This window comes from Amycolatopsis sp. cmx-4-61, from assembly GCF_046548775.1.
Lineage (GTDB): Bacteria > Actinomycetota > Actinomycetes > Mycobacteriales > Pseudonocardiaceae > Amycolatopsis.
In genome coordinates this window covers 1-108026 of sequence record NZ_JAEBEI010000026.1, presented here as the reverse complement: position 1 = coordinate 108026, position 108026 = coordinate 1, and the positions used below count along the sequence as shown (strand labels likewise).

Sequence of the window (108026 nt, the reverse complement as noted above, 5' to 3'; positions counted from 1 at the left end):
TCTCGGCCACCGGCTCGGCCCGGTTGCGCGCCGCCGCGCGGTGCGCGTCGGCCACCTTGTGCTGGGCGATCCCGTAGACGAAGGCCAGAAACGGGCGGCCTTGATCGCGGTACGAGGGCAATGCCGTCAGCACCGCGAGACACACCTCCTGCGCTTGCGGGCTCTCGAAACCCGCTTCTTCGCCGCGTCCGCCGAGATGCCGAGGAGCCCGGCGATGTCCTCCGTCGCGGGGCCGGCCTGCCGGAGCGCCAGGGCATCCCGCTGGTCTTCGGGCAGTGGCGGCCAGCACCATGTTGCGCACAGCCACGCTCGCTGGTTCTGGACCGGATCCGAGCCGGACTGTGTCCGCGAACACCCGGCCATCCGAGACGGAGCTGGCCGGCTTCACCGCGAACCCCGGCCAGCTCGGCGTAGCAGGACTTGCGAAGGTCCGGCGCACGCTCGGCCAGAACCTCGGTCGAATCACCGGAATCGTCCGTCACGCCGGATCCGGATGGCCGGGGGCCGGGGGAGCCCCGTGCGCCGGCTCCGTGCCTCGTGCGGTGTCGGACGTCTGTTCGGCCGGTCTGCTCACTTGGCCTCCTTCTCCGGGCTCACGTTGGTATGTGACGGAAAGGGCCTGCGGTGACAAAAGATCTTCCCCGAAGGGTGAGCTCACTCGTTCGGCGCAGTCGTGGCCTGCGGTGACGCCGGTCGCGGCAACGCCGTGTTGGGCGGGGGACCGTCGTCCCGGCGGGCTAGTCTGCCGCGGGGGGAAGCGCCGGGTGAGACAGGGAGAACCGTGGACCAGGAGACGCTCACCACCGTGGTCGGCCGGGTGGCAGGCACCGAGGACTCGACGCCGCTGCAGTTCTGCGTGGCCATCGATCCGGAAGCCTATCTGCAGCTCGACGACGTCGTCGTGACCCGGCGGGAACTGCCCGGGCTCGGCGAAGTCACCTCCTACGGCATCGTGACGCAGGTGAGCGCGCGACACGAGGGCGCCAGCTTCGGCAGCGACGTCTTCCTGATCTCCGACGGGGTCCTGCCCGCCCAGGTGCAGGAGATCGCCGAGATCGCCACCACCCGCGTCGAGCCCGAGTGCTACGTGCCGCCGAGGCCGGGCAGCCGGGTCGAGCGGGCCGTGGGGGAGGACCGCGCGCAGGCGCTGTACTTCGACAACATGACCCGCCAGGTGGCGGTCGGGCTGGGCCGGGACGGCGAACCCGTCTACCTCAACATGGACTTCCTCGACGGCACCCGCGGCGCGCACGTCAGCATCAGCGGCGTCTCCGGCGTGGCCACCAAGACGTCGTTCGCGTTGTTCCTGCTGCACTCGATCTTCCGCGGCGGCGCCCTGCCCAACGCCCACAACGCCAAGGCCCTCGTCTTCTCCGTCAAGGGCGAGGACCTGCTGTTCCTCGACACCCCGAACGTCCACCTCGACGAGAAGCTCAAGGCGGAGTACGCCCGGCTGGGCCTGCCCGCCGAGCCCTTCGCGTCCGTCGGCTTCTACGCGCCGCCGACGCCGTCGGACACCACGGGGAAGCCTTACGTGACCGGGCGGACCTCGGGCGTCGGCGCGTTCTGGTGGACCATCGCGGAGTTCTGCGCCCGTGACCTGCTGCCCTACGTCTTCGCCGACGCCGAGGACGAGCGCAACCAGTACACGATGGTCATCCACCAGGTTGCGAACCGCCTGCGGCTGGACAGCACACCGGCGGGCAAGGACGGCGCCGCGAACGTCGACGGCGTGCTGTGCCGCACCTACGCCGAGCTCATCGACGTCATCTGCGAGCGCGTCACCGACGAGGAAACCCGGGCGAGCTGGGCGGGTGCGGTCACCGGCGCCGGCACGGTGAACGCCTTCATCCGCCGCCTGCGCTCGAGCCAGCGCGCGCTCTCCGGCCTCATCCGCGGCGACCTCGCCGACCACCCCGCGCGCCAGTTGTCCACGGAGAACCAGCAGGTGACCGTGGTGGACATCCACAACCTCGTCGAGCGCGCGCAGCGGTTCGTCGTCGGCGTGACGCTCGCCGCGGAGACCGCGCGCAAGGAAGCGGCCGGCCCGGGCGGGCTGCTGTTCACCATGCTGGACGAGCTCAACAAGTACGCGCCGCGCGAAGGCAGCAGCCCGATCAAGGAGGTGCTGCTGGACATCGCCGAACGCGGCCGTTCCCTCGGCGTCATCCTGATCGGCGCGCAGCAGACCGCCAGCGAGGTCGAGCGCCGGATCGTCAGCAACAGCTCGGTCCGGATCGTCGGCCGCCTCGACGCCGCCGAGGCGTCGCGGCCCGAGTACGGCTTTCTCCCGGCCAGCCAGCGGGTCCGCGCGACGCTCGCCACGCCGGGCACGATGTTCGTGAGCCAGCCGGAGATCCCGGTGCCGATCGCCGTCGGCTTCCCGTTCCCGGCCTGGGCCACGCGGCTTTCCGAGGCCGGGCGGATCCCGACCACAACAGCGGGGTCGTCCACGGCGAAGAAGTCCGATCCCTTCGCCGGCCTCCCTTCGCGCGGCAGCGACCCCTTCGGCGACGACCCGCCGCCGTTCTGAGCCCATCGCAAGCCCACCGTCCACCACCCGAACGGAAGGACCGAGGGTGAAGTTCCTGCACACCTCCGACTGGCACATCGGCAAGACGCTCAAGGGGCGCAACCGCCTCGACGAGCAGCGGGCCGTGCTCGGCGAAATCGTCCGGATCGCGCGGGACGAGCCGTTCGACGCGATCCTCGTCGCGGGTGACCTGTACGAGACGTCGGCGCCGTCGGCGGCCGCGCAGGAACTCGTGGTGCGGGCGCTGATGGCGCTGCGCGAAACCGGTGCCGAGGTCGTCGCCATCGCCGGGAACCACGACCACGCCGCCACCTTCGAGGCGTACCGGCCCCTGCTCAAGGCCGCGGGCATCCAGCTCACCGGCGACCCGCGCCCGGTGCACGACGGCGGGGTGTACTCGTTCGACGCGCGTTCGACGGGCGAGCGCGTCAACGTCGCCGTGCTGCCCTTCCTTTCCCAGCGCTACGCGGTCCGCGCCGCGGAGCTGCTCGCCGGGACGCCGGCGGACAACGTCGGCGAGTACGACCAGCGCGTGCGCGACATCCTCGAGCACCTCAAGACCGGGTTCACCCCCGGCGCGGTGAACCTCGTCATGGCGCACCTGACGGTCACCGGCGGCACGATGGGCGGCGGGGAGCGCGCCGCGCAGTCCATCTTCGAGTACCACGTGCCGGCGACGGCGTTCGGCGCCGACCCGCACTACGTGGCGCTGGGCCACCTGCACCGGCGCCAGTCGCTGCCCGCCGCGTGCCCGGTGCACTACAGCGGTTCGCCGTTCGCCGTCGACTTCGGCGAGCAGGACAACACGAGCGTCGTGCTCTCGGTGGAGGTGAGTCCCACGACGCCGGCGAAGATCACCGACATCCCGCTGAACGCGGGCCGGAAGCTGCGGACGGTCCACGGCACGGTGGCGGAACTGACCGGCCGCGCCGAGGAGTTCGGGGAGGACTACCTCCGCGTCTACCTCCGCGAAGCGACCAGGGCCGGGCTGCGCGAGGAGATCCAGGAAGCCCTGCCCAACGCCCTGGAAATCCGCATCGACCCGGAGTTCGCCGCGCCGGTGACGACGTCGAACGGCGACCGCGCGGTCGCGGACCGTTCGCCGGGGGAGCTGTTCGCGGCCTACTGCGCGGACCGCACGGTCGAGGACAAGCGCGTGCAGGCGCTCTTCGCGCGGCTGCACGACGAAGAGACGAGCGGGGTGTGACATGCGGCCAGTGCTGCTGGAGATGACCGGCTTCGCGTCCTTCCGCGAGAAGACCGAAGTCGGCTTCGAGGACACGGACTACTTCGCGCTCGTCGGGCCGACCGGCGCCGGCAAGAGCACGGTCATCGACGCCCTCACGTTTGCGCTGTACGGCTCCGTCGCCCGCTGGGACCACGAAGGCCTCGTCGCGCCCGCGCTCGCGCCGACGGTGAACCGCGCGACCGTCCGGCTGGTCTTCGACGCCGGCGGCGCGCGCTACCACGTCGTGCGGGAAGTCCGGCGCAGCGGCGGCAAGAAACCCACGGTCAGCGTGAAGAACGTGCGCCTGGAACGGCTCGTCGACCCCACCGCACTGGGCGGCCCCGAGGACGACGCCGACCCGATCGCCGCGGACTCCGAGGTCACCCCGGCGGTCGAACGCCTGCTCGGGTTGACGTTCAAGCACTTCTGCACCTGCGTGGCGCTGCCCCAGGGCGACTTCGCCGAGTTCCTGCACGCCAAGGCCGCCGACCGGCAGAAGATCCTCATCAAGCTGCTGGGCCTGGAGGTCTACGAGCGGATCGGCCGCCGGGCCGGCGTGACGGCGGAGCAGCAGAAGCAGCGCGCCGCCGTCCTCGCCGAACAACTCGGCAGCTACGCCGACGCCACCGAGGAAGCCGTCGCCGAGCTGGCCGCGCGGATGGCGGCCCTGGCCGAGCTGGAGACGCGGGTGAACGCGGCCCTGCCGGGGTTGAACGACGCCACCCGCGCGCACGACGACGCCCGCCAACGCGTCGCCGCTCTCACGGCCGAGCTGAAAATCCTCGACTCCGTGGCCCGTCCGGACGGCGTCGAAGACCTCGAAACCCGGCGCCGCGCCGCCGCGGACGCGGTGACGACGGCCCGGACCGCGCTGGAAACCGCGGAGACGGCGGACGAAGCAGCTCGTGCCGCCCTCGCCGCGGCCCCCGCGCGCGGCGAACTGGAGCGCCTCCGCGCCGACCGCGCCGAATTCGAGGAGACGGAGAAGGCCCTTCCCCGGCTCGAAGAAGCGGCGACGACGGCGTTGCAGGCGAAGGACGCCGCCGCCGTCTCGGTCACCGAAGCCCTCGCCGCCGTCGAGGCGGCCCGGAAGAACCGGGACTCGACCGCCCGGACCGCGGAAGACGCCGCGGCCGAAGCCGGCCGGGCCCGCCAGGACCGCGACCGCCTGGCCGCCCTGCGGCCGCCCGCGGATCTCGGGGACCTGTCGGCGGATGCGGCGCGCGTGGCGAAGCGCACGGCGGAGGCCGCCGCCCGCCTCGGCACGGCGGAGACGGCCGACGCCGAAGCGCGGGCGGCGCTGGCCGCCCAACCGGACGTCGCCCCGCTCGCCGCCGCCCGCTCCGATGCCCGCACGCTGTACGCCCTGTGCGAGGCACAACGGAAGGCCGCGCCCGAGCAGGCCGCGCGCCGGACGGAACTCGAGGCGGCGCGAGGCGCCTTCGCCCGGGCGGACGCCGAAGTGACGGCGGCGAAGACCGCGGTGACCGAAGCCGAACGGGCCGGGCAGGCGCTGAGCCTGCGGGCCGGCCTCGCCGTCGGGCACCCGTGCCCGGTGTGCGAGCAGGAAGTCACGGCCCTGCCGGACTCCGTCGGCCACGCCCACCTGGCCGAGGCCCGCGAACGCCTCGAGCGCGCCGAAGGGGAGCGTGCCACGGCCGAAGCCGCGCTGCGCGCGCTCGAACGGGCCGTGGACCGCGACGCCGACTCGGCCGCGTCCGCCGCCGCTCAGGCGGAAGAACTGCGCGCGGTGCTGGCGGAAGTGGCCGGGCCGCCGGAGTCCGCGGTGCTGCGGCGGCCGGTCGAGGCGTCCTTCACCGAACCGGACTACGCGGACCTCGTCGCCGCTGTGCGCGAGCGCGGCGAGTGGCTGTCGAAGACGATCGACGGCCGCGTCCGCGTCGCCGAGGCCGCGAACGCCGCCGACCGGGAACTGGCCGCGGCCCGCGCCGAACGCGCGGCGGCGCAGGACGAGGCCGACGTCGTCGGGAAGTCCTTCGCGGCGGCCCGGGAAGCGCTGCGGGTGGCCCGCGATCCCTTGGTGGAGCTGGGCGCGCCCGCGGTCGACGACGGTGACGTCCCGGCGGGCTGGCAGCGGCTCACCGCGTGGGCCGCGGCCACGCTGGCGGACCGGCGGACGGCGCTGGCCGCGCTCGAAGCGGCGGCCGAAGCGGCGGGCAAGGAAGCCGTCGTCGCGGCCGACGATCTGGCTTCCGCCGAGCGGAACGCCGAGGAGCGGCGGAAGCGGGCGGTCGACGCGGGCCTGGCCGAGCAGTCGGCGGCCACCGAGCTCGCCACCGCCCGGCGCCGGCACGGTGAACTCGTCGCGGCGCTCGACGGCGCGCCGTCCGCGGAAGCCGTTACCGAGCAACTGGCGAAGGTCGCTTCGCTGGAAGAAGCCGCGAAGCGGGCGGACGCGGAGCTGCGGACCGCCCGGGCGGCCGCGAAGCGCGCCACGGAAGCCCAGGCGGGCATCGGCGTCCAGGTCGAGGCCGAGCGCCGGCGGTTGTCCCGTGCCCGCGACCCGCTGGTCGGTCTCGGTGCCCCGCCGATCGACGGCGAGAGCCTGCTGGGCGCCTGGACCGCGCTCACGGACTGGGCCGCCGGCCAGGCGAAGGACCACCGCGAGCGGCTGGCCGTCGCGGAGACGGCCGAGGGCGAAGCGGCCGAAGCGTTGCAGGCGGCCGAACGCGCGGTCGCCGACGACGTCGCCGCGCTCGGGGTCGCCGTCCCGGCGGGACCGGTGCGCGACCGCGTCCCGGTCGCCGTCGCGACGGCCCGGGCGCGCGCCGAAGCCGACCACACGGACATGCAGCGGCGCGTGGCCCGGGTGGCGGGGCTGCACGAAGACATCGCCGCCGCGGAGTCCGACGCCCAGGTCGCGCGGCTGCTCGCGGATCTGCTGCGCTCGGACAAGTTCCCGCGCTGGCTGATCGCCGGGGCGCTCGACACGCTGGTCGCCGAGGCGTCGGCGTCGCTGCTGGAACTGTCCGGCGGCCAGTTCGAGCTGACCCACGACAAGGGCGACTTCCTGGTGGTGGACCACAACGAGGCCGACGCCCTCCGTCCGGTGAAGACGCTGTCGGGCGGCGAGACGTTCCAGGCGTCCCTCGCCCTGGCCCTCGCGTTGTCTTCGCAGCTGGGGGCCATGGCGGCCGAAGGGGCGACCCGCCTGGAGTCGATCTTCCTCGACGAGGGCTTCGGGACGCTCGACGAGGCCACCCTCGACGTCGTGGCGTCCACTTTGGAGAACCTCGCCGCGTCCGGCTCCCGGATGGTCGGGGTGATCACCCACGTGCCGGCGCTCGCCGAGCGCGTCCCGGTGCGGTTCCTGGTCACCCGGGACGGCACCGGCTCGCACATCGCCAGGGAGGGCGCATGACCGTTCACCACCTCGATCCGGTGGCCGGGATGAACTTCAGCATCGACGCCTGGGACCCGGGCTACGGCAGCTCGATGGAGGCCGAGGACCTCGGGCGTTCCCAGGCGGAGGTCGAACTCGACGTCGAGGTCCCCGAGGCCGAGTGGGCGCCGATCGACCCGTCGCCGGTGTCCCCGCCGGAAGCGGTGCTGTTCGTCGACGGCGTCCGGCGGATCGACGCCCGCGTCTGGATCGACGACCCGGCCGGCACGAACTCGGCGTCCATCGGTCTCTGTGCGTCCTACGCGGCGGGGGTCGTGTGCTGCTGTGCGGGACGGGCGCACGTCGTCGGCACCGACGTCCGGCGCGGGCTGTTCACCGTCGCCCCGCGGGCCGACGACATCGCCACCCCGGCCGGCGTCTACACGGCGCACCGCGCGGCGGCGAAGGAGGACAAGCCGCTGCCGGTGGTGCTGTCCTCGGCGTTGCAGGAGCAGCTGGCCGAAACCGAGCTGGACACGGCGATCCGGGCGCGCACGGCGATCGCCGGGCACGTCGGCGAGGACCTGCTGGTCGTGGACGGCCCGCTGCGCGGCCGCGCGCACCTGGACCGGGCCGTGGGGTTCATCAAGAGCCACCAGACGACGTACCTGCCCGGCGAGCTCAACGCGCTGGTCGGCCGGCTCGGTCCGCACCAGCGCACGCCGGTGTTCCTGATGGGCACGACGTGGGTCCGGCACTCGTGGTACCTGCGGCTGCCGTCGGCGGGCGGCCCGCCGTGGTCGGGGGTCGTGCGCGTGGAGGCGGCGCCGCACCTCGGCCGCGAACAGGTCGCCGAGCTGGCGAACGTCACCCAGTCGGTGCTGGGGCGGTTCGCGTCCGTCGCGTACAAGGACTCGCGGGCGCCGCAGAACCTCTACCCGATCGCGGGCCTGGAGCGCGACCTGCGCCACCGGCTGGGTGACCAGCAGTTCGTGTACCGGGCGCTGCGGCTGGCCGCGGCCCGCTGACCCGGGCCCTCCGGCGGCGGCCGGGGGACCCGCCGACTCAAAGTGTCCTCTTTGGAGGGTCGGCCGGCCGGTGCCGCTCCCGCCGTTAGGCCGATCAGGGGCTTTCTCCGCCCGGGTCCGGCCCGGTTCGCCGGTGCTCCCGCCAGGTTGAGCGGCGGAAATGGTCGAGTCCAATTCTCGTTCAGGTACGTGAACGAAATCGAGCCTATGTTTCCTTGTCAGGTATGGGTTAGCTTGGCCGCCGTTGGTCCGTCCGCCTGCCGTGGGAGGCTTCGATGCGCACCGGCCCGCTCGTTCTCGCCGTGGTCCTGGGGTTGTCGCTGACGACGCCGGCGGCCGCGCAGGCGCAACCCTGGCGCGACGCCCGCCAGTCACCCGACCGCCGGGCCGCCGAGCTGATCGCGGCGATGACCCTCGACGAGAAGATCTCCCAGCTGCACCTGCAGCCCGACGCCGGGCACCAGCGGTTCGTGCCGCCGATCCCGCGGCTGGGCGTGCCGGGGTTCCGGATCGCCAACGGTCCCGCCGGCATGGGGCCCGCCGACGACAAGCCGCAGAAACCGGCGACGGCGCTGCCGGCCACCATGGCGCTGGCGTCGACGTTCGACACCGGGCTCGCCCGCCGGTACGGCCGGCTGATCGGCAGTGAAACCCGCGCGCTGGCGCACAACGTGTCCGAGGGGCCGGACATCAACATCGCCCGCGTCCCCCGCAACGGCCGGACGTTCGAGGGCATGGGGGAGGACCCGTTCCTGGTCGGCGCGCTGGGCGCCGCGGACATCCGCGGCATCCAGGAGAACGGCACCATCGCCGAGGTCAAGCACTACGCGGCCAACAACCAGGAGACCCAGCGCTTCGGCATCGACGAGCACATCGACGAGCGCACGCTCAACGAGATCTACCTGCCGCACTTCGAGCAGGCGGTCACCGAAGGCCGCGCGGGCTCGGTGATGTGCGCCTTCCCCAAGATCAACGGTGTCTTCATGTGCGAGAACCCGGCACTGCTGCAGGGCAAGCTGCGTGACGACTGGGGGTTCACCGGGTTCGTCCAGTCGGACTGGGGTGCCGCGCACAGCACCGTCGGCTCGGCGAACGCGGGCATGAACCTCGAGATGATCGACGGCACCTGGTACGGCGAGAAGCTGAAGCAGGCCGTGCTGGCCGGGCAGGTGACCGAGCAGCGGGTGGACGAGCTGCTGCGGCCGCGGTTCCGCACGATGTTCGCCTTCGGGCAGTTCGACCACCCGCCGGTGCTCACCCCGCTGCCGACGGCCCGGCACGACGCCGCCGCGAAGGAGTTTGCCGAACGCGGCATGGTGCTGCTCCGCAACGAACACGCCCAGCTCCCGCTCGACGCGGGAGTGCGGTCGATCGCGCTCGTCGGGCCGTTCGCGACCCAGGCCAAGACCGGCGGCGGGGGCAGCTCGGCCGTCATCCCGACGTCCACTGTGGACCCGTTGCCGGGCCTGCGGCAGCGCGTCCCGGGCGCCACGGTGACCCTGGACGACGGCAGCGACGTGGCCCGCGCGGCCGCCCTGGCCCGGACCGCCGACGTCGCCGTGGTGATGGTCGGGGACAACGAGACCGAGGGCAGGGACCGGCCGAGCCTGGCGTTGGAGGGTGACCAGGACGCCCTGGTCACCGCCGTCGCCGAGGCCAACCCGCACACCGTCGTCGTGGTGAAGAGCGGGGGCCCGGTGCTCATGCCGTGGGCGGCGCGCGTGCCGGCGATCCTCCAGGCGTGGTACCCCGGCCAGCAGGACGGCGCGGCGGTGGCGGGCGTGCTCTTCGGCGACGTCAACCCGTCGGCGAAGCTGCCGATCACCTTCCCCGCGGCGGAGGCCGACACCCCGGCGAACACCCCGGCGCAGTTCCCCGGCGTCGACGGCGTCGCGACCTACTCGGAGGGGCTGCAGGTCGGCTACCGGTGGTTCGACGCGCAGGGCCGCGCCCCGCTGTTCCCGTTCGGCCACGGCCTGTCGTACACGACGTTCGCCTACTCGGGTCTGTCGGTCCACACCACGGGCGACGGCGCCACGGCGACGTTCACGGTGCGCAACACCGGCAACCGGGCGGGCGCCGAGGTCGCGCAGCTGTACCTGGGTTTCCCGGCGGCCGCGGGCGAGCCGCCCCGCCAGCTGAAGGGCTTCGAGCGGGTCTCGCTGGCGCCGGGCCAGGCCCAGCGGGTGACGATCCGCCTGGACGCGCGCGACTTCTCCGTCTGGGACACGGCGGCCCACGCGTGGCAGCCGGTGCGCGGCGGGTTCACGGTGTCCGTGGGCGGGTCGTCGCGTTCACTGCCGCTGCAGGCCGCGCTCGTGCGGCGCTGAGCGTTCAGGCCTTGCAGCCGGGCGCGCTGACCGCGGCGAGCATCAGCTCCGGCGATGCCGTCACGGCGCCGACCGGGTCGTAGGTGCCGTCGAGGTCCGCCTGGGCCTGGTCCAGGGCCTGGACGGCCGGACCCTGGGATTCTTCGCTGTTCGGCTTCGCGCGGTCGAGCGTGGTTTTGGCGGCGGCGGCGCGATCGCGGGCCGTGGTGAACTTCGTGACGAAGGCCGTGCGGACGGTTTCGCCGAGCGGGACGGGCGCGGGCGGCAGGGCGGTCAGCTTGCCGATCGCCTCGCCCGTGCGGTCCGCGAGGCCGCCCAGCTCCGCGCTGATGGCCCGCTGCACCTCGCCGACGCTGCTGGGCGTCGGCCGCGCGGGCCCGGCTTCGCGGTTGGTCCGCTCCTGGTAGCCGCGGACGGCGGCGCAGAAGCCGTCCATCCAGCGCACGGCGGCCGGATCGGCGACCGGGGACGGCGGGATCGTCTCGACCGGGCTCAGGTAGTGCGACTCCGGGGCCGTGGGCGGCGTGCGCTCACAGCCGGTCAGCAGCAGGCCGGCGCCGAACAGGGCGGCAGCGATCTTCATGGGTCACCCCTCGCGTTTTGCCCGCTACACGCGCGAGCGGCCCGGACGGTTGCCTCACGCGGCGGCGAGGGCGCCGCCCAGCGCCCGGCGGCCCGCGTCGGTGAGCTCCGCCCGCGTCCACTGCCCGACGGCGCCGGCCCGGGTGGGGCGGATCAGGCCGGCCCGCGCCAGCTGGTGCGCCGTCGCCTGGTCGCAGCACGGCAGGCCGTCGACCCGCAGGTCGGGTTCGCAGCTGCAGGTCAGTTCGGCCCGGCCCGCGCCGACGGCCCGCAGCATCGCCATGGCCCGGCGCGTGAGTTCGGTGTGCATGGTGGTCATCCCCCTCGTGTGGTGCCGACTATGAGGAGACGTGGCCGCCGTCACCGAATACGCGGTTCCGCCCGCGGTCACCCGAACGGCGCTACTTACGCTTCCCCCAGCGCTCGTCGTCCGGGTCTTCGCCCCGCCGGAGCGCGTCGAGGTAGGCCCGGTCGACGGCGAAGCGGGCCGCGATCTCCCGGCCTTCGGCGACCGCGCCGTGGCCGGGGATCAGGACGTCGACGTGTTCGGCGGTCTTCTCCAGCCGGTCGAGCACGGCCTGGTAGGCGTCGGGTTGCTCGTCGCGGCGCGGGTCGAGGAGCGGGATGAGGACGTCGGACAGCAGGTCGCCGGCGATCAGCACGCGCCGGTCGGCGAGCAGGACGGCGGCGTGGCCGACGGCGTGCGCGTCGTGCTCGATGACCTCGCCCGGGATCGGGGTGCCGTCCGCGGGCAGCGGGGTGAGCCGGGCGATCGGTTCAAGAGGGATGTCCGGCGCGGTTTCCTTCGCCATGGCCTGGGCGCGTTCCCGTGCCTCGCCGGCGATGCGGGCGTTGGCGGCCGTGGCGTACCGGGGGACGTCGCCGAAGCGGGGGTGCCAGAGCAGGTGGTCCCAGTGCGGGTGCGTGGAGAACCCGGCGACGACCGGGATCCCGAGCCGGTCCAGGTCGTCGGCGAGCGCGTCGAGTTCGGCGCCGTGGATGCCGGGGTCGACGACGACCAGCCCGTCGTCCCCGCGCACCACCGTGGTGTTGCTCCAGACCCATTCGCTCTGCCGCACCCAAACTCCGTCGGCCACCTCGTTCAGCATCGGGTCACCGTGCCAGGCGCGACCGCCGGGCGCAATGGAGCCGCACCGGAGCTCAGAGCCGTTCTTGCAGAGCGTCCGCCGCGGCGAGGAGGTCGGCGGCCCAGCGCGCGCCCGGCTTGCGGCCGATCCGCTCGATCGGCCCGGACACCGACACCGCGGCCACCACGGTTCCCGCGGAATCCCGCACCGGGGCCGAGATGCTCGCCACCCCCGGCTCGCGTTCGGCCACGCTCTGCGCCCAGCCGCGCCGCCGGACCTCCAGGAGCGTGCGCTCGCCGAAGACCGCGTCGGCCAGGATCGTGCGCTGCGTGTGCGGGTCCGCCCAGGCCGCGAGCACCTTCGCGCCCGAGCCCGCCGTCATCGGCAGCCGCGAACCCACCGGCACCGTGTCGCGCAGCCCGCTCGGCGGCTCGGCCGTCGAGACGCACACGCGCTGGACGCCGTCGCGCCGGTACAGCTGGACGCTTTCGCCCGTGACATCACGCAGCTTCGGGAGCACCACGCCCGCCGCGTCGAGCAGCGGGTCCGTCGAACCGCCCGCGAGTTCGGCCAGCGCCGTACCGGGGCGCCAGCGCCCGTCCGGACCGCGGCGCAGCAGCCGGTGCACCTCGAGGCCGACCGCGAGCCGGTGCGCGGTGGCCCGGGGCAGGCCGGTCCGCGTGCACAGTTCCGCGAGGCCGCAGGGGTCGTCCGCGACCGCCTGCAGGACGGCCACTGCTTTGTCCAGTACTCCGATACCGCTATGCTGTCCCACGAACCGATACTAGCGTCCCGCACTTTGGGAAGTCCAGTATCTGGGAAACCCGAACTCGAGCTGCGCCCTTCCTTCGCGGCTCGCATCCGTTCCGCCGGTGCGCGCCCGAGTTCCGACCGTGGAAGGAGCCGGAGATGACCAGCCCGACCGGCAAGGCCCGCACGCTGGCGGAGAAGGTGTGGGAAAGCCACCTCGTGCGCCGAGGCGAAGGCGCCGAACCGGACCTGCTCTACATCGACCTCCACCTGCTGCACGAAGTGACCAGCCCGCAGGCCTTCGACGGCCTCCGCCTGGCCGGGCGGCCGGTGCGCCGCCCCGACCTGACCATCGCGACCGAGGACCACAACGTCCCGACCGTCGACATCGAGCTCCCCATCGCCGATCCGGTCTCGCGCACCCAGGTCGACACCCTTCGCCGCAACTGCAAGGAGTTCGGGGTCCGGCTGCACCCGATGGGTGACGCCGAGCAGGGCATCGTGCACGTCATCGGCCCGCAGCTCGGCCTGACCCAGCCCGGCATGACCGTGGTCTGCGGCGACAGCCACACCTCCACGCACGGTGCGTTCGGCGCCATCGCCTTCGGCATCGGCACGTCCGAGGTCGAGCACGTGCTGGCCACCCAGACGCTGCCGCTGCGGCCCTTCAAGACGATGGCGATCACGGTCGACGGCGAGCTGCGTCCCGGCGTCACGGCGAAGGACATCATCCTCGCGGTGATCGCGAAGATCGGCACCGGCGGTGGCCAGGGCTACATCCTGGAGTACCGCGGCCAGGCCATCGAGGCGCTTTCGATGGAGGCGCGGATGACCGTCTGCAACATGTCCATCGAGGCCGGCGCCCGCGCCGGGATGATCGCGCCGGACGAGACGACGTTCGCCTACCTGAAGGGGCGTCCGCACGCGCCGCAGGGCGCGGACTGGGACGCGGCGGTCGAGAACTGGCGGCAGCTGCGCACCGACGAAGGGGCGGAGTTCGACGCCGAGGTGCACCTGGACGCGAGCGAGCTGACGCCGTTCGTCACCTGGGGCACCAACCCCGGCCAGGGCCTCCCGCTGGGTGCCGAGGTGCCCGACCCCGAGCAGATCCCCGACGAGAACGACCGCATCGCCGCGGAAAAAGCCCTGTCCTACATGGATCTGAAGCCGGGGACGCCGCTGCGGGAGATCTCGGTCGACACCGTCTTCCTCGGGTCCTGCACCAACGGCCGGATCGAGGACCTGCGGGCCGCGGCCGAGGTGCTGCGCGGCCGGAAGGTGGCGGACTCGGTCCGGATGCTGGTGGTTCCGGGCTCGATGCGCGTGCGCCAGGCCGCCGAGGCCGAGGGGCTCGACCAGGTCTTCACCGAGGCGGGCGCGGAGTGGCGCCAGGCCGGCTGCTCGATGTGCCTCGGCATGAACCCGGACCAGCTGAAGCCGGGCGAGCGCAGCGCGTCGACGTCGAACCGCAACTTCGAAGGCCGGCAGGGCAAGGGCGGCCGGACGCACCTGGTCTCGCCGCTCGTGGCCGCCGCCACGGCCGTGCGGGGCACGCTGTCGTCGCCGGAAGACCTGCTGACCGCCGCCCGCTGACCCACCCGAGGAGCTACCGCCATGGAACCGTTCACCCAGCACACCGGCGTCGGCGTCCCGCTGCGCCGGTCCAACGTGGACACCGACCAGATCATCCCGGCCGTCTACCTCAAGCGGGTGACGCGGACGGGGTTCGAGGACGGCCTGTTCGCCGCTTGGCGCGGTGACGAGGACTTCATCCTCAATCAGGAGCCGTTCCGGAACGGGAGCGTGCTGGTCGCGGGCCCGGACTTCGGCACCGGATCGTCGCGCGAGCACGCCGTCTGGGCGCTGATGGACTACGGCTTCCGGGTCGTCATCTCCGCCCGGTTCGCCGACATCTTCCGCGGCAACTCCGGCAAGGGCGGCCTGGTGGCCGCGCAGTGCGAGCAGCACGACGTCGAGCTGCTCTGGAAGCTGCTGGAGAACGAGCCCGGCACCGAGGTCACGGTCGACCTCGAGACCAAGACCGTGCGGGCCAAGGACTTCACCGCGCCGTTCCAGATCGACGACTACGTCCGCTGGCGGCTGCTGGAGGGCCTCGACGACATCGCGCTCACGTTGCGCCACGCCGAGCAGATCGACAGCTTCGAGGCGGGCCGCCCGTCCTGGAAGCCGACGACGACACCGGTGACCGCCTAGCCCCGGGGTGGGATCGCTTGCTCATCAAGGGATCCCACCTCCGTCCGGGCGGCTTTTCCCGGATTGCGGCGGCACCGGGAAACTTTCCCTGTGCCGTTGGATTCGTGCTGCGTTGGTAATACCGTGTCGCTAGCCGGCCGACGCGGCCGTGGAGCCTCCTGGAGGACTGGACATGGCCAACAAGGCCCAGCTGATCGAGGCGCTGACCGAGCGCCTGGGCGACAAGAAGGCCGCCGCCGAGGCGGTCGACGGTCTGGTCGACATCATCATCCGGACGGTCAACAAGGGCGAGAAGGTCAACATCACGGGCTTCGGGGTGTTCGAGAAGCGCGCCCGAGCAGCCCGGACGGCCCGCAACCCGCGCACCGGCGAGGCGGTGCGGGTGAAGAAGACGAACGTCCCGGCGTTCCGCGCGGGAACGACGTTCAAGGACGTCGTCTCGGGCGCGAAGAAGCTCCCGAAGGCGACCCCGGCCGGAAGGGCATCGGCCTCCCGCCCGGCGGCGACGGGTCCGGCGACGACGACCCGGACACGTCCGGCGGCGGCTCCGAAGACGGCGCCCCCGAAGACGGCGGCGGCAAAGCCGGCAACGACCCGGACGCGGACGGCGGCAAAGTCGACGACGGCTGCGAAGCCGGCGGCGGCGGCGAAGCCCGCTGCGGCGGCGAAGTCGGCCACTGCCGCGAAGTCGGCCACGGCGAAGCCTGCTACGGCCGCGAAGTCCCCGGCGGCGAAGACGGCGACGGCTCGCACGACCACGGCCCGCAAAACCACGGCGACCAAGACCACCACGGCCAAGTCCCCGGCGGCCAAGACCACCGCAGCCAAGACCCCGGCAAGGCGGACCTCTGCCGCGGCGAAGAAGGACTGATCGGCCCGAAACTGTCGTACCCCTCCGGTAACGTGAAATCCGGGGGACCCCCAGGGGGCGACCCCCTGTTGGACGAGCAGCTTTTCCGTCAGGGCCCCGCGCGACGCGCGGGGCCCTGACGCATGTCGGCCCCGGTGCAGCACAAGTGATCCGCCGCCAGCCGCCCGAGAACAGGCAGCCTGGGCTTGCGCGCTGCAACGCTCGGCTCGTGTGCCCGCAGAGGCGGCTTGCGTACCGGGTTAGTCGGCTGGCGTGCGCGACGAGTCGGTTTGCGTGCCGCGAGAGTCGGCCGTGCACCGGCGTGGGTCGGCTGGCGCGCGTGGAGAGTCGGTTTGCGTGCCGCGAGGGTGGGCCGTGCACCGGCGTGGGTCGGCTGGCGTGCGCGACGAGTCGGTTTGCGTGCCGCGAGAGTCGGCCGCGTACCGGGTGGACTGGCGTGCCGCTGGGGGTCGGCCGCGTACCGGAAGAGTCGACCCGCGTACCTGCAGAGTCGGCTTGCGTGCCCAGAGGGTCGGTCGGCGTACCTGCACGCCCGGATCGCAGGCGAGCCCAGACCGGAGCGAACCGGCCGCCCGGTCAAGCAAGCTGAGACCGCAAGCCGAGCCGCAAGCCGAGACCCGAACATCTCCCGCACCTACGCAAGCAACCCGACCATCCCGAACCCGCGCCAGCCGCGAGTCACTCACCGCACCAGCCGGTGTCCCGAACGGACTCCCGCGTCACCCGCTCGGCCCAGCCCCTACCGCGAAACCGGTTCCGGCCAATTTCGCAAAGTTGCTTGAGCGCCCGGCCGAGTGATGCCACGCTGCCTTCCTCGGGGCCCGCGTCCGGCGGGGCCGGGCTGCGCGAGGCGAACCTGGGGGCGACCACCATCGACATCCGGCTGCTCGGCCCGTTCCAGGTGCTCGTCGACGGTTCGCCGGTCGTGCTGACCAGTTCGCGCCAGCGTGCGCTGCTCGCCACCCTTGCGCTCTCCGCCGGGCGGCTCGTGTCGATCGATGCCCTCGCGCGCGGGGTCTGGGGCGAAACGCCGCCCGCGCACATCCGGGGCAGCCTGCAAACCTACGTCATGCGCCTGCGCCGCCTCTGCGGCGACAACTCCGTCGTCACCGAACCGGACGGCTACCGGCTCGTCGTCGACCCGTCCCGGGTGGACGCCCTGCGTTTCCTCCGAACCCTCGACCAGGCCGCCGCCGCGGCGGAACCCGCCCGCCGCCGGGAACTGCTCGCCACCGCCCTCGACGCCTGGGGCGGTGTCCCCCTCGAAGGCGTCGGCTCGCCCGCGCTGGCCGCGGAATGGGGGCCGCTGCTGACCGAGCGCTACCTCTTCGCCGTCGAACAGCGCATCGACCTCGACGCCGGCCTCGTGCCCGACGCGCGGCTCGTCGCCGAACTCACCGACCTCGTCGCGCAGCACCCGCTGCGGGAGTCGTTGTGGGAACGGCTGGTGCGCGCCCTCGCCCGGTCCGGGCGCCGCGCCGAAGCACTCGCGCGCTACGCCGGCCTGCGCGCATTGCTCGCCGACGAACTGGGCGTCGAGCCCGGCGAAGACCTCCGCCGCCTGCACGCGGAACTGCTCGCCGCCGACGCCGATCCGGTCGGCCACACCGTGCCGCGGCAGCTGCCCTTCGACGTCGCCGGGTTCACCGGCCGCGGCCCGGAACTCGCCGAACTCGACCGGCTGCCGCCCGGGGGCGCGTCCGGCATCGTCGTCGAAGGCATCGTCGTCGAAGGCATCGTCGTCATCGAAGGCACCGCCGGCGTCGGGAAGACGTCGCTGGCCGTGCACTGGTCCCACAGAGTCCGCGAGCGCTTCCCCGGCGGCCAGCTGTTCCTCGACCTGCGCGGGCACTCCGCCGAAACCCCGGTCACCCCCGGCGCCGCGCTCGCCGGCTTCCTGCGCGCCCTCGGCGTCCCGGCCGAAACCCTGCCCGCCACCGTGGAGGAACGCTCGGCCCTGCTGCGCAGCAGGCTGGCGGGCAGCCGCACGCTCATGCTGCTCGACAACGCCCGCGACGCCGACCAGGTCCGCCCGCTGCTGCCCGGGCCCGGCAACCTCGTCGTGGTGACCAGCCGCAACCAGCTGCGCGGCCTCGTCGCCCGCGACGGTGCCCGCCGGATCGCCCTGCGGTCCTTCGACGACCGGGACGCGACCGCGCTGCTCGCCGGCAGCGTCGGGTCGCAGCGCGTCGCCGCCGAGCCCGGCGCCGTCGCCGAACTCGTCGAGCTCTGCGGCCGCCTGCCGCTGGCACTGGCGCTGGCCGGGGAACGCGCTTCCCGGTTCTCCGGCGTCTCGCTCGCGGGAATCGTCGAGGAGCTCCGCGACCAGCGGCTGCGGCTCGACACCCTCCGCGACCCGCAGGACGCCGGGACCGACCTGCGGGCCGCGTTCTCCTGGTCCTACAAGGCACTGCGCCCGGCCGCGGCCCGCTTCTTCCGGCTGCTCGGCCTGCACCCCGGCCACGGGTTCAGCCTGTCCTCGGCCGCCGCGCTCGCGGGCGCCGGCCTGCGCGAAGCGCGGGAACTCGCCGACCAGCTCGCCGCCGCCCACCTCCTCAACCAGCCCGGCACCGACCGCTACCAGTTCCACGACCTCCTGCGCGTCTACGCCGGCGAGCTCGTCGAAACCGAAACGACGGAGGCCGAACGCGCGGCGGCACTGCGCCGGCTCCTCGACTGGTACCTCGCGAGCGTCGCCGAAGCGAACAAGCTCGTCCGGCCGGACCTGCTCACCGAGGACATCACGCTCGACCCGCCGCCGCTGCCCGCGGTCCGCTTCGCGCAGCACGAGCAGACGATCGCCTGGTACACCACCGAACGCCAGGCCCTCACGGCACTCGTCGGCATCGCCGCCGGGCACGGCTGGACCGCACACGCCTGGCAGCTCGCCTGGCTCCTGCGCGGGTTCTTCGCCGAACGCCACGACCGCGACGACTGGATCGCCACCGCGCGCACGGCCGTCGCCGCGACCCGCGACGCCGGCGACCGCACCGGTCTGCAGTACAGCGCCAACAACCTCGGCTCCGCCTACCTGCGCACCCTCCAGCCGGACAAGGCACTCGAAGCGCTGGAGGAAGCGCGCGCCGCGTCCGAGAGCGGCGAGGGCACCGCGCTGGCGGTGGCGATCCTGTCCAACCTCGCCGGCGCCTACTACGTCCGCGCCGAATACGCCGAAGCGGAACGCTACGCAATGCAGGCCGTCCACCTCGCGCGCGACCACGGCCAGCGCACCTTCGTGCCGCACGCGCTCCTCAACGTCAGCGCGAGCCGCATCGGCCTGCGCGACTACGACCACGCCGCCGAAGCAGCGCAGACGGCCCACGAAGCGTTCGCGGAACTGGGCGACCGCTACCACGCGGCGCTCGCGCTCGGGAACGTCGCCGAGGCCCTCGAAGGAGCGGGCCGGCACGACGAAGCGGAGCGGGCGGGCCTCGACGCGCTCGCCGAACTTAAGGAATTGAACGCCGACTACGGCACGATCGACGTCCAGATCACCCTCGGCCGGCTCAAGCGCCGCACCGGCCGCGAGCGCGAGGCGAGCGGCCACTGGGCCGAGGCGCTGACCGTCAGCCAGCGCCTCGGCGACCCCCGCGTCGCACAGGTGCAGGCCCTGCTGGCCACGGTTCCGGCGGAAACCCCCTCGCCCGGGGATGCGCCGTACCCCTAGCCCGGCGCAGCCCAGCGGGACCCGGGACAAGTACACCAAGATCGACTGTCACGCCGCTGTCTCGTCCTGGCCGGCGCGTCGCCGGCGCGGCTCAGGAGTGGCTGGGGGCGGGGGCGGGGAGCGCGCTCGGGTGGTAGTCCGCGGCCACGAGGACCGGGCCCGCCGAGTCCGTCGGCGGCCGGAACGACAACACCCAGAACGAGCCCTTCTTGCTCGGCACCACCCCGCCGCGCGCGGCCGGGAGCTCGACGCCGTCGCGGTCCGCCAGCGCGCTCACCAGGTCCGGGATCACGCCGCCCTGGCTGCACACCACCGGCGTCCCGCCGTCTCCGGCCACCGCCAGCAGCCGCGCCACGCCCAGGACCGGGTCCGGCCAGTAGCCCTCTTCCGAGAACACCGGCTCGTGGCGGACTTCGGCCGTGACGTCCTCCGCGACCCCGTGCACCGTCTGCACGCACCGCAGCCGCGGGGCCGACAGCACGCGGTCCGGGCCGAACAACGACAGCACCCGGCGCAGGGCCGCCGCCTGGCGCTGGCCCGCCTCCGACAACGGGCGGAGGTCGTCGTCGCCCGACCACTCGTCGCGCTTGCCCGCCTTGGCGTGGCGCACCAGCAACAGCGTCGTCAGGCCCACCGGCAGCTCGCCGAACGCCCGCAGCACCCGCACGTCCTCCGGCCGCGTCAGCAGCTTCTCCGCCGCCGCCGGCTCGAGCCAGCGCAGCTCGTCGACCTCGTCGTTCGTCGCGAACCCGCCGGAAACCGCTTCCGCGGCGAAGTAGTCGACGGTCTTGGGCACCGTCCCGGAACCGCGGCGCGCCGGCACCGGGTACGCCGTCCGGGCCAGGTAGCGGCCCAGGACCGCGGTGAACCCGGTCTCCTCCCGCACTTCGCGCACCGCGGCCTCGGCGATCGTCTCGCCCGGGTCGAGCTTCCCCTTCGGCAGCGACCAGTCGTCGTACCGCGGGCGGTGCACCAGCGCGACCTCGGTCACGCCCCCGGCGACGCGCCACAGCACCGCGCCGGCCGCCCGTACCTCCTGGGTCATCCGGCGGCCCCGTGCAGCTTCGCCAGCTCCAGCTGGTGGTCCCGCACGCGTGAGCCGTCGGCCGGGAACGGCGACCACTCGCCGCTCGCGGTCAGCACCCAGCAGCGGGTCGCCGGGTCCAGCGCCGAGTCGAAGATGTTGTCGAGCTGCGCGGTGAGCTTCGGGTCCTTGACGCGCACCAGCGCCTCGATCCGCCGGTCCAGGTTGCGGTGCATCATGTCCGCGCTGCCGATCCAGTGCGTCCCGCCCGCGCGGAAGTTGAAGATCCGCGAGTGCTCCAGGAACCGGCCGAGGATCGACCGGACGTGGATGTTCTCCGACAGGCCTTCGACGCCCGGCTTGAGCGTGCAGATCCCGCGCACCACGATCTCGACCGGCACTCCGGCCTGCGACGCGTGGTAGAGCGCGTCGATGACCTGCTCGTCGACCAGTGAGTTGCACTTGATCCGGATCCCGGCCTGCTGCCCGGCCCGCGCCAGCTCGATCTCCTCGCCGATCGCGCGGACGATGCCGCGGCGGATGCCGTGCGGCGACGTCAGGATCGTCCGGTAGGTGTCCTGCCGCGAATAGCCGGTCAGGACGTTGAACAGGTCCGTGACGTCCGCGCCGATGCTCGGGTCGGCGGTGAACAGGCCGATGTCCTCGTAGAGCCGCGCGGTCTTCGGGTTGTAGTTGCCGGTGCCGATGTGGCAGTAGCGGCGGATGGTCGAGCCCTCCTGGCGCACGATCATCGACACCTTGCAGTGCGTCTTCAGCCCGACCAGGCCGTACACGACGTGCACGCCGGCGCGCTCCAGCGTCCGCGCCCAGGTGATGTTGGCCTGCTCGTCGAAGCGCGCCTTGATCTCGACCAGCGCGACGACCTGCTTGCCCGCCTCGGCGGCGTCGATCAGCGCGTCGACGATCGGCGAGTCGCCCGAGGTCCGGTACAGCGTCTGCTTGATCGCGAGGACCTTCGAGTCGGCCGCCGCCTGCTCGATGAAGCGCTGCACGCTGGTGGAGAACGAGTCGTAGGGGTGGTGGACCAGCACGTCGCCCTCGCGCAGCGTCGCGAACACGCTCTTCGGCGTCTCGCGCTCGCCGAACGCCGGGTGCGTCGCCGGGACGAAGGGCCGGTCCTTCAGTTCCTTGCGGTCCACAGCGGACAGCTGGTGCAGGCAGGTCAGGTCGAGCAGGCCGGGCACCTCGACGACGTCGGCCGGGTCGACGTCCAGCTCGCGCAGCAGCAGCTCGAGCATGTGCTCGCTCATGTCCTGCGCGACTTCCAGGCGCACCGGCGGGCCGAAGCGGCGCTGCGCCAGCTCGCGCTCGAGGGCCTGGAGGAGGTCCTCGTCGCGGTCTTCGTCGACCTCGAAGTCGGCGTTGCGGGTGACGCGGAAGACGTGGTGCTCGGTGACGTCCATGCCGGTGAACAGTTCACCCAGGTGGGCGGCGATGAGCTCTTCGAGGGGGAGGAACGTCGCCGTCCGGCTGGTCCGCTCGGTCTCGATGCGCATCAGGCGCGGCACGTTGCTCGGCACCTTCACGCGGGCGAAGCGCTCGGTGCCGCCTTCCGGGTCGCGGACCGTCACCGCGAGGTTGAGCGAGAGGCCCGAGATGTACGGGAACGGGTGTGCCGGGTCGACGGCCAGCGGCGTCAGGACCGGGAAGATCTGCTCGGAGAAGTAGCTGGACAGCCGGAGCTGGTCGGCGCCGGCCAGGTCGGCCCAGCCGACGATGTGGATGTCCTGCTCGGCCAGCTGGGGGCGCAGGTGCTTCTCGAAGGCGCCGGTCTGCCGCTCGACGAGGTCCTGGTTGCGCTTGGCGATGTAGCCCAGCTGCTCGCGCGGGGTGAGCCCGTCCGCGCTGCGCACCAGCAGGCCGGTCTCGTCGCGGCGCTTCAGGCCGGCGACGCGGACCATGTAGAACTCGTCCAGGTTGGACGCGAAGATGGCGAGGAACTTCGCCCGCTCCAGCAGCGGCTGCGACTCGTCCTCGGCCAGCGCGAGCACGCGCGCGTTGAAGTCCTGCCACGACAGCTCGCGGTTGAAGTACCGGTCGTCGGGCAGCGTCTCGACGGCGGTCGGCGCGGCGGTGACCGCGGGCGGCGCCGACGGCACGGCCCGGAACTCCTCGGCCGCCCTCGCGTTGCCCTGCGTGGAGCTGCGTCGCCGCGTCGCCGCCGGGGTGGCCGCGGCGGTCGTGGCCTTGCGGGCGCGCGCCTTGCCGGCGGTGGCGCGGGCGGCGGTGTCGCGTGCGGTCGACTTGGACGGCACCTTCTTGGCGGTGGTCGTCTTCTTCGCCGTCTCGGCGCTGGCCGGGTTCCGTCGCCTCCGCGGTGCGGGCGTGCCGCCGTCGTCTGTGCTCACGGCCCCCATTCTTCACTAAGCGGGGCCGGATTGCGCAGGCCACGGTGAAGGTCAGGTGAACAGCTCGGCGGTGTGTTTTCCCACACCGAGGGCGCGTACGTGACCCAGATCATCCGCGGTGTCGACGTCGCTGCGCAGGGTCGGCAGGGGCTGGGCCAGCGGGACGGCTCCGGAAGCGGCGTGCCGGCTCGCGGACCCGGGCCCGAAGCGCGGATCGAGGGGCGCGCCGGGCGCGGCCAGCAGCAGGGTGGTGCCGGTGCCCTGCCGATCGGCGACGAAGGCCCGCCGCCCGGCGGCCTCGGCGAGGGCGGCGGTGAGATCGCCGGCGCTGAGCGCGGGGAGATCGGCCTGGAGCGCGCCGACGACGGCGCCCGGGTCGCCGGCTTTGAGCAGGGCTTCGCCGTGGCGGAAGGCCGCGTTGAGCGTCTTCTCCGCGGGTTCGGTGACGATTTCGACCCCGAGTTCCCCCAGTTCGGCGACGGCTCCCGCGTCGGCGGCGACGAGCAGGACCCGCCGCACGTGCGCACTGGAGACGACGGCGGCGAGGGTGTCCTTGGCGAGCGCGAGGACGAGCCGGGGGTGGCGGTCCGCCTCGACGGCACCACGCAGCCGCGACTTGCCGTCGCGGGGGTGTTTCATCGGCACGACCAGATCCACGTCCACGTGTCCATCTTTACCGGAAAGCTTGCGCCGGTGTCGGCGGGCCGGGCGGGTTGTCCACAGGCGACGGGGGTTGTGGACAACTTGGGGGAGGTGGGGCCCGGGGATGGCCGCCCGACCCGCCCGACCCGGCCGGAACCGGTCTCGAGCTGGGCGAACCCACCCTCCCTGGACTGCCCCGAGCCCGGCGCGGCAGGATCAACGCCGGATGTGACCGACGGAGGAGGAGATCGTGGCCCGGCGTGAGAAGGGCGGCTTCTGGGTGGGGCTCGCCGCCGTACTGTTCTACCCGCTCACCGCCATTGCGCGGCGGGTCTACGTCGGGGCCGAAAAGATCCCGCGGCAGGGGCCCGCCCTGCTCGTCATGAACCACATCTCGCACCTCGATCCCGCCGTCGACGCCGTCTTCGTGCACCGGCAGAAGCGCGTCCCGCGGTTCCTCTTCAAGGAGAGCCTGACGCGCGCGCCGATCCTCGGGCCGATCGTCTCCGGGTCCGGGCAGATCCCCGTCTCGCGGGGGTCGGCCGCCGCCGGGGACAGCCTCAAGGCCGCGCACCAGGCCCTCCAGGACGGCAAGATCGTCGTCATCTACCCCGAAGGCACCATCACCAAGGACCCCGCCGGCTGGCCGAAGGAGTCCTTCACCGGCGCCGCGCGGCTCGCGCTGCAGAACGACGTCCCGATCATCCCCGTCGCCCGGTGGGGCACCAGCCTGATCTTCGACGGCTACACGAAGAAGTTCAGGCCTTTCCCGCGCAAGACGATCACCCACTCCGTCGGCGACCCGATCGACCTGTCCGCCTACCGCGGCGGCAACACCCGCAGCGCCACCAAGCTGCGCGAAGTCACCAAGGTCATGATGGACGAGGTGACCCGGCTCCTGGCCGAGATCCGGCACGAGGAACCGCCCACGGCGAAGCCGGGGGATCCCGCCTGATGCGCGCCGACGTGCAGCGGGTCACCGTGCTCGGGGCCGGCTCCTGGGGCACCGCCTTCGCCAAGGTGCTCGGCGACGCCGGGCGGGACGTCACCGTGTGGGCGCGCCGCGAACAGGTCGCCGAGGACATCCGCGAGCGGCACACCAACCGCGCCTACCTGCCCGGCGTGCCCCTGCCCGAGAACATCACCGCCACCAGCGACCCCGCGGAAGCACTGCGAACCGCCGACGCCGTCGTCCTCGCCGTGCCCAGCCAGAGCCTGCGGGCGAACCTGACGGCGTGGCGTGGCCTGCTGCCGCCCGACGCCATCCTGGTCAGCCTGGCCAAGGGGGTCGAGCTCGGCACGCTCAAGCGGATGAGCGAGGTGATCGGCGAGATCGTCGGGATCGACGGAGGCGAGGTCGTCGTCGTCACGGGGCCGAACCTGGCCAAGGAGATCGCCGCCGGGCAGCCGTCCGCCTCCGTGCTGGCCTGCGCCGACCACGAACGCGCCGTGGCGATCCAGCGCGCCTGCGCCAACTCCTACTTCCGCCCCTACACGAACACCGACGTCGTCGGCTGCGAGCTCGGCGGCGCCTGCAAGAACGTCATCGCGCTCAGCACCGGGATGGCCGCGGGCCTCGGCCTCGGCACGAACACGATGGCCACGCTGATCACCCGCGGCCTGGCCGAGATGGCCCGGCTCGGCGCGAAGCTCGGCGCCGACCCGCTCACCTTCGCCGGGCTCGCCGGCGTCGGCGACCTGGTCGCGACCTGCTCGTCCCCGCTCTCGCGCAACCGCACCTTCGGCGAACGCCTCGGCCGCGGCGAGACCCTCGAACAGGCGCAGGCGGCCACCGGCGGGCAGGTCGCCGAGGGCGTCATGTCGTGCTCGTCGATCCGGGCACTGGCGCAGAGCGTCGGGGTCGACATGCCGATCACCGACGCCATGCACCGCGTCTGCCACGAGGGCGTCGACCCCCGCCAGGCCGGTGCGGAGCTGCTCGGGCGGTCCCAGAAGCACGAGTGGTCCTGACGCTCCCGGCAGATGGGACGGCTTGACCGGGCCGGAAGCGGCTGGGACTCTGATCGCATGTTCGCGCACGAGACGACTCAGCCGCGGGGCCGCATGGGCCTGGGCGCGAGCGTGTGCGCGTGTCGCTGTTGTCGGTGAACCCAGCCCCGGCCCAGCTCGACACTTTCTTCCCCGTGAGGACCCCATGTTCGCCGTTCCGGACAACACCCTGCTGCGTCCCGAAAACCCCGCGCTGCGCCACCCCGTGCGCGTCGCCCTCGAGGTGGCCGCCGACCGCGACCGCTGGCGCCACCTGCTGCGCTACGACCCCGACGAGCGCTTCGCGACGCTGGTGTCGAAGGACGAGCGTGAAGAGGTCTGGCTGATGAGCTGGCTGCCCGGCCAGCGCACCGACCTGCACGACCACGCCTTCGCCAGCGGCGCGTTCACGGTGGTCGGCGGCCGCCTGACCGAGGCCGTGGCGCGCCGCGCCCCGGACGGCCGCGCGGTCACCGAGCTGCACGCCCTGTCCGCGGGGCAGTCGCGGGTGTTCGGGCCGGGGTACGTGCACGAGGTCCGCAACGACGGCCCGGACCCGGCCGTCTCCATCCACGTCTACCGCGACGCGGGCCGCGCGATGCGCCCGTACCACCTCGACCCGGTGGACGGCCCGATCCGGGACTGAGCCTTCAGTCCAGGTCGCCGCGCCGGCGGAACTCCCGCTCGATCCGGTCGCGGTCCGCGCCCGCGGCCAGCAGCGTGTGCAGCAGGATCCGCGACTTCCGCGCGTCCAGCCAGCCCGCCATGGTCGCGCCCATCGCGATCAGGCTCGACTCCGAGCCGTGGAAGCCGTACGTCGAGCGCAGCGTCGGGCCCGCCCCGGTCCGCGAGGCGACGACCACCGGCACAGCCGGCACCAGCCCCGCGACCACGTCGGCCGTGCCGGCCGACACGTGCCCGACGCCGGTCGCGGCGAGCACCACCCCGCGCACGCCCGGCTGGGCGGCCACGTGCGCCAGCACCGCGCCCGAGTCGTCGAGACCCGCTTCCACCACCGGCACCAGGCCGCCGAAGTCGTCACCCTCGAGCGCGGGCGGCCGCGGCGGCGACGGGTGGAACCAGTGCACGGCGTGCTCGACGACCATGCCCAGCGGCCCGGCCGGCGCCGAGGAGAACGCCTCGAGGTGGCTCGAATGCGCCTTCCGCACCCAGCGCGCCGCGTGGACGTCGTCGTTGAGCGTGACGAGCACACCCCGGCCCCGGCTGCGCGGATCGGCCGCGACGGTGAGCGCGTTGCGCAGGTTCGCCGGGCCGTCCGGGCTGAACAGGCCGGCGTGGCGCATGGCCCCGGTGACCACCACCGGGACGTCGGACGGCCAGCAGAGGTCGAGGAAGTACGCGGTCTCCTCGAGCGTGTCGGTGCCCTGGACGAGGACGAACCCGTCGGCGTCCTGGCGCAGCCCCCAGTCGCGGCACCGCCGCAGCGTCGCGAAGTCCAGCGACGCGCTGCCGATCCCGGCCAGGGTTTCGGCCAGGACGTCCATCGGCAGGTCGCCGAGCCCGCCGAGCAGCTCGGCCGCCCCGAACCGGGGGACGGCACCGCCGTCCCCGCCGACCGGGGCCATCGAGATGGTGCCGCCCAGCGTGGCGACGGCGATCAGGGGACGGGCCATGCCGCCACCCTATTCAGCCGGGCTTGACGGCTTGGAGCGTGTAGCTCGCCGCCAGCCGCGACGGCGTGTCGCTCAGCCGCCATTCGCCGGTGGCCTCGTCGAGCGCCATCTGCCCGGGCAGCGCGTTCCACGGCACGCTGTCGTGCTCGGTGAACCCGGTCAGGGTCAGGCCGTGGTCCAGCAGGGCGGTGATGAGCTCGCCCAGCGAGTGATTCCACGAGTGGGTGACACTGTGGCCGAGGGGCCGGTCGACGGCGACGTAGGTCCCGGGGTCGTCGAAGACCAGCGGCTCCGCGTGTTCGAAGTACGGGTACCGCGGGGACGGCGGCTCGGTTGCGTCCAGCGTGCCCAGCATCGGGTGCCCTTCGCGGACGAAAAGCCGCCCGCCGGGTCGCAGCAGCCCGGCGACCACCGCCGCCCAGCACGCCACCGAAGGCAGCCAGCACAACGCGCCGATCCCGGTGTAGACGAGGTCGAACCGGTCGGCGCCCAGCACGTCGACGGCGTCGTACACGTTCGCCTCGTGGAAGCCGATCGACGCGCCCGCCGCCTCGGCGAGCCGCCGGGCCTCGGCCAGCGCCGCGCCCGAGAAGTCCAAGCCCGTCGTGGTCGCGCCCAGGCGGGACAGCGAAACCGTGTCGGTGCCGATGTGGCACTGCAGGTGCACCGCGCGCAGTCCCGTGAGGTCGCCCAGGCGCGGGCGGTCGAACCGCACGACGTCGCTCAGGTGCGCCGGATTCTCGGCGAACCGGGCGAAGCCGTAGTCCGGCGAGGACGCGTGCAGCACCGCGCGTTCGTCCCAGTTGGCCTTGTTGACCGCGAACGAGTCCGTCACGTCGTCGCCGCGCGCTCGGCCGCGCTCCGCAGCACGCAGAACTCGTTGCCCTCGGGGTCGGCGAGCACCGCCCAGCCCGTGCCGTCCGGGTTCCGGAGGTCGTTCACCAGCGTCGCGCCGAGGCCGAGGAGCCGTGCGACCTCCTCGTCGCGGGGGATGTCCGGCCGCAGGCACAGGTGCAGGCGGTTCTTCACCGTCTTCGGCTCCGGCACTCGCTGGAAGAGCAGCGTCGTGCCGTCGGTGAGCTCGAAGCCGACCTCGTCGTCGCCCGGCCGATCGGTGTCCGGGACCGGTTTCCCGGTCACCCGGCTCCAGAACTCGCACAGCGGGTACGGGTCGGCGCAGTCGACGGAGACGTTCAGCACGGACGACGGCATGGCACTCCTCGGCAGTTCGGGTGCCGCCGAGTCTGGCCCGGCCCCCGCCGGGAGCGCGAACCGTTTTACGACGCCAGCGCGAGCCCGGCCGTCCGGTGCACGCGGCGGCTGTCGTCGACGATGAGGATCTCGCAGCCCGGCCGGTCGGCCGCCCAGGTGATGCCGTCGGTGCCCATCGCGAACGCCGCCGTGGCCAGCGCGTCGGCCGTCACCAGGTCGCCGGCCACGACGGTGACGCTCATCAGGCCGGTCGCCGGGGTGCCCGACCGGCCGTCGAGGATGTGGGAGCCGCGCTCGTACGCCGCCGACGTCGCGATCGCGCCGTTGCGCGACTCCAGGACCGCGCACACCGCCATCGGCTGTTCGGGGTGGCGCACCCCGACCCGCCACGGGCGCCCCGGTGCCGGCTCGCCCGCGGTGACGACGTCGCCGCCGGCGTTGAGGCAGAACGTCGTCGCGCCCTCGGCCTTCAGCATGTCGGCCGCGCGCTGCACCGCCCAGCCCTTGACGACCGCGCACGGGTCGAGGCCGCGGCCCGGCAGCCGCGCGCGGAACGCCCCGCCGGAGAGCTGCTCGTAGTACGCGCAGAGCTCCAGCACCTCCAGCAGGTCGTCGCTGAGGTCGGCGGCCGTCAGCTCGCCGCGGTCGTAGCGGCTGACCTCGCTGTCGTCCTTGAACGGGCTGAACCGCGCGTCGACGGCACGGAACCACGCGAAGACGTCGTCGACGACCTCGGCGAAGTCGCCTTCGTCGCGCAGGTCCAGGGAGATCGGCAGGCCCATCACCTGTTCGACGCGGGTGGTCATCGCTTTCCTCTCGCATCGATCGCGGCCTGCAGGGAGGTCTTGTACGACTCGCTCGTCTCGGTCGCCCCGGTCACCGTGTCGATGTCGGCGCTCTGCGCCTTCATCGCCTCCTCCTGCAGGCGCGGCAACGCGGTCAGCGAACGCCCGCTGTCCGGGGCCTGCAGCAGCGTGATGGCGGTGAACCGGGTGCCGGTGAAGGTGACCTGCACCTGCACGGTGCCGTACCGGCTGGACTCGGCGGTGCCCTGCGTGGTCGCCGTCGCATCCGGGGTGTCCGGGGTGTCCGAAGTGGACGGCGCCGTCGACGTCGGTGCCGAAGCCGGTGGAGCGGCCGATGTGGACGGTGGCGCCGCCGATGTGGACGGTGCGGTGACCGGCGGTGGTGCCTGCGCGACGGCGGCGGTGTGCTGCACCGGGCCCGGCTCGAACCGCCAGACCGAGATGAACCCGGCGATCGACAGCGCGACGACGAAAATGGTCTTCTTCACCACGTCCCCCTAGGCCGCGAGGCTGAAACGTTCGGCGTGGACCTGGGAGTTCGGCACCTTCAGCTCACGCAGGCTGCGCAGCACGGCCGAGGTCATCCCCGGCGGGCCGCAGACGAACACGTCCCGCTCGCGCACGTCCGGCACCAGCATGTGCAGGTTCGCCGGCCCGAGCATCACCCCGCGCGGCCCGACCGCCTGGTCCGGTCCGGTGAGGACGCTCACCATGGCGCCGCGGGCCTTGGCCAGCTCGTTCAGCTCCGGCAGCAGCACGGCGTCGGCCTGGTTGCGGACCCGGTACAGCACGACGACGTGGCCGTCGATGTCCTCCAGCAGCGCGCGGATCGGGGTGATCCCGACCCCGCCCGCCACGAGCAGGGCGTTGGGCCGCCGCTGGTGGATCGTCGTGAAGGCGCCGTACGGGCCTTCGGCGAACACGCGCGTCCCGACGCGGAGGTTGCGCAGCCCGGCGCTGGACTCGCCGAGCGCCTTCGCCGTCAGCCGCAGCGAACGGCCGTCCGGCGCGGCCGAAAGCGAGAACGGATTCGCTTGCCACCACCGGTCCTTGGTCAGGAACCGCCACAGGAAGAACTGCCCCGCCCTGGCCGGCATCCGGTCCAGGTGCCTGCCGGACATGTACACCGAAACGACGTCCGGCGACTCGGACACCACGGCCGTGACGCGCAGCTGGTGGCGCAGGTTCCGCCACAGCGGCAGGACGACGCGCCCGGCGAGCACGGCGGCACCGGCGCCGAGCCAGAGGGTCCACCAGTAGGCCTTCGCCGGCTCCGAGCCGGCGAACGACTGGCCCAGCGCGATCTGGTGCGTGAAGGCCAGCAGCACCGCGGCGTAGGTGTAGAGGTGGATGAAGTGCCACGTCTCGTAGGCCAGGCGCTTGCGCGCGAACTTCGCCGACGCGGCACCGACGACGAGGATCACGGCGAAGGCGACCAGCGCCCGCAGGATGCCTTCGAGCGTGTTCGCCATTTCGACCAGCTCGTCGACGACACCCTTGCTCGAGACCTCCGCGTAGCCCATGGTGATGAAGACCAGGTGCGCGAGCAGGGTCCACAGGATCGTGAAGCCGGTCCAGCGGTGCCACGTGGTGAGCCGGTCCATCCCGAGCCTGCGGTCCAGCCAGGGCAGCCGGGCCACCAGCAGGAGCTGGAACGCCATCGCCAGCGCGCCGTACATCCCGGCGAGCCTGCCGATCGTGATCAGCACGTTCTGCGAAACGCCGGCCTGGACGAACAGGAGCGTGACGGCGGCCACGTTGGCGCCGAGGAAGAGGAAGAGGCCGGATTTCGCGGCGATCCGGGGGCGGATCGCCGGGCGCGCGGCCTCGGCGGTCTGCGTCATGGTGGTCACACGGATTCCCCTTCGGTTCGGTTCACGAAGGCCAGCCTCGCCGCCCGTCCTGTGGCGAGGCTGGGTGCCGGCTGTCGGAATCCTGTCGGCCGCCGGTTCCGCCTCGCCCGAGCGGCCCGGGGCGGGAGAAGATACGGAGGTGCAGAGCCCCGACCCCGTGCGCCTGCTCGTCGTCGACGACGAGCCGCACATCGCCGACCTCGTCGCCACCGTCGCCCGGTACGAGGGCTGGCAGGCGGTCACGGCCGGGACCGGGCAGGCCGCGCTGAGCCGGGCCGCGGAGTTCGGGCCGGACATCGTCGTGCTCGACCTGATGCTGCCCGACCTCGACGGCTTCACCGTGCTCGACCGGCTGCGCGACGGCGGCAACGCGGTGCCCGTGGTCTTCCTCACGGCGAAGGACGCGACGGCCGACCGGATCGCCGGGCTCACCCGCGGGGGTGACGACTACCTCGTGAAGCCGTTTTCGGTCGAGGAGCTGATGGCGCGGCTGCGGGCGGTGCTGCGCCGCAGCGCCGGTCTCGCGCACCAGCCCGAGGCACGCGGCGCCGTGCTGAAGGTCGGCGACCTGACCCTGGACGAGGACACCCGCGAGGTCCGCCGCGGCGAGCGGCTCGCCGAGCTGACCCCGACCGAGTACGAGCTGCTGCGCTACCTCATGCGCCGCTCGCCCGCGGTGCTGACCAAGGCGCAGATCCTCGACCACGTCTGGGAGTACGACTTCGGCGGCCGGTCCAATGTGGTCGAACTGGTCATTTCGCACCTGCGGCGCAAGGTCGACGCGGGTGACGGCGAACCGCTGATCCACACCGTGCGCGGCGTCGGCTACGTCGTGCGGCAGGCCCACCGGTGAGGCGCTGGTACGAGGCCTGGCAGCGCTCGCGGCTGGGCACCCGGATCACGCTCGGCCTCGGCGCGCTCGCGCTGGTGGTGTTCGCCGCCGTCGGCGTCACCATGGTCGGGATCATGCACGGCTACCTCGACCGGCGGCTCGACGAGCAGCTGTCCAAGAGCCAGAACACGCAGCTGCCGCTGCTGCGCGAGACGCACGGCTCGCCCCAGTCGGTGTACTCGTGGTACTCGGCGCTCTACAAGGTCACCGGCGGGATCGCCGTCCCGGAACCGGGCGGCAAGCTGCCGGATGACGCCGAACAGCTGGCGAAGATCGCCGCCGAAGCCGTGGGTGGTGACGTCACCCGGAACATCTCCCTGCCCGGCGACGGCCCGTACCGCGTGCGCGCGTGCCCGGTCGACACCGACTCGGTGCTGCTCTCGGCCGCGCCGCAGAAGGACCTCGACGGCACGGTCCGGCAGCTGGTCTGGGTCGAGGTGGGCGCGTTCGCGCTCGCGCTGGGCGTGCTGGTGGTCGTGGGACGGCTGGTGCTGCGCCGCGGCCTGCGCCCGCTGGCCGACATGGCCGGCACCGCGCACGACATCGCCTCGCACGACCTCACCGCGAACCCGGACCTGCCCGTGCGGGCGGCGGGCACCGGCGGCGGCGCCGAAGTCGAGGAGCTGCGGACGGCGTTCAACGTGATGCTCGCCCACATCGACACGTCACTGGCGGCCAAGACGGCGGCCAACGAGCGGCTCCGCCGGTTCGTCGCCGACGCCTCGCACGAGCTGCGGACGCCGCTGACGTCGATCCGCGGGTACGCCGACCTCTTCCGCTACGCCGCGGCCAACGAACCGGCCGAGCGCGAGGCGCACCTGGCGAAGATCCGCGAGGAGACCGCGCGGATGACCGTGCTCGTCGACGACCTGCTCCTGCTGGCCCGCCTGGACGCGCGGGCCGCCGAGACGCCGCTGCGGCCCGAGCGCGTCGACCTGGCCGAGCTGGCCGGGGACGCGGCGGACGCGTTCGCCGCCGGCCGGCCGGACCACCCGCTGACATCGGCGCTTTCGACGGCGTTCGTGGACGCCGACCCGGTGCGGCTGCGGCAGGTGCTGGACAACCTGCTGGCCAACGCGGCCGTGCACACCCCGCCCGGGACGTCGGTGCACGTCTCGGTGACAGCTTCGGGTGATCACGCCGTGGCCCAGGTGACCGACACCGGACCCGGGATCGCCGCGGAGCACCAGGAGCGGATCTTCGACCGGTTCTTCCGCGTCGACGACTCCCGCACCCGCGGCAACGGCGGCACCGGGCTCGGGCTGTCGGTGGTCCAGTCCTTGGTCACCGCGCACGGCGGCACGGTGTCGGTGTCTTCGGTGCCTGCGGTGCCTGCGGTGCCTGCGGGGTCTTCAGTGCCTGCGGGGTCTTTGAAGCCCGGCCGGACGACCTTCAGCGTGCGGCTGCCGCTCGCGCGGTGACGTGCGCCGGCGTGGTCCAGCCGGGGGAGAGGTCCTCGGACGGCTCGGGCGCGCCGTAGACCGTCCGCACCGGCAGCACGCCCGCCCAGGCGACGTCGGCTTCGACGTCTTCGGGTTCGTCGCCCGGGCCCTCGGCGCGCACCTTCACCGACGCCTCGGCGAGGTCCAGCGCGAGCACGGACACCGCGGCGAACTCCTTGGCGTTGACCTCCCGCGCGTGCTCCCACGAGCCGGGCGCGAGGTGGTCGGTGAGCACCTTGAGGCCGTGCATCTTCGCGTCGGCGTCGAGGACCGGCTTCGCCTGCCCGAGGATGACGGCGCTGCGGTAGTTCATCGAGTGGTTGTTGACCGAGCGCGAGTAGACGATGCCGTCGAGGAGCGTCACCGTCACGCAGACGTCGAGGCCCTGCGCGGCCGTGCGGAGGCTCGCCGCGCCGGTCGACCCGTGCAGGTAGAGCGTGTCGCCGTCGCGGCCGTAGCCGGTGGGCAGGACCAGCGGCACGCCGTCGCGGACGATCCCGAGGTGGCAGATCAGGCCTTCGTCGAGGACGGCGTGCAGGGCCGAGCGCTCGGTCACGGCGCGGTGCTTCTTGCGGCCGAGCGTGGTGCGGGGCGTGGTCGACAACATGCGACCAGCGTCTCCCGGGCAGTGGCCTCGGGAAACGGCCACTTCTCGTACACTTGGGAAGTCCACTCTGGCAGGAGGTCTTCGTGTCCGACACCGCGCTCCCGGTGAGCCTCGACCGGTCGGCGGTGACGCCGCTGGCGGTGCAGCTGGCGGACGCGCTGCGCGAAGCCGCGGCGAGCGGCCACCTGCGCGGCGGCGACCGGCTGCCCTCGACCCGGGCGCTGGCCGGACGGCTCGGCGTCAGCCGCACGGTGACGTCGGCGGCGTACGAGCAGCTGCACGCCGAGGGCTGGATCGCCGGGCGCCACGGGTCCGGCACGTACGTGACGACTCCGCCTTCCTCGTCGGCTTCGGAGGTTCCGGCGCCTGCCGTCCCGGCTCCCGAGGTGGTTTCGCCGTCGCTGCTGGATCTGGGCCCGGGCACGCCGTGGGCCGCGGGTTTGGACCGCGCCGCCTGGCGCCGCGCCTGGCGCGCGGCGGCGGACCCCGAGCCCCTGGTCCGCGCGCACCGAGCGGGGCTGCCGGAGTACCGCGCGGCGGTGTCGGAGCACCTGCTGCGTCACCGGGGACTGGCGGCGGGCTCGGTCCTGGCGACGGGCGGCACGACGGCGGCGGTGGTCGAGCTGGCCGCGGCGGTGCTGGAGCGCGGGGACCTCGTCGCCGTCGAGGAGCCGGGGTACCAGCGGGCGGTGCAGGCGTTCCGGCGGGCGGGCATGCGGGTGGTCGGGGTGCCGGTGGACCTCGAGGGGCTGCGACCGGACTTCGTCCCGGAGGGCGCGCGGGCGGTGTACTGCTCGCCGGCGCACCAGTACCCGATGGGCAGCAGGCTGAGCGCGGCCCGGCGGGTCGCCCTGGTGGAGCGGGCCCGAGCTACGTCGATGCTGGTGATCGAGGACGACTACGACGGCGAGTTGCGTTTCGACGTGGCGCCGCTGCCGATGCTGGCTTCGTTGGCGCCGGACGTGGTGGTGCACCTGGGGACGACGTCGAAGATCCTCACCCCGACGCTGGGGGCGGGCTGGATGGTGGCGCCGAAGGCGATCACCTCGGCGGTGCTGGCGTACCGGGATTCGACGGGGACGCGCCCGTCCCCGGCGGGACAGCGGGTGCTGTACGAGTTCGCGCGGAACGGGGACCTCGGGCGCCACCTCCGCAAACTCCGGCGCGAAATGGCGGACCGGCGGACATTGCTGGCGGGCGCGCTCGCGGCGGCGGGCATCCCGATGCGCGGAGACGACGCGGGAGCACACCTGGTGGTGCCGTTTTCCTCGGCCCCGGTGGAGGCATCGGTGATCGCGGCGGCCGAGCGGCGGGGCATCCGGCTGGACGGGTTGTCCCGGCATTTCGCCGGGGAGCCGTCGGCTTTCGGGGTGGCGATCGGGTACGCGGGGTGTTCGCGGGAGGCGTTGGTGGCGGCTTTGCCGACGTTGGTGGCATTGCTGCGGTGATCGGCGGCTCGGTGGCTTTCCGAGCGGGGTCTTTCCGGCTGGAACGGGGGTTGTCCACAGGTGGGCCGTGATGTGGACGGTCGGGGGTCGGCGGGGGTTTTCGGGGCTTTGGTGTCGGTGGGCGGGGATATTGTCAATTCGGTGGGTGGTTCCCCCTGGGAGGGCGGGTTCTGTCCGGGGCGGGTGTTTGGCGGGGTTCGGCTGGTGGACGCGGTCCGGCGGGGCCGAGGAGGTGGGTGGCACGGCGGACGTGAGGCGGGCGGGCGGCGTGGGGAGGGGAGCGGCCTGCTGAAGTCGGCCGGGCGAAGGTGGCCTGGTGGGGCTGAGGGGTGGGAGCGGCCCGCCGAACTCGGCCCAGCGACTGCGGCCACTGCGGCCCGCGGAAGCCGACCCCCTGAACTCAGCCGACCGAAGCCGGTCCGGTGGGGGCTGAGGATGCGAGCGGCCCACCGAACCCAGCCCCGCGAACGACACCCACCGACCCCCGCGACCTACCGGACGTGCCAGGCCCGTCACCGGTTGCGTTCACCGCGCGACAGCCGCCCTCCGGCGCACCGGGCTGGGCCGTTCCGCGAGGTCACCGGGTACGGTGGCTCACCATGAGCGAGAAGATCCGGGTCGCGGTCGTGTTCGGCGGGCGCAGCAGCGAGCACACCATCTCGTGCCTGTCCGCGGGCAGCGTCCTGGGCCACCTCGATCCCGAGCGGTTCGAGGCCGTCCCCGTCGGGATCACCCGCGAAGGCCGGTGGGTGCTCGGGTCCGGGGACTCCGCCCAGCTCGCCATCCGCGGGCGCGAACTGCCCTCCGTCGAGGACGGCAAGGGGCTCGTGCTCGCCGGGGATCCCTCCAGCCAGGGCCTCGTCGCCGTGGAACCCGGGCGGGAAAGCGAAATGCTCTCGCGCGTCGACGTCGTCTTCCCCGTGCTGCACGGGGCCTTCGGCGAGGACGGCACCATCCAGGGCCTGCTCGAACTCGCCGGCATCCCCTACGTCGGGCCCGGTGTGCTCGCCAGCGCCGCCGCCATGGACAAGGAGACCGCCAAGAAACTCCTTGCCGCCGAAGGGCTTCCGGTCGGGACCTACACCGCGCTCAAGCGCGGGCAGTCCACTTTGGACGACGCAGACCGGGAACAGCTCGGCCTTCCCGTGTTCGTCAAGCCGTCGCGAGCCGGCAGCTCCGTGGGGATCTCGCGCGTCGCCGACTGGGCCGACCTCGACGCCGCCATCGAACTCGCGCGCGCCACCGATCCGAAGGTGCTCGTCGAGGGCGCCGTCGTCGGGCGGGAGGTCGAGTGCGGGGTCCTCGAGTTCCCCGACGGCCGCGTGGAAGCCTCGCTCCCGGCCGAGATCCGCGTGCTGTCCGAGGACGAAAACGCCTGGTACGACTTCGAAACCAAGTACCTCGGCGACGACGCCGAACTCGACATCCCGGCCAAGCTCGACGACGCCCTCACCGAGAAGCTCCGCGCGATGGCCGTCGAAGCGTTCCGGGCCCTCGACTGCCAGGGCCTCGCGCGCGTCGACTTCTTCGTCACCGAGGACCACGAGCTGATCATCAACGAGGTCAACACCATGCCCGGCTTCACGACGAAGTCCGCCTACCCGAAGATGTGGGAGGTCACCGGCATGGACTACGCGACCCTGCTGACCACCCTCGTCGAGACGGCGATCGCCCGCGGCACCGGCCTCCGCTGACGCGAACTCAGGAAAAGCGCAGCGGCTTCGGGGGCAGCTTCGCCGCGACCGTGTCCGAGATCTGCTGCAGCGGCCCCGTCCCGGCGCTGTCCGGCACCGTCAGCGCCGCGTAGACCTCGCGATCGACCACGTACCACGTCGACGCGCCCTCGCCCGGCACCTGCAGCCACTGCACGCGGTTGACCAGCCGCAGCGCCGCCGTGGGCGTCAGCTCCGGCGGCCGGTCCAGGCCGCAGCGCAGCACCAGGGGATCCGGCGCACCCCAGGCCACCGTGGCCGGCGGCGCCGGCGACGCCAGCGAGCGCACCTTCAGGGAAGCGCCGTTCGACGTCAGCTCCGCCGGCACGGCCCCGAGCAACGTCGTGCACGTCGGCGACCCCGCGAAGGGCGCGGGCACCGGGACGAGCGGCAGGGGACCGGAGTCCGCGGAATCCGCGGCGGGCCGGGTCAGCGCGAACACGGCGATGGCGACCGCCAGGGCCACGGCGAGCGCCGCCGCCGTGACGAGCACCACCCGGGGTGGGGCACCGGTGTCGGAATCAGGCACCGGACCATGACACCACAGTGACACTGCCCGGCGGACGACCCCCGGACCCCCGCAACCCGGTGATCAGAGGTGCACCACCGGGCAGGTCAGCGTCCGCGTGATGCCCTCCACGTTCTGCACCTTCGCGACCACGAGCTGACCCAGCTGGTCGACGTTGTCGGCGGCCGCGCGGACGATCACGTCGTAGGGTCCGGTGACATCCTCCGAGCTGGTCACACCCGGGATGCTGGAGATCTCGGCAGCCACCGCGGCCGCCTTGCCGACCTCGGTCTGGATGAGGATGTATGCGTGGACCACGGCGCGCCCTTTCGTCGGGATCTTGTCGCTCAAGGTAGGAACGTCATCAGCAACGTATCGCCAGCTCACGGAAAAACATAGGGCACCCGACTATCGGTGATCGATCTTTGTCCCGGTAGAGAAAGCAGAGGTGACCGGTGTCACCGAACGACGGAACGGTCGCCGAGACCGGCGAGTTCGCGCTCATCCGAGCCGTCACCGAAGGACGGCGCCAGCCCCCGGGCACGCTGCTCGGCCCGGGCGACGACGCCGCGGTCGTCGCCGCCCCGGACGGCCGCGTGGTCGCGAGCACCGACGTGCTCGTCCAGGGCGTCCACTTCCGGCTCGACTGGTCGACCCCCGAGCACGTCGGGCGCAAGGCCGTCGCGGTCAACCTGGCCGACATCGCCGCCATGGGCGCCACCCCGACCACCGTCCTCGTCGGACTCGCCTGCCCGCCCGACACCCCGCGCGAGGTCGTCACCGGCCTGGCCGACGGCATGTGGGCCGAAGCCGAGCGCGCCGGCATCGGCGTCTCCGGCGGCGACATGGTCCGCGCCGACCAGCTCGTGATCAGCGTCACGGCCCTCGGCGACCTCGGCGACCGCGAGCCGGTGACGCGCTCGGGCGCCCGGCCCGGTGACGTCGTCGCGGTCAACGGGCGGCTCGGCTGGGCCGCCGCGGGCCTGGCCGTGCTCGGCCGCGGCTTCCGGTCGCCGGTCGGCGTGGTCAACGCCCAGCGCTGCCCCGAGCCGCCCTACGAAGCCGGTCCCCGCGCCGCACTGGCCGGGGCCACGGCGATGATCGACGTCTCCGACGGCCTGCTCGCCGACCTCGGCCACATCGGCGAGGCCTCCGGCGTCGGCATCGACGTGCGCACCGCCGACCTCGACGTCCCCGCGCGGCTCACCGAAGTCGGCGCCGCCCTCGGCGCGGACCCCCTGGACTGGGTGCTCACCGGCGGCGAGGACCACGCACTGGCGGCCACCTTCCCGCCGTTCACCGAGCTCCCGGACGGCTGGCGCACGATCGGCGTCGTCACCATGCCGGACTCCGGGATCACCGTCGACGGGAAGACGTTTTCCCGAGAAGGCGGCTGGACGCACTGGCGCTGATCTAGGCTCCGGAAGTGTGAGAATCGTTCCGGTCCCCTACGACCACCCGGACGCGGCCAAGCTCATGGCCGCGGTGCAGCAGGTGTACATCGAGCGCTACGGCAGCGAAGACATCACCCCGATGAGTCCCGCCGACTTCGATCCGCCGCAGGGCCTGTTCCTCGTCGGCTACCAGGGGGAGGAGGCGGTCGCGTGCGGGGCGTGGCGCGCCCACGACGGCCCGGAGCCCGACTTCCGGCCGGGTGACGCCGAATTCAAGCGGATGTACGTCTCCGACGCCGCGCGCGGGCGCGGGTTCGCGCGGATGATCCTGTTCGAACTGGAACGCACGGCGGCGCTGTCCGGCCGCAAGCGCGCGGTCCTGGAGACCGGGACGAAGCAGCCGGAAGCGATCGCGCTCTACACGTCGTCGGGCTACACCGAGATCCCGCACTTCGGCGTCTACAAGAACGAGCCGGAAAGCCGCTGCTTCGGCAAGGACCTCACCTCGGCGTGAGCTTCAGCAGGGCCGCCGCGTGGGGCCGCAGGGACGCCGACACGTCCGTCCCGGTGTCGCGGTGGGCCCACAGGTCGCGGACCCGCCAGGTGCCGGGGATCGACGCGGAAACGGTCGCGGTGGTGCTGCCGGTGTTGAGCAGCACCACCGCGAAACCGCCGTCGCTCAACGGTTTTCCCCACACCTGGTAGCCGGGGCCCGCGTCGAGCCGCCGTCCCTGACCGCCCGCGAAGTCCTGGTCGACGGCGATCGCTTCGGCGTTGCCGAGCGTCGCGAGGTCGGTGGCGCTCAGCTTCGCCGGGTCGGTGCCGGCGAACAGCGGCGCGTTCAGCACGGCCCAGACGCTGAAGTGCGCGCGCGACTCGTCGGCGGTCAGCGTCCCGTTGCCGACCTGCAGCATGTCCGGGTCGTTCCACCCGCCGGGTGAGCCGCTGTACACGGCCACCCCCGCCTGCCGGTCGATCGTCTCGAGCACCGAGTCCCAGGTCGGGACCAGGTCGTAGGTGGTGCGCCACAGGTTCGCCACCGGGCGCGCCCAGGTCCACGGGCTGGAGACGCCGTACTCGGAGATCGCGTAGACGATCGGGCGGGGCAGCGCGGCGAGTTCGTCGCGCATCTTCTCGAACGCGGCCTTCCGGTCGAGGCCGTCGACGGTGTCGGCGTTGCACCAGTCGTACTTGAGGTAGTCGGCACCCCAGCGGTCGAACGTCTCGGCGTCCTGGCGCTCGTGGCCGAGCGAGCCGATGCCGGCCGCCGGGTAGGCGTCGTTCGCCATGGCGCACGTGCGGCTGCCGGGCACGGCGTAGATGCCGAACAGCAGGCCGCGGGAGTGGACGTAGTCGGCGAGGTCGGCGATCCCGTGCGGGAACCGCTTCGGGTCCGCCTGCAGCGAGCCGTCGGCGGCGCGGGCGGGAGCCTGCCAGCAGTCGTCGACGACGACGTACTGGTAACCGGCGTCACGCAGGCCGGTGTCGGCGAGCGCGTCGGCGGCTTTGCGCACGACGTCCTCGGTGAGGTCGTGGCAGCGGACCTGGTTCCAGCTGTTCCAGCCCATCGGCGGGGTCCCGGCCAGGCCGTTCGCCAGCGCCGGGTTGACGACGGGCAGGCTGAGCAGCCACGTCAGCACGACGAGGAGGAGCACGAGCAGGCTGGTTTTCGGCTTCGCGGCGATGGCGTGATCCAATCGCACCGGAAGTGAAACCGCAGTTACCGATTCGACCGGAAGCAGGCCGCCCGTCAGCGGCACGGAACCGTTGCTGCAAAAGTCATCGGCCGTGGCTGTAGTCGGATCGGTAACGAACAGCAGAGCACCCGGAGGCGGCATGGCCATCTACGCGCTCGGTGATCTCGAACCGACGATCCACCCCGACGCCTACGTCCACCCCGACGCCACGGTGATCGGCGATGTCCGGATCGGCGCGCACGCGTCGGTGTGGCCGCAGACGGTCCTGCGCGGCGACCACGGCTACATCGAGATCGGCGAGCGATCGAACGTCCAGGACGGCTGCGTCCTGCACTGCACCCGGCGGCACCCGACGATCCTCGGGCCGTCGTCGGCGATCGGCCACGCGGTGCACGTCGAAGGCGCGACGATCGGCACCGGCTGCCTCGTCGCGTCCGGTTCGGTGGTGCTGAACGGCTCGGTCATCGAGGACGGCGGCATGGTCGGCGCGGGCGCGGTGCTCTCGTACGGCTCCCACGTGAAGACCGGCGAAATCGCGCTGGGCGTGCCGGGGAAGGTGCGCCAAAACACATCGTTCGGGCCGGAGAACATCGCGATGGTCGTGGATTCCTACGTCGAACGGGCGAAGCGGTTCAAGGCGGAGCTGAGGCGGCTCGACCCGCTCGGGTGACGCCGGCCACGCCCGGTAGGCTTGCGCGCCGTGACCGCACGACCGCTGCAGGACATCGTCGAGGCAGGCTGGGCGAAAGCCCTCGAACCGGTGGCGCCGCAGGTCGCCGCGATGGGGGAGTTCCTCCGCGCGGAGATCGCCGCGGGCCGGACCTACCTCCCGGCGGGTGAACACGTGCTGCGGGCGTTCCAGCAGCCGTTCCACGACGTCCGCGTGCTGATCGTCGGGCAGGACCCGTACCCGACACCGGGACACGCGGTGGGCCTGAGCTTTTCGGTGGCGCCCGACGTCCGGCCGATCCCGAAGAGCCTGATCAACATCTACAAGGAGTACTGCGACGACCTCGGCCACCCGCAGCCGTCCAACGGCGACCTGACGCCGTGGGCCGAGCAGGGCGTGCTGTTGCTGAACAGGGCGCTGACCGTGCAGCCCGGGAAGTCGAACTCGCACCAGGGCAAGGGCTGGGAAGAGGTCACCGAGCAAGCGATCAAGGCCCTGGCGGCGCGGTCGGAGCCGATGGTGGCGATCCTGTGGGGCCGCAACGCCCGCAACCTGCGGCCGATGCTGGGTGACGTCCCGTGCATCGAGTCGGCGCACCCGAGCCCGCTCTCGGCGCACAACGGCTTCTTCGGGTCCCGGCCGTTCAGCCGGGCCAACCAGCTCCTGGAACAGCAGGGTGCGGCGCCGGTCGACTGGAAACTTCCCTGAGGGTCGTGTCCGGACCGGCGTGACGGCTCCGACCAGGGGGAAACGAACCCTTCTCCGGAGGAAACCATGAACGTCACCTCGGCCGACGGCACGACGATCTTCTTCCAGCAGCGCGGCGACGGCCCGCCGGTGATCCTGATCGGCGGCGCGTTCAACGACCGGACGACGGTCGAGGGCCTGGCCGCGGTGCTGGCCGGCGACTTCACGGCGGTCACCTACGACCGCCGGGGCCGTGGTGACTCCGGCGACACTCCTTCGTACGCCGTCGAGCGCGAGATCGAGGACCTCGCGGCGCTGATCGCCCAGGTGGGCGGAACGGCGTCGGTGTTCGGGCACTCGTCGGGCGCGGTCCTGGCCCTGGAGGCGGCCGCGGCGGGCATCGGGATCGAGCGCGTGGTGGCGTACGAGCCGCCGTACGCGACGGACGAGCACCCGCGGGCCGACGTCGTGGCCGAGGTGCGGGCGCAGCTGGCGGCGGGGGACCGCGATGGCGCGGTGGCGACGTTCCTGCGGGTCGCGGGCACACCGGCGGAGATGATCGAGGGGATGAAGTCCGCGCCGGTGTGGGGCTGGTTCACGGCGCTGGCGCACACGCTGCCGTACGACCTGACGATCGTCGGCCCGGACGCCCGCCCGCGCTCGGAGAAGCTGGCCCGCATCTCGGTGCCGACGCTGGTGATCGGCGGCGGCGCGAGCGACGAGGCACTCCAGTCAGGCGCCCGCGCGGCGGCGGCGGCAGTTCCGGGCGCCCGTCACGAGACCCTGGAGGGCCAGGACCACGGTGTCCTCCAGTACCCGGAGACGCTGAAGCCGTTGCTGACCGATTTCCTCAAGTAAAAGCGCCCCAAGGCGGCCTTGGTTGCGTCTGACGCACCGAAGGCCGCCTTGGGTGCGTCAGACGCACCGAAGGCCACATTGGGGCGCTTGGGCCGGGCATGAAAATGGCGGGTGCTCTCGCGAGCACCCGCCATCCCAAACTTCGCTGCAGCGTCAGCCCCGGACGACCTTGCCCGCCTTGATGCACGAGGTGCACACGTTCAGGCGCTTGCGCTGGGACACACCCACCTTGGCGTGGACGGTCTGGATGTTCGGGTTCCACCGGCGGTTGGTACGGCGGTGGGAGTGCGAGACCGCCTTGCCGAAGCCCGGTCCCTTGCCACAGACGTCGCACACGGCAGCCACGTCGAACTCCTTTGGATCTGGGTCATAGAAATGAGCCCAGATGCACTGGGCAACTCGACCATAGTAACTACTGCGTTCCGGGCCCCCGGCACCGGGTCGATACGCTGCCCGGGGACCGGGTAGGAGGTTACGGGGTGCGGGTGCTGGACGCGGCGGCGGTGTCGGCCTGGGCGGCGGGCTGTGTGCGCAGCCTGGCGAGCCTGCGGCCGGCCATCGACGGCATCAACGTCTACCCCGTCGCCGACTCCGACACCGGCTCCAACATGCTCTTCACGATGACCGGCGCGGCCCGGGAACTCTCGGAAGCGACCCCCGAAACCGCCGCCGACGCGCTGAAGGTGCTCGCGCGCGGGGCCGTCGCCGCCGCCAAGGGCAACTCCGGCGTGATCCTCTCCCAGGTCATCCGCGGGCTCGCCGACCGCGCCGAAGGCGACCTCGACGGCCCGTGGCTGGCGCGGGCCCTCGGGCACGCCGACGAGGCCGCCACCGGCGCCGTCAGCCGCCCGGTCGCCGGGACCATCCTGACCGTCCTGCACGCCGTCGCCCTCGCCGTCCGCGGCGACACCGGCCCGCTGCCCGAAATCGCCGCGAAAGCCGCGAAAGAGGCCGCCCACGCCCTCGAAAAGACGCCCGAGCAGCTGCCCGCCCTGGCCAGGGCCGGGGTCGTCGACGCCGGGGCGCGCGGCCTGGTCGCCGTGCTCGACGCGCTGGTCGGGGTGCTCACCGGTGCCCCCGTCCAGCAGGAGCACGCCCTCGAAGTCCACACCGAAAGCGCCGAGGCCTACGCCTGGGAGGTGATGTACCTCCTGGACGGCGTCGACGAAGCGAGCCTGCCGACCCTGCGCAAGGAGCTGAGCGGCCTCGGCGACAGCGTCACGGTGGCCGGCGACGGCTCGGGCAGCCACGCCGTGCACGTCCACTGCGCCGACATCGGCGCCGCCATCGAGGCCGGGCTGACGCTCGGCCGCCCGCGCAAGATCCGCGTCGAACCCCTGCTCACGCCGACGCCGATCGAGCCGGGGGGCGGGATCGACCGCACGGTCGTCGCCGTCGTCCACGGCGGGGCGCTGGCCGAACTGCTGCGCGCCGAAAGCATCCCGGTGCTGGCCGTGCCCGAGGGCGGGACACCGAGCGTCGAAGACATGATCGGCCTGCTCAACGAGGCCGCCGGGCAGCAGGTGACCGTGCTGCCCGGCAGCGCCGCCCTCACCGCCGCGGCCGACGCCGCGGCCGGGCACCCCATGGCGGCCGGCCGGGACGTCGTCGTCATCCCGTGCGCGTCGCCGGTGCAGGTGCTGGCCGCCCTCGCCGTGCACGACGCCGGGCGCCGCACCAACGACGACGTCGTCGCGATGGCCGAAGCGGCCGCCGCGACCAGGCGTGGCGAACTGCGGATCGCGCAGGAGGAGTCGCTAACCTGGGTGGGCCGGGCCCAGTCCGGTGACGTGGTCGGCCTGGTCGACGACGAGGTGGTGCTGATCGAGCCCGCGCCCGCGTCGGAGACGAACCTGGTCGCGGCCGCGATGAAGGTGCTGAACCGGATGCTGGCGCTCGGCGGCGAGCTGGTGACGGTGCTCAGCGGGGCGGCGGCCCCGCCGGGGGTCGCCGAAGAACTCGCCGAGCAGCTGCGGGTGGAGCACCCGGAGGTGGAACTGGCCGGCTACGCCAGTGGCCAGGCGGACGCCGTGCTGCTGATGGGAGTCGAATAGCGGATGGCCGGACTGCGCGACAAGCTGCCGTTGCTGCTGGGCGCCAAGACGGCGAAGGCGCTCGCCACGTCGTTGGACATCGAGACGGTCAGCGACCTGCTGCGCCACTACCCGCGCCGCTACGCCGAGCGCGGCGAGCTCACCGACATCCACGGCCTCGAGCTCGGCGAGCACGCCACCGTGCTGGCGCGCATCGAAAAGGTGAGCAAGCGGCGGATGAAGGCCCGCAACGGCACCATCCTCGACATGGTCATCACCGACGGGAAACGCCGGCTGACCTGTGCCTTCTTCAACCAGGCGTGGCGCGAGAAGGACCTCGTGCCGGGCAAGACCGGCCTGTTCGCCGGCAAGGTGTCCGCCTTCCGCGACACCCTGCAGCTGACCAACCCCGAGTACGAGCTGTTCGAGGCCGACCGGGCCGAAGAGGCGATGGACGACTTCCTCGCCGCGATCATCCCGGTCTACCCGGCGGCGCAGGGCATGCCGACCTGGTCGATCGCCAAGTGCGTGCGCCAGGTCCTCGACGTCCTCGAGGTCGACGACGACCCGATGCCCGCCGAGCTGCGGCGGCTGCACAAGCTGGCCGACCTCGACAACGCGCTGCGCGGCATCCACCGCCCGGAGAACTGGGCCCACCTGGAGGCGTCGAAGAAGCGGCTCAAGTGGGACGAGGCCATGGCCGTCCAGCTGATCTTCGCGCAGCGGCGCCACTCGGCGATCTCGCGCCCGGCGAAGGCGAACCCGCACGTCAGCGGCGGTCTGCTGGACGCCTTCGACAAGCGGCTGCCGTTCGACCTCACCGCGGGCCAGCGCGGGATCGGCGACGAGATCGCCACCGACCTCGCGTCCGAACACCCGATGAACCGGCTGCTGCAGGGTGAGGTCGGTTCGGGCAAGACGGTCGTCGCACTGCGGGCCATGCTGCAGGTCGTCGACAACGGGCGGCAGGCCGCGATGCTGGCGCCGACCGAGGTCCTCGCCGCGCAGCACGCGCGGTCGCTGCGGGAGATGCTCGGCGACCTCGGCCAGGCGGGCGAGCTGGGCGCGGCGGAGAACGCCACGCGCGTCACGCTGCTCACCGGGTCGATGGGCGCGAAGGAGCGCAAGAAGTCCCTGCTGGAGATCGTCAGCGGGGAAGCGGGCATCGTCGTCGGCACGCACGCGCTGATCCAGGACCACGTCGCGTTCGCCGACCTGGGCCTCGCCGTCGTCGACGAGCAGCACCGCTTCGGCGTCGAGCAGCGGGACGCGCTGCGCACCCGCGGCGCCGGCGACACCAGCCCGCACGTCCTCGTCATGACCGCGACGCCGATCCCGCGCACGGTCGCCATGACGGTGTACGGCGACCTGGAAGTGTCGGCGCTGCGCGAGATGCCGGTCGGGCGGTCGCCGATCGCCACCACGGTCGTGCCGGTCGCCGAGAAACCGGCGTGGTTCGAGCGGATCTGGCAGCGCGTCCGCGAGGAGGTCGGCAAGGGCCATCAGGCGTACGTCGTCTGCCCGCGGATCGGCGACGAGCCGCCGTCGGACAAGAGCGACAAGCGGCCGCCGCTGGCGGTCCTCGAAGTCGCGCCGGAGCTGGAGCACGGCCCGCTGCAGGGCCTGAAGATCGGCGTGCTGCACGGCCGGATGCCGCCCGACGACAAGGACGCGGTGATGCGCGCGTTCTCCGCCGGGAACCTCGACGTGCTGGTGGCCACCACGGTGATCGAGGTCGGCGTGAACGTGCCGAACGCGACCGCGATGGTGATCATGGACGCCGACCGCTTCGGCGTCAGCCAGCTGCACCAGCTGCGCGGCCGCGTCGGCCGGGGCAGCGTGCCGGGGCTGTGCCTGCTGGTCACCGAGGCCCTCGACGGCACGGCCACCCGCGAGCGGCTGGCGGCGGTCGAGTCCACGACGGACGGCTTCGAGCTGTCGCGCCTGGACCTCGAGCTGCGCCGCGAAGGCGACATCCTCGGCGCGGCCCAGTCCGGCAAGCGCTCGACGCTGAAACTGCTGTCGCTCCTGCGGGACGAAGACGTGATCGCCGCGTCCCGGGCGCTGGCGCAGGAACTCGTGACGAAGGACCCGGAGCTGACGAAGTACCGCGGCCTGGCGCAGATGGTCGCCGACGTCGTCGACGTCGAGCGCGCGGAGTACCTGGAGAAGAGCTGATCCGCGCCGCCACGGTCGCCGACGCCGACGCGATCGGCGAGGTCCACGTGCGGTCCTGGCAGGCCGCGTACGCGGGGCTGATCCCTGCGGACTTCCTCGCGCGGCTCTCGGCCTCCTCGCGCGCGGCGGCGTGGGCCCGGCGCATCGGGGACGGCGGCCGGGTGCTCGTCGCCGAGGAAGACGGTGCCGTCGCGGGGTTCGCCGCGTTCGGGCCGGGACAGCTGTACGCGCTCTACCTGCTGCCGGAGTACTGGGGGCGCGGGCTCGGCCGGGCGTTGCACGACCGGGTCGTCGCCGAGATGTCCGGGGACAGCGCCATCCTGTGGGTGCTCGCGACGAACGAGCGGGCGAAGGCCTTCTACGTCCGGCAGGGCTGGGTGGACGACGACGCCCGCCAGACCGAAACGATCGACGACGGGCGCGTCACGCTGGAGGAGATGCGGTTCCGGCGTCCGTTGCCGTGAAAACGCCCGCCTTCGCGGCGGCCGCGGCGGCTTTCGCGGCGATTTCGGCGTCCTCCGGCGTCAGGCCTTCCCGGGAGACGAACAGCCGGTAGAAGATCGGCCCGCAGGCGACCCGGACCACCTCGACCGGGTCCGTGCCGGGCGGGACCTCGCCGCGCTCGAGCGCGCGGTGCACGGCGGCGGCCGAGCGGGCGTGGCGGTCGACGTAGAACTCCCGCAGGGCGTCGGCCGCGCGCGCGGAGAGGAACGCGGCCGAGATCGACGCCGTCGGCAGCTCGCGTTCGCCCGGCGTGGTGAAGTAGCGCACCAGCTCGAGGTTGATCGCGCGCAGGTCGCCCTCGAGCGAACCGGTGTCCGGCACGGCCCACTCCTGCTCGGTGCCCATCTGCAGGGCCGCCGCGACCAGACCCTCGGCGGACTCCCAGCGGCGGTACAGCGTGGTCTTGTGCACGCCGGAGCGTTCGGCGACCGCCTCGACGGTCAGTTCGGCGTACCCGCGTTCGCCGAGCAGTTCGAGGGTGGCTTCGAGCGCGGCGAGGCGGGTCCGCTCGGTGCGGCCGCCCGGGCGCTTGGTCCCGGAAATCTCCGTTGCCAACTGCTACTCCTGTTGCGTTAGTGTGCCCAGTATGACAGGAACCGTCGACGTTGCCGAGATCGCCGAACTGATCGGCGACGCCGAGGTCGTCGCCATCGGCGAGAACAACCATCACATCCGCGAGTTCGGCGTGCTGCGCGACCGCCTCCTGCGCCACCTCGTCACCGAGCGGGGGTTCACCGTCCTCGGGTTCGAGGGCGGCTTCGCGGAGGGGCACCTGGTCGACGCGTGGCTGCGGGGCGGTCCGGGTGAGGTCGCCGACATCGCGCGAGACGGCTGCACGTTCGGCCTCGGGAACTCGCCCGAGGTGCACGCGATGCTGACGTGGCTGCGCGGCCGCGGCGTCCGGTTCTTCGGCCTCGACGTGCCGGGCTCGGCGGGTTCGCCGGTGCCCGCGCTGCAGGCGGTGCGGGAGTTCCTCGCCCGCGTCGACCCGGCTCAGGTGTCCCTTGTGGACAATGCGGTGGCCGCCTGCGAGCCGTACGCGTCGGTGAGCAGCGCGGTGGCGCCGGGGCGGTACCGGGAGATGAGCGTCGCGGCGCGGGATGCGGCGACGGCGGCGTTGAGCGTGCTGCACGGACACCTGACGGCACTGGCGCCGGTGCACCGCGACGAAGCCGCCGTGCACCAGGCGGAGGGCGCGCTGCGCGTCGACCTGTACCTGCGGGAGCTCGACGCGCTGACGGCGGGCCGGGCACCGGAGCCGCAGAGTTCGTCGCGGGACGCGTACATGGCGGCCACCGTGCGGTGGCTGCGGCGGCGGTTCCCGGGCGAGAAGATCGTGCTGATGCTCCACAACGGGCACCTCCAGCGCGTCCCGTTCTCGCCGATGCCGGGCATGACGGCGCCGTCGGCGGGGACGCACCTGGCCGCCGAGCTGGGGGACCGCTATTTCGCGCTCGCTCTGACCGCCGTCTCGGGGACGACGACCGGCCTGGCCCCCGACCCGGCGTTCCCGCTGGGGTTCCGGATGTTCGAGCAGGCGCTCGACGCGCCCGCGGAAGGCAGCGTCGAGGCGGTGCTGGCTCCCCGGGCGCCGTGCGTGGTCGCGCGTCCGGCGGCCTCGGCCATCCGGCACGCGCACCTGACCCCGGCGGTGGACGTCGCGGCCGCTTTCGACGCGGTGGTCTGCCTGGCCGGCCAGGAAACGATCTTCGGTGACGGCGGCTGAACAGGTCTGCCCGTTCGGCTGCTTGCCGTCGGGCGCGGCGCGGGCGTTTCCTACCGGTATGGCCGGGCGGAGGCGGGCGCTGATCGTCGCCAACGGCGAGTACGACAACGCGGGTTTGCAGCGGCTGGGCTCGCCCGCGGCGGACGCCGACGCCCTGGCCGGCGTGCTGGCCGACCGCGCCGTCAGCGACTTCGAGGTCCGCGTCGTGCGGAACGAAACCGCGCACGTGGTCCAGGCGGAGATCGAGGACCTCTGCCTGGAGGGCAGGCCCGACGACGTCCTGCTGCTGCACTTCTCCTGCCACGGGCTGAAGGACGACGCGGGCGGCCTGTACTTCGCCGCCCGCAACACCCGTCCCGACCGGCTGCGGTCGACGGCGGTGTCCGCGCAGTTCGTGCAGCAGTGCCTCGGGCAGAGCCGGTCGCGCAGCATCGTCCTGCTGCTGGACTGCTGCTACGGCGGGGCGTTCGGGCAGGGGGTGGCGGTCCGGGCAGGGGGCGACGCGAACGTCCTCGACAGCTTCCGCGGCGGCCGCGGCCGGGCGGTCATCACGGCGTCGAACTCGATCGAGTACGCCTTCGAAGGCGCCACGCTGGCCTCGGACGAGCCGGCCCGGCCGTCGGTGTTCACCGCGGCGCTGGTGGAGGGCCTGCGCACGGGCGAGGCCGACCGCGACGAGGACGGCTGGATCGCGCTGGGGGAGCTGTACGAGTACCTGTTCGACCGCGTGCGCGAGCGCAACCCGAAGCAGACACCGAGCCGCGACATCGAGATGCAGGGCGAGCTGTACCTGGCGAAGAGCCGCCGCCGGCGCATCAGGCCCTCCCCGGTGCCCCGCGACCTGGCGGCGGCGATCGAGGCGGAGAACCCGTTCACCCGCCTGGGCGCGGTGGCGGAGCTGCGGCGCCGGTTGTCGAGCGCGAACCTGCCGGTGGCGATGGGCGCGTTCGAGGCGCTCCGGGTGATGGCCTCGACGGACATCGAGCACGTGGCGGCGGCGGCCTCGGACGCACTGTCGTCGGCCGCGCTCCGGGTGGACGTTTCCTCGGTGCAGTTGTCGGCTTCCCCGGGCGTCCGCGCTTCGGCTTCGGTGCGGCTGCTGGGGCCGCCGGTGGCGCGGGAGGTGCGGTTCGAGGCTTCGCACCCGTGGATCGCGGTGACGGAGGTCCCGGGCGGAGCGGAAGTTTCGCTCACGGCGGGGGAAGCGGGGACGCGGCGGGGGAAGGTGGTGGCGAGCGGGCCGACCGGCGACGCGGTGGTGGCGGTGGAGATCGAGGCACTGGGAGAGCCGGTCGAGGCGGAATCCGCGCCCGCTCCGGCGAGTGACCAGTGGCCCGCGACATCCGAGGCGGGTCCTGGGGGATCGGCGGTTGACCTCGGGGTCGGCCGTGCGGCGGTTTCCCCCGCGGCTTCAGGGGGGACGGAGTCGGCGGCAGACGAATCTGCGGGGGAGTCGGGACCGGCGGCGCCCACTTCAGCGGGTGGGGCGGCGGCGGGGTCGGGGCCGCCGGCCACGGTGCGCGGGCCCGTGGCCGGGTCCGAACTCGCGGGCGCAGCCGAACCGGTCCGGGGGCCGGCGGCAGGCTTCCCGCCGAAGTCGGCACCCGGGTCCGGACCTGCCGCCGTAGCGAAGCCCGCAGCCGCACCTGTCCCCGCAGGCTTTCCACCGCGCACTGCACCCGCCGCGGCGGAGTCCGAACCTTCCGCCGCGGCAAAACCCGAAGCCGGGCCGGCGGCGGTACCCGGCACCCCGGCCGCCGCCGCGCCCCCGTCGGCGGCCGGGCCGGAGCCGTCGGGTGGTTCCGTCGATCCCGTCGGCGGGTTCGCCGGGGTTCTCGCCGTCGCCGGGAGCGTCTTCGCCGTCACCGGGCTTCCGCTGAACTACCGCTACGACAGCTACACCCTCGTCGCGTACCGGCCCGGCATGGCGCCCTACGTCCTCGTCGTCGGCGCGTGCGCCCTGCTCGGCGGGATCCTCGCCCTCGCGCCGCGGACCCGTGCGCGCCTCGGGCCCGCGCTGCTGCTCGGCACCGGGCTGGCCGCCCTCTTCGGGCTGCTGCGATTCCTCGGCGAGGCGGTCACCCTCGCCGGCGGCTCCGGCACCGACCTCGGCGCCGGCTACACGTTCCAGCTGCTCGCGCACCTCGCGTGGGTGGTCGCCGCGGCGTTCGCGCTGGCCGCCCTGCGCCGGCGTCGCGCGCTGCGCTTCGGACCGGTCCGCGGCCTGCCGTCCTGGCTGGCCGTCCTGCTCGGCGTGACGACCGCGGGCGCCTGGCTCGGCCAGCTCGGCGAGCTGACGGCCTACGACTCGAGCGACGGCGGCCGCGCGGCCGCCTACTTCCTGCTCGGCGCGGGGCTCGCCGTGGCCGTGCCGCTCGTCGCCGTCGTGGTGCGGCCGCGTGCGGTCGGCTGTGCCGTGCTGGCCACCGGGACCGCCGGGCTGGTGGGCGTGCTGGCGCCGACGTTCGCCGCCGTCCTGGAGCACTCGTCGCTGACCTTGGCCGGGCAGGCGGTCGCCGTCGCGGCTCTCGTCCTGCTGGCGATCGACACCGGGGTCCTCGCCCTGCGGAATCAGCCGAACGGGCGACGGCCCTGAGTTGTCGCCCGGACACCGCAGGGGTACCACGACGATCATGAGGATGCTTCTCGCGGCCGTGGCCGTGCTCGCCGGGCAGGTCTCGAGCGGCGGGGTGCAGCCCGATCCGCCCGGCTGGGGGCTGGACCGGATCGACCAGCGGACCGGCCTCGACCACGCCTACCACTACGCGACCGACGCCTCGGGCGTCACGATCTACGTGATCGACAGCGGCGTCGACGCGAAGCACCCCGACTTCCAGGGCCGGGTCGCGCCCGGGCGGGACTTCCTGAACGGCGGCTCGGACACCACCGACACGAACGGCCACGGCACGCGTCTCGCCGGCATCGCCGCGGGCAAGGACTACGGCGTCGCGAAGGGCGCGCAGATCGTGCCGGTGCGGGTGCTCGACAAGGACGGTGGCGGCGACATCGACCGGATCATCGCGGGCATCGACTGGGTCGCGCAGAACGCCCAGCAGCCGGCGGTCGCGGTCCTCGGCATCGGCGGCGCGCCGAACGACCAGCTGGACGCGGCGGTCAAGCGGCTGGCGACGGTGGTCCCGATCGCGGTCCCGGCCGGCAGCGAGACGGCCGACGCGGGCGGGTTCTCCCCGGGCCGCGTGCCGGAGGCCCTGACCGTGGCGGCGTCCGACGCCCAGGACCACCCGGACAAGACGTCGAACTGGGGCCAGCCCGTCGACCTGTACGCCCCGGGCACGGACATCCCGACCCCGATCGCGGGCGGCACGGCGGCGGGCCCGGAATCGGGCACGTCGATGGCGGCGGCGTTCGCGGCCGGCGTGGCGGCGCTGTACCGGGCCCAGCACCCGGGCGACACGCCGGCCCAGGTGGACGAGGCCCTGGTCCGCGCGGCGACGCCGGACGTGCTGACGGGCGTCCCGGACGGCACGGCGAACCGGCTGCTCTACGCACCGCCGACGGGGTGAGGTGCTGGGTTGTCCACAATGCAGTAGGGGTGTGGACACCGTGTCCGGTATGCGGCTTTTCCGGCTTGTGTGTCGGGGAGGGCCGATAGAATGGAGACGGGGCCGGACCCCCGGAGAGGGCGGGGGTTGCTTTTTTTGGGGGGGCGGCTGCTTTTGGAGGGCGGCGGCTGCTTTGGGCGGCTGGCGGCTGGGGCCGGAGTCCGGAAAGCTGGTTCCGGAGGAGGTGCGCCATGCCCGGGTTCCCGTTCCCCGAACTCCGACGACCCTCGTTCGACCTGGCCGAGCTGGTGGGCCGGAAGGTCGAGGACGCCAGGGCACGCTGCGAGCGCGACGGCTTCCAGGTGCAGGTCTTCGACCTCGACCGGCATCCGGCGGTCACCTTGGAGCTCAACCGGAACCGCATCCGGCTCACCGCGCGCCGAGGCGTCGTCCGGGACTGCCACCAGGGCTGACCACCGAACCCCCTGGTCCGCATGATGTCCATCACCCGGGACCGAACTCCCGCAGAGCGGGAAGAACCGGGTAACGTGCGTTGACTTACCGATCCAAGAGGGAAGGACCGGGCATGTTCCGCAAGGTTCTGGTGGCCAACCGCGGGGAGATCGCGATCCGGGCGTTCCGCGCCGGCTACGAACTCGGTGCCGGCACGGTTGCCGTGTTTCCGCACGAAGACCGCAACTCGCTGCACCGCCTGAAGGCCGACGAGGCGTACGAGATCGGCGAACCCGGTCACCCCGTGCGCGCCTACCTCTCGGTCGACGAGATCGTCGCCGCCGCGAAGAAGGCGGGGGCCGATGCCGTCTACCCCGGCTACGGCTTCCTCTCCGAGAACCCCGATCTCGCGCGCGCGTGCGAAGAAGCGGGGATCACCTTCGTCGGGCCGAGCGCCGACATTCTCGAACTCACCGGTAACAAGGCGCGCGCGGTCAAGGCCGCGCGCGAGGCCGGCGTGCCGGTGCTCGGGTCGTCCGAGCCCTCCAGTGACGTCGACGCGCTGGTCGCCGCGGCCGAAGAACTCGGGTTCCCGGTCTTCGTCAAGGCCGTCGCCGGCGGTGGCGGGCGCGGGATGCGCCGCGTCGAGGACCCCGCCCTGCTGCGCGAGTCCATCGAGGCCGCCGCGCGCGAGGCCGAGTCCGCCTTCGGCGACCCGACCGTCTTCCTCGAGAAGGCCGTCGTCGAGCCGCGGCACATCGAGGTGCAGATCCTCGCCGACGGCGTCGGCAACATCATCCACCTCTACGAGCGCGACTGCTCCGTGCAGCGGCGCCACCAGAAGGTCATCGAGCTCGCCCCGGCGCCCAACCTCGACCCCGAGCTGCGCGACCGCATCTGCGCCGACGCCGTCAAGTTCGCCCGCCAGATCGGCTACCGCAACGCCGGCACCGTCGAGTTCCTGCTCGACAAGCAGGGCAAGCACGTCTTCATCGAGATGAACCCGCGCATCCAGGTCGAGCACACGGTGACCGAAGAGGTCACCGACGTCGACCTCGTGCAGTCGCAGCTGCGGATCGCGTCCGGGGAGACCCTCGACGACCTGGGCCTGAGCCAGGACAGGATCTACCTGCGCGGCGCCGCCCTGCAGTGCCGGATCACCACCGAGGACCCGGCCAACGGCTTCCGGCCGGACACCGGGATGATCTCCGCCTACCGTTCGCCGGGCGGCTCCGGCATCCGGCTCGACGGCGGCACCGCCTTCTCCGGCACCGAGATCAGCGCCCACTTCGACTCGCTGCTGGTCAAGCTGACCTGCCGCGGCCGTGACTTCGACACCGCCGTCGGCCGCGCGCGCCGCGCTGTCGCCGAGTTCCGGATCCGCGGGGTCGCCACGAACATCCCGTTCCTGCAGGCCGTCCTCGACGACCCGGACTTCCGCGCCGGGCGCGTCACGACGTCGTTCATCGAGGAGCGCCCGCAGCTGCTGACCGCCCGGCAGTCCGCCGACCGCGGCACGCGGCTGCTGACCTACCTCGCCGACCAGACGGTCAACAAGCCCCACGGCGAGCGCCCGAAGACCCCGGACGCCACCCTGAAGCTGCCGAAGCTGCCGAAGGACGCCGAGCCGGCGCCGGGCTCGAAGCAGAAGCTCGTCGAACTGGGCCCGGCCGGATTCGCGGAGTGGCTGCGGAAGTCGCCCCACATCGGCGTCACCGACACGACGTTCCGCGACGCCCACCAGTCGCTGCTCGCCACCCGCGTCCGCACGAAGGACCTGCTCGCGGTGGCGCCGGTGGTCGCGAACACGCTGCCGCAGCTGCTGTCCCTGGAGTGCTGGGGCGGCGCGACCTACGACGTCGCGCTGCGGTTCCTCGCCGAGGACCCGTGGGAGCGGCTCGCCGCGCTGCGCGAGGCCGTGCCGAACATCTGCCTGCAGATGCTGCTGCGCGGGCGCAACACCGTCGGGTACACGCCGTACCCGACCGAGGTGACCACCGCCTTCGTCCAGGAGGCGACGAAGACCGGCATCGACATCTTCCGGATCTTCGACGCGCTCAACGACGTCGAGCAGATGCGCCCGGCCATCGAAGCCGTGCGCGAAACCGGGTCCGCGGTCGCCGAGGTGGCGCTCTGCTACACCTCGGACCTGTCCGACCCGGGCGAGAAGCTCTACACGCTCGACTACTACCTCAAGCTGGCCGAGCAGATCGTCGGCGCCGGGGCGCACGTCCTGGCGATCAAGGACATGGCCGGGCTGCTGCGCGCGCCCGCGGCGACCAAGCTCGTCACCGCGCTGCGCAAGGAGTTCGACCTGCCGGTGCACATCCACACCCACGACACCGCGGGCGGCCAGCTGGCCACCTACCTCGCGGCCATCAACGCGGGCGCGGACGCCGTCGACGGTGCGGTGTCGTCGATGGCGGGCACGACGTCGCAGCCGTCGCTGTCCTCGATCGTGGCGGCCACCGACCACTCGGCCCGCACCACCGGGCTGGACCTGCGGGCGATCGGCGACCTGGAGCCGTACTGGGAGAGCGTGCGCAAGATCTACGCGCCCTTCGAGGCCGGGCTCGCGTCGCCGACCGGGCGCGTCTACGACCACGAGATCCCCGGCGGCCAGCTGTCGAACCTGCGCACGCAGGCCATCGCGCTGGGCCTGGGTGACCGGTTCGAGGACATCGAGGCGATGTACGCCGCGGCCGACAAGATCCTCGGCCACCTGGTCAAGGTGACGCCGTCGTCGAAGGTCGTCGGCGACCTCGCGCTGCACCTGGTCGGCGCGGGCGTCTCGCCGGCCGACTTCGAGGCCGAGCCGAACAAGTTCGACATCCCCGACTCGGTGATCGGCTTCCTGCGCGGCGAGCTCGGCGACCCGCCGGGCGGCTGGCCGGAGCCGTTCCGCACCAAGGCCCTCGAGGGCCGCGCGGCGGCGAAGCCGGTCGTCGAACTGTCCGAAGAGGACCGTGCCGCGCTGGCGTCGGCCCCGCGGCGGACGCTCAACCGGCTGCTGTTCCCGGCGCCCACGCGGGAGTTCGAGGCGCACCGCGAGGCCTACGGCGACACGTCCGTGCTGCCCAGCAAGGACTTCTTCTACGGGCTGCGGCCGGGGGAGGAGTACTCGGTCGACCTCGAGCCGGGCGTGCGGCTGCTCATCGAGCTGGAGGCCATCGGCGAGGCCGACGAGCGCGGCGTGCGCACGGTGATGTCGACGCTCAACGGCCAGCTGCGCCCGATCCAGATCCGCGACCGCTCGATCGCCTCGGACATCCCGGCGACCGAGAAGGCGGAGAAGGGCAACCCGAAGCAGGTCGCGGCGCCGTTCGCCGGCGTCGTCACGCTGCAGGTCGCCGAGGGCGACACGGTCGAGGCCGGGGCGACGGTCGCCACGATCGAGGCGATGAAGATGGAGGCCTCGATCACGGCGTCGGCCGGCGGCCGGGTCGGCAGGCTGGCGATCACGAACGTGCAGCAGGTCGAAGGCGGAGATCTGCTGCTGGTTCTCGAGTAAGGCGTCGTGAGCGGCAAGGCGGATTCTCCGCGTTGCCGCTCACGACCGCGGGGCGGCAGCGATACGCTCGGCGGATGCTGATCAACGCGGTACCGCAACGGCAGGGCGCGGCCGGACCGCGCGCGGCGGAGCTGCCGGACGGCTGTGTGGCGCTCGCGGAGCTGGCCGGGCACGTGCTCGGCCGGCCCGTCCACCACGTCCGGCAGACGCGTGCGGTGTCCGAAGTGGACCGGGGGATCGCCTCCCGCGCGGTGCTGACCGGCGCCAACCGGGCGGCTCAGCTGGCCGCCCTGGAGGCCCCCGGCGGGCCGGTCCTGACGATCGGCGGCGACTGCGGCGTCGAGCTGGTCCCGATCGGGGTCGCGCGGTTCCGGCACGGGCCCGGGCTGGGCGTCGCGTGGTTCGACGCCCACCCGGACCTGAACACGGCGGAATCGTCGCCGTCGGGCGCGTTCCACGGGATGGTGCTGCGCTCGCTGCTCGGCGAGGGCGACCCGGACTTCGCGGCTTCACCGGCGCTGACGCCCGGGAACGTGGCGCTGGCCGGGACCCGGGTGTTCGACCCGGAGGAGGAGGCGGCGGTTTCACGCGGCCTCGCGGTGACCTCCGTGCGCGCTCTGACTGGGGTGGAGAAGCTGTACGTCCACGTCGACCTGGACGTGCTGGACCCGGGCGAGTTCGCGGGCTTGAACCACCCGGAGCCCGGCGGCTGGACGATCGCCCGGCTGGTGGCGGAGCTCGACGCGCTGGCCCGGTTCGAGGTGGTCGGCGCGGGGATCACCGAGTGCGTGGGGACGCCGCGCGAGGTCGAGGTCCTGGAACCGGTGATCGCGGCGGTGGGGCGACTGCTCGGGAACAAGTAGGCGCCGCGCTCGGCTCGGCCGGGAGTTCCGCTTCAGTTGCGCTTGAGTTGCGTCGGGTCGGGCGCGCCGGGGAGTTGCGCTCCAGTGGCGTCTTACTTGCGCTTCAGTTGCCGCAGGGCGGGAATGCTCGGTCAGTTGCCCTTCACTTGCACAGCGCTCGGCTCGGCCGAAAGTTGCGCTTCACTTGCGCTTCAGTTGCCGGAGTGTCGGCGCGACTGGCGAGTTGCCTTTCAGTTGCCGGAGGTGGGGATGCTCGGCGAGTTGTCCTTCAGTTGCTCTTTAGTTGCGCGGAGTCCAGTTGCGCGGAGGGCGGGCGGCTCAGTGCGGCCAAGCCATGCGGATCGCGTCGAGAGTCGTCTCCAGGTCCGCGCCGAGGTCCCGGGCTTGGCCCGCGAACTCGGCCGCGGCGGCCCCCAGGAGCGCCGCGCGGTCCGGGCGGCCCGACGGGATCGTCACGACCGTGCCGCGGGCCCGGGCCGTCGCCACCCAGCCCGCCGCCTCCAGCTCGCGGTACGCCCGGGCCACCGTGCCCGACGCCAAGCCCAGGTCCCGCGCCAGCTGGCGGATCGGGGGCAGCCGGGTCCCCTCCGGCAGCGCTCCCGTCGTCGCCGCCCGGATCACCTGGGCGTGCACCTGCCGCCATGGTGGCACGCCGTTCTCGGTGTCGACGACGATCTTCACGCCGTGGCCGGCAGCCGCTTCGCCGGGGCCGTCACGGCCAGGAACGCCGCCAGGCCGGCCGCGACCGCCAGGAACGAGCCGAAGTCGCCCACCGGCCAGCCGACCGCCGTGCACGCACCGATGCCCAGGCCGACCGCCACCCGCGCACTGCGGCAGCGCAGCGCCAGGTCCGCGCGCGGGGCACCGGCCGCCGGGCGGCGGACCGCCAGCAGCGTGATCGCCGCGCTGACCACCGCCGTGCCCGCCGCGACCGCCAGCAGCTTCCCCTGCCCCGTCAGCCCGAGGTGCAGCAGCGATCCGGCGACCGCGAGGCCGCCGAGTACGAGGATCCACGCCGGGACGATCCCCAGCAGCGTCCGCGGCGCCAGCACCGCCTCCCGGCGCGGGCCGCGGGACGGGCGCTGCGCCAGCAGTTCGGCGATCAGGCCGCCCAGCAGCAGGGTCGCGAGGATCGTGCCCGCGCCGGCGTCGTCGAGCGCCGGCGGGATCGCGAGGAACAGCCACGGGTACCAGAGCCGGCGCCGCTTGAGGTAGCGGACGGCGAGCTCGATCTCGCCGTCGTCGGGCTCCTCGACGCCCCAGCGCTCCAGCAAGCGCTTTCCGTGCTTCCTCCCCGGCCACAGCACGATCAGGATCGCCAGCCCGATCAGCCCGGTGAACAGGGCGACGCCGAGCACGTTGTCCCACGGCATGCGGTTCCTCCTCTGCTTGTACCAACCACACGATACAAGATGCCGGCGTAACCGCAACGGCGGCTGCTCGTTGGGGGTTCGTTCGGGGTTCGTCCGTTCGCACGCACGTCACCGTGCAGTCGGCGGGACGCTTGTCAGCCGTTCGCAGCCCGGCGGCGAAAAATTGTCATTCCGGTGACAACAATCCGGTTTTCCTTCACGGGTGTGACACGTTTGGCGTTAGTTTTTCGATGTGCCGGTTGTCACCCCGCAACAGGCGCGGGGTGCCCGGCCGCGGGGCGTCCGCGACCGGAGCCCGAGGCCGAGCAAAGGAGCTGCGATGTCGGTGGAGCGCGGATTCGATCACGCTGCGCCGCCGCCCACCGCCGCCCTACCGCGCAAGCTGGCCGACATCCTGCGGCCGGAACTGGCCAGCCTCGCTGCCGAAATCGTCGAAGAAATCCGCGCGACCATCCCGGCGTACGCGCGCCCGCTCGACGGGCCCTACGGCAAGTCGATCCGGGCCGGCGTCGAATACGCGATCACGTTGTTCGTCGCGCAGATCGCCGACCCCACCGTGTCGAAGGAACAGTCCCACGAAGTGCACCACCGGCTGGGGCAGAACGAAATGCGCGAGGGCCGCAGCCTCGACACGCTGCAGTCGGCCTACCGCGTCGGCGCGCGGGTGTCGTGGCGGCGGATCATGCGCGTCGGACGGCGCAGCGGCCTCTCCTCCGCGGTGATGTCCCAGCTGGCCGACGCGATGCTGGCGTTCATGGACGAGCTCGCGTCGGTCGCCCTCGACGGCTACCTCGAGGCGAAGGCGCGCACCGCGGGCGCGCTGGACACGTGGCGCCGCAAGCTGCTGCACCTGATCCTGGAGACGCCGCCCGCGTCCCCGAAAGCGATTGCCGAGCTGGCCCAGCTGATCGGCTGGCCGGTGCCGTCCGACGCGACCCCGGTGGCGATCTGCCCGGCCGGCGGCGTCGCCCCGGCCCGCCGGCACGCCGGGCTGGACGCGGACGTCCTCGCCGAACTCGACACGCCGGACCCGAAACTGGTCGTCCCCGGCGAACTGAGCAGCGCCCGGCTGGCGGCGCTGCAAGTGGCCCTGCCGGACTGCCGCCTGAGCATCGGCCCGTGCGTCCCGCTGGCCTCGGTGGCGGATTCGCTGCGCTGGGCCCGCAACGCGCTCCAGCTGGCCGAACGCGGCGTCCTGGCGGCGCGCCCGGTCCTGCGCGCGGAGGAGCACCTGGCGACCCTGCTGGTGAACTCCGACACGGGCCTGGTGGGGACGCTGCGGCACCGCCTGTTCGCCCCGCTGGCGGACATGACGGGCAAGCAGCAGGAGCGGCTGCTGGAGACGCTGCGGGCGTGGCTGGACAGCCAGGGCAACGTGGTGGAGATCGCGGAACGCCTCGGCGTCCACCCGCAGACGGTCCGCTACCGCATGCGCCAGCTGCAGGCGACGTTCGGCGACAGCCTCCGCGACCCGGCGGCGCGGTTCGAGATGGAGCTGGCGCTGCGGGCGGGTGCTGCGCCGCTGCCGTTGCGGTACCCGGTGAGCGAGCTGCTGCCGTCACCGCGGTCGGGCGGTTCGCGTCCACAGTGGACTTCCAGCTAGGCCGGCCCGATCGGCAGGGCCGGCGTGAAGGCGGTGTCCTGGCCGTCCTCGGGGTGGCACACCGAGGTGACGAACGCGGGTGTGCCGTCCGGCCGGTGCAACGACAGCATCAGGACCAGCTGACCCGCGGTGAACGTGATCGAGCCGGACGTGCCCGAGTGGTGCGTCTGCTGTCCGCCGGTGAAGCCGGCCGCCACCGGGCCGGCGCCCCACGTGTCCGGCGTGATCGTCGCGGCGGCCGTGGAGGACCGGGGGGCGTTCGCCGCTTCGGCGAAGGCCGCGACCCGGCCGCCCAGCAGGCCGTCGCTGCCCCGGCTGGTGAACCAGGTGAGCGCGGCCGGGGACAGCGTGACGCTTCCCGAAACGTTCGTGGTCCGGAAGTTCACGTCGGGAGCGACCGTGTCCGGCCCGGTGAACGCGTCCGTCAGCGTGACCGTCTGCGGCGAACCGTCGGGGAACTGGCAGGCGTAGGCGATCGGGCCGGCGTGGAACGTGGTGCTCGCGCCGGCGGGGGCCGCGGCTCCCGCGAGCGCGGCCGTCGTGACGAGAGCGAGGGTGAAACCGCGGGCAGTGCGCATGACGGCCTTCCGGTTCAGGAGATCGCGATGTCCGGCTGGACGCCCGGTTCTGCGCCGGCCGTGAAGCTCAGCGGGCCGGGCGTGGGGACCGGCTGCTGCGGGAAGCCGCCCGAGCGCCCGTGAAGTCGGAAGCTTGGGGCGCGACACCCGGGTAGGTGCACGTGTACGTCAAGGCGGCCGCGGCCGCCGGTGCGATCCTCATCGCCCCCCTCGTTCGGTTACCTCGGTTTCGTGACCGCCTTCTTCGCCGCGGGGTTCTGCGAACCCGGGGCCGGCGGCTGGGAGCCCTCCGGGCACTGGGCGGGGTCGGGCGTGTCGCAGCCGACCAGGTTGAACGTGTCGACGACGGCCCGGTTGCCGCCGCCCGAGCTCATCCCCTCGAGGAGCGGGTTCAGGTCCTGGCCGTTGGTGCCGCAACCGGTGAAGCCGGGCAGCACGAACCCGTCCGGGTCGGTGGTGATGTGACCGCTGCCGAACGCTTCGTACGGCCCGCTCAGCTTGAGCTTGACCGATTCCTTCGTCATGCAGTCGGGACCGAGGTCGAGCGGGACGCCGTTGATCTCCGCGTGGCTCATCCGCGCGTACACCTCCAGCGAGGTGCGCAGGGACGGCAGCCCGGTGACGTCGTCGGTGTACAGCTGGCCGGTCACCTCGATGATCTTGGAGTTCCGGTAGTCGACCGGCAGGAACTCGACGGTCGCGGTCACGGGCACGAACCCGAAGCCGAGGAACGTCGTGCTGACCGGGCTGAACACGCTCGCCCCGGAGATGCTGGAATCGCCGGTGTCCAGGTTGATCGAGATGAACCCGTTCATCAACAGGGCCGGCGGGGAGACGACCGTCGCGCCGAGCTTCTGGATCGTCGACGTCGTCAGGATGGTGACCAGGCCCAGCGGCTGGGTGTACTCGTTGGCGGGCGGCTCGTCCTGGGCCGTCACCTCGCCGGGCGCGGCGGACTGCTGCTGCTCGGCCTTCGGTGCCGTCTTCGGCAGCACGAGGATCTTGCCCAGCGTGGCCTGCTGACCTTCGTCGAGGGTGCACGCGACCTTCGGCGGCGCGGTGGTGGGCGCGGGCGCGTCGGGCGCCGGGACGGCTTCGAGCGTCAGGGTCGGCGCGGTCACCGTGACGGTGACCGCCCCGACGGTGTTGATCGCGATGTCCGGCACGGCGCCGGTGGCGGTGAGGACGACGTCGCCGGTCTCCGGCAGCGGGGTGGGGGCCACCACCAGGGAAACGGGCACCTTGTCCGAACGGTCGTCCTGCTGCACGGTGAGGTCCAGCTGCACCGCGCCCCGCAGCGAACCGGTGGTGGCGCCGGCGGGCAGGAGCGACAGGGCGACGTCGCGGGGGAGGCCGAGCTTCGCGGAGTACGCGCCGATCGTCGCCGACGTGCCGGTCTTCGCCTGCGCGGGCAGCGTCGCCGTCGTTTCGACGGTGAGCGCGCGCGGGCCGAGCGGGTCGGCGAACGGGCAGTGGACCGAAACCGACGCGCTCGCCTGCGTGTCCGGCGGGACCGCGGGGCCGGGTGCGGCCGAACCGACCCCGGTCAAGGCGCCGTTCGCCGCGGACAGCAGGCCGGCGGCCGCCAGCGCGGTCACCGTGACGGAGCGGGGCCGGACTCGACGTGGCATCGGTTTCCCTGGTGTTCTTGGTGCGGAAGGACGGGCGAACCCGGTGCGGGCCCCCTCTCACGAGGCGGCCCGCACCGGGGACCGGCGTCAGTTGACGGTGATGCTCGGGCTGAACGCGGCGTTCTGCGGCGGGTTGGTGACCTTGAGGGTGCAGCTCATCGACCAGGCGGTCCAGGTGTTGGTGGCCTTCTTGTGGAACTCGAGGGCCGCCGTGACCGTCGTGCCCATCGACAGCGTGTCGGTGCCGGACGCCGCCGGCGCGGTGTAGGTCGGCACGCTCGACGTCGCGACCTGCGCGATGTTCACCGTGATGGCGCCGCCGGCCGGGTAGATGGTCTCCGGGATGTTCAGCCCGGTGGCCGCCGGCTGCGACAGCGTGCCCGACGCCGCCGTCACCGGCACGGAGGCGGTGCCGCGGATGCCGTCGTAGCCGACCGCGGTGAGCAGCGCGTGCACACCGGCGCTGATCGTCGCCGAGCCGCCCACGTTGGCCGGGGTGAGGGTGCCGCCGGCCGCGACGCTGTCCTCCGCGTCCAGGTGCGCGGTGACGAGGACGGGCTGCGGCGTGATGCCGGGGAAGGTGCAGGTGTAGGTCAGGGGGGTGGTTCCGCCGGCGGTGTAGGTGACCGTGGCGGCGGCCGCGGTGCCCGCGGTCAGCACCGCGATGGCGCCGATGGCGGTAGCGGTGGTCGCGATTCCGGCGGACAGCCTGCTGAGTCGGGACATACCCATCTCCTTTGATTCAGTACAGTCTCGGCTTTGGCTGATCGATTGCTCGCCGTCGTTGCTCTGTCGATCACGTTCGCCCGCCCCCATTGCCCCGAGCGGCGGGACGTGAATTCACCGACGTGCGAGGTGGAGGTCCATCTGCCGGGAATGAGGCTACTCGCGAGTTCATTACGGAACAAGACTTTGTGGCATCGTCAGTCCACCGCGCCGGAGTGGTCCGGTTTTCTTGTGCGCACGCGCGCAGGCCCGGCCGTGGTTTCATCGGATTTTGACAAAGAAGCATCGCGTGTCCGAACGGTGCCGGGAACGGTCTACCATTCACGATCTTGCCGAAGCAATCGCGCAGAACGAAACGCGAGAAAGGAGGCTACCGTGCCTCTTACTTCACGTTGTGAACGGGTATCGCTCAGGACGGCCGTATTGACGGTCTCGGCGGCGACGGCCCTGTCGCTCGGCGCCGTGCCGGCGTCGGCGGACACCGTCGGCGGGGTGATCGCCTGGGGAAAGCAGGATTACAGCATCACGGTCCCGCCGCCGAACGTCCTTTCGGGCGTCTCCGCCGTGTCGGCGGGCAGCACGACCGTGCTGGCGCTGCAGAGCGGCACGGTCTTCGCCTGGGGCGCGAACAACTGGGGCGCCAACGTGGTGCCCGCCGACGCGAAGTCCGGCGTCGACCGGATCGCCTCCGGCTGGGGCCACGAACTGGCCCTCAAGAACGGGAAGGTCATCGCCTGGGGCAACAACTGGTACGGCCAGACCACCCTGCCGGCCTCGGTGAGCAGCGGCGTCATCGCGATCTCGACGTCGAACATGCACAGCCTGGCGCTGAAGCAGGGCGGGCAGGTGGTGAGCTGGGGGACGCGGACCGACGTGCCGGCGTTCGCGCAGTCCGGCGTCACCGCGATTTCCGCCGGCGGCGACCACAACCTGGTCCTCAAGAACGGCGGTGTGCTGGCGTGGGGCAACAACGGCTACGGGCAGACGACGGTTCCGGACGGGCTTTCTTCGGGCGTCACGGCGATTTCCGCCGGGTTCAGCCACAGCCTGGCGCTCAAGGACGGCCGCGTCTACGCGTGGGGCCGGGACAACTACCACCAGATCGACGTCCCGGAGGCGGCCCTGTCCGACGTCGCCGGCATCGACGCCGGGTTCAACCACAACCTGGCCTTCAAGACCAACGGTGACATCGTCGCCTGGGGCTCGGACTTCGTCACCGAGTCGGAGCCGGTGACGTGCGGGCCGGTGTTCGCCGTCTCCGCCGGGGACAACGACAGCTTCGTGCTGAAGGAAGACGTCAGCGCGCCCTGCTGAGGGCGGGGGTGGCGGGCGGAGCGCCCGCCACCCGTCGCGTCAGCTCTGCGGAGCGGTCAGATCCAGCGAAATCGTGTTGCCCGGCCCGGAAACCAGGGCGCCGAGCGCGAGGTCGGCGATGAAGCAGTTGCTGAACTCCGGGATCGTGTACGTGGCGCCGATGGTGATGGTCGGCGAGGTGATGTCGATGTTCGGCGCGACCAGGTTCAGGTCGACCGGGGTCTTCGTCCGGCAGGCACTGGGCACGGTCGGCAGCGGGATCACCGGCACGATCAGCCCGACCCAGATGTCGGAGATCTCCATGTTCGCCTTGGCGTGCGTGGTCAGCGTGCCGTCGGCGATGGTGCCGGTGGCCGGCCCGAGCGGGATCACCTTGACCTTGGCCTTGATCCGGAACAGGCCGGAGACCAGGGAGATGTCGGCCTGCGACGGCGGCAGCGACAGGTCCGCCTTGAGGCCGACCGAGCCGGTCTGGTCGTCGATGATGAGGTTGCCCTGGAGGGTGCCGGGGCCGAGCTTCATGGTGCTGCCGGTCTTCTTGACCGTGGTGGTGCCGGTGACGCTGTAGGACACGGGGATTTCGATGACGTCGGCCGAAGCCGGCGTCACGGCCACCCCGCCGAGCACGACGGCGGCCGCCGACGTGAGCACGGCCAGTCTCTTGAGCTGCGTTGCCACGGACATGGTTGTCCTCCTTGTGCGTTTTCCCGTCCGTTTCCGGGTGCTCCCGGAAACGGTGAAGTACGCTGTTTCAGCGTGGTTCGAGCCCGGTGATGACCCAGCCGCCGTTGGTGCGTTCCGCGGTCACGGAAAGCTGCGCGGCGGCGGTGTCGGTTGCATTGTTGTCGGCCCGGACGGCTGATTGATCGAGAAAGACGAGTAACCGCGCGTGACCATTGTCGAGTTCTTGGACGGCGATGGCCGAAACGCGCGAAGTGAGCACGAGTTTCTGTTCCGGCGCCTTGCGCCTGACTTCGGCGAAGAGCTTGTCGTAGGAATCCTTGGCGGGCCCGCGCAGCACGGCGGCGGCGGCCTTTTCGGTGACGTCGGTCCGGTCGTAGGAATAGGAGAAGATCCGGTTGACGGCGAGGGTGACGGCGGAGGTGACATCGGCGGTGGCCCCGACATCGGTGAGGGCCCGGTTCGCGGCGGCGGGGTTGTCCGCGGCGGAGCGGGCTTCGAAGGTGAACCAGACCCCGGCGCCGGTGAGGACGAGGGTGGCGGCGAGGAGGAGCGCGGGGAGACGGCGCCAGGCGGGACGGGCTTCGGCGGGCTCGGCTTCGGCTGGGTCGGTTTCGGTTGCTTCGTTCGCGGCGGCGGTCGGCTTGCTCCCGGTGGCGTCGCCGGATTCCGCGGCCGGTTCGGTGGCGGTCGCGGGGAAGTGCTCGGTGGTCGCACCGCCCTCGGCGGCGCCGCCGCCGAGGGCCGCCGGCTCGCTCGCGGCGGGCGTGGCGAGAGCGGAGGCGGGGCCCTCGTTCTCGCTCGCGGCTACGGACTCGGCGGAGCTCGGGTCGGTGGTCGGCTCGCTCGCGGTTGTTTCCGCGGCGCCCGAGTTCCCCGCGGCGCGGTGTGGCGCGGCCTCGGCCGGATCGGCGAAGGGCTTGCCCTCCGCGGCCGCCGTCGTCCTCGGGCGGCTCATCGGGCACCCACCGGCAGCTGGTCCAGCGCGCTCAGCTTCCAGCCGTCCGGGGTCCGGCTCAGCGCCGCCGCGAAGCGGTTGCGCTTCACCGCCGGGGCCGTTCCCGCCTTGGCCATGGTGATCTCCACCGAGGCCAGCATCTTCGCCGTGCCCGAGTGGTCGTCCAGCTCGCTCAGCGCCGCGTCCACCACGCGGCCCGTCGCCACCGTCGCGTTCGCCGCCAGGGTCCTCTTCGTCGTCTCGTCCGTGCGGGCCAGCTGGTCGTGCAGCGGGCCCGTCGAGGCCGCCAGCCACCTGCCCAGTCCGCCGTCGACGTCGTGGTAGTCCAGCGTGTTCAGCTGGGCCACCAGCGTGCGGCCGGTGGCCAGTGCCTCGTCGCGGGCCGTCCCGTACGTCGCCGTGGCCGCGTGGGCCGCCGCGTACCAGGAATAGCCCGACCAGCCCGCGAACACGGCCGCCGCCGCGGTCAGTGCCGCCAACCCGACCTTCACCGCAGCCACAGCATCTCCTCCAGGCTCGTCGCCGTCGCCTGCGTGCCGAGCGCGAGCGGGCTCGTCACCCCGCCCGGCAGCGCCGGGGCCGGGACCGGCGGGTGCGGCGCGTTCTGCGTGCCGCGCACCGAACTCGGGTTCCCGTACGGCAGCGTGCACGCCGCGTCCGTTCGGAACGGCAACGGCGTCAGGTCCCGGCTCGACCGGTGCGGTGTCCCCTCGTAGCCCTGCAGGCACGGCGGCGGGTCGTCGAAGTTCAGCACCAGCCCCATCCGCAGCGCGTCGCCCGAGTCGTTCAGCGCCGAACCCACCGCCGCCACCGCCTTCGGGGTGTCGACCAGGAACTGCTGCTCCGCCGCGGTGCGGGTGGCGAACACGCGGGACGTCGTCAGCAGGTTGGCCAGCAGGATCGGCAGGCCCGGATCGTTCTCCTTGAGCAGCCCGCTCAGCTCGGACGCCGCCGGCGGTGCGCTCGCGATCACGCGCCGCAGGTCGCCGTCGGAGTTCGCCAGCTGCTGGGCGAAGACGCGCGCGTTGCTGCTGAACGACCGCCACTCCGCCGACGAACCGAGCTGGGTGCGCAGCACCGTCGCGCCGTCGTCGATCAGCTTCGACGTCTGCGGCAGGTGGCTGCTCGCCTCCTGGGTGAACGTCGTCGCCGAGTCCATCAGCGCCTGCAGGTCCGGGCCCGAGCCGCGCAGGGCGTCGTCGAGCTCGTTGACCACCGTGCGCAGGTCCTGGGTCGGCACCGACGCGGTGAACGAGTCCAGGTCCGTCAGCAGGTTGTTCACCGGCAGCGGCAGGGTCGTCGACTCGCGCCGGATCACCGAGCCGCCGTCGAGGTAGGGCCCGTCGGCCGTGCGCGGCTGCAGGTCGACGTACTGCTCGCCGACCGCCGAACGGTTCGCCACCACGGCCCGCGAGTCGGCCGGGATCGGCGGGGCCGAGTCGTCGATCAGGAGGTCGGCCTCCATGCCGGTGACGGTCAGCCGCAGCGGCCCGACCCGGCCGACGGCGACGCCTCGGTAGGTCACCTCGCCGTTGGTGAACAGGCCACCGCCCTCGGCGAGCTCGAGTTTCACCGTGTAGCTGCCGGAGCCGAACAGCCGGCCCAGCCCGGCGTAGTTCGCGCCGACGAACGCCGTCGTGGCCAGCGCGATCACGACGAACAGCACGACCTGGACGCGTACCCTGGTGCTCAGCATCAGCTGCCTCCGGAGACCCGGGTCCCGCTGCTCGGCAGCGGGAGCGTCGGCAGGCCGGGCGGGACACCCTGGCCGGGTGGGGGCAGCGGCACCCCGGGGGCCGGGATCATCGAGACGTAGGCGTTGACGTAGTCGCCCTTCACCGCGCCGAGCACCGAGTCCGGGAAGGGGAACGTCGGCAGCATCTGCAGCGACTGCGGCAGGTTCTGCCCGGCCGCGGCCAGCTGCCCGAGGATCGGGGCGAGCGCGCGCAGGTCGGCGACCAGGTCGGCGCGGCTGCGGTCGACGACGTCGGTGGCGACCGTGCCGAGCCGGTCCAGCGCCTGCAGCATGGACACGAGCTGCGTGCGCTGGTCGGTGAGCGTCTGCAGCCCCGGGGTCAGGTCGGTCAGCGCGCCGGAGACCTGTTCGTGGCGGTTCGCGAGCGTGGCCGACAGCCGGTTGAGCCCGTCGAGCGCTTCGGTGATGTCCGAGCGGTGGGCGTCCAGGCCGGTCACCAGGGTGTCCACTCCGGACAGGAACGACCGGATCTGCTCTTCGTTGCCGTCCATCACCTTCGACAGTTCGCGGTTGATCGTCTGCAGCTGCCCGATCCCGCCGCCGTTGAGCAGCAGGGACAGGGCACCGAAGATCTCTTCGAACTCGGGGTTGCGGTTGGTGCGGTCCAGGGTGATCGTGGCGCCGTTCGCCAGCCGCCCGGCGTTCTTGACTTCACCGTCCGGGGCGGCCAGTTCCACGAACTTCTCGCCGAGCAGGCTGGACTGCCGCAGCCGCGCGACCGCGTTCGCGGGCAGCACGACGTCCCCGTTGACCTCCAGGACCGTTTCGGCCGTCCAGCCGTCGCCGCCCAGCCGGACTTCCCGCACCCGCCCGACCGGGACGTCGCCGACCTTCACCGCGGCCTGCGGCACGAGGTCGAGCACGTCGGCGAACTGCACGGTCACCGAGTACGGGTGGTCGCCGACGTCGGCGCCGCCCGGCAGGGGCAGGTCGTAGACGCCCTTGAACTCCCCGGCCGAGCACCCCGCGAGCGTCAGGCACCCGACGGCCACGGCCGCGACGATCCGCTTCACCGCCGCCCCCCGTTCGTGTAGACGTCGCCGGTGACCGGCAACGGCAGCGGCTGGAGGTAGTAGTCGAAGTTGCCGCGGCCCCGCAGCTGCCCGGTGGCCGGGTCGACCGCGTTCAGCACGTTGGTCACCGCGAGCGGGACGGAGTCGAGCGTGCCCGCCAGCGACTCGCGCTGCTCGACCAGCGTCCGGGTCGTGGTCACGAGGTTGTCCACGTTGGCTTTCAGCGCACCGCGGTTGTCCCGGATGAACCCCTGGACGTCGGCGAGCGCGCGGCCCAGGCCGTCGAGGGCCCTGGCCAGGTCGCCGCTGTTGGCGGCCAGGGTGCCGGAGATCTGCGCCAGCTGCCGGTTCACGTTGCTCACCTGGCTGTCGTTGGTGGCCAGCATGGTGGTGAACTGCTGCAACTGGTCGACCGTGCCGAACAGGTCGCTCGAGTTGCCGGCCAGTGTCCGGGCCAGTTGCGCGAAGTTGCGGACACTGTCGTTGAACGCGCGGCCGTTGCCCTGCAGGTTCTGCGCGCCGGTCTTCAACAGGTCCGACAGTGCGCCCTGGGAGTTGGCGCCGTTCGGGCCGAGCGCCTTCGAGATCGTGTCGAGGCTGGCGTAGAGCTGGTCGAGTTCCACCGGGGTGGCCGTCCGCTGGATGGGGATCGTCGCGCCGTCCGGCAGCCGCGGCCCGCCGCGGGCGGGCTTGGCGAACTGCAGGTAGCGGTCGGCGACGACGCTGGGGGCGATCACCAGGAGCGTGGTGTCCTCGGCGACGCCGACCGAGCCGTCGACGCTCATGTCCACCTGCACCTGCTCGCCGCGCGGGGTGACCTTGTCGACCTGGCCGATCCGGACGCCGAGCACGCGGACGTCCGAACCGGGGTAGACGCCGACCGCGCGCGTGAAGTACGCCGTGACGTGGTGCTGGCCGGAGCCGGAGAACACCCACCACAACGCTGCGCAGACGACGAGGGCCAGCAGCAGCGCGGCGGCGACGAAACGGCTCACCAGGACGCCGGTGCGGGTTGTGGTCAACGCGCTCACTTCGCCCCTCCCGGGTTCTTCGGCGGGGTGCAGGGGTCGTGGTTCTCGGGCAGCAGCCCGCAGAGGTAGGCGTCGATCCAGCGGCCGTTGCCGGTCGTGTTGGTGAGCACCCGGAAGTACGGGCCGGCCAGCTGCAGGCCCCTGGTGAGGTTGTCGTTCTGGCGCTTGAGCAGGTCGGTGACCTGGTTCAGCGACGCCAACGCCGGCTTGAGCGCGTCGGAGTTGTCGTGCACCAGGCCGCTGAGCTGGCCGGCCAGCCGCGCCGAGCCGTCGAGCAGGTCCCGGATCGCGTCGCGGCGGCTGTTGAGCTCGGTGAGCAGCAGGTTGCCGTCGGAGATGAGCTTTTCGAAGTCGTCGTTCGAGTTCGCCAGCGTCGTGGTCAGCTTCCGCGCGTTGGCCAGCAGCTCGGCGATCTGGCTGTCGCGGCCGGAGATCGTCTTGGACAGCCGGGACAGCCCGTCGAGGGCGCTGCGGACGTGCTCGGGGGAGTTGCGGAAAGTGTCGGACAACGTGGTGAAACTGTCCGCGAGCTGCTTGGTGTCGATCGCGCCGACGGTGTCGGCCAGGCCGGTGAAGGCGTCGGTGACGTCGTAGGGCGTGACCGTCCGGGTCCGCGGGATCGCCCGGTCCGGGTCCTGGGCGCCGTCGCCGGTGGGGTCCAGCGCGAGGAACTTGCGGCCCAGCAGGGTCTTGATCTTGATCTGGGCGGACGTGCGGTCGCCGACCCAGGCGTTCTTGACGCGGAAGGAGACCAGGACGTGGTCGTCGGCCAGCTCCACCCGGCGGACCTCGCCGACCTTGATGCCGGCGATCCGGACCTCGTCGTCGGGCTGCAGGCCGGCGGCCTCGGAGAACTCGGCCTCGTACGTGGTGCCGCCGCCGACGATCGGGAGGTTGTCGTAGTTGAACGTGACGGTCAGCAGCGCGGCCAGCGCGACGCTGCCGACCACGCCGAGGACGATCGGGTTGCGCTCCTTGAATGACTTCACGATTCGCACCTCGGCGTGGGGACGAACACGCCGCGCGGGGGCGTGGTTTCGAGCGTGGCGCGGCAGAGGAAGAAGTTCATCCACGAGCCGTAGGAAGCGGTGCGGGCGATCTCGTTGAACTTCACCGGCAGGTTGGTCAGGAAACCGTCCACATCGGACTGGTTCTGGGCCAGCGTCCCGGCGACGTCTCGCAGGCCGGCGATGCTGTCCTTCAGCGGCGGCCGGGCCTGCTCGAACAGCCCGGCGGTGGACTCGGTCAGCGCGCCGATCCCGCTGATGGCGTCGCCGATCGCGGCGCGGTCGCCGGCCAGCCCGGACACCAGCTGCCGCAGCGTGGAGACGAGGTTCGCCAGCGCGTCACCCTTGCCGTTGACGGTCTTGAGCACGTCGTTGAGGTTGCCGATCACTTCCCCGATCACCCGGTCGCGCCCGGCGAGGGTGGTCGTCAGCGAGCCGGTGTGCTGCAGCAGGCTCTCGACGGTGCCGCCTTCGCCCTGCAGCACCTGGACGATCTCGCCGGAGAGCTCGTTGACGTCGTTCGGCGACAGCGCCTGGAACAGCGGCTTGAAGCCGTTGAAGAGGTCGGTGAGGTCCAGCGCGGGCGTCGTGCGGTCCAGCGGGATTTCGGCGCCTTCGGGCAGCTGCTCCCGGGTGGCGGTGGTCCCGCGTTCGAGGGCGACGTACCGCTGCCCGACCATGTTGCGGTACTTGATGATCGCGCGGACGTCGGCGGGCAGGCGGCGGCCCTGGTCCAGGGAGAACCCGACCACCGCCCGGTTGCGGTCGCCGATGTCCAGGGATTCCACCTGGCCGACGCGGACCCCGGAGATGCGCACGTCGTCGCCCACGTTGAGCGAAGTGGCGTCCAGGAACTTGGCCGTGTAGCGCTTGGTCGCCCCGACACCGGAGTTGGTGATGGAGACGGCGAGCAACGCCGTGGCGAGCGCGGTGACGGCGATGAAGATCAGGCTCTTGATCAGCGGGGCGGCGATGTTCCTCACTTGAGCGTCACCTCCGTGCCGCGGTAGAGCGGACCGACGAGCACGCTGCTCCAGGCCGGGACCGACCCCGTCGGCACCCCGATCGACGGGGCGACCAGCGTGGCCAGCAGTTGCTCCTCCTGCGGCGAGTTCGCGACGCCGAGGTCGCCCCGGCCGCCGGTCAGCAGCGGGTGCCCGGTGGTGCCCGGGACCGCGGCCGCGGTGCCGGTCGTCGGGGCGACGCCGGAGGGGTAGCAGCGCGGCTCGCCGCTGTCGGTGAAGCGCGGGTCGTCCCGGCCCGGCAGGTACTTGCCGCTGTCGGCGGTCACCGCGACCACGGCGTGCATGCCCGGTTCGTCCGTGCCCGCGCCGAGCACCTTGTCCATGGATTTCCTCAGAGCGTTGAGCGAGCCGATCGTGCAGGCGAAGCTGGGGGAGTACTTCGCCGCGATCTCCAGCGGCGCGCGGCTGTCGGCGGCCAGCGAGATGAGGTTGTCCCGGTTGGCGGCCAGGAAGGCGGAAACGTCCTGGGACGACGACGTCACCTGCTGGTACACCCCGGCCAGGTCGGCCTGCTTCTCCTTGACCGTGTTCAGCGTGACGGCGGAGTCGGTGAGGGCGTCCAGCAGGTCGGGCGCGATGTCGCCGTAGAGCCGGGAAACCGAGGCCAGGTCGCGGACGTCCGAGGTCAGCCGGGGCAGGTCGGGGTTGAAGTTCTTCAGGTAGGCCGACGCGGTGTCGATCGTCTTCCCGAGCTGCTCGCCGCGTCCCTCCAGGGCCGTCGAAACCGCGGTCAGGGTCGTCGCGAGCTTCTGCGGCTGGACGGCCTGCAGCACCGGCAGCAGGTTGCCGAACACCCGTTCCAGCTCGACCGCGTTCGCCGAGCGGTCCTGCTCGATGACGTCGCCGGCGACCAGGTGCGGGGCCCGCTCGCCGTCCGGGATGGACAGCTGGACGTACCGCTCGCCGAACAGCGTTTTCGGCACGAGCAGCGCGGAGACGTTGCGGGGCAGCATGTCCACCTTGCCGGGTTCGAGAGCAAGCGCTATCTCGGCACCCTGCGGGGTCGCCCGGACCTCGCGGATCTCCCCGACGAGCACCCCGCGGGCCTTGACCTGCCCGCCCGGCGAAAGCTGGTTGCCGATGCGGCTCGCCTTGAGCGTCACCGGGACCGTGGTGACGAAGTCCTTGTCGTACACCTTGATCGAGAGCGTCACCAGGACGCCCATCACCACGAGGAACAGCACGCCCGCGGTGCGGATCCCGGCCTTGCGGCGGGTGTCGCGTCTCATCCGGCCACCTGCACGGTCGTCGTCGCGCCCCAGATCGCCAGGGACAGGAAGAAGTCGAGCACGCTGATCGCGACGATCGCGGTGCGCACCGCGCGGCCCACCGCGACGCCGACGCCGGCCGGGCCGCCGCTTGCGCGGAAGCCGTAGTAGCAGTGGGCCAGCACCACCACGACGCTGAACACCAGCACCTTCCCGAACGACCACAGGACGTCGCCGGGCGGCAGGAACAGCAGGAAGTAGTGGTCGTAGGTGCCGGCGGACTGGCCGAAGAACAGCACGGTCACTTCCCGCGAGGCGAGGTAGCTCGACAGCAGCCCGATCGCGTAGAGCGGGATGACGGCGAGGAACCCGGCGATCACCCGGGTCGTCACCAGGTAGGGGACGCTCGGGATGCCCATCACCTCGAGGGCGTCGATCTCCTCGGAAATCCGCATCGCGCCCAGCTGCGCGGTGAAGCCGCAGCCGACCGTGGCGCTCAGGGCGAGGCCGCTGACCAGCGGCGCGATCTCGCGCGTGTTGAAGTAGGCGGAGACGAACCCGGCGAACGCCGACGTCCCGACCTGGTTCAGCGCGGAGTAGCCCTGGAGGCCGACGACCGTGCCGGTGGCGACGGTCATCCCGACCATCACGCCGATCGTGCCGCCGATGACGGCCAGCGCGCCGCTGCCGAAGCTGACTTCGGCCAGCAGGCGGACGACTTCGCGCAGGTAGCGGCGCAGGGCCCGCGGGGTCCAGGCGATCGCGCGGAGGAAGAAGAGGATCTGGTCGCCGAGCGTGTCGAGGAAACCGAACCGGCGGTCGACGGCCTCGCGGACCCGCGCGGCCCTGGGGAGTTCCGTGGTCGTCACTTCAGCTCCCCTTGGGCGGCACGAGTTGCAGGTAGACGGTGGTGAGGACCAGGTTCAGCACGAACAGCAGCAGGAACGTGATGACCACGGACTGGTTGACCGCGTCGCCGACACCCTTGGGGCCACCACGCGGGTTGAGCCCGCGGTAGGAGGCCACGACCCCGGCGACGAACCCGAAGATGACCGCCTTGATCTCGCTGATCCACAGGTCGGGCAGCTGGGCCAGTGCGGAGAAACTCGCCAGGTAGGCGCCCGGGGTGCCGTGCTGCATGATCACGTTGAAGAAGTAGCCGCCGAGCACGCCGACGACGCTGACCATGCCGTTGAGGAACACCGCGACGCCCATCGCGGCGAGCACCCGCGGCACGATGAGCCGCTGCACCGGCGAAACGCCGAGGACCTCCATGGCGTCGATCTCTTCGCGGATCGTGCGAGAGCCGAGATCAGCGCACATCGCGCTGCCGCCGGCGCCGGCGATGAGCAGCGCGGTGACGATCGGGCTGGCCTGCTGGATGATCGCGAGCACGCTCGCCGCGCCGGTGAACGACTGGGCGCCGATCTGCGTGGTCAGCGAGCCGATGTGCAGCGCGATCACCGCGCCGAACGGGATCGAGACCAGCGCCGTCGGCAGGATCGACACGCTCGCGATGAACCAGAACTGCTGGATCAGCTCCCGCACCTGGAACGGGCGGCGGAAGGTCAGCCGGACGACGTCGAGGCCGAGCCCGTAGAGCCGCCCGGTCTGCCGCAGTGCGGCCGCCCCCGGGAACGACGCCGTCGTCGTCCGTTCGGCCATTCGTGTGCCTCCAGCGGTTTCGGCGGCACGACGAATACGCCCGAGATGACCAAAGGGAAATGGTCCGAATGGGTCAACGAATTCCGGCCATTCACGGTCTCGGGGGCACCGTGCCGTTTCCTACTGGTCGGTACGCTAACGACGGCCTTGCTGGGAGACAAGAACTTGAGCAGGATCACGGGGTCACGGGCTGGTAACCGGGCGGTTTCTTGTCCGGCGCTGACAAACGGACCCGATCTTGTTGTCAGCGGAGGAAAAGAAATCGCCGTCCGAGTGGCGGCGCGGGCCGGTGCCTACACATTCGGCGTAACCGGAACGGACGGCGGGTGCCGTCCGTTCCGGGGCCGGGTCAGGACTTGAGGGCGGCGATGAGCTCGTAGGAGCGGACGCGGTCGGCGTGGCCGTGGACCATCGTGGTGATCATCAGCTCGTCCGCGCCGGTGTCGGCCAGGAGCTGCTCGAGTCCCTTGTGGACGGTTTCCGGCGAGCCGACGATGCTGGAACCGAAGCGCTCGGCCAGGAACGCGCGGTCCATCTCGGTGTACGGGTACGCCGCGGCCTCTTCCGGCGTCGGCAGCGCGATCGGGCGCCCGCGGCGGAGGCTGAGGAAGGTCAGGCCGGACGGGCCGGCCAGGAACCGGGCGCGCTCGTCGGTTTCGGCGGCGACCACCGACACCCCGAGCATGACGTACGGCTCGTCGAGCACCCCGGGCCGGAAGTTCTCGCGGTACAGCTGCACGGCCGGGATGGTGTTCTCGGTGGCGAAGTGGTGCGCGAAGGAGAACGGCAGCCCGAGCCGGCCGGCGAGCTGCGCGCTGAAGCCGCTCGAGCCGAGCAGCCAGATCGGGGGCTGGTTGCCCTCGGCCACCGCCGCGTTGACGCCGCGGGCCTCCGAATGGGTGAAGTAGCCGATCAGTTCCTGCAGGTGCTCCGGGAAGTTCTCCGCGGACAGCCCGCCCGGCCCGCGCAGGGCGAGCGCGGTGCGCTGGTCGGTGCCGGGCGCGCGGCCGATGCCCAGGTCGATCCGGCCGGGGTGGAACGCCTCCAGGGTGCCGAACTGCTCGGCGACGACCAGCGGCGCGTGGTTGGGCAGCATGACCCCGCCCGACCCGACGCGGATGCGCTCGGTGGCGTCGGCGACGTGCCCGATCAGCACGGCGGTGGCGGAGCTGGCGATGCCGGGCATGTTGTGGTGCTCGGCCAGCCAGTAGCGGTGGTAGCCCAGCCGTTCCGCGGCGCGGGCGAGGTCCAGGGTGTTGCGCAGCGTCTCCCCGATGCTGGTCCCCTCCGACACGGGGGACAGGTCGAGCACGGACAGCGGCACGTCAGGCAGTGAGCTCACAACCGGGGTCAACGCCCCGGTGCCCCGGTTGCTTCCCGCTCCCCGGTGACGATCTTCACGCCGGTGTCGGCAAACGGCCCCGGAGCGGCCCGCGATGGGGATACGGTGGATGAACCCGAAAAGAAATCCAGGAGGACGGGTGCCGCGTCCGGAGCGACCTTTGGACCCCGGAGACGACCTGCTGACCGAATTCGCGGCCGATCTCCGCCGATTGCGCGAGAGCGCCGGGAATCCGACCTACCGCGAACTGGGCCGGCGGGCGCACTACTCGGCCGGGACGCTCTCCGAAGCCGCCGGCGGGCGGAAACTCCCCAGCCTGGCCGTCACCCTGGCCTACGTGCGGGCCTGCGGGGGAGCACCGGCGGAATGGGAGGAACGCTGGCACGCCGTCGCCGGCGAGGCCCGCCGGGAGGGTGCCGGTCCACCGGCCGAGCCGGATTCCGGGGAGATTCCGCCGTACGTCGGGTTGGCCGCTTTCGGCGCCGCCGACTCGGGACGATTCTTCGGACGGGAGCGGCTGGTCGAAAAGCTCGTCGACCGGCTCGCGGGACAACGATTTCTCGCTGTTCTCGGCGCGTCCGGTTCGGGGAAGTCGTCCCTGTTGCGCGCCGGGCTGCTGCCGTCGGTGAAGGGGCCCGTGGTCCTGCTCACCCCGGGGGCCCGGCCGCTGCAGGAGTGCGCGGTCAAGTTCGCCGCCGCCCTCGGCGTCGCGCCCGGCGCCCTGCTCGACGACTTCGCCGCGCACCCGCGCAACCTCGGGCTCGCCGCCCGTCAGCTGTGCGACGGGGACGAAGAGGACCTCGTGCTGGTCGTCGACCAGTTCGAGGAGGTCTTCACGCTCTGCCAGGACGACCAGGAGCGGGCCCGCTTCCTCGACGCGCTCGTCACCGCGACCACCGAACCGGGCAGCCGCACCCGGGTCGTCCTCGGCATCCGCACCGACTTCTACACCCACTGCGCGCGGCACCCCGAGCTCGCCGAGGCCATGCAGGACGCGCAGGTCCTGGTCGGCCCGATGACGACCGAGGAGCTCCGGCAGGCGATCTCGCGGCCCGCCGTCGACACCGGGTACCGCGTCGAGACGGCCCTGGTCTCCCGGCTCGTCGCCGACGCCACCGGCCGTCCCGGCGTGCTGCCGCTGCTTTCGCACGCGCTGCTGGAGACCTGGCGGCGGCGCCGCGGCACCACGCTGACCCTCGCCGGCTACGAGTCGACCGGCGGCATCGAGCGGGCCATCGCGCAGACGTCCGAAGCCACCTTCGCGAAGCTCTCCCCGCGTCAGCAGCGGCTGGCGCGACAGGTCTTCCTCCGCATGACCGCGCTCGGCGAAGGCACCGAAGACACCAAGCGGCGCATCGGCCGCGCCGAGCTCGACACCGACTCCGACACCGAATCCGGCACCGACCCCGACACCGCCGCTGTCCTCGGCGAGCTGGCCGCGGCCCGGCTGGTCACCCTCGACGACACCGGCATCGAGATCACCCACGAAGCCCTCATCCGCGGCTGGCCGCGGTTGCGCGAGTGGCTGACCGAAGACCGCGAAGGCCTGCGCGTCCACCGGCAGCTCACCGAGGCGACCGACGCCTGGGAATCCGTCGGCGAGGACCCCGGCTGGCTCTACCGCGGCACCCGGCTGGCCATCGCCCGGGAGTGGGCCGCGCGCCAGGACGCGGCGCTGTCGCGGCGCGAACGGCGGTTCCTCGACGCCAGTCTCGCCGTCGAGCACGCCGAGCGCGAACGCGACCGCCGCCGCACCCGGCGCCTGCACCAGCTGGTGGCCCTGCTCGCGGTGCTGCTCGTCGTCGCCGTGGCGGCCACCGCCTACGCCGTGTACGCCGAGACCACGGCCACCGAGCAGCGCAACGACGCCCTCGCCCAGAAGGTCGCCGGCCAGGCGCTCGCCATGCGGGCCACCAACCCCGCGCTGGCCGCGCAGCTCGCGCTCGCCGCGTACCGGCTCGATCCGGGGGCCGAGGAGCGCAGCGGCCTGCTCGGCATGTTCGGCTCGCCGTACGCGACGCGGCTGACCGGGCACACCGGCCGGGTCAACACCGTCGCCCTCCGCCCGGACGGGCAGGTCCTCGCCACGGCCAGCTGGGACGGCACCGCCCGGCTCTGGGACGTCCACGACCCGCACCACCCGCGGCCGCTGGGCGTGCTCGCCGGGCACGAAGGCAACGTGAACAACGTCGCCTTCGCCGCCGACGGCCGGACTGCCGCCACCGCCGGCTTCGACGGCACCGTCCGCGTCTGGGACGTCTCCGACCCGGTGCGCCCGGGGCCCGGCACGATCATCGAGCGGCACGCGGGCAAGGCCTACGCCGTCGCCTTCAGCCCGGCGGCGCCGCTGCTGGCGACCGCCGACGTCCGGGGGACGATCCGGCTCTACGACACCACCGACGCCGGGCACCCGCGGCCTGCGGGGGAGCTGACCGGGCACACCTCTTACGTCAACAACCTCGCCTTCAGCGGCGACGGACGGCTGCTCGCCTCCGCGTCGGCCGACAAGACCGCGCGCCTCTGGGACGTCGCTTCACGGCGTGAGCTCGGCGTCGTGGCCGGGCACACCGACGTCGTGCACTCGGTCGCCTTCAGCTCCGCCGGGCCGGTGCTGGCCACGGCGAGCCAGGACCAGACCGCGCGGCTGTGGGACATCGCCGATCCCGCGCACCCGGCCCCGCTGGCGGCGCTCACCACGCACAAGGCGATCGTGCGGTCGGTGGCCTTCGCCGCCGACGGGCGCACGCTCGCGACGACCGGCTTCGACCGCACGGCCCGGCTGTGGGACGTCACCGACCCGAAGCAGCCGCGCGAGCTGCCGTCCCTGCCCGGACACACCGGTGCGGTCGTCTCCGCGGTGTTCACCCGCGACGGCCGCGCCCTGGCCACGGCCAGCGACGACCAGTCCGCCCGGCTCTGGGACCTGCCCGCCCCCGGCATCCCCGCGCACACGGCCCAGGCGTGCCACGCCGCCTTCGGCCGCGGGGGCGGGCTGCTGGTCTCCGGCGGCTACGACGGGACCGTCGGGCTGTACGACGTCACCGTCCCGCGCGCGCCGCGGGCGCTGGCCACGATCGGCGGGTTCGGCGACGCGGTCTGCGGCGTCGCCGTCAGCCCGGACGGCCGGACGCTGGCCACCGGCAGCTGGGACCACACGATGACGCTGCGGGACATCACCGACCCGGCCCGCCCGGGACCGCCGGTGGTGTTCAACCGGCTCCACGACGACGTCGACGCGGTCGCCTTCAGCCCGGACGGCCGCCTGCTCGCCACGGCCGGCGACGGCCACACCGCGCGCCTCTGGGACCTGGCCGACCGCCTGCGGCCGGTGGAGATCGCGCAGCTGAAGGGGCACGCGGACGACGTCCACGCGATCGCCTTCAGCCCCGACGGCCGGACGCTCGCCACCGCGGGCTGGGACCACACCGCGCGGCTGTGGGACATCTCGGTGCCCCGGGCCCCGCGCCCGCTCGCGAAGCTGACCGGGCACACCGACACGATCTTCTCGGTCGCCTACAGCCCGGACGGCAGGCACCTCGCGACCGGGAGCGCCGATCGCACGGTGCGCCTGTGGGACGTCGCGGACCCGGCGCACGTGCCGCCCGCGGCGGTGCTGGACGGCCACGCGGACGTGGTGATGTCGGTGTCCTTCGGCGCCGGCGGCCGGACGCTGGCGTCCGGCAGCTACGACCGCACGATCCGGCTGTGGGACGTCGCCACGGCGGCGCCGTACGCGGTCCTGCCCGAGCAACGCGACCGCGTGTACGTCGCACAGTTCGCCCCCGACGGCCACACATTGGCGGGCGCGGGCGGGGACGGCACGGTGCGCTTCTGGGAAGCCGACCCGGACCGGGCGGCCGACCGGATCTGCGCGGCGGTGTCACCCCGGATCACCGAAGCCGAGTGGCGCGAGAGCTTCCCGGACCTGGACTACACCCCGCCGTGCCGCTGACCAGTGTTCGGGGTTGTTCGGCGTTGTTGTTCGGTGCGCGAGCGCGGACACCGAACAACGCGGATGGGCTAGACATGCCGGTGGACGAGCTCGTCCCTGCGACGTTCACTTCACCGGGGGTCTGAAGGGCTCCTTCGAGGGCACGGGAACCCCGCCTCCCGCTCCGCGAAGGGGCCCTTCAGCGTGTCTCCGGTCAACCGCGCACCGAAGGCCACATCGGGGCGCTCGGGTCAGGCCGCCGGGATCCAGTCGGGATCCGAGGCGAGCACGATCAGCTGCTGCGTCGCGCGGGTCAGGGCCACGTACAGCACCCGGCGGCCCGTCGTCGACTCGCTGATCAGGTCGACCGGCTCCACCAGGACCACCGCGTCGTACTCCAGGCCCTTCGAATCGAGGCTGCCGACGACCTTCAGCCGCTCGTCGGCCTGGCCCGACAGCCAGCCCTCGACCTCCGGCACCCGGTCCATCGCCGTGATGACGCCGACCGTGCCCTCGACCGCGCCCAGCAGCTCCTTCACCGCCGCCTGCGTCGCCGACGCCAGCCCGGCCGCCTCGATCGGGCGGACCTCCGGCTCGATCCCGGTGCGCCGGACCGCCGCCGGCAGCTCGCCGGGCTCCGCGTGCCCGGCGACCACCTTCGCGGCCAGGTCGAAGATCTCCGCCGAGTTCCGGTAGTTCGTGCGCAGCGTGTACCGGCGCCGGGCCGTCTTGACGCCGAACGCCTGGTCGCGCGCCGAAGCCGCCTCCGCCGGGTCCGGCCAGGAGCTCTGCACCGGGTCGCCGACCACCGTCCAGCTCGCGTACTTGCCGCGCCGGCCCACCATCCGCCACTGCATCGGCGACAGGTCCTGCGACTCGTCGACGACCACGTGCGAGTACTCGTCGTAGTGCTCCGGCCGCGTGGGCGCCCCGCCCGAACGCTCCGGTTCGACCTCGATCACCTGGCGCCGCTTGCGCTTCGGCGGCGGCCCGACCAGCACGCGCAGCTCGTCCAGCAGCGCCACGTCCGCGATCGACCAGCCCCGCGACCGGTCCGCGAAGTCCGCGGCCAGCATCGAGATCTCCTGCCGGTTCAGGATGCCCTTCGCCGACGAAGCCAGCCGCTTCTCCTCGCCCAGCCACTTGAGGATCTGCGCCGGGTACAGCACCGGCCACCAGACGACGAGGAAGCGGTGGAAGTCGATCCGCTCGCCCAGGTCGGTGATCAGCTCGGCGCGGTCGAACGGCCTGCCGTCGTCCTTCGCGTGCTGCTCGGCCTTCGCCGCGAGCGCGTCCAGCAGCAGCTCGGCCGCCCGGATGCGCGACCGGTTCGGCGGCGCACCCTGCGTGTGGGCCTTGCGGCGGACCTTCTCCAGCTCGCGCGCGCTCAGCTTGAGCACCTCGCCGCGGTAGACGATCCGCATCTCCTCCGGCGCCTCCGGCGGCGTGTCGCGCAACGCCCGCAGCAGCACCTTCCGCATCCGCAGCGACCCCTTGACCGCGGCCAGCGGGGCCGCGTCCTGCCGCGTCGCCTCCAGGCCGTCGAGGACTTCGCCGAGCGCGCGCAGCTCGACGTTCGTCTCCCCCATCGAGGGGAGGACCCGCGAGATGTAGCTGGTGAACACCCCGGAAGGCCCGATCACGAGCACCCCGGCCCCGCCCAGCTGACGCCGGTAGCGGTACAGCAGGTAGGCGGCGCGGTGCAGCGCGACGGCGGTCTTGCCGGTGCCCGGCCCGCCGGTGATCTCGGTGACCCCGCGCCACGGCGCCCGGATGACCTCGTCCTGCTCCTTCTGGATGGTCGCGACGATGTCGCGCATCTTCTCGCCGCGCGAACGCCCCAGCGCGGCCATCAGCGCGCCTTCGCCGACGATCTGCATGTCCTCGGGCACGGCGTCGGCGATCAGGACGTCGTCGTCGACGTCGAGGACGTTCTGGCCCGAGCAGCGGATCACCCGCCGCCGCACGACGTCCATCGGTTCCTCGGCGGTGGCCTGGTAGAACGCCGCCGCGGCGGGCGCGCGCCAGTCGGTGACGAGGTTGTCGAACTCGGCGTCGCGGATGCCGAGCCTGCCGACGTAGGTCCGTTCTCCCTCGCGGTCGTCGAGCCGGCCGAAGACGAGGCCCTCGTACTCGGCGTCGAGCGTCTGCAGCGTCTGGTTGGCGTGGTGGACCATCATGTCGCGCTCGAACAGCATCGACGCCTGCTCGAAGATCGCCTCGCGCTGCGCCCCCTGGCCGATCTCGTAGCCCTTCGTGCGCATCGCCTCGGCCTGGGCCTTCAGTTCGTCCAGACGGGTGTACACGCGATCGACGTGGGCTTGCTCGATGGCGATCTCGGCCCGTCTGACCCGAGGTTCGGACACGCATGGCTCCTTGACAGCTTTGGGATCGCCTCCGAGGGCGAAGAACGACTCTACGCGGTGGTTCCGGCCGGGACACCAATGTCCCGCTCATCCACGCCGGGTGTCGTCCCCCCACAATCGGGGGGTGACCAGGATCGTGGCCGGGACGGCGGGCGGACGGCGGCTGAAGGTGCCCCCGAAGGGCACCCGGCCGACGTCGGAACGCGTGCGGGAAGCGCTGTTCAACGCCCTCGAGACGGCGGGCGAGCTGGACGGCGCCCGCGTCCTGGACCTCTACGCCGGGTCCGGCGCGCTCGGCCTGGAAGCCCTCTCCCGCGGCGCGGCGGACGCGCTGTTCGTGGAGTCCGACCGGCGCGCGGTGGAGGTGCTGCGCGGCAACGTCGCGGCCCTGGGCCTGGGCGGCACGGTCCGGGCCGGGCAGGTGGAAGCGGTGGTCGCGGCCCCCGCGCCGGCCGCGTTCGACCTCGTGCTCGCCGACCCGCCGTACGCGGTGGACGCGGCGGCGCTCGGGTCCGTCCTGGCGGCGCTGGCCGCGGGCGGCTGGCTGACGGCGTCGGCACTGGTGGTGCTCGAGCGCGCGGCCCGCGACGGCGAGCCGGACTGGCCGCCGGGCTTCGTGCCGACCCGCGCCAAGAAGTACGGCGACACCGCCGTCCACTGGGCGGAGTACACGGCTGTGGCGTGAGCCACGCGGCGGAAACCGGGTCCGGCACGGTAGCGTCCGCGCCATGCGGCGTGCGGTCTGTCCCGGTTCCTACGATCCGGCCACCAACGGCCACCTCGACATCATCGAACGGGCCAGCGTGCTGTTCGACGAGGTCGTCGTCGCGGTGGGGGTGAACCGGTCGAAGAAGGGGCTCTTCGAGATTTCCGAACGGCTCGACATGCTCCGCGAGATCACCGCGAAACTGCCGAACGTGCGGGTCGACTCGTGGGAGGGCCTGCTGGTCGACTACTGCCGCGAGAACGACATCGCAGCGGTCGCCAAGGGCCTGCGCTCGGTCAGCGACTTCGACTACGAGCTGCAGATGGCGCAGATGAACCGCGAGCTCACCGGCGTCGAGACGCTGCTGATGGCGAACAACCCGGCGTACGGCTTCGTGTCCAGCTCGCTGGTCAAGGAGGTCGCCGCGCTCGGCGGGGACATCGAGCACCTCGTGCCGCCGGTCGTCTACGAGCGGCTCTCGGAGAAGTTCCCCAAGCTGGGGCGCTGACCCGCCACCGGGTCCACATCGGACGCCGGGCTGTCCGCTTCTGACGATCACCCATCGGAGTTACGGTCCGAAACGACGACTGCCGATCGCGCGTGGCTGCCGTTCTGTTCGCGCTGTCGGCGACGCTGTTCGCCGGGGGACACGCCCGGCGCCGGTGGCGTTCACCGCTTCGGCGCCCGATGCGGGCAGACTGGGCACAGCGACAGGGGATTGGAGTTGCCGTGTACCGGGTTTTCGAGGCGCTCGACGAGCTCGTCACCATCGTCGAGGAGGCGCGCGGCGTCCCGATGACGGCCAGCTGCGTCGTGCCCCGGGGAGACGTGCTCGAACTGCTCGACGACGTCCGCGACGCGCTGCCCGCGGAGATCGACGACGCCCAGGACGTCCTCGACAAGCGCGACGACCTGATCCACGCCGCCCGCAAGGAGGCGGGCGAGACGGTGGCGGGCGCGAACGCCGAGGCCGAGCGCACGATCGCCGACGCGACGGAGGAGGCGGAGCGCATCCTCGCCGACGCCCGCGCCCGCGCGGAGCAGATGCTCGCCGACGCCCACGACCAGGCGGACCGCACGGTCGCGGCGGGCCAGGCGGAGTACCAGAACCTCACGGACCGCTCCCGCGCGGAGTCCGAGCGCATGATCCAGGCCGGCCGCGACGCCTACGACCGCGCCATCGAGGACGGCCGGGCCGAGCAGGCCCGCCTGGTGGCGCAGACGGAGGTCGTCCAGGCGGCGCACGCGGAGTCGGCGCGCATCGTCGACGAGGCCCACGCGGAGGCCGACCGCCAGCGCGCGGACTGCGACGCGTACGTGGACGGCAAGCTGGCGGAGTTCTCGGAGCTGCTGGCGACGACGCTGCGAACGGTCGATTCGGGGCGCAACCACCTGCGATCCCCGGCGAACCTGCCCAGTTCCAGCGGGCGGCCCACGCTGTACGACTACCAGGTGTGACGAGCTTCTCAACCTTGCCCCGGCCTGGTCGTGGCTCTGGTCCGCGGCCGGGATCCGGGCGTTCGCGCGAGTTGTCCACAGCCCGGCGAAGATGGGGACAGTGGGGCCCTCACCTGCGGCTTTCCCGGATTTCGTCGGGTGCTCCCGGGTAGACTGGACCGGGGACCGGCCCCCTGGGAGGGCGGGCGCGCGTGGGGTGCTTCCCGGCCGCGTCCTCCGCGGTGCACCGCCGCCCCACCCGCGCGGGTGCCAGCTCAAAAGAGGTGGCGACCGGTGCGTACCCTGGACGGGATGTCCGAGAACAAGACCCCCCAGCTCGACGACCGCAGCCCGTGGGTGATCGACACCCGTGAGCTCGGCCGTCACGCCGGCCTCAGCCGCGCCGTCCGGCGCAGCGTGCCGGTGGAGACGCCGCTCGGCGTCCCCGATGTCATCACCATCGAAGCCGGCTCGGAGCTGGAACTCGATCTGCTCCTCGAGTCCGTCGTCGAAGGCGTGCTCGTCAGCGGCACCGCGAAAGCCACCGCCACGGGCACCTGCGCCCGCTGCCTCGACCCGCTGACCGAAGAGGTCGAGGTCGAGGTCCAGGAGCTGTTCGCGTACCCGGGGTCGGCCACCGAGGAGACCACGGACGAGGACGAGATCCCCCGGTTGATCGACGACCGGATCGACCTCGAACCCATCGTCCGCGACGCCGTCGTGCTGGCCCTGCCGCTGGCACCGCTGTGCACGGAAGACTGCGCCGGGCTCTGCATCGAGTGCGGCGTCAAGTGGGCCGATCTCGAGCCCGGACACGGGCATGAGAAGATAGACCCTCGGTGGGCCGCACTGGTCGAGCGCTTCGACGAGAACGCGGGCGAAAAGCCTGCGCAAGGGCCCAGCTGAGCAAGCCTGACGAGCGTCCAGCTCGTTCCGGAGGAAAGTTCGCTCGCACCGCGAGCAGACCGTCATAAGGAGATCTACTCGTGGCCGTCCCGAAGCGGAAGATGTCGCGATCCAACACGCGCTCCCGCCGCAGCCAGTGGAAGGCGGCTCCGGTGCAGCTGGTGCCCTGCTCCAACCGCGCCTGCAAGCAGCCGAAGCTCCAGCACGTCGCGTGCCCGTCGTGCGGCCAGCACAACGGCCGCCAGGTCGTCGAGCCCGCCTGATCGGACAGCCGACATGGGGGGCAAGACGCCCGGGGGACCCGCAGCCGATCCGGCGCCGTTGCTCGAAGCGCTCGGGGTCACTCTCGACCCCGAGCTGCTCCGGCTGTCGCTGACCCACCGTTCGTACGCGTACGAAAACGGGGGGCTGCCGCCGAACGAGCGGCTGGAGTTCCTCGGTGACGCCGTGCTCAGCGTCGTCGTCACCGATCACCTGTACAACACACACCCCGACCTGCCCGAGGGTCAGCTCGCGAAGCTCCGCGCCAGCGTGGTCAACATGCACGCCCTGGCGCGGGTGGCGCGCGGGCTCGGCGAGGGCGGGCTCGGGGCGCACCTGCTGCTCGGCAAGGGCGAAGAGCTCACCGGCGGCCGGGACAAGGCGAGCATCCTCGCCGACGGCCTGGAAGCCGTCATCGGCGCCGTGTACCTCGAGCACGGCATCGAGATCGCGCGCAAGCTCGTGCACCACCTCTTCGACGCCCTGCTCGCCGAGGCGCCGCTGCGGGGGGCCGGGCTCGACTGGAAGACGAGCCTGCAGGAGCTGACCGCTTCGGCCGGCCTCGGCGTGCCCGAGTACAAGGTCGAGGACACCGGGCCGGACCACCGCAAGGAGTTCACGGCCACGGTGCTGATCGCCGGCCGCGCACTGGGCCACGGCACGGGGTCGACGAAGAAGGAAGCCGAGCAGAAGGCCGCCGAGACGGCCTGGCGTTCGCTGTCCGCCGAACTCGAGGCGCAGAAGCCGGCCGAACCGGAGTCCTGATCAGCGGGAACCCCCGTTGACGGCGCCGCCCTCCTCTCCGTAGCTTGGCGATCATCCGCCGCGCTCGTACTCGATGGAGAGGTAGGGCGGATGCGTCTGTTCTTCGTACCCTTGATCGCCGCGGCACTCGTCGTCGTACCCGGTCCGGCGGCCTCCGCCGCGCAGATCCGCGTCACTTCGCTCGCGGCGCTGCAGTCCGCGATGGACAAGGCGAACCCCGGTGACACGATCGCCCTGGCCGACGGGACCTACTCGGCGGGCTCGACGCTGACGATCAAGCGGTCCGGCACCGGCTCGGCGCCCGTGACCATCGCCGCCGAGCACACGGGACAAGCCACCATCACCGGCTCGAAGACGTTCGCCTTCGCCGGCGGCGTCTCGAACGTGGTGCTGCGCGGGTTCAGGTTCCGGGGCAGCGCGCCCCTGTCCGTCCCCGCCGGCGCGCCGGGCAACCGCCTGAGCCGCAACGACTTCCAGCTCGCGACCGACGGGAACTGGGTCACGGTCAGCGGCGACGACACGGTCGTCGACCGCAACGTCTTCCAGAACCGCACCACCCAGGGCGTGTTCCTGCAGGTCCTCGGGCCGTCCGGCGCCATGGCCGAACGCGTCCACGTGCACCACAACTACTTCTTCAACCACCGGTTCACCGGTTCGAACGGCGGCGAGTCCCTCCGGCTCGGGCTGAGCGACCGCCAGTCGTACTCCGCGAACGCGCTGATCGAGAACAACCTGTTCGAGAAGGCCGACGGCGACAGCGAGGCGATCTCCGTCAAGTCGTCCGACAACGTGGTGCGGTACAACACGATCCGGGACAGCCGGGGCTACCTCGTGCTGCGCCACGGCAACCGCAGCACCGTCGAGGGCAACGTCCTGTTCGGCTCCGGCATCCGGTTCCACGGCAACGACCACCGGATCGTGAACAACTACGTGGCGAACTCCGGTGACCGCGCGATCGTCTTCGGCTCCGGTGACGAAGCCGACAGCGGCCCGACGAGCAAGCTGCACGACCGGCCGGACCGCGTGACCGTCGCGTACAACACGGTGCTGGGCAGTTCCCCGGTGATCGACGGCGACGGCGGGGACTTCAAGCCGAAGGACTGCGTCGTCGCGGACAACATCGTCAAGGGCACCTCGGGCACGCTGGTCACCCTGCCGGGCGGATCGGTCGTGAAGTACGAGGGCAACATCACCTTCGGTGCCGCGGCGGGGATTCCGTCGCGCACCGTCGACCCGAAGCTGGTCAAGGACGCCGCCGGGCTCTACCGGCTCGCGGCCGGCAGCCCGGCGATCGGCACGGGGGTGGGGTCCTACCCGTACGCCGCGAAGGACTTCGACCTGCAGGCCCGCACCGGCACCTTCGACGTCGGCGCCGACGAATACTTCGCGTCGGGGACGACCCGGGTTCCGCTGACGAAGGCCGACGTCGGGCCGACCGCTCCCTGAATTGTCGTACCCCCCGGGCACAATGGCCGTATGCCCGAACTCCCCGAGGTCGAAGTCGTCCGCCTGGGCCTGCAGGCGCACGTCGCGGGGCGGACCATCCGCGAGGCGGAGGTCCTGCACCCGCGCGCCATCCGCCGGCACGCCCTGGGCGCGGAGGACTTCACGCAGCGGCTCGCCGGCACCCGCGTCGAGGCCGCCCGGCGCCGCGGCAAGTACCTGTGGCTGGAGCTGTCCGACAAGGAGGCGCTGCTCGCCCACCTGGGCATGAGCGGGCAGATGCTCGTCCAGCCGGAGGGCGCGCCGGACGAGAAGCACCTGCGGGTGCGGCTGCGCTTCGACGACGACGGGCCGGAGCTGCGCTTCGTCGACCAGCGGACGTTCGGCGGCCTGGCGCTGGACGACCTCAGCGGCAACGGCAGCGACGTGCTGCTCCCGGACACGATCGCGCACATCGCGCGCGACCCGATGGACCCGGAGTTCGACCTCGACACGGCGGTGCGCGCGCTGCGGTCGCGCCGCACCGAGGTCAAGCGGGCGCTGCTCGACCAGACGCTGGTCTCGGGCATCGGCAACATCTACGCGGACGAAGCGTTGTGGCGGGCCCGCCTGCACGGCGCGCGGCCGACCGAAAAGCTGACCATGGCGAAGGGGCGCGAGCTGCTGTCCGCGGCGTCGGACGTGATGCACGCGGCCCTGGGGGCGGGCGGGACGTCGTTCGACGCGCTGTACGTCAACGTCAACGGGCAGTCGGGCTACTTCGACCGGTCGCTGGACGCCTACGGCCAGGAGGGGAAGCCGTGCCATCGCTGCGGCACGGCGATCCGGCGGGAGCCGTTCATGAACCGTTCGTCGTTCTCGTGCCCGCGGTGCCAGCCGCGGCCGAGGGCGAACTCGGGTTGATTAAACGTGTTCCCCTTTCAGCTAGGATGAATACGCCTGGTAGCTGAGGGAGTGCATCGTGGTCAACGAGCCCGGAAAGTCGACGCTGGCCGACAAGATCGACCGGCTGTTCCACGTGGTCCGCAGGCCCGATCGGGAGCCGTACAGCAACGAAGAGGTCGCCAAGGCCTGCCGCGAGGCCACGGGCGAGAGCTTTTCGACGACGTACCTGTGGCAGCTGCGCACGGGCCGCCGCGACAACCCGACCAAGCGGCACCTCGAGGCGCTGGCGCAGTTCTTCGGGGTGCCCCCGGCGTACTTCTTCGACGACGAGCAGAGCCGCAAGATCGCCGAAGAGCTGGCCCTGCTGGGCGCCCTGCGCGACGCCGGGGTGCGGGACCTGGCGCTGCGCGCGGTGACGCTGTCTTCGGACGGCCTGGACACGATCAGCGACATGATCGACGCGATCGCCCGGAGAGAGGCCGGCCGCGGCGCCAAGAAGGAGAGCTGAGGGGTGGCGCCCCGGCGGTGACGGCGGGTGGGCGGCCGGAGCGCGGGTTTCCGGTGCCCGGTGCGGCTCGCCGCCGGGACCGGAAGTGGCCCGGGTCCGTGCGCGGCCGTCGTTTTCGCGTTTTTCGACCCCGTGCGTAACCCCGCAAGATCCGCCGCGTTGAACCCGCCGAAGCCGTTCGGGCGGTGTGGTGAGGGGGACCTGAAGTGGCGCGACCATCGTGGCGGTGGCGGCGGCCTGCCCGCTCGCTCTGGCAGCGGGCCCGTCAGGTGGCCGACGGCGTCAGCCTGCCCGAACCGTTCGACGCCGAAGCCTTCGTCGCGGGACTGGCCGCCGAGCGCGGGCGGCCCATCGAACTGATGCCCGTCAGCGCTCCCGAAGGCGCGCCCTGCGGGCTGCTGATGAGCACCGAACGCGCCGACTACATCCTCTACCCGACCAACACGACCGCCCTGCACCGGCGGCACATCCTGCTGCACGAGGTCGGGCACCTGGTGTGCGGTCACGTCGGCGCGGACGCGGGCGCCGACGGCATCGCGATCGACGCCGCTATCGACGCTGCCATCGACGCCACCGCCGGACGGCAGCTCATGCCGAACCTCTCGCCCGAACTCGTCCGGCGCGTGCTCGGCCGCACGACCTACTCCGAGGTCGAGGAGCGCGAAGCCGAACTCGTCGCGAGCCTGCTCGCGCAGCGCGTCGTCCGGCCCGCGGAGCCGCGCGGACCCGCGCCGGACGTCCCGGACGGCGTGCGGCGCTTCGATTCCCTGTTCGGCCCGCGCACGCCGTGATCGAGTCGCTCGCCTACTACCTCTGCCTCGCGGGGTTCGCCGGGTTCGGCTACAAGCTGGTCGAAGCGCGCCACAGCCAGCCGGCGCGCACGATGTGGTTCCTCGCCGGGTTCGGCATCTGCATCGCCACCGGCATCGTCGTGCTGACCCCGGCGATGTCGGCCCTCGCCGGCCCGGGCCCGGTGGCCGAGTGGGTGCTGAGCCTGGCCGGCGACGAGCTGAAGCTGGGGGCGATCGGGTTCGCCGTCGCCTTCACGCAGTCGGTGTGGCGCGGCGAAGGCGCGCGGCTCGCGCCGCACGCGCTGTTCACCGGAGTGACCATGGCGGTGCTCGCGGTCTGCTTCGCGCTTTCGCAGCCGCGGCGCGTGGGCGACGAGACGGTGTTTTCCGGTGCCGGCCTGCCCTTCGCCCTGGGCGACAAGGTGGTGTTCCTGGCCTACAGCCTGGTCAGCCTCGGCCTGCTGTTCGCGGTGTTCGTCCGCAGCGCGTGGCACGCGGAGCCGGGGCCGCTGCGGGCCGGGCTGTGGCTGCTGGTCGTCGGCGTCGGCGCGGCGGCGGCGTGGACGTTCTGGGACGTCGACGACGTCGTGCAGCTCGCGCGGACGGCGCGGATCGGCGCCCGCGAGGACCTCCCGTCGTCGGTGCTGGCGGCGGTGACGATCGGGTTCGTCGCGGCCGGCGCGACGCTCAGCGCGTGGGCGCCGGCGGTGACATCGGTGCTCGGCCGGGTCCGCGCGTACCGGGCGTACCGCCGCATCGAGCCGCTGTGGACGGCGTTGCGCACGGCGGTCCCGGGCATCGCACTGGACCCGGGCCGCGAACTGGCGGGCGGCGCGGAGTTCGCGCTGTACCGCCGGGTGATCGAGATCCGCGACGGCCACCTGGCCCTGCGAGCCCACTTCGACCCGGACCTCCCGGCCCGGGCGGAGGCGGCGGCCCGCCGGGCGGGAGTCCGCGAGGCGGAGGTGGCGGCCACGGTGGAGGCGGTGACCCTGGCGGCGGCGATCGAGGCGGGCCGCGCGGGCCGCCGTTTCGACCGCGAGCCGGACGCACCGGCGGAACCGGACACCGAAGCGCACATGGCAGCGGACATGGCAGGGGACACAGCAGGGGACATGGCAGGGGACATGGCAGGGGACACAGCAGGGGACATGGCAGGGGACATGGGAGGGGACACGGAAGCGGACGTGGCCGCGGAGGCCGCCTGGCTGGTCCAGGTGAGCCGGGCCTGGCAACGCCGCGCCACGCTGGTGGAGCACGCGAAGGCGCCCCTCGGCTAGAGCCGGTGCCGAAACCGGTGGGGCGGCCGGAAAACCGAGCGTGTTGACCTTCACCCTCGGGGAAGCCGCAGAGTGGTCGGGACCGGGCACCCGCCCGGGACGAGGAGCCCCCCATGCACCTGGTCAGTATCGGCGAATTTTCGCGGCTGTCACGGCTGTCGCCCAAGGCACTGCGGCTGTACGGCGAACTCGGCCTGCTCGTGCCGGCCCGGGTGGACGCGGACACCGGCTACCGCTGGTACGCCACCACGCAGCTGGAGCAGGCGCGCGTGGTGGCCTCGCTGCGCCGGGCCGGTGTGCCGCTGGCCCGGATCAGGGCCATCCTGGCCCGGGATCCGGCTTCGGCCGCCGCGGAGATCCGCGCGTACTGGGCCGAGGCCGAAGCCGAGCACGCCGCCCAGCGCGTGCTGGTCGGGCGCCTCGTCGATCACCTTCACGGTAAGGAGGAGCCCGCCATGTACGAGGTCACCGTCCGCGACATCCCCGAGCGAAAGCTGCTGAGCGTGGTCAGCAGGGTGAGCCAGGACGAGTTCGAATCGATGACACGGGAGCTGTTCATCCACCGGTTGCGCCGGGGCGGCGTTCCGCGGGTCGAGGGGGTGGCCGGTGCGCCGTTCATGGTCTACCACGGGGAGGTGAGCGGGGACAGCGACGGCCCGGTCGAGTGGTGCTGGCCCGTCCCCGACGACCGGGCCGCCGAGATCGCGGCCGGGTTCCCCGACCTGACCCTGCGCACCGAACCCGCGCACCAGGAGGCGTTCGTCCGGCAGGAGACGCCGGGGCCGTGGGCCGGTGCGAACCAGGTGGAGGTCGCGGTCGGGGCGCTGTTCGCGTGGGCCTCGCGGCAGCACCGGCAGCCGGCCGGCGGCGTGCGCGGCGTGCTGGTCCCGGACCCCGCCCACCGGGGCACCGGGCCCTACGTCGAAGTCGCTCTGTCGCTGCGCTGACCCGTCGCTCGGCGCCGGTGGAACTCCGGCGCCGAGCCGTCAGCGCGGGTAGCGCGCGCCGTTCACCGTCACCCGCAGCGTGTACAGCGAGCTCGATGCCGTGATGAACAGCTCGTTCCCCCGGGCGCCGCCGAACGTGAAGTTCGAGCAGATCTCCGGGATCCGGAGCTTCCCGATCCGGGTCCCGTCGGGGGCGAAACAATGCAGGCCGTCGTGGGCCGCCGCCCAGACCCGGCCTTCGCCGTCCACCCGGACGCCGTCGAAGCCGCCGCTGTCGCTCGTGGCGAAGATCTTGCCGCCCGTCAGCCTGCCGTCCGGGCCGACGCCGAACTCCCTGATGTGGCTGGGGTCCTGGCGCGTGTCCGCGATGTACAACCGCGATTCGTCCGCCGAGAACGCCAGCCCGTTCGGCCGCTCGAAGTCGTCCGCGACGATCTCCACCGTGCCGTCCGGGGCCGCCCGGTACACGTGGCACGCGCCGATCTCGCTCTCCGCGCGGTAGCCCTCGTAGTCGCTGTCGATGCCGTAACTCGGGTCGGTGAACCAGATCGAGCCGTCCGAATGCTCGACGACGTCGTTCGGGCTGTTGAGCCGCTTGCCGCGGTACGCCGACGCCAGCACGGTGATCGAGCCGTCGTGCTCGGTGCGGGTCACCCGGCGAGGGCCCTGCTCGCAGCTGATCAGCCGTCCGTGGCGATCGACCGTGTGGCCGTTCGCGTACCCGGACGGCTGACGGAAGACGCCGACCCGGCCGGTCGTCTCGTCCCAGCGCAGCGTGCGGTCGTTCGGGATGTCGCTGAACACCAGGTAGCGGCCGGCCGGGAAGTACGCCGGGCCCTCCGCCCAGCGGCAGCCGGTGTGCAGGCGCTGCATCCACTCGTCGCCGTTGACGGGCCGGAACCGCTCGTCCAGCAGCTGGAAGTCCGTCTTGACCAAGTCCATCGCCCCAGCATGGCCCTCCGCCGTGCGCACTACTGTGCAATGCGTGGTACCTTTCCAAGCGTAAGACTGGAGGGTGCAGTGGAGATCAGTCAGCTGCTCAAGGGCGTGCTCGATCTCGCCGTCCTCGCGGTGCTCCGCGAAGAAGACGGCTACGGGTACGACGTCCTGAGGAGACTCCGGGCCGCCGGCCTGGACGAGGTGGGGGACGCGTCGGTGTACGGGACGTTGCGCAGGCTCTACAAGGCCGGCCTGCTGACCTCGTACGTGGTCCCGAGCGAAGAGGGACCCCATCGCAAGTACTACAGCCTGAACGAGCCGGGCCGGGCCCGGCTGGCGGAGTCGGGCAAGACCTGGCAGAGCTTCGCTTCGACGATGAACGTGCTTTTGGGAGAGGCAGCATGAGCGACAAGCCGACCGCCGTGCGGGTGTATCTGGCGCGGGTCCGGACCGCGCTCGCCGACCTGCCCGCGAGCGAGGTCGAAGAGATCCTCGAGGACGTCCGCCCGCACCTGGCGGAGCTCGAAGCCGAGCTGGGGGAGGGCGCCCGCGTCGAGGCCCTGATCGAACGGCTCGGCACGCCGGAGAGCTACGCCGCCGAACTGCGCGCGTCCGGCGGGTACCCGCCGCCGGCGGAGGGCGCGACGCAGGTGCTCGCGACGGCCGCGCCGAGCCTCGTGCGGCCGCGGATCGCGTGGTGGGGCCTGGTGCTCTGCGCGCTGGCCCTGGCGCTGCTCGCGTTCGGGGCCGCCGTTTCCGTGCGGGCCGGCGTCCTGGTGGGCCTGCTGCCGTTCGTGCCGGTGTTCCTCGTCAGCGTGGCGCTGCTGCTGAGCGGCGGGGTCGAGCCGGTCTTGGCGCTGCCGGAAGTGGCGTGGCTGCGCACCACCATGGCCAAGGGCCGCGAGCAGGAGGACGCCGGCAAGTTCCTGCGCTACCTCGGCTCGCTCAAGCCGGCGTGGTGGGTGCTGTGCGCGGTCACGCTGGTCTGCTTCGGCCTGGTGCTCATGCTGCGGCAGCGCAGCGCGGTGGTGCTGCTGCCGTTCCTGCTCCTGGCGGCCGTCGCGGCCGTGTGGGCCGGGCCGCGGCTGCGCGCCGACCGGCGGCTGCTGTGGGTGGCCGTGCCGGTCTCGGCGTTCGTCATCGGCGGCGCGCTGGGCGGCTTCGGCGCCGCGATCGACCTGTTCGCGCGCGGCACGTCTCCGGCCCCGCGGACGTACTACCCGTCTTCGGCCGACAACTACGGCAACGACCAGCTCACCTACGGCGGCCGCGAGGTGGACAACGTCTACGCCTTCGACGCCGACGGCAAGCCGCTGACCGAGGTCTACCTCTACGACGAAGAGGGCAGGCCGATCACGGTCACCCGCTACGGCTGCGAGCGGGCGAGCGGCAGCCGCCAGAAGATCGGGCAGGACAACCGGTTCCCGCGGCCGAAGATCGAGGAGGGCGTCACCGACGACCAGGGCAACTTCAACGGCTACAACGGCTACCGCGGGGCGTGCCGCGAGATCACGCAGGTGCCGTTCGGCGCCGCGATCCCGAAGGTGACCGTGCCGCCCACGGCCACCACGCCGCCCGCGCCACCGACGCCGACCAGGTAGGGGACGGGAGCGGTCGGGGCCGCTCCCGATGCGGCGAAGGCCGCCTCCGGGAGATCCCGGAGGCGGCCTTCGGACTCGGATGCGTCAGTGGCCGAACGCGCTGCGCGCCGCGAGGTCCGCCAGCAGCGCGCGGCCCTTCTCCGCGTTGCGGGGCTGGGCCAGGACGTCGTAGCGGCGGGCCACCAGCTGGCTCTGCGAGACGAACCCGCGCTTGTTCCGGTTCACCGCGTAGCCCAGTGCGCCGAAGAGCAGGTTGAACCCGAGGCCGGCGACGAGGCCGATCACGATCGGGACCAGGCCGGCGCCCGGGTTGAGCAGGCTGAGCATCAGGCCGAGGAACACACCGAACAGCGCGCCGGACGTCGCCGCGCTGCCGAGGACCTTGCCCCACGACATCCGCCCCGCGATCCGCTCGACGAGCATCGGCTCCACGCCCACGATCGTGACGTCGGTGACGGGGAAGTCGGTGCCCGCGAGGTGGTCGACCGCGCGCTGTGCCTGCTCGTAGGACTCGTACGAACCGATCGGCCAGCCGGTGGGCATGGTCGGCAGCTGGGGCCGGGCCTGCTGCTGTCCGATCGTGCTCTGCTGCGTGAATGTGGTCATCGATCTCACCTCTCTTGTCCCGTTCAACGTGCGGGGACCCCCGTTTTCCTCCCGGCCGGGCGGATTCACAGACTCTTCTCAGCCGGGCAGCCCGGACATTCCGGGCGCCAGCGCAATGGTCTGAAAAGATACCTTTTCTCGGGTTGACCGGGACGGTGTCACCGGGTAGGAAGAACCGGCAAAGGATTCATATCAAACCTTTGGGGCGACGATGGCACGCAGGCGAGGCATGCTCACGCTCGACGAACTCCGGGCGCGCGTGGACGCGGGCACGATCGACACCGTGCTCGTCGCGCTCACCGACATGCAGGGCAGGCTGCAGGGCAAGCGCTGCTCGGCCGAGTACTTCCTGGACGAGGTCGTCGGCCACGCCACGGAGGCCTGCAACTACCTGCTCGCCGTCGACGTCGACATGAACACCGTCGACGGCTACGCGCTCTCGTCGTGGGAGAGCGGCTACGGCGACTTCGTGCTGCGCCCCGACCTCGAGACGCTGCGGGAGATCCCCTGGCACGAAGGCACCGCACTGGTGCTCGCCGACGTCGAGCGCGTGCAGGGCGGGCCGGTCGCGGTGTCGCCGCGGCAGATCCTGCGCCGCCAGCTCGACCGGCTCGCCGAACGCGGCCTCGCCGCCTACGTCGGCACCGAGCTCGAGTTCATCGTCTTCGACGACACCTACGAGGCCGCCTGGGACAAGCGCTACCACGGTCTCAAGCCCGCCAACCAGTACAACGTCGACTACTCGATGCTCGGCACCGCGCGGCTGGAGCCGCTGCTGCGCCGCATCCGCAACGACATGGCCGGCGCCGGGCTCTACCCCGAGTCGGCCAAGGGCGAGTGCAACCCCGGCCAGCAGGAGATCGCCTTCCGCTACACCGACGCCCTGACCACGTGCGACAACCACAGCGTCTACAAGAACGGCGCCAAGGAGATCGCCGCGCAGGAGGGCAGGAGCCTGACCTTCATGGCGAAGTACAACGAGCGCGAGGGCAACTCCTGCCACATCCACATCAGCCTGCGCTCGACCGAGGGCCGCGCGGTGCTGGCGGGGGACAGCGAGCACGGCTTCTCGAAGCTGATGGAGCAGTTCCTCGCCGGTCAGCTCGCCGCACTGCACGAGCTGACGTACTTCTTCGCGCCGAACGTCAACTCCTACAAACGGTTCATGCCCGGCAGCTTCGCGCCGACCGCGATCGCCTGGGGCACCGACAACCGGACGTGCGCGCTGCGCGTCGTCGGCCACGGCGAGTCGCTGCGGGTCGAGAACCGGGTGCCGGGCGGGGACGTCAACCCCTACCTCGCCGTCGCCGCGCTCGTCGCCGCCGGCCTGCACGGCATCGAGAACGAGCTGGAGCTGGAAGAACCCTTCACCGGCAACGCTTACGACTCCGATCGCGAGACCGTGCCGACGACGCTGCCCGAAGCCGCCGCGGCGCTCGCGCGGAGCGAACTCGCGCGGGAGGCGTTCGGCGACGAGGTCGTCGACCACTACCTGAACGCGGCGAAGATCGAGATCGACGCCTACAACGCCGCCGTCACCGACTGGGAGCTGATCCGTGGCTTCGAACGCCTCTGACGACCGCCCGGTCATCGGGCTCACCAGTTACCTGGAACCCGCGAAGTTCCTCGTCTGGGAGACCGAAGCCGCACTGCTGCACCGCGTCTACGTCGACTGCGTCGTCGCGGCCGGCGGCATCCCGGTGCTGCTCCCGCCGGTGTCCGACGCGCACGACCGGCTCGTGTCCACTGTGGACGGGCTGGTGCTCACCGGCGGCGCCGACGTCGAGCCCGGGCGCTACGGCGCCGAGCCGCACCCGGCCACCTACGTCCGGCCGGAGCGGGACGCCTTCGAGTTCGGCCTGTTCGATGCGGCCCGGCGCCAGGGCAAGCCGGTCCTCGGCGTCTGCCGCGGCCTGCAGGTGATGAGCGTCGCGCTGGGCGGCACGCTGGCCCAGCACCTGCCCGAGACCGCGGGCACCACCGAGCACCAGCCGGCCCCGGCGACCTTCGGCCGGGGCACGGTCACGCTCGCCGAAGGCAGCCGAGCGGCGGCGATCCTCGGGCCCGAGACCAAGACGCTTTGCTACCACCACCAGGCGATCGACCGGCTCGGCCACGGCCTGGAGGCGGTCGGGTGGGCGGGCGACGGCACCATCGAGGCCGCGGAACTACCCGGTGAGTTCACCCTCGGCGTCCAGTGGCACCCCGAGCAGGACAGCGACGGCGTCCGGCTGTTCCAGGCTCTCGTCGAAGCGAGCAAGGAGAGGGCATGACCAGCACGTTCGACGTCCTGAACCCCGCCACCGAGCAGGTGGTGCGGACGGTCCCGCTGACCAGCGCGGAGGAGACGGACGCGGCGATCGCCCGCGCGCACGCGGCCTTCCCGGCGTGGCGGGACGTCACCCCGGGCGACCGCGCCCGGCTGCTGCGCCGCTTCGCCGACGCCGTCGAGGCCGACATCGAGCACCTCGCGCGGCTGGAGGTCGAGAACTCCGGGCACACGATCGGCAACGCCCGCTGGGAGGCGGGCAACGTCCGCGACGTCCTCAACTACTACTCCGCCGCCCCGGAACGCCTGATCGGCAAGCAGATCCCGGTGCCGGGCGGCATCAACGTGACCTTCCAAGAGCCGCTGGGCGTCGTCGGCGTGATCGTGCCGTGGAACTTCCCGATGCCGATCGCCGGCTGGGGGTTCGCGCCCGCGCTGGCCGCCGGCAACACCGTCGTCCTCAAGCCCGCCGAGCTGACGCCGCTGACCGCGCTGCGGCTGGCCGAGCTGGCGCGCGAGGCGGGCATCCCCGACGACGTCTTCCAGGTGCTGCCCGGCAAGGGGTCCGTGGTCGGGCAGCGGTTCGTCGACCACCCGGGTGTGCGCAAGGTCGTCTTCACCGGCTCCACCGAGGTCGGCAAGCGGATCATGGCGGGCTGCGCGGCGCAGGTGAAGCGGGTGACGCTGGAGCTCGGCGGCAAGAACGCCAACATCGTCTTCGCCGACTCCGACCTGGAGAAGGCCGCGGCGACCGCGCCCTACGGCGTCTTCGACAACGCCGGCCAGGACTGCTGCGCGCGGTCGCTCATCCTGGTGCAGGCGAGCGCGTACGAGGAGTTCATGGCGCTGCTCGAACCCGCGGTGCACGGCGTCGTCGTCGGCGACCCCGGCGACGAGAAGACCGAGATGGGCCCGCTGATCTCGGCCGCGCACCGCGCGAAGGTGGCCTCCTACGTGCCGGACGACGCGCCCGTCGCGTTCCGCGGCACCGCGCCTTCCGGGCCGGGCTTCTGGTTCCCGCCGACCGTCCTCACCCCGGCGGACCTGCGGCACCCGGCCGCGGCGGAGGAGGTCTTCGGCCCGGTCGTCGCCGTCGTGCCGTTCGCGGAGGAAGCCGACGCGATCCGGATGGCGAACGCGACCGAGTACGGCCTGTCCGGCTCGATCTGGACCCGCGACGCCGGGCGCGCGTTCCGGGTGGCGCGCGGCGTCGAATCCGGCAACCTCTCGGTGAACTCGCACTCTTCGGTGCGCTACTGGACGCCGTTCGGCGGCTTCAAGCAGTCCGGCCTCGGCCGCGAGCTCGGCCCGGACGCCGCCGCGGCGTTCACCGAAACCAAGAACGTCTTTCTCAGCACGGAGGAGTAATGGTCCAGCGTTTCGAAGGCCGCGTCGCGGTCATCACCGGCGGCGCGAGCGGCATCGGGCTCGCCTCGGCCCGCCGCCTGGCGAGCGAAGGCGCGAAGGTCGTCATCGGGGACCTGACGCCGGATTCGGGCAAGGCCGCGGCCGACGAGATCGGCGGCGCGTTCATCCAGACCGACGTCACCGACGCCGAGCAGGTCGAGAACCTGTTCCACAGCACGGTGGAGCAGTTCGGCTCGGTCGACGTCGCCTTCAACAACGCCGGCATCTCGCCGCCGGAGGACGACTCCATCCTGACCACCGGCATCGAGGCGTGGGAGCGGGTGCAGCGGGTCAACCTGACGTCGGTGTACCACTGCTGCAAGGCCGTCCTGCCGCACATGCAGCGCCAGGGCAAGGGCTCGATCATCAACACGGCGTCGTTCGTGGCGGTGCTGGGCGCGGCGACGTCGCAGATCTCCTACACCGCGTCCAAGGGCGGGGTGCTGGCGATGAGCCGCGAGCTCGGGGTGCAGTTCGCGCGGGAGAACATCCGCGTGAACGCCCTGTGCCCGGGACCGGTGAACACCCCGCTGCTCAAGGAGCTGTTCGCGAAGGACCCGGAACGCGCGGCGCGGCGCCTGGTGCACGTGCCCGTCGGCCGGTTCGCCGAGCCGGAGGAAATCGCGGCGGCGGTGGCCTTCCTGGCCAGCGACGACGCCAGCTTCATCACGGCGTCGCAGTTCCTCGTCGACGGCGGCATCTCCGGCGCGTACGTCACCCCGCTCTAACGCTCGGCCTTCGTGACGTCGTAGACCTCCCGCAGGTAGCGCCAGGCGGCGTTGAGCTTCTTGCGCTCTTCGGAGTGCCGTGGGCGGGTCGTCCCGGCGCAAAGCCAGCCGGTTTCGTTAGCTTTGTGAGGTGACGCACTGGCGCGCCGGCGAATGGGCGGAAGCGGTCCGGACGGGCATCCGCGCGAGAGGGCTCTCCCTCGACGAGGCCGCCCGCCGCATCGGCGTCCCGACGTCCACCCTGCGCAGCTGGATCGAGCACCGGCACGCGCCGAAGGTGACGGTGTTCGACCACTGGGCCGAGATCGCCGAGGTCACCGGGCTGAGCGAGGCCGAGCTGCTGCGCGTCGCCGGCGTGCTGCCCGATGCGCTCGCTTCGCCGGTGCACGTCGCCCAGGCGGCGAAGGCCCTGCGGGAGGGCATCGACCTGGCCGGGCAGTTCCTCCGGCAGGCCACCGCGCTGGTCTACTCCTCGCCCGGCACGCAGGTGGCGAACGCCATCGCCGCGTCGCCGATCGACTGGGAGATGCGGATCCGCTCGGCCACCCGCGGCGACGAGGTCCGCGTCACCTACCACCACTACGTCGGGATCGTGCCGCCGCGGGACCTGCCCCACGACGACGCCGAGGTGCGGCGCATCATCGAGCACGACGTCCTCGGCGAGCTGTGGCGGCCGCTCGGGCTGTACTGGCGGGTCGCGGAGGTGCACGACTGGCACGAACCGCCCCGGCTGGTGATCCAGGTGCCCGAGCAGGAGGCGACGCGGCCGCCCGCGCCGTCGCCGGTGGTCGCGGCGCCGCCGGTCGTGGTGCTGTCGCCGATCTGGGGGTACGGCGAGCTGCTGGCGTCCCTGATCGCCGACGGGCTCGGGTTCGGCAACGTCGACTTCCGCTACTTCGGCCTCCCGGACGCGATGGCCGACCGCGTCCGGACCACCGCCCGCGAGCTCGCCGAACCCGCGCCGCGGCTGGTGCACTCGGTGCCGCCGATCATGCTGCTGCACGGCCTGGCCGTGCCCGACCTGACCGGACGCCTCCCGGCGGTGGTCCGGTACGGCCCGAAGATGCGCGCCCGCGCGGCCCGGATCTACCGGGACGCACTGCTCGAAGCGGGATTCGCCGACCCCCTCGCCGGAGCGCGGGCGATCGAGGCGGCGATCTCGGTCCCGCCGGGCTGCGCGTACTTCGAGGTGACGCTGGCCGACGAGGACGTCTTCGACGGCGACCGTCCCTCCCTGGACCGGCTCAACGACGCGGTGGCGTGGCACGCCGAGCAGATCGTCGAGCAGGTCCTGCTGGGTGCGGGCCTGCCGCCGGTGCCCCTCGGCGGCCCGTTGAAGCGCCTGGTCCTGCCCTCGGGCCGGGTCCGCCGCCCGCCCCCGCTCGCCGGGAGCGTGGTCCGCCGGGTCGCCGGGCCGTGACCCCCTTGTCGTGGGCCGCTCGAAGGCCGATGTGGTGTTGCTCGGGTGAAGTGGACGGACCTCGAACCCGGCAGGTACCGTTACCGCCACAACTGCAGATCGGGCCGTCGAGCCGAGGCGGGAGAGCCCTCACGAACGTGGTGGGGCACCGAAGGAGCAAACTCCCCGGAATCTCTCAGGTACCTGCTACCGCTTCAGGCGAGGCCACTCTGGAAAGCAGGCGCACCCGCGCCTCACCCAAGGTGAAAGCCGCTTCACACGCGGTGAAACTCTCAGGTGCCATGACAGAGGGGGAGTTCCCAGCGCACCCGTGTGCCCGGCCCGAGGAGCTCCCCATCACTTCCACGCAGTTCGACGCCCGCCACATCGGCCCGTCCGAGGCCGAACGCGCGAAGATGCTGGCCGAGTGCGGCTACGGCAGCCTGGACGCCCTCGTCGGGGCCGCCGTCCCGACCGCGATCCGCGCGACGAAGGAACTCACCCTCCCGCCCGCCGCGTCCGAAGAGGACGCCACCGCGGAGCTGCGCGCGCTCGCCGCGCGCAACCGGCCGATGACGCAGATGATCGGCCTCGGCTACTCCGACACCGTGACGCCCGGCGTGATCCGCCGCAACGTCCTCGAGAACCCGGCCTGGTACACCGCCTACACGCCCTACCAGCCGGAGATCTCCCAGGGCCGTCTCGAAGCCCTCCTCAACTTCCAGACCATGGTCGCCGACCTGACCGGCCTGGCCACCGCGAACGCCTCGCTGCTGGACGAGTCCACCGCCGTCGCCGAAGCCGTCACGCTGATGCGCCGCGCCTCGAAGTCCAAGTCGAACAAGGTCGTGCTGGACGCCGAGTGCCTGCCGCAGACCATCGCCGTCGTGCGCACCCGCGTCGAGGCCCTCGGCATCGAGGTCGAGGTCCGCGACCTGCTCACCGGGCTGCCCGAGGACTTCTTCGGCGTCGTCGTCCAGTACCCGGGTGCCTCCGGCGTGCTGCGCGGCCGCGGCTTCTACCACGCGATTTCCGAGTCGGCGAAGGCCGCGGGCGCGCTGTTCACCGTCGCCGCCGACCTCCTCGCCCTCACCCTGATCACCGCGCCCGGCGAGTTCGGTGCCGACGTCGCCGCCGGGTCGACGCAGCGCTTCGGCGTCCCGCTCGGCTACGGCGGCCCGCACGCCGGGTACCTGTCCGTCCGCGCCGGCCTCGAGCGGTCGCTGCCCGGGCGCCTGGTCGGCGTCTCGGTCGACGCCGACGGCAACCCGGCCTACCGCCTCGCCCTGCAGACGCGCGAGCAGCACATCCGCCGCGAGAAGGCGACGTCGAACATCTGCACCGCGCAGGTCCTCCCGGCCGTGCTGGCCGCGATGTACGCGGTCTACCACGGCCCGGACGGCCTGAAGAAGATCGCCCAGCGCGTCCACGGCCTCGCCGCGGGCTTCGCCGGCGCGCTGCGCAAGACCGGGGTCGAGGTCGTGCACGAGTCGTTCTTCGACACCGTCGTCGCGCACGTTCCGGGCCAGGCCGCCGAGGTCCACGCGGCCGCCCGCGCGGCCGGGATCAACCTCGGCCACGTCGACGACGACCACGTCCGCGTCGCCTTCGACGAGGTCAGCACCCCGGCGATCACCGCGAAGGTCCTGAAGGCGTTCGGCGTCGAAGCCGACGTCGAAGACGGTGTCGCGCTGCCCAGCGGCCTGGCCCGCGAGAGCGGCTTCATGGGCCACGAGGTCTTCGGCACCCACCGTTCCGAGACGGCGATGCTGCGCTACCTGCGCAGGCTCTCCGACCAGGACTACGCGCTCGACCGCGGGATGATCCCGCTCGGCTCCTGCACGATGAAGCTCAACGCCACCACCGAGATGGAGCCGATCAGCTGGCGCGAGTTCGCCGGCATCCACCCGTTCGCGCCGGCCGAGGACGCCGAGGGCTACCACGTCCTCGTGGCTCAGCTGGCCGAGTGGCTGGCCGAGGTCACCGGCTACGACAAGGTGTCGCTGCAGCCGAACGCGGGCAGCCAGGGCGAGCTCGCCGGCCTCCTCGCCATCCGCGCCTACCACCGCGCGAACGGCGACGACGCCCGGGACGTCTGCCTGATCCCGTCGAGCGCCCACGGCACCAACGCCGCTTCCGCGGTGCTCGCCGGGATGCGCGTGGTCGTCGTCAAGTGCACCGACGAGGGCAACGTCGACCTGGCCGACCTGCGGGCCAAGGTGGACGCCCACCGCGACACCCTCGCCGCGATCATGGTCACCTACCCGTCCACCCACGGCGTGTACGAGCACGACATCGACGAGCTGGCGAAGATCGTCCACGACGGCGGCGGTCAGGTCTACGTCGACGGCGCGAACCTCAACGCCCTGCTCGGCCTGGCCAAGCCGGGCGAGTTCGGCGGCGACGTCTCGCACCTGAACCTGCACAAGACCTTCTGCATCCCGCACGGCGGCGGCGGCCCCGGTGTCGGCCCGGTCGCGGTGCGCGCGCACCTGGCCCCCTACCTGCCGAACCACCCGCTGCTCGACGCCGCCGGTCCGGAAACCGGCGTCGGCCCGATCAGCGGCGCGCCGTACGGCTCGGCGTCGATCCTGCCGATCTCCTGGGCCTACGTCCGGATGATGGGCGCGCCCGGCCTGACCGCGGCCACGAAGGTCGCGGTGCTGGCCGCGAACTACGTCGCCTCGCGCCTGGCGCCGCACTACCCGGTGCTCTACACCGGCCAGGACGGCCTGGTCGCGCACGAGTGCATCCTCGACCTGCGCCCGCTCACCAAGGAAACCGGTGTCACGGTCGACGACGTCGCCAAGCGGCTCATCGACTACGGCTTCCACGCGCCGACGATGTCGTTCCCGGTCGCGGGGACGCTGATGGTCGAGCCGACCGAGTCCGAGGACCTGGGCGAGATCGACCGGTTCTGCGACGCGATGATCGCCATCCGCGCCGAGATCGACGAGGTCGCGGGCGGCAAGTGGACTGCGGAGGAGTCGCCCCTGCGGGGTGCCCCGCACACCGCGGAGACGCTGGTCGGGGAGTGGGACAAGCCCTACAGCCGCGAGCTGGCCGTGTTCCCGGCCGGGGTGTCGCGCAAGAACAAGTACTGGCCGCCGGTGCGTCGCATCGACGGCGCCCGCGGCGACCGCAACCTCGTCTGCTCCTGCCCGCCCCTCAACGCTTACGAAGGCTGAACCCGTGTCACGTGAAACGTCCCTGCACGGAGTCCACAAGGGACTCGGTGCGCTGTTCACCGACTTCGCCGGCTGGTCCATGCCGGTCCGCTACGCCAGCGAGCTGGCCGAGCACAAGGCCGTCCGCGAGGCGGCCGGGCTGTTCGACCTCTCGCACATGGCCGAGATCCACGTCATCGGCGAGCAGGCGGCCGACGTCCTGGACTTCGCGCTGGTCGGCAACCTCACCGGGGTCAAGCCGGGCCGGGCGCGGTACACGATGATTTGCAACGCCGAGGGCGGCGTCCTGGACGACCTGGTCGTCTACCGCCTGGCCGACGAGCACTACCTCGTCGTCGCGAACGCGGGCAACGCGCAGGTCGTCGCGGACGCCCTGGAAGAGCGGGTCGCGGGCTTCGACGCGAAGGTCGACGACCGGTCCGAGACGACCGCGCTGATCGCCGTGCAGGGGCCGAAGGCCGTCGAGATCCTGGGCGCGGTCACCGACGCCGATCTGGCCGCGCTCAAGTACTACGCCAGCGTCCCGGCGTCGGTGAAGGGCCACGACGTCCTGCTCGCCCGCACCGGCTACACCGGCGAGGACGGCTTCGAGCTGTTCGTCGACGCCGACGAGGCCCCGGCGCTGTGGCGCCTGCTGCTGGAAGCAGGTGAGCCGCACGGCCTGGTCCCGGCCGGTCTGGCCTGCCGCGACACGCTGCGGCTGGAAGCCGGGATGCCGCTGTACGGCAACGAGCTCACCGTCGGGCAGAGCCCGTTCGAAGCCGGGCTCGGCCGCGTGGTCAAGTTCGAGAAGCCGGGGGACTTCGTCGGCCGGGCGGCGCTGGAAGAGCGGGCCGAGGCCGACGTCCCGCGCGTCCGGGTCGGGCTGAAGGGCGCCGGCCGCCGCGCTCCGCGCCACGGCTACGCGGTCCTGGCCGACGGCACGGAGATCGGTGAGGTCACCAGCGGCGCGCTGTCGCCCACCCTCGGGTACCCGATCGCCATGGCGTACGTCGATCGGGCGTACGCCGAGCCCGGTACCGAGCTCTCCGTCGACATCCGGGGCAGGATCGAGCCCGTCGAGGTCGTCGCCCTGCCCTTCTACTCCCGCGCGTAAGGACTCCCCGAACCGTGAGCATTCCCGAGAACCTGCAGTACACGAAGGAACACGAGTGGCTGAAGGTCGAGGACGGCGTGGCCACCGTCGGCATCACCGCCTTCGCCGCCGAATCGCTCGGTGACATCGTGTTCGTCCAGCTGCCCGAGGCCGGCTCGGCCATCACCGCGGGCGAGGTGTTCGGCGAGGTCGAGTCGACCAAGTCGGTCAGCGAGCTCTACGCGCCGGTCTCCGGCGAGGTCGTCGAGGTGAACGGCACCACATCGGACACCCCCGAGGTCATCAACTCCGACCCGTACACCGAAGGATGGCTCCTGAAGGTGCGTCTGACCGGGGACGTGCCGGACCTGCTCGACGCCGCCGCGTACGCCGCGCACACCCAGGAGAACTGATGACGACCTTCGACGCGCCCCTGTCCGAAGTCGACCCCGAGGTCGCCGCCGCCGTCGCGGACGAGCTCACCCGCCAGCAGTCGACCCTGGAGATGATCGCCTCCGAGAACTTCGCGCCGGTGGGCGTGCTCGAGGCGCAGGGCTCGGTGCTGACCAACAAGTACGCCGAGGGCTACCCCGGCCGCCGCTACTACGGCGGCTGCGAGCACGTCGACGTCGTCGAGCAGCTCGCCATCGACCGCGCGAAGGCCCTCTTCGGCGCCGAGCACGCCAACGTCCAGCCGCACTCGGGCGCGCAGGCCAACGCCGCCGCGATGTTCGCCGTCCTGAAGCCGGGCGACACGATCCTCGGCCTCGACCTCGCGCACGGCGGTCACCTGACGCACGGGATGAAGATCAACTTCTCGGGCAAGCTCTACAACGTCGTCGCCTACCACGTCGACAAGGAGACCGGGATCGTCGACCTGGCCGAGATCGAGCGGCTGGCCGTCGAGCACGAGCCGAAGCTGATCATCGCCGGCTGGTCCGCCTACCCGCGTCAGCTCGACTTCGCCGAGTTCCGCCGGATCGCGGACCGGGTCGGCGCGAAGCTGATGGTCGACATGGCGCACTTCGCCGGGCTGGTCGCGGCCGGGCTGCACCCGTCGCCGGTGCCGCACGCCGACATCGTCACCACGACCACGCACAAGACGCTCGGCGGCCCGCGCGGCGGCCTGATCCTGTGCCGCGAGGAGCTGGCGAAGAAGATCAACTCGGCGGTGTTCCCCGGTCAGCAGGGCGGCCCGCTGGAGCACGTCATCGCGGCCAAGGCCGTCGCGCTGAAGATCGCCGCGAGCGAGGAGTTCAAGGAGCGCCAGGAGCGCACCCTCGAAGGCTCGCGGATCCTGGCTTCGCGGCTGTCGCAGGAAGACTGCGCTTCGGCCGGTGTCCGGGTGCTGACCGGCGGCACCGACGTCCACCTGGTGCTGGTCGATCTGGTCCGGTCCGCGCTGGACGGTCAGCAGGCCGAGGACCGGCTGCACGAGGTCGGCATCACGGTCAACCGCAACGCCGTCCCGTTCGACCCGCGCCCGCCGATGATCACCTCCGGCCTGCGGATCGGCACGCCGGCGCTGGCGACCCGCGGCTTCCAGGCCGAGGACTTCACCGAGGTCGCCGACATCATCGCCGAAGCGCTGAAGCCGGACTTCGACGACGCCGTGCGGTCTCAGCTCCGCGGCCGTGTGGAGAGCCTGGCGAAGAAGCACCCGCTGTACGCGGACCTTTCGCGATGAGCGCGTCGCCCGAGGGCCGGAAGTTGTTGCGTCTCGAGGTGCGTAACAGTGAGACGCCGATCGAGAAGAAGCCGTCGTGGATCAAGACGCGGGTGCGGATGGGTCCGGAGTTCACCGAGCTCAAGGGTCTGGTGCGTCGCG

Annotated in this window: 96 protein-coding genes, 2 pseudogenes and 1 riboswitch; of the genes and pseudogenes, 57 read left to right on the top strand and 41 right to left on the bottom strand. The window is 72.4% G+C overall.

Annotated features, from left to right (window positions below):
• Together ACLJOU_RS42260 and ACLJOU_RS42255 are read right to left on the bottom strand one after the other, a co-directional pair.
• Positions 1–157, bottom strand: a pseudogene (locus tag ACLJOU_RS42260) (sigma factor); the annotation flags it as partial.
• Complete coding sequence (locus tag ACLJOU_RS42255; RefSeq protein ID WP_410574902.1) at positions 127–363, bottom strand: sigma factor-like helix-turn-helix DNA-binding protein; 237 nt, start codon at positions 361–363, stop codon at positions 127–129. The pseudogene ACLJOU_RS42260 and the gene ACLJOU_RS42255, both read right to left, overlap by 31 nt.
• 418 nt (positions 364–781) lie before the next feature.
• On the opposite strand from ACLJOU_RS42255, the gene ACLJOU_RS42250 reads away from it, so the two are divergent.
• The 5 genes from ACLJOU_RS42250 (at position 782) to ACLJOU_RS42230 (ending at position 10462) form a co-directional block, all read left to right on the top strand.
• Complete coding sequence (locus tag ACLJOU_RS42250; protein WP_410574901.1) at positions 782–2533, top strand: ATP-binding protein; 1752 nt, start codon at positions 782–784, stop codon at positions 2531–2533.
• A gap of 46 nt (positions 2534–2579) precedes the next feature.
• On the top strand, positions 2580–3740 hold the full coding sequence (locus ACLJOU_RS42245; protein WP_410574900.1) for an exonuclease SbcCD subunit D: 1161 nt from the start codon (positions 2580–2582) through the stop codon (positions 3738–3740).
• A 1-nt stretch (position 3741) separates the two neighbouring features.
• The gene (locus ACLJOU_RS42240) at positions 3742–7143 is read left to right on the top strand and encodes an AAA family ATPase (protein ID WP_410574899.1); all 3402 of its coding nucleotides are present in this window, start codon (positions 3742–3744) and stop codon (positions 7141–7143) included.
• Positions 7140–8132 carry a hypothetical protein gene (locus tag ACLJOU_RS42235; protein ID WP_410574898.1) on the top strand — a complete coding sequence of 331 codons (993 nt, stop codon included), beginning with the start codon at positions 7140–7142 and terminating at the stop codon, positions 8130–8132. Before ACLJOU_RS42240 ends, ACLJOU_RS42235 begins: the two co-directional genes overlap by 4 nt.
• 275 nt (positions 8133–8407) lie before the next feature.
• A complete protein-coding gene (locus ACLJOU_RS42230) occupies positions 8408–10462 on the top strand; it encodes a glycoside hydrolase family 3 C-terminal domain-containing protein (protein WP_410574897.1) in 2055 nt (684 codons plus the stop codon).
• Positions 10463–10466: 4 nt separating this feature from the next.
• Here ACLJOU_RS42230 and ACLJOU_RS42225 read toward each other — a convergent pair whose 3' ends face one another.
• The 4 genes from ACLJOU_RS42225 to ACLJOU_RS42210 form a co-directional block, all read right to left on the bottom strand.
• Entirely contained in the window at positions 10467–11045 is a 579-nt protein-coding gene (locus ACLJOU_RS42225; RefSeq protein ID WP_410574896.1) for a hypothetical protein, read from the bottom strand.
• A 54-nt stretch (positions 11046–11099) separates the two neighbouring features.
• Positions 11100–11354, bottom strand: a complete 255-nt coding sequence (locus ACLJOU_RS42220) for a hypothetical protein (RefSeq protein WP_410574895.1) — start codon at positions 11352–11354, stop codon at positions 11100–11102.
• Between the two features lie 91 nt (positions 11355–11445).
• Positions 11446–12153 (bottom strand): MBL fold metallo-hydrolase, encoded by a 708-nt coding sequence (locus ACLJOU_RS42215; RefSeq protein ID WP_410574894.1) that lies wholly within the window; start codon positions 12151–12153, stop codon positions 11446–11448.
• A gap of 52 nt (positions 12154–12205) precedes the next feature.
• Positions 12206–12907, bottom strand: coding sequence for an IclR family transcriptional regulator (locus ACLJOU_RS42210; RefSeq protein WP_004560682.1), 702 nt, complete (start codon positions 12905–12907; stop codon positions 12206–12208).
• Positions 12908–13041: 134 nt separating this feature from the next.
• On the opposite strand from ACLJOU_RS42210, the gene leuC reads away from it, so the two are divergent.
• The 4 genes from leuC to ACLJOU_RS42190 all read left to right on the top strand — a co-directional run bounded on the left by leuC (position 13042) and on the right by ACLJOU_RS42190 (position 19634).
• Positions 13042–14475 carry a 3-isopropylmalate dehydratase large subunit gene (gene leuC / locus ACLJOU_RS42205; RefSeq protein WP_410574893.1) on the top strand — a complete coding sequence of 478 codons (1434 nt, stop codon included), beginning with the start codon at positions 13042–13044 and terminating at the stop codon, positions 14473–14475.
• A gap of 21 nt (positions 14476–14496) precedes the next feature.
• A complete protein-coding gene (gene leuD / locus ACLJOU_RS42200; RefSeq protein ID WP_410574892.1) occupies positions 14497–15096 on the top strand; it encodes a 3-isopropylmalate dehydratase small subunit in 600 nt (199 codons plus the stop codon).
• A 172-nt stretch (positions 15097–15268) separates the two neighbouring features.
• Positions 15269–15967 carry an HU family DNA-binding protein gene (locus ACLJOU_RS42195; protein WP_410574891.1) on the top strand — a complete coding sequence of 233 codons (699 nt, stop codon included), beginning with the start codon at positions 15269–15271 and terminating at the stop codon, positions 15965–15967.
• A 778-nt stretch (positions 15968–16745) separates the two neighbouring features.
• On the top strand, positions 16746–19634 hold the full coding sequence (locus tag ACLJOU_RS42190) for a BTAD domain-containing putative transcriptional regulator (protein ID WP_410574890.1): 2889 nt from the start codon (positions 16746–16748) through the stop codon (positions 19632–19634).
• A 91-nt stretch (positions 19635–19725) separates the two neighbouring features.
• Here the strand turns inward: ACLJOU_RS42190 and ACLJOU_RS42185 are convergent, their stop codons facing one another.
• From ACLJOU_RS42185 to cofC, 3 genes are read right to left on the bottom strand one after another with little or no spacing between them, the layout of a single operon-like run.
• On the bottom strand, positions 19726–20679 hold the full coding sequence (locus ACLJOU_RS42185) for an NUDIX hydrolase (RefSeq protein ID WP_410574889.1): 954 nt from the start codon (positions 20677–20679) through the stop codon (positions 19726–19728).
• Complete coding sequence (locus tag ACLJOU_RS42180) at positions 20676–23036, bottom strand: RNA degradosome polyphosphate kinase (protein ID WP_410574888.1); 2361 nt, start codon at positions 23034–23036, stop codon at positions 20676–20678. The genes ACLJOU_RS42185 and ACLJOU_RS42180 overlap by 4 nt, the downstream gene beginning before the upstream one ends.
• 42 nt (positions 23037–23078) lie before the next feature.
• The gene (cofC, locus tag ACLJOU_RS42175) at positions 23079–23690 is read right to left on the bottom strand and encodes a 2-phospho-L-lactate guanylyltransferase (RefSeq protein ID WP_410574887.1); all 612 of its coding nucleotides are present in this window, start codon (positions 23688–23690) and stop codon (positions 23079–23081) included.
• Positions 23691–23919: 229 nt separating this feature from the next.
• Between cofC and ACLJOU_RS42170 the strand changes: the two genes are divergently transcribed.
• The 3 genes from ACLJOU_RS42170 (at position 23920) to ACLJOU_RS42160 (ending at position 26304) form a co-directional block, all read left to right on the top strand.
• Entirely contained in the window at positions 23920–24624 is a 705-nt protein-coding gene (locus tag ACLJOU_RS42170; protein ID WP_410574886.1) for a lysophospholipid acyltransferase family protein, read from the top strand.
• Positions 24624–25640, top strand: coding sequence for an NAD(P)H-dependent glycerol-3-phosphate dehydrogenase (locus ACLJOU_RS42165; protein ID WP_410574885.1), 1017 nt, complete (start codon positions 24624–24626; stop codon positions 25638–25640). Before ACLJOU_RS42170 ends, ACLJOU_RS42165 begins: the two co-directional genes overlap by 1 nt.
• 184 nt (positions 25641–25824) lie before the next feature.
• Positions 25825–26304 (top strand): cysteine dioxygenase, encoded by a 480-nt coding sequence (locus tag ACLJOU_RS42160; protein ID WP_410574884.1) that lies wholly within the window; start codon positions 25825–25827, stop codon positions 26302–26304.
• 4 nt (positions 26305–26308) lie between these two features.
• On the opposite strand, the gene ACLJOU_RS42155 is transcribed toward ACLJOU_RS42160, so the two are convergent.
• The 6 genes from ACLJOU_RS42155 to ACLJOU_RS42130 form a co-directional block, all read right to left on the bottom strand.
• A complete protein-coding gene (locus ACLJOU_RS42155; RefSeq protein ID WP_410574883.1) occupies positions 26309–27292 on the bottom strand; it encodes an asparaginase in 984 nt (327 codons plus the stop codon).
• Between the two features lie 13 nt (positions 27293–27305).
• A complete protein-coding gene (locus ACLJOU_RS42150) occupies positions 27306–28127 on the bottom strand; it encodes a class I SAM-dependent methyltransferase (RefSeq protein WP_410574882.1) in 822 nt (273 codons plus the stop codon).
• Positions 28124–28504, bottom strand: coding sequence for a VOC family protein (locus ACLJOU_RS42145; protein WP_410574881.1), 381 nt, complete (start codon positions 28502–28504; stop codon positions 28124–28126). The genes ACLJOU_RS42150 and ACLJOU_RS42145 overlap by 4 nt, the downstream gene beginning before the upstream one ends.
• A 65-nt stretch (positions 28505–28569) precedes the next feature.
• Positions 28570–29310 carry an FAD:protein FMN transferase gene (locus ACLJOU_RS42140; protein WP_410574880.1) on the bottom strand — a complete coding sequence of 247 codons (741 nt, stop codon included), beginning with the start codon at positions 29308–29310 and terminating at the stop codon, positions 28570–28572.
• Positions 29307–29798, bottom strand: coding sequence for an FMN-binding protein (locus ACLJOU_RS42135; RefSeq protein ID WP_410574879.1), 492 nt, complete (start codon positions 29796–29798; stop codon positions 29307–29309). The genes ACLJOU_RS42140 and ACLJOU_RS42135 overlap by 4 nt, the downstream gene beginning before the upstream one ends.
• 9 nt (positions 29799–29807) lie before the next feature.
• Complete coding sequence (locus ACLJOU_RS42130; RefSeq protein WP_410574906.1) at positions 29808–31154, bottom strand: ferric reductase-like transmembrane domain-containing protein; 1347 nt, start codon at positions 31152–31154, stop codon at positions 29808–29810.
• Between the two features lie 148 nt (positions 31155–31302).
• Here ACLJOU_RS42130 and ACLJOU_RS42125 point away from each other — a divergent pair, with 148 nt between their 5' ends.
• A complete protein-coding gene (locus tag ACLJOU_RS42125) occupies positions 31303–32016 on the top strand; it encodes a response regulator transcription factor (protein WP_410574878.1) in 714 nt (237 codons plus the stop codon).
• A complete protein-coding gene (locus ACLJOU_RS42120; RefSeq protein WP_410574877.1) occupies positions 32013–33476 on the top strand; it encodes a sensor histidine kinase in 1464 nt (487 codons plus the stop codon). The genes ACLJOU_RS42125 and ACLJOU_RS42120 overlap by 4 nt, the downstream gene beginning before the upstream one ends.
• Here ACLJOU_RS42120 and ACLJOU_RS42115 read toward each other — a convergent pair.
• Entirely contained in the window at positions 33448–34104 is a 657-nt protein-coding gene (locus ACLJOU_RS42115; RefSeq protein ID WP_410574876.1) for a pyridoxamine 5'-phosphate oxidase family protein, read from the bottom strand. The two genes, ACLJOU_RS42120 and ACLJOU_RS42115, sit on opposite strands and share 29 nt — an antisense overlap.
• Positions 34105–34187: 83 nt before the next feature.
• Here ACLJOU_RS42115 and ACLJOU_RS42110 point away from each other — a divergent pair, with 83 nt between their 5' ends.
• Both ACLJOU_RS42110 and ACLJOU_RS42105 read left to right on the top strand, forming a co-directional pair.
• Positions 34188–35552 (top strand): PLP-dependent aminotransferase family protein, encoded by a 1365-nt coding sequence (locus ACLJOU_RS42110; RefSeq protein WP_410574875.1) that lies wholly within the window; start codon positions 34188–34190, stop codon positions 35550–35552.
• 599 nt (positions 35553–36151) lie between these two features.
• Positions 36152–37246 carry a D-alanine--D-alanine ligase family protein gene (locus ACLJOU_RS42105; RefSeq protein ID WP_410574874.1) on the top strand — a complete coding sequence of 365 codons (1095 nt, stop codon included), beginning with the start codon at positions 36152–36154 and terminating at the stop codon, positions 37244–37246.
• 7 nt (positions 37247–37253) lie between these two features.
• On the opposite strand, the gene ACLJOU_RS42100 is transcribed toward ACLJOU_RS42105, so the two are convergent.
• A complete protein-coding gene (locus ACLJOU_RS42100; protein WP_410574873.1) occupies positions 37254–37793 on the bottom strand; it encodes a DUF3515 domain-containing protein in 540 nt (179 codons plus the stop codon).
• A gap of 63 nt (positions 37794–37856) precedes the next feature.
• On the bottom strand, positions 37857–38090 hold the full coding sequence (locus ACLJOU_RS42095) for an Lrp/AsnC family transcriptional regulator (protein ID WP_003091994.1): 234 nt from the start codon (positions 38088–38090) through the stop codon (positions 37857–37859).
• 137 nt (positions 38091–38227) lie between these two features.
• On the opposite strand from ACLJOU_RS42095, the gene ACLJOU_RS42090 reads away from it, so the two are divergent.
• Entirely contained in the window at positions 38228–39184 is a 957-nt protein-coding gene (locus tag ACLJOU_RS42090) for a thiamine-phosphate kinase (RefSeq protein ID WP_410574872.1), read from the top strand.
• A gap of 16 nt (positions 39185–39200) precedes the next feature.
• Positions 39201–39680, top strand: a complete 480-nt coding sequence (locus ACLJOU_RS42085; RefSeq protein WP_410574871.1) for a GNAT family N-acetyltransferase — start codon at positions 39201–39203, stop codon at positions 39678–39680.
• Here the strand turns inward: ACLJOU_RS42085 and ACLJOU_RS42080 are convergent.
• Positions 39667–40869 carry a glycoside hydrolase family 27 protein gene (locus ACLJOU_RS42080; protein WP_410574870.1) on the bottom strand — a complete coding sequence of 401 codons (1203 nt, stop codon included), beginning with the start codon at positions 40867–40869 and terminating at the stop codon, positions 39667–39669. The genes ACLJOU_RS42085 and ACLJOU_RS42080 overlap by 14 nt on opposite strands.
• 133 nt (positions 40870–41002) lie before the next feature.
• On the opposite strand from ACLJOU_RS42080, the gene ACLJOU_RS42075 reads away from it, so the two are divergent.
• The 3 genes from ACLJOU_RS42075 (at position 41003) to ACLJOU_RS42065 (ending at position 43078) form a co-directional block, all read left to right on the top strand.
• Positions 41003–41533 carry a gamma carbonic anhydrase family protein gene (locus tag ACLJOU_RS42075; RefSeq protein ID WP_410574869.1) on the top strand — a complete coding sequence of 177 codons (531 nt, stop codon included), beginning with the start codon at positions 41003–41005 and terminating at the stop codon, positions 41531–41533.
• A gap of 30 nt (positions 41534–41563) precedes the next feature.
• Complete coding sequence (locus ACLJOU_RS42070) at positions 41564–42241, top strand: uracil-DNA glycosylase (protein WP_410574868.1); 678 nt, start codon at positions 41564–41566, stop codon at positions 42239–42241.
• 66 nt (positions 42242–42307) lie between these two features.
• Positions 42308–43078: an alpha/beta fold hydrolase gene (locus ACLJOU_RS42065; protein WP_410574867.1), complete on the top strand. Its 771-nt coding sequence runs from the start codon at positions 42308–42310 to the stop codon at positions 43076–43078.
• Between the two features lie 153 nt (positions 43079–43231).
• Here ACLJOU_RS42065 and rpmB read toward each other — a convergent pair whose 3' ends face one another.
• Positions 43232–43423 (bottom strand): 50S ribosomal protein L28, encoded by a 192-nt coding sequence (gene rpmB / locus ACLJOU_RS42060; RefSeq protein WP_176172341.1) that lies wholly within the window; start codon positions 43421–43423, stop codon positions 43232–43234.
• Between the two features lie 134 nt (positions 43424–43557).
• On the opposite strand from rpmB, the gene ACLJOU_RS42055 reads away from it, so the two are divergent.
• The 3 genes from ACLJOU_RS42055 to ACLJOU_RS42045 are packed head-to-tail and all read left to right on the top strand — an operon-like array spanning position 43558 to position 47753.
• Positions 43558–45132: a DAK2 domain-containing protein gene (locus tag ACLJOU_RS42055; protein ID WP_410574866.1), complete on the top strand. Its 1575-nt coding sequence runs from the start codon at positions 43558–43560 to the stop codon at positions 45130–45132.
• Positions 45133–45135: 3 nt separating this feature from the next.
• Positions 45136–47289, top strand: coding sequence for an ATP-dependent DNA helicase RecG (recG, locus tag ACLJOU_RS42050; RefSeq protein ID WP_410574865.1), 2154 nt, complete (start codon positions 45136–45138; stop codon positions 47287–47289).
• Positions 47290–47336: 47 nt separating this feature from the next.
• The gene (locus ACLJOU_RS42045) at positions 47337–47753 is read left to right on the top strand and encodes a GNAT family N-acetyltransferase (RefSeq protein WP_410574864.1); all 417 of its coding nucleotides are present in this window, start codon (positions 47337–47339) and stop codon (positions 47751–47753) included.
• Here the strand turns inward: ACLJOU_RS42045 and ACLJOU_RS42040 are convergent.
• Entirely contained in the window at positions 47713–48348 is a 636-nt protein-coding gene (locus ACLJOU_RS42040; RefSeq protein ID WP_410574863.1) for a TetR/AcrR family transcriptional regulator, read from the bottom strand. The genes ACLJOU_RS42045 and ACLJOU_RS42040 overlap by 41 nt on opposite strands.
• 31 nt (positions 48349–48379) lie before the next feature.
• Between ACLJOU_RS42040 and ACLJOU_RS42035 the strand changes: the two genes are divergently transcribed.
• The 6 genes from ACLJOU_RS42035 to ACLJOU_RS42010 all read left to right on the top strand — a co-directional run bounded on the left by ACLJOU_RS42035 (position 48380) and on the right by ACLJOU_RS42010 (position 57849).
• Positions 48380–49519, top strand: a complete 1140-nt coding sequence (locus ACLJOU_RS42035) for an erythromycin esterase family protein (protein ID WP_410574862.1) — start codon at positions 48380–48382, stop codon at positions 49517–49519.
• A gap of 58 nt (positions 49520–49577) precedes the next feature.
• Positions 49578–52115, top strand: a complete 2538-nt coding sequence (locus tag ACLJOU_RS42030; protein WP_410574861.1) for a caspase, EACC1-associated type — start codon at positions 49578–49580, stop codon at positions 52113–52115.
• A 43-nt stretch (positions 52116–52158) separates the two neighbouring features.
• Positions 52159–53043, top strand: a complete 885-nt coding sequence (locus ACLJOU_RS42025) for a S8 family peptidase (RefSeq protein WP_410574905.1) — start codon at positions 52159–52161, stop codon at positions 53041–53043.
• A 230-nt stretch (positions 53044–53273) separates the two neighbouring features.
• Positions 53274–53495: a hypothetical protein gene (locus ACLJOU_RS42020; RefSeq protein ID WP_410574860.1), complete on the top strand. Its 222-nt coding sequence runs from the start codon at positions 53274–53276 to the stop codon at positions 53493–53495.
• Positions 53496–53608: 113 nt separating this feature from the next.
• Positions 53609–56986, top strand: coding sequence for a pyruvate carboxylase (locus tag ACLJOU_RS42015; RefSeq protein ID WP_410574859.1), 3378 nt, complete (start codon positions 53609–53611; stop codon positions 56984–56986).
• 74 nt (positions 56987–57060) lie between these two features.
• Positions 57061–57849, top strand: a complete 789-nt coding sequence (locus ACLJOU_RS42010; RefSeq protein ID WP_410574858.1) for an arginase family protein — start codon at positions 57061–57063, stop codon at positions 57847–57849.
• A 318-nt stretch (positions 57850–58167) separates the two neighbouring features.
• Here ACLJOU_RS42010 and ACLJOU_RS42005 read toward each other — a convergent pair whose 3' ends face one another.
• The gene (locus ACLJOU_RS42005; protein WP_410574857.1) at positions 58168–58530 is read right to left on the bottom strand and encodes a GntR family transcriptional regulator; all 363 of its coding nucleotides are present in this window, start codon (positions 58528–58530) and stop codon (positions 58168–58170) included.
• Complete coding sequence (locus ACLJOU_RS42000; RefSeq protein WP_410574856.1) at positions 58527–59222, bottom strand: hypothetical protein; 696 nt, start codon at positions 59220–59222, stop codon at positions 58527–58529. Before ACLJOU_RS42000 ends, ACLJOU_RS42005 begins: the two co-directional genes overlap by 4 nt.
• Positions 59223–59541: 319 nt before the next feature.
• Between ACLJOU_RS42000 and ACLJOU_RS41995 the strand changes: the two genes are divergently transcribed.
• On the top strand, positions 59542–60825 hold the full coding sequence (locus ACLJOU_RS41995) for a PucR family transcriptional regulator (RefSeq protein WP_410574855.1): 1284 nt from the start codon (positions 59542–59544) through the stop codon (positions 60823–60825).
• Here ACLJOU_RS41995 and ACLJOU_RS41990 read toward each other — a convergent pair.
• From ACLJOU_RS41990 to ACLJOU_RS41980, 3 genes are all read right to left on the bottom strand, one after another.
• On the bottom strand, positions 60822–61403 hold the full coding sequence (locus ACLJOU_RS41990; RefSeq protein WP_410574854.1) for a DUF6801 domain-containing protein: 582 nt from the start codon (positions 61401–61403) through the stop codon (positions 60822–60824). The two genes, ACLJOU_RS41995 and ACLJOU_RS41990, sit on opposite strands and share 4 nt — an antisense overlap.
• A 218-nt stretch (positions 61404–61621) precedes the next feature.
• Positions 61622–63034, bottom strand: a complete 1413-nt coding sequence (locus ACLJOU_RS41985) for a DUF6801 domain-containing protein (RefSeq protein WP_410574853.1) — start codon at positions 63032–63034, stop codon at positions 61622–61624.
• 87 nt (positions 63035–63121) lie between these two features.
• Positions 63122–63760 carry a DUF6801 domain-containing protein gene (locus ACLJOU_RS41980; RefSeq protein ID WP_410574852.1) on the bottom strand — a complete coding sequence of 213 codons (639 nt, stop codon included), beginning with the start codon at positions 63758–63760 and terminating at the stop codon, positions 63122–63124.
• A gap of 423 nt (positions 63761–64183) precedes the next feature.
• Between ACLJOU_RS41980 and ACLJOU_RS41975 the strand changes: the two genes are divergently transcribed.
• Positions 64184–65074: an RCC1 domain-containing protein gene (locus ACLJOU_RS41975; protein WP_410574851.1), complete on the top strand. Its 891-nt coding sequence runs from the start codon at positions 64184–64186 to the stop codon at positions 65072–65074.
• A 39-nt stretch (positions 65075–65113) separates the two neighbouring features.
• Here ACLJOU_RS41975 and ACLJOU_RS41970 read toward each other — a convergent pair whose 3' ends face one another.
• From ACLJOU_RS41970 to ACLJOU_RS41915, 12 genes are all read right to left on the bottom strand, one after another.
• Positions 65114–65758 (bottom strand): hypothetical protein, encoded by a 645-nt coding sequence (locus tag ACLJOU_RS41970; protein WP_410574850.1) that lies wholly within the window; start codon positions 65756–65758, stop codon positions 65114–65116.
• A 67-nt stretch (positions 65759–65825) separates the two neighbouring features.
• Positions 65826–66713, bottom strand: a complete 888-nt coding sequence (locus ACLJOU_RS41965; RefSeq protein WP_410574849.1) for a hypothetical protein — start codon at positions 66711–66713, stop codon at positions 65826–65828.
• Positions 66710–67213, bottom strand: coding sequence for a hypothetical protein (locus tag ACLJOU_RS41960; RefSeq protein ID WP_410574848.1), 504 nt, complete (start codon positions 67211–67213; stop codon positions 66710–66712). Before ACLJOU_RS41960 ends, ACLJOU_RS41965 begins: the two co-directional genes overlap by 4 nt.
• Positions 67201–68409, bottom strand: a complete 1209-nt coding sequence (locus tag ACLJOU_RS41955) for an MCE family protein (protein ID WP_410574847.1) — start codon at positions 68407–68409, stop codon at positions 67201–67203. Before ACLJOU_RS41955 ends, ACLJOU_RS41960 begins: the two co-directional genes overlap by 13 nt.
• A complete protein-coding gene (locus ACLJOU_RS41950; RefSeq protein WP_410574904.1) occupies positions 68409–69473 on the bottom strand; it encodes an MCE family protein in 1065 nt (354 codons plus the stop codon). The genes ACLJOU_RS41955 and ACLJOU_RS41950 overlap by 1 nt, the downstream gene beginning before the upstream one ends.
• Before the next feature lie 5 nt (positions 69474–69478).
• On the bottom strand, positions 69479–70513 hold the full coding sequence (locus tag ACLJOU_RS41945; protein ID WP_410574846.1) for an MCE family protein: 1035 nt from the start codon (positions 70511–70513) through the stop codon (positions 69479–69481).
• Complete coding sequence (locus ACLJOU_RS41940) at positions 70510–71502, bottom strand: MCE family protein (RefSeq protein WP_410574845.1); 993 nt, start codon at positions 71500–71502, stop codon at positions 70510–70512. Before ACLJOU_RS41940 ends, ACLJOU_RS41945 begins: the two co-directional genes overlap by 4 nt.
• Positions 71499–72503, bottom strand: a complete 1005-nt coding sequence (locus tag ACLJOU_RS41935; protein ID WP_410574844.1) for an MCE family protein — start codon at positions 72501–72503, stop codon at positions 71499–71501. The genes ACLJOU_RS41940 and ACLJOU_RS41935 overlap by 4 nt, the downstream gene beginning before the upstream one ends.
• Positions 72500–73774 carry an MCE family protein gene (locus tag ACLJOU_RS41930; protein WP_410574843.1) on the bottom strand — a complete coding sequence of 425 codons (1275 nt, stop codon included), beginning with the start codon at positions 73772–73774 and terminating at the stop codon, positions 72500–72502. The genes ACLJOU_RS41935 and ACLJOU_RS41930 overlap by 4 nt, the downstream gene beginning before the upstream one ends.
• A complete protein-coding gene (locus ACLJOU_RS41925; protein WP_410574842.1) occupies positions 73771–74622 on the bottom strand; it encodes an MlaE family ABC transporter permease in 852 nt (283 codons plus the stop codon). The genes ACLJOU_RS41930 and ACLJOU_RS41925 overlap by 4 nt, the downstream gene beginning before the upstream one ends.
• Before the next feature lies 1 nt (position 74623).
• Positions 74624–75418: an MlaE family ABC transporter permease gene (locus tag ACLJOU_RS41920; RefSeq protein ID WP_410574841.1), complete on the bottom strand. Its 795-nt coding sequence runs from the start codon at positions 75416–75418 to the stop codon at positions 74624–74626.
• A 349-nt stretch (positions 75419–75767) separates the two neighbouring features.
• On the bottom strand, positions 75768–76760 hold the full coding sequence (locus tag ACLJOU_RS41915; protein WP_410574840.1) for an LLM class flavin-dependent oxidoreductase: 993 nt from the start codon (positions 76758–76760) through the stop codon (positions 75768–75770).
• 160 nt (positions 76761–76920) lie between these two features.
• Between ACLJOU_RS41915 and ACLJOU_RS41910 the strand changes: the two genes are divergently transcribed.
• The gene (locus ACLJOU_RS41910) at positions 76921–80712 is read left to right on the top strand and encodes a hypothetical protein (RefSeq protein ID WP_410574903.1); all 3792 of its coding nucleotides are present in this window, start codon (positions 76921–76923) and stop codon (positions 80710–80712) included.
• A gap of 230 nt (positions 80713–80942) precedes the next feature.
• Here ACLJOU_RS41910 and ACLJOU_RS41905 read toward each other — a convergent pair whose 3' ends face one another.
• Positions 80943–83057: a HelD family protein gene (locus ACLJOU_RS41905; RefSeq protein WP_410574839.1), complete on the bottom strand. Its 2115-nt coding sequence runs from the start codon at positions 83055–83057 to the stop codon at positions 80943–80945.
• 124 nt (positions 83058–83181) lie between these two features.
• Between ACLJOU_RS41905 and rsmD the strand changes: the two genes are divergently transcribed.
• The 12 genes from rsmD (at position 83182) to ACLJOU_RS41845 (ending at position 92986) form a co-directional block, all read left to right on the top strand.
• On the top strand, positions 83182–83742 hold the full coding sequence (gene rsmD / locus ACLJOU_RS41900) for a 16S rRNA (guanine(966)-N(2))-methyltransferase RsmD (protein ID WP_410574838.1): 561 nt from the start codon (positions 83182–83184) through the stop codon (positions 83740–83742).
• 43 nt (positions 83743–83785) lie between these two features.
• Positions 83786–84271, top strand: coding sequence for a pantetheine-phosphate adenylyltransferase (gene coaD, locus ACLJOU_RS41895; RefSeq protein WP_410574837.1), 486 nt, complete (start codon positions 83786–83788; stop codon positions 84269–84271).
• A gap of 221 nt (positions 84272–84492) precedes the next feature.
• Positions 84493–85221: a DivIVA domain-containing protein gene (locus ACLJOU_RS41890; RefSeq protein WP_410574836.1), complete on the top strand. Its 729-nt coding sequence runs from the start codon at positions 84493–84495 to the stop codon at positions 85219–85221.
• Positions 85222–85512: 291 nt separating this feature from the next.
• The gene (locus ACLJOU_RS41885) at positions 85513–86106 is read left to right on the top strand and encodes a YceD family protein (protein ID WP_410574835.1); all 594 of its coding nucleotides are present in this window, start codon (positions 85513–85515) and stop codon (positions 86104–86106) included.
• A gap of 80 nt (positions 86107–86186) precedes the next feature.
• Positions 86187–86369 carry a 50S ribosomal protein L32 gene (gene rpmF, locus ACLJOU_RS41880; protein WP_003090635.1) on the top strand — a complete coding sequence of 61 codons (183 nt, stop codon included), beginning with the start codon at positions 86187–86189 and terminating at the stop codon, positions 86367–86369.
• A 13-nt stretch (positions 86370–86382) separates the two neighbouring features.
• Positions 86383–87132: a ribonuclease III gene (gene rnc, locus ACLJOU_RS41875; protein WP_410574834.1), complete on the top strand. Its 750-nt coding sequence runs from the start codon at positions 86383–86385 to the stop codon at positions 87130–87132.
• A 90-nt stretch (positions 87133–87222) separates the two neighbouring features.
• On the top strand, positions 87223–88578 hold the full coding sequence (locus ACLJOU_RS41870) for a polysaccharide lyase 6 family protein (RefSeq protein ID WP_410574833.1): 1356 nt from the start codon (positions 87223–87225) through the stop codon (positions 88576–88578).
• Positions 88579–88608: 30 nt separating this feature from the next.
• The gene (mutM, locus tag ACLJOU_RS41865) at positions 88609–89478 is read left to right on the top strand and encodes a bifunctional DNA-formamidopyrimidine glycosylase/DNA-(apurinic or apyrimidinic site) lyase (protein ID WP_410574832.1); all 870 of its coding nucleotides are present in this window, start codon (positions 88609–88611) and stop codon (positions 89476–89478) included.
• 58 nt (positions 89479–89536) lie between these two features.
• The gene (locus ACLJOU_RS41860; RefSeq protein WP_410574831.1) at positions 89537–89968 is read left to right on the top strand and encodes a helix-turn-helix domain-containing protein; all 432 of its coding nucleotides are present in this window, start codon (positions 89537–89539) and stop codon (positions 89966–89968) included.
• Between the two features lie 206 nt (positions 89969–90174).
• Positions 90175–90759 (top strand): hypothetical protein, encoded by a 585-nt coding sequence (locus tag ACLJOU_RS41855; protein ID WP_410574830.1) that lies wholly within the window; start codon positions 90175–90177, stop codon positions 90757–90759.
• Positions 90756–92039: an MAB_1171c family putative transporter gene (locus tag ACLJOU_RS41850; protein ID WP_410574829.1), complete on the top strand. Its 1284-nt coding sequence runs from the start codon at positions 90756–90758 to the stop codon at positions 92037–92039. The genes ACLJOU_RS41855 and ACLJOU_RS41850 overlap by 4 nt, the downstream gene beginning before the upstream one ends.
• Positions 92040–92152: 113 nt before the next feature.
• Positions 92153–92986: a MerR family transcriptional regulator gene (locus ACLJOU_RS41845; protein ID WP_410574828.1), complete on the top strand. Its 834-nt coding sequence runs from the start codon at positions 92153–92155 to the stop codon at positions 92984–92986.
• Between the two features lie 39 nt (positions 92987–93025).
• Here the strand turns inward: ACLJOU_RS41845 and ACLJOU_RS41840 are convergent, their stop codons facing one another.
• The gene (locus tag ACLJOU_RS41840; RefSeq protein WP_410574827.1) at positions 93026–93928 is read right to left on the bottom strand and encodes an SMP-30/gluconolactonase/LRE family protein; all 903 of its coding nucleotides are present in this window, start codon (positions 93926–93928) and stop codon (positions 93026–93028) included.
• Between the two features lie 78 nt (positions 93929–94006).
• Between ACLJOU_RS41840 and ACLJOU_RS41835 the strand changes: the two genes are divergently transcribed.
• Together ACLJOU_RS41835 and ACLJOU_RS41830 are read left to right on the top strand one after the other, a co-directional pair.
• Positions 94007–94330 carry a PadR family transcriptional regulator gene (locus ACLJOU_RS41835; protein WP_086843254.1) on the top strand — a complete coding sequence of 108 codons (324 nt, stop codon included), beginning with the start codon at positions 94007–94009 and terminating at the stop codon, positions 94328–94330.
• Positions 94327–95526, top strand: a complete 1200-nt coding sequence (locus ACLJOU_RS41830; protein WP_410574826.1) for a DUF1700 domain-containing protein — start codon at positions 94327–94329, stop codon at positions 95524–95526. Before ACLJOU_RS41835 ends, ACLJOU_RS41830 begins: the two co-directional genes overlap by 4 nt.
• Before the next feature lie 84 nt (positions 95527–95610).
• On the opposite strand, the gene ACLJOU_RS41825 is transcribed toward ACLJOU_RS41830, so the two are convergent.
• Positions 95611–96132 (bottom strand): general stress protein, encoded by a 522-nt coding sequence (locus ACLJOU_RS41825; RefSeq protein ID WP_410574825.1) that lies wholly within the window; start codon positions 96130–96132, stop codon positions 95611–95613.
• 211 nt (positions 96133–96343) lie between these two features.
• Here ACLJOU_RS41825 and ACLJOU_RS41820 point away from each other — a divergent pair, with 211 nt between their 5' ends.
• The 10 genes and pseudogenes from ACLJOU_RS41820 to ACLJOU_RS41775 all read left to right on the top strand — a co-directional run.
• Complete coding sequence (locus tag ACLJOU_RS41820; RefSeq protein WP_410574824.1) at positions 96344–97708, top strand: glutamine synthetase family protein; 1365 nt, start codon at positions 96344–96346, stop codon at positions 97706–97708.
• Positions 97689–98405 carry a gamma-glutamyl-gamma-aminobutyrate hydrolase family protein gene (locus ACLJOU_RS41815; RefSeq protein ID WP_410574823.1) on the top strand — a complete coding sequence of 239 codons (717 nt, stop codon included), beginning with the start codon at positions 97689–97691 and terminating at the stop codon, positions 98403–98405. The genes ACLJOU_RS41820 and ACLJOU_RS41815 overlap by 20 nt, the downstream gene beginning before the upstream one ends.
• Positions 98402–99769, top strand: coding sequence for an aldehyde dehydrogenase family protein (locus tag ACLJOU_RS41810; RefSeq protein WP_410574822.1), 1368 nt, complete (start codon positions 98402–98404; stop codon positions 99767–99769). Before ACLJOU_RS41815 ends, ACLJOU_RS41810 begins: the two co-directional genes overlap by 4 nt.
• On the top strand, positions 99769–100536 hold the full coding sequence (locus ACLJOU_RS41805; RefSeq protein ID WP_410574821.1) for a 3-oxoacyl-ACP reductase: 768 nt from the start codon (positions 99769–99771) through the stop codon (positions 100534–100536). The genes ACLJOU_RS41810 and ACLJOU_RS41805 overlap by 1 nt, the downstream gene beginning before the upstream one ends.
• Before the next feature lie 130 nt (positions 100537–100666).
• Positions 100667–101956, top strand: coding sequence for a helix-turn-helix domain-containing protein (locus tag ACLJOU_RS41800; RefSeq protein ID WP_410574820.1), 1290 nt, complete (start codon positions 100667–100669; stop codon positions 101954–101956).
• Positions 101957–102155: 199 nt separating this feature from the next.
• Positions 102156–102254, top strand: a riboswitch (glycine riboswitch).
• Positions 102238–105123, top strand: coding sequence for an aminomethyl-transferring glycine dehydrogenase (gene gcvP / locus ACLJOU_RS41795; protein ID WP_410574819.1), 2886 nt, complete (start codon positions 102238–102240; stop codon positions 105121–105123). (Overlaps the previous riboswitch by 17 nt.)
• Before the next feature lie 4 nt (positions 105124–105127).
• Positions 105128–106219: a glycine cleavage system aminomethyltransferase GcvT gene (gene gcvT, locus ACLJOU_RS41790; RefSeq protein WP_410574818.1), complete on the top strand. Its 1092-nt coding sequence runs from the start codon at positions 105128–105130 to the stop codon at positions 106217–106219.
• Positions 106220–106233: 14 nt separating this feature from the next.
• Positions 106234–106611 carry a glycine cleavage system protein GcvH gene (gene gcvH, locus ACLJOU_RS41785; RefSeq protein WP_410574817.1) on the top strand — a complete coding sequence of 126 codons (378 nt, stop codon included), beginning with the start codon at positions 106234–106236 and terminating at the stop codon, positions 106609–106611.
• The gene (gene glyA / locus ACLJOU_RS41780) at positions 106611–107885 is read left to right on the top strand and encodes a serine hydroxymethyltransferase (RefSeq protein ID WP_410574816.1); all 1275 of its coding nucleotides are present in this window, start codon (positions 106611–106613) and stop codon (positions 107883–107885) included. Before gcvH ends, glyA begins: the two co-directional genes overlap by 1 nt.
• Positions 107882–108026 (top strand): annotated as a pseudogene (locus ACLJOU_RS41775) (lipoyl synthase); the annotation flags it as partial. The gene glyA and the pseudogene ACLJOU_RS41775, both read left to right, overlap by 4 nt.

Bases quoted from the DNA above. Each gene is read 5' to 3' on its own strand.
- ACLJOU_RS42255 (WP_410574902.1), bottom strand. From the start codon at position 363: ATGGCCGGGTGTTCGCGGACACAGTCCGGCTCGGATCCGGTCCAGAAC.
- ACLJOU_RS42240 (WP_410574899.1), top strand. From the start codon at position 3,742: ATGCGGCCAGTGCTGCTGGAGATGACCGGCTTCGCGTCCTTCCGCGAG.
- ACLJOU_RS42235 (WP_410574898.1), top strand. From the start codon at position 7,140: ATGACCGTTCACCACCTCGATCCGGTGGCCGGGATGAACTTCAGCATC.
- ACLJOU_RS42230 (WP_410574897.1), top strand. From the start codon at position 8,408: ATGCGCACCGGCCCGCTCGTTCTCGCCGTGGTCCTGGGGTTGTCGCTG.
- ACLJOU_RS42225 (WP_410574896.1), bottom strand. From the start codon at position 11,045: ATGAAGATCGCTGCCGCCCTGTTCGGCGCCGGCCTGCTGCTGACCGGC.
- ACLJOU_RS42220 (WP_410574895.1), bottom strand. From the start codon at position 11,354: ATGCACACCGAACTCACGCGCCGGGCCATGGCGATGCTGCGGGCCGTC.
- ACLJOU_RS42215 (WP_410574894.1), bottom strand. From the start codon at position 12,153: ATGCTGAACGAGGTGGCCGACGGAGTTTGGGTGCGGCAGAGCGAATGG.
- leuC (WP_410574893.1), top strand. From the start codon at position 13,042: ATGACCAGCCCGACCGGCAAGGCCCGCACGCTGGCGGAGAAGGTGTGG.
- leuD (WP_410574892.1), top strand. From the start codon at position 14,497: ATGGAACCGTTCACCCAGCACACCGGCGTCGGCGTCCCGCTGCGCCGG.
- ACLJOU_RS42195 (WP_410574891.1), top strand. From the start codon at position 15,269: ATGGCCAACAAGGCCCAGCTGATCGAGGCGCTGACCGAGCGCCTGGGC.
- ACLJOU_RS42185 (WP_410574889.1), bottom strand. From the start codon at position 20,679: ATGACCCAGGAGGTACGGGCGGCCGGCGCGGTGCTGTGGCGCGTCGCC.
- ACLJOU_RS42180 (WP_410574888.1), bottom strand. From the start codon at position 23,036: ATGGGGGCCGTGAGCACAGACGACGGCGGCACGCCCGCACCGCGGAGG.
- ACLJOU_RS42165 (WP_410574885.1), top strand. From the start codon at position 24,624: ATGCGCGCCGACGTGCAGCGGGTCACCGTGCTCGGGGCCGGCTCCTGG.
- ACLJOU_RS42160 (WP_410574884.1), top strand. From the start codon at position 25,825: ATGTTCGCCGTTCCGGACAACACCCTGCTGCGTCCCGAAAACCCCGCG.
- ACLJOU_RS42155 (WP_410574883.1), bottom strand. From the start codon at position 27,292: ATGGCCCGTCCCCTGATCGCCGTCGCCACGCTGGGCGGCACCATCTCG.
- ACLJOU_RS42145 (WP_410574881.1), bottom strand. From the start codon at position 28,504: ATGCCGTCGTCCGTGCTGAACGTCTCCGTCGACTGCGCCGACCCGTAC.
- ACLJOU_RS42140 (WP_410574880.1), bottom strand. From the start codon at position 29,310: ATGACCACCCGCGTCGAACAGGTGATGGGCCTGCCGATCTCCCTGGAC.
- ACLJOU_RS42130 (WP_410574906.1), bottom strand. From the start codon at position 31,154: ATGACGCAGACCGCCGAGGCCGCGCGCCCGGCGATCCGCCCCCGGATC.
- ACLJOU_RS42115 (WP_410574876.1), bottom strand. From the start codon at position 34,104: ATGTTGTCGACCACGCCCCGCACCACGCTCGGCCGCAAGAAGCACCGC.
- ACLJOU_RS42105 (WP_410574874.1), top strand. From the start codon at position 36,152: ATGAGCGAGAAGATCCGGGTCGCGGTCGTGTTCGGCGGGCGCAGCAGC.
- ACLJOU_RS42075 (WP_410574869.1), top strand. From the start codon at position 41,003: ATGGCCATCTACGCGCTCGGTGATCTCGAACCGACGATCCACCCCGAC.
- ACLJOU_RS42065 (WP_410574867.1), top strand. From the start codon at position 42,308: ATGAACGTCACCTCGGCCGACGGCACGACGATCTTCTTCCAGCAGCGC.
- recG (WP_410574865.1), top strand. From the start codon at position 45,136: ATGGCCGGACTGCGCGACAAGCTGCCGTTGCTGCTGGGCGCCAAGACG.
- ACLJOU_RS42035 (WP_410574862.1), top strand. From the start codon at position 48,380: ATGACAGGAACCGTCGACGTTGCCGAGATCGCCGAACTGATCGGCGAC.
- ACLJOU_RS42030 (WP_410574861.1), top strand. From the start codon at position 49,578: ATGGCCGGGCGGAGGCGGGCGCTGATCGTCGCCAACGGCGAGTACGAC.
- ACLJOU_RS42025 (WP_410574905.1), top strand. From the start codon at position 52,159: ATGCTTCTCGCGGCCGTGGCCGTGCTCGCCGGGCAGGTCTCGAGCGGC.
- ACLJOU_RS42020 (WP_410574860.1), top strand. From the start codon at position 53,274: ATGCCCGGGTTCCCGTTCCCCGAACTCCGACGACCCTCGTTCGACCTG.
- ACLJOU_RS42015 (WP_410574859.1), top strand. From the start codon at position 53,609: ATGTTCCGCAAGGTTCTGGTGGCCAACCGCGGGGAGATCGCGATCCGG.
- ACLJOU_RS42010 (WP_410574858.1), top strand. From the start codon at position 57,061: ATGCTGATCAACGCGGTACCGCAACGGCAGGGCGCGGCCGGACCGCGC.
- ACLJOU_RS42000 (WP_410574856.1), bottom strand. From the start codon at position 59,222: ATGCCGTGGGACAACGTGCTCGGCGTCGCCCTGTTCACCGGGCTGATC.
- ACLJOU_RS41995 (WP_410574855.1), top strand. From the start codon at position 59,542: ATGTCGGTGGAGCGCGGATTCGATCACGCTGCGCCGCCGCCCACCGCC.
- ACLJOU_RS41990 (WP_410574854.1), bottom strand. From the start codon at position 61,403: ATGCGCACTGCCCGCGGTTTCACCCTCGCTCTCGTCACGACGGCCGCG.
- ACLJOU_RS41985 (WP_410574853.1), bottom strand. From the start codon at position 63,034: ATGCCACGTCGAGTCCGGCCCCGCTCCGTCACGGTGACCGCGCTGGCG.
- ACLJOU_RS41980 (WP_410574852.1), bottom strand. From the start codon at position 63,760: ATGTCCCGACTCAGCAGGCTGTCCGCCGGAATCGCGACCACCGCTACC.
- ACLJOU_RS41970 (WP_410574850.1), bottom strand. From the start codon at position 65,758: ATGTCCGTGGCAACGCAGCTCAAGAGACTGGCCGTGCTCACGTCGGCG.
- ACLJOU_RS41965 (WP_410574849.1), bottom strand. From the start codon at position 66,713: ATGAGCCGCCCGAGGACGACGGCGGCCGCGGAGGGCAAGCCCTTCGCC.
- ACLJOU_RS41955 (WP_410574847.1), bottom strand. From the start codon at position 68,409: ATGCTGAGCACCAGGGTACGCGTCCAGGTCGTGCTGTTCGTCGTGATC.
- ACLJOU_RS41930 (WP_410574843.1), bottom strand. From the start codon at position 73,774: ATGAGACGCGACACCCGCCGCAAGGCCGGGATCCGCACCGCGGGCGTG.
- ACLJOU_RS41920 (WP_410574841.1), bottom strand. From the start codon at position 75,418: ATGGCCGAACGGACGACGACGGCGTCGTTCCCGGGGGCGGCCGCACTG.
- coaD (WP_410574837.1), top strand. From the start codon at position 83,786: ATGCGGCGTGCGGTCTGTCCCGGTTCCTACGATCCGGCCACCAACGGC.
- ACLJOU_RS41885 (WP_410574835.1), top strand. From the start codon at position 85,513: ATGTCCGAGAACAAGACCCCCCAGCTCGACGACCGCAGCCCGTGGGTG.
- rnc (WP_410574834.1), top strand. From the start codon at position 86,383: ATGGGGGGCAAGACGCCCGGGGGACCCGCAGCCGATCCGGCGCCGTTG.
- ACLJOU_RS41870 (WP_410574833.1), top strand. From the start codon at position 87,223: ATGCGTCTGTTCTTCGTACCCTTGATCGCCGCGGCACTCGTCGTCGTA.
- mutM (WP_410574832.1), top strand. From the start codon at position 88,609: ATGCCCGAACTCCCCGAGGTCGAAGTCGTCCGCCTGGGCCTGCAGGCG.
- ACLJOU_RS41845 (WP_410574828.1), top strand. From the start codon at position 92,153: ATGCACCTGGTCAGTATCGGCGAATTTTCGCGGCTGTCACGGCTGTCG.
- ACLJOU_RS41840 (WP_410574827.1), bottom strand. From the start codon at position 93,928: ATGGACTTGGTCAAGACGGACTTCCAGCTGCTGGACGAGCGGTTCCGG.
- ACLJOU_RS41830 (WP_410574826.1), top strand. From the start codon at position 94,327: ATGAGCGACAAGCCGACCGCCGTGCGGGTGTATCTGGCGCGGGTCCGG.
- ACLJOU_RS41825 (WP_410574825.1), bottom strand. From the start codon at position 96,132: ATGACCACATTCACGCAGCAGAGCACGATCGGACAGCAGCAGGCCCGG.
- ACLJOU_RS41820 (WP_410574824.1), top strand. From the start codon at position 96,344: ATGGCACGCAGGCGAGGCATGCTCACGCTCGACGAACTCCGGGCGCGC.
- ACLJOU_RS41810 (WP_410574822.1), top strand. From the start codon at position 98,402: ATGACCAGCACGTTCGACGTCCTGAACCCCGCCACCGAGCAGGTGGTG.
- ACLJOU_RS41805 (WP_410574821.1), top strand. From the start codon at position 99,769: ATGGTCCAGCGTTTCGAAGGCCGCGTCGCGGTCATCACCGGCGGCGCG.
- gcvP (WP_410574819.1), top strand. From the start codon at position 102,238: ATGACAGAGGGGGAGTTCCCAGCGCACCCGTGTGCCCGGCCCGAGGAG.
- glyA (WP_410574816.1), top strand. From the start codon at position 106,611: ATGACGACCTTCGACGCGCCCCTGTCCGAAGTCGACCCCGAGGTCGCC.